General features: G+C 61.3%; 128 protein-coding genes, 1 tRNA gene and 1 pseudogene (2 of these 130 cut by a window edge). 80 read left to right on the top strand and 50 right to left on the bottom strand.

Translation table 11 applies throughout. The annotated features are described in order from the left end of the window. The 3 genes from WH265_RS00865 to WH265_RS00855 form a co-directional block, all read left to right on the top strand. Positions 1-758, top strand: partial view of a hypothetical protein gene (locus WH265_RS00865; protein WP_339557039.1) — the 3' portion only. Its footprint begins 235 nt before the window's first position; the window shows 758 of its 993 coding nt (coding positions 236-993); the start codon falls outside the window, past its left edge; its stop codon occupies positions 756-758. A gap of 50 nt (positions 759-808) precedes the next feature. Then, positions 809-2,857, top strand: coding sequence for an acetyl/propionyl/methylcrotonyl-CoA carboxylase subunit alpha (locus tag WH265_RS00860; RefSeq protein ID WP_339557038.1), 2,049 nt, complete (start codon positions 809-811; stop codon positions 2,855-2,857). Between the two features lie 84 nt (positions 2,858-2,941). Then, positions 2,942-3,712: a YdcF family protein gene (locus tag WH265_RS00855; protein ID WP_339557037.1), complete on the top strand. Its 771-nt coding sequence runs from the start codon at positions 2,942-2,944 to the stop codon at positions 3,710-3,712. A 25-nt stretch (positions 3,713-3,737) separates the two neighbouring features. On the opposite strand, the gene WH265_RS00850 is transcribed toward WH265_RS00855, so the two are convergent. Beyond that, positions 3,738-4,817 carry a LacI family DNA-binding transcriptional regulator gene (locus WH265_RS00850; RefSeq protein WP_445228471.1) on the bottom strand — a complete coding sequence of 360 codons (1,080 nt, stop codon included), beginning with the start codon at positions 4,815-4,817 and terminating at the stop codon, positions 3,738-3,740. 184 nt (positions 4,818-5,001) lie between these two features. On the opposite strand from WH265_RS00850, the gene WH265_RS00845 reads away from it, so the two are divergent. From WH265_RS00845 to eda, 3 genes are all read left to right on the top strand, one after another. After that, positions 5,002-5,535 (top strand): gluconokinase, encoded by a 534-nt coding sequence (locus tag WH265_RS00845; protein ID WP_339557036.1) that lies wholly within the window; start codon positions 5,002-5,004, stop codon positions 5,533-5,535. 106 nt (positions 5,536-5,641) lie between these two features. Next, positions 5,642-7,489 (top strand): phosphogluconate dehydratase, encoded by a 1,848-nt coding sequence (edd, locus tag WH265_RS00840; protein WP_339518226.1) that lies wholly within the window; start codon positions 5,642-5,644, stop codon positions 7,487-7,489. Then, on the top strand, positions 7,474-8,115 hold the full coding sequence (gene eda / locus WH265_RS00835) for a bifunctional 4-hydroxy-2-oxoglutarate aldolase/2-dehydro-3-deoxy-phosphogluconate aldolase (RefSeq protein WP_339557035.1): 642 nt from the start codon (positions 7,474-7,476) through the stop codon (positions 8,113-8,115). Before edd ends, eda begins: the two co-directional genes overlap by 16 nt. A 305-nt stretch (positions 8,116-8,420) precedes the next feature. Here eda and WH265_RS00830 read toward each other — a convergent pair whose 3' ends face one another. Beyond that, positions 8,421-8,690, bottom strand: a complete 270-nt coding sequence (locus tag WH265_RS00830; protein WP_021028115.1) for a DNA-directed RNA polymerase subunit alpha C-terminal domain-containing protein — start codon at positions 8,688-8,690, stop codon at positions 8,421-8,423. A gap of 572 nt (positions 8,691-9,262) precedes the next feature. Between WH265_RS00830 and WH265_RS00825 the strand changes: the two genes are divergently transcribed. Beyond that, positions 9,263-10,987 carry a diguanylate cyclase domain-containing protein gene (locus WH265_RS00825; protein ID WP_339535373.1) on the top strand — a complete coding sequence of 575 codons (1,725 nt, stop codon included), beginning with the start codon at positions 9,263-9,265 and terminating at the stop codon, positions 10,985-10,987. Between the two features lie 92 nt (positions 10,988-11,079). Here the strand turns inward: WH265_RS00825 and gloA are convergent, their stop codons facing one another. The 6 genes from gloA to WH265_RS00795 form a co-directional block, all read right to left on the bottom strand. Then, on the bottom strand, positions 11,080-11,493 hold the full coding sequence (gloA, locus tag WH265_RS00820; RefSeq protein WP_339518178.1) for a lactoylglutathione lyase: 414 nt from the start codon (positions 11,491-11,493) through the stop codon (positions 11,080-11,082). A gap of 177 nt (positions 11,494-11,670) precedes the next feature. Next, on the bottom strand, positions 11,671-12,456 hold the full coding sequence (locus tag WH265_RS00815) for a peptidylprolyl isomerase (protein ID WP_021028112.1): 786 nt from the start codon (positions 12,454-12,456) through the stop codon (positions 11,671-11,673). A 47-nt stretch (positions 12,457-12,503) separates the two neighbouring features. Further along, on the bottom strand, positions 12,504-12,788 hold the full coding sequence (locus tag WH265_RS00810; protein ID WP_021028111.1) for a BolA family protein: 285 nt from the start codon (positions 12,786-12,788) through the stop codon (positions 12,504-12,506). Positions 12,789-12,855: 67 nt separating this feature from the next. Further along, entirely contained in the window at positions 12,856-13,401 is a 546-nt protein-coding gene (locus WH265_RS00805; RefSeq protein WP_021028110.1) for a septation protein A, read from the bottom strand. Between the two features lie 272 nt (positions 13,402-13,673). Beyond that, positions 13,674-14,084, bottom strand: a complete 411-nt coding sequence (gene msrB, locus WH265_RS00800; protein ID WP_339557034.1) for a peptide-methionine (R)-S-oxide reductase MsrB — start codon at positions 14,082-14,084, stop codon at positions 13,674-13,676. After that, positions 14,081-15,622: a protein adenylyltransferase SelO gene (locus WH265_RS00795; RefSeq protein ID WP_339557033.1), complete on the bottom strand. Its 1,542-nt coding sequence runs from the start codon at positions 15,620-15,622 to the stop codon at positions 14,081-14,083. Before WH265_RS00795 ends, msrB begins: the two co-directional genes overlap by 4 nt. 341 nt (positions 15,623-15,963) lie before the next feature. Between WH265_RS00795 and smc the strand changes: the two genes are divergently transcribed. From smc to WH265_RS00775, 4 genes are all read left to right on the top strand, one after another. Continuing rightward, positions 15,964-19,491 carry a chromosome segregation protein SMC gene (gene smc, locus WH265_RS00790; RefSeq protein ID WP_312989988.1) on the top strand — a complete coding sequence of 1,176 codons (3,528 nt, stop codon included), beginning with the start codon at positions 15,964-15,966 and terminating at the stop codon, positions 19,489-19,491. A gap of 23 nt (positions 19,492-19,514) precedes the next feature. After that, positions 19,515-20,648 (top strand): cell division protein ZipA C-terminal FtsZ-binding domain-containing protein, encoded by a 1,134-nt coding sequence (locus tag WH265_RS00785; RefSeq protein WP_312989989.1) that lies wholly within the window; start codon positions 19,515-19,517, stop codon positions 20,646-20,648. 153 nt (positions 20,649-20,801) lie between these two features. Then, the gene (gene ligA, locus WH265_RS00780) at positions 20,802-22,895 is read left to right on the top strand and encodes an NAD-dependent DNA ligase LigA (protein ID WP_339557032.1); all 2,094 of its coding nucleotides are present in this window, start codon (positions 20,802-20,804) and stop codon (positions 22,893-22,895) included. A 160-nt stretch (positions 22,896-23,055) separates the two neighbouring features. Continuing rightward, positions 23,056-23,862, top strand: coding sequence for a hypothetical protein (locus WH265_RS00775; RefSeq protein ID WP_339557031.1), 807 nt, complete (start codon positions 23,056-23,058; stop codon positions 23,860-23,862). 106 nt (positions 23,863-23,968) lie between these two features. Here the strand turns inward: WH265_RS00775 and WH265_RS00770 are convergent, their stop codons facing one another. The 3 genes from WH265_RS00770 to WH265_RS00760 form a co-directional block, all read right to left on the bottom strand. Continuing rightward, on the bottom strand, positions 23,969-24,514 hold the full coding sequence (locus WH265_RS00770) for a hypothetical protein (RefSeq protein WP_339557030.1): 546 nt from the start codon (positions 24,512-24,514) through the stop codon (positions 23,969-23,971). A gap of 14 nt (positions 24,515-24,528) precedes the next feature. Then, positions 24,529-25,140: an NUDIX hydrolase gene (locus WH265_RS00765; RefSeq protein ID WP_339518169.1), complete on the bottom strand. Its 612-nt coding sequence runs from the start codon at positions 25,138-25,140 to the stop codon at positions 24,529-24,531. Between the two features lie 86 nt (positions 25,141-25,226). Continuing rightward, positions 25,227-25,925 (bottom strand): fumarylacetoacetate hydrolase family protein, encoded by a 699-nt coding sequence (locus WH265_RS00760; protein ID WP_027011165.1) that lies wholly within the window; start codon positions 25,923-25,925, stop codon positions 25,227-25,229. Positions 25,926-26,116: 191 nt separating this feature from the next. Between WH265_RS00760 and maiA the strand changes: the two genes are divergently transcribed. The 7 genes from maiA to WH265_RS00725 all read left to right on the top strand — a co-directional run bounded on the left by maiA (position 26,117) and on the right by WH265_RS00725 (position 32,047). Next, positions 26,117-26,788, top strand: a complete 672-nt coding sequence (gene maiA / locus WH265_RS00755; protein WP_339557029.1) for a maleylacetoacetate isomerase — start codon at positions 26,117-26,119, stop codon at positions 26,786-26,788. Further along, complete coding sequence (locus tag WH265_RS00750; RefSeq protein ID WP_339557028.1) at positions 26,785-27,666, top strand: polyphenol oxidase family protein; 882 nt, start codon at positions 26,785-26,787, stop codon at positions 27,664-27,666. Before maiA ends, WH265_RS00750 begins: the two co-directional genes overlap by 4 nt. A gap of 132 nt (positions 27,667-27,798) precedes the next feature. Then, positions 27,799-28,110, top strand: a complete 312-nt coding sequence (locus WH265_RS00745) for a helix-turn-helix transcriptional regulator (protein WP_027011164.1) — start codon at positions 27,799-27,801, stop codon at positions 28,108-28,110. A 28-nt stretch (positions 28,111-28,138) separates the two neighbouring features. After that, positions 28,139-29,452: a type II toxin-antitoxin system HipA family toxin gene (locus WH265_RS00740; RefSeq protein ID WP_339557027.1), complete on the top strand. Its 1,314-nt coding sequence runs from the start codon at positions 28,139-28,141 to the stop codon at positions 29,450-29,452. A gap of 125 nt (positions 29,453-29,577) precedes the next feature. Further along, positions 29,578-30,006 carry a PaaI family thioesterase gene (locus WH265_RS00735; protein WP_021028096.1) on the top strand — a complete coding sequence of 143 codons (429 nt, stop codon included), beginning with the start codon at positions 29,578-29,580 and terminating at the stop codon, positions 30,004-30,006. 82 nt (positions 30,007-30,088) lie between these two features. After that, positions 30,089-30,592, top strand: a complete 504-nt coding sequence (locus tag WH265_RS00730; protein ID WP_339557026.1) for a GNAT family N-acetyltransferase — start codon at positions 30,089-30,091, stop codon at positions 30,590-30,592. A gap of 33 nt (positions 30,593-30,625) precedes the next feature. After that, positions 30,626-32,047, top strand: coding sequence for an MFS transporter (locus WH265_RS00725; protein ID WP_021028094.1), 1,422 nt, complete (start codon positions 30,626-30,628; stop codon positions 32,045-32,047). Positions 32,048-32,062: 15 nt separating this feature from the next. Here WH265_RS00725 and WH265_RS00720 read toward each other — a convergent pair whose 3' ends face one another. Next, the gene (locus WH265_RS00720) at positions 32,063-32,344 is read right to left on the bottom strand and encodes a hypothetical protein (protein WP_312990123.1); all 282 of its coding nucleotides are present in this window, start codon (positions 32,342-32,344) and stop codon (positions 32,063-32,065) included. 62 nt (positions 32,345-32,406) lie between these two features. Here WH265_RS00720 and WH265_RS00715 point away from each other — a divergent pair, with 62 nt between their 5' ends. The 3 genes from WH265_RS00715 to phbB all read left to right on the top strand — a co-directional run bounded on the left by WH265_RS00715 (position 32,407) and on the right by phbB (position 36,586). Continuing rightward, entirely contained in the window at positions 32,407-34,164 is a 1,758-nt protein-coding gene (locus tag WH265_RS00715) for a PHA/PHB synthase family protein (RefSeq protein WP_339557025.1), read from the top strand. 124 nt (positions 34,165-34,288) lie between these two features. Further along, positions 34,289-35,470: an acetyl-CoA C-acetyltransferase gene (locus tag WH265_RS00710; RefSeq protein ID WP_021028091.1), complete on the top strand. Its 1,182-nt coding sequence runs from the start codon at positions 34,289-34,291 to the stop codon at positions 35,468-35,470. Positions 35,471-35,848: 378 nt separating this feature from the next. Then, positions 35,849-36,586 carry an acetoacetyl-CoA reductase gene (phbB, locus tag WH265_RS00705; RefSeq protein ID WP_021028090.1) on the top strand — a complete coding sequence of 246 codons (738 nt, stop codon included), beginning with the start codon at positions 35,849-35,851 and terminating at the stop codon, positions 36,584-36,586. A gap of 56 nt (positions 36,587-36,642) precedes the next feature. Here phbB and WH265_RS00700 read toward each other — a convergent pair. Next, positions 36,643-36,716: transfer RNA gene (locus WH265_RS00700), tRNA-Gly, on the bottom strand. Between the two features lie 242 nt (positions 36,717-36,958). On the opposite strand from WH265_RS00700, the gene WH265_RS00695 reads away from it, so the two are divergent. Then, a complete protein-coding gene (locus WH265_RS00695; protein ID WP_339557398.1) occupies positions 36,959-38,203 on the top strand; it encodes a tyrosine-type recombinase/integrase in 1,245 nt (414 codons plus the stop codon). Here the strand turns inward: WH265_RS00695 and WH265_RS00690 are convergent. The 22 genes and pseudogenes from WH265_RS00690 to WH265_RS00585 all read right to left on the bottom strand — a co-directional run bounded on the left by WH265_RS00690 (position 38,200) and on the right by WH265_RS00585 (position 49,631). Next, positions 38,200-38,460, bottom strand: a complete 261-nt coding sequence (locus WH265_RS00690; RefSeq protein WP_339557024.1) for a helix-turn-helix transcriptional regulator — start codon at positions 38,458-38,460, stop codon at positions 38,200-38,202. The two genes, WH265_RS00695 and WH265_RS00690, sit on opposite strands and share 4 nt — an antisense overlap. Before the next feature lie 108 nt (positions 38,461-38,568). After that, complete coding sequence (locus tag WH265_RS00685) at positions 38,569-39,084, bottom strand: hypothetical protein (protein ID WP_339557023.1); 516 nt, start codon at positions 39,082-39,084, stop codon at positions 38,569-38,571. A gap of 7 nt (positions 39,085-39,091) precedes the next feature. Next, positions 39,092-39,361 (bottom strand): hypothetical protein, encoded by a 270-nt coding sequence (locus WH265_RS00680; protein WP_339557022.1) that lies wholly within the window; start codon positions 39,359-39,361, stop codon positions 39,092-39,094. Continuing rightward, positions 39,358-39,945 (bottom strand): ASCH domain-containing protein, encoded by a 588-nt coding sequence (locus tag WH265_RS00675; RefSeq protein WP_339557021.1) that lies wholly within the window; start codon positions 39,943-39,945, stop codon positions 39,358-39,360. Before WH265_RS00675 ends, WH265_RS00680 begins: the two co-directional genes overlap by 4 nt. A gap of 1 nt (position 39,946) precedes the next feature. Continuing rightward, positions 39,947-40,261, bottom strand: a complete 315-nt coding sequence (locus tag WH265_RS00670; RefSeq protein WP_339557020.1) for a hypothetical protein — start codon at positions 40,259-40,261, stop codon at positions 39,947-39,949. After that, a complete protein-coding gene (locus WH265_RS00665; protein ID WP_339557019.1) occupies positions 40,258-40,512 on the bottom strand; it encodes a hypothetical protein in 255 nt (84 codons plus the stop codon). The genes WH265_RS00670 and WH265_RS00665 overlap by 4 nt, the downstream gene beginning before the upstream one ends. Beyond that, on the bottom strand, positions 40,505-41,020 hold the full coding sequence (locus WH265_RS00660; protein WP_339557018.1) for a hypothetical protein: 516 nt from the start codon (positions 41,018-41,020) through the stop codon (positions 40,505-40,507). The genes WH265_RS00665 and WH265_RS00660 overlap by 8 nt, the downstream gene beginning before the upstream one ends. Beyond that, on the bottom strand, positions 41,017-42,033 hold the full coding sequence (locus WH265_RS00655) for a DUF4406 domain-containing protein (RefSeq protein ID WP_339557017.1): 1,017 nt from the start codon (positions 42,031-42,033) through the stop codon (positions 41,017-41,019). Before WH265_RS00655 ends, WH265_RS00660 begins: the two co-directional genes overlap by 4 nt. Before the next feature lie 55 nt (positions 42,034-42,088). After that, positions 42,089-42,757: pseudogene (locus tag WH265_RS00650) on the bottom strand (DNA cytosine methyltransferase); the annotation flags it as partial. 73 nt (positions 42,758-42,830) lie between these two features. Further along, entirely contained in the window at positions 42,831-43,337 is a 507-nt protein-coding gene (locus tag WH265_RS00645; RefSeq protein WP_339557016.1) for a hypothetical protein, read from the bottom strand. 2 nt (positions 43,338-43,339) lie between these two features. Further along, on the bottom strand, positions 43,340-43,681 hold the full coding sequence (locus tag WH265_RS00640) for a hypothetical protein (RefSeq protein WP_339557015.1): 342 nt from the start codon (positions 43,679-43,681) through the stop codon (positions 43,340-43,342). A 29-nt stretch (positions 43,682-43,710) separates the two neighbouring features. After that, on the bottom strand, positions 43,711-44,256 hold the full coding sequence (gene ssb / locus WH265_RS00635; protein ID WP_339557014.1) for a single-stranded DNA-binding protein: 546 nt from the start codon (positions 44,254-44,256) through the stop codon (positions 43,711-43,713). A 45-nt stretch (positions 44,257-44,301) separates the two neighbouring features. Beyond that, a complete protein-coding gene (locus tag WH265_RS00630) occupies positions 44,302-44,967 on the bottom strand; it encodes a hypothetical protein (RefSeq protein ID WP_339557013.1) in 666 nt (221 codons plus the stop codon). Then, complete coding sequence (locus WH265_RS00625) at positions 44,960-45,775, bottom strand: hypothetical protein (RefSeq protein ID WP_339557012.1); 816 nt, start codon at positions 45,773-45,775, stop codon at positions 44,960-44,962. Before WH265_RS00625 ends, WH265_RS00630 begins: the two co-directional genes overlap by 8 nt. Positions 45,776-45,784: 9 nt before the next feature. After that, positions 45,785-46,855, bottom strand: a complete 1,071-nt coding sequence (locus tag WH265_RS00620; protein WP_339557011.1) for a hypothetical protein — start codon at positions 46,853-46,855, stop codon at positions 45,785-45,787. Positions 46,856-46,959: 104 nt separating this feature from the next. Further along, complete coding sequence (locus WH265_RS00615) at positions 46,960-47,112, bottom strand: hypothetical protein (protein ID WP_339557010.1); 153 nt, start codon at positions 47,110-47,112, stop codon at positions 46,960-46,962. Further along, the gene (locus tag WH265_RS00610; RefSeq protein WP_339557009.1) at positions 47,109-47,567 is read right to left on the bottom strand and encodes a phage protein NinX family protein; all 459 of its coding nucleotides are present in this window, start codon (positions 47,565-47,567) and stop codon (positions 47,109-47,111) included. Before WH265_RS00610 ends, WH265_RS00615 begins: the two co-directional genes overlap by 4 nt. Positions 47,568-47,931: 364 nt before the next feature. Further along, complete coding sequence (locus tag WH265_RS00605) at positions 47,932-48,177, bottom strand: hypothetical protein (RefSeq protein ID WP_339557008.1); 246 nt, start codon at positions 48,175-48,177, stop codon at positions 47,932-47,934. A 1-nt stretch (position 48,178) separates the two neighbouring features. Beyond that, positions 48,179-48,442 carry a hypothetical protein gene (locus WH265_RS00600; protein ID WP_339557007.1) on the bottom strand — a complete coding sequence of 88 codons (264 nt, stop codon included), beginning with the start codon at positions 48,440-48,442 and terminating at the stop codon, positions 48,179-48,181. A 247-nt stretch (positions 48,443-48,689) separates the two neighbouring features. Continuing rightward, on the bottom strand, positions 48,690-48,932 hold the full coding sequence (locus WH265_RS00595; RefSeq protein WP_339557006.1) for a hypothetical protein: 243 nt from the start codon (positions 48,930-48,932) through the stop codon (positions 48,690-48,692). Further along, entirely contained in the window at positions 48,929-49,288 is a 360-nt protein-coding gene (locus WH265_RS00590) for a hypothetical protein (RefSeq protein ID WP_339557005.1), read from the bottom strand. The genes WH265_RS00595 and WH265_RS00590 overlap by 4 nt, the downstream gene beginning before the upstream one ends. A gap of 154 nt (positions 49,289-49,442) precedes the next feature. Continuing rightward, positions 49,443-49,631, bottom strand: coding sequence for a YlcI/YnfO family protein (locus WH265_RS00585; RefSeq protein WP_339557004.1), 189 nt, complete (start codon positions 49,629-49,631; stop codon positions 49,443-49,445). A 1,252-nt stretch (positions 49,632-50,883) separates the two neighbouring features. On the opposite strand from WH265_RS00585, the gene WH265_RS24200 reads away from it, so the two are divergent. Together WH265_RS24200 and WH265_RS00580 are read left to right on the top strand one after the other, a co-directional pair. Beyond that, positions 50,884-51,177: a helix-turn-helix transcriptional regulator gene (locus WH265_RS24200; protein ID WP_445228470.1), complete on the top strand. Its 294-nt coding sequence runs from the start codon at positions 50,884-50,886 to the stop codon at positions 51,175-51,177. Further along, on the top strand, positions 51,174-51,446 hold the full coding sequence (locus WH265_RS00580) for a hypothetical protein (protein WP_339557003.1): 273 nt from the start codon (positions 51,174-51,176) through the stop codon (positions 51,444-51,446). Before WH265_RS24200 ends, WH265_RS00580 begins: the two co-directional genes overlap by 4 nt. Before the next feature lie 13 nt (positions 51,447-51,459). Here the strand turns inward: WH265_RS00580 and WH265_RS00575 are convergent, their stop codons facing one another. Continuing rightward, positions 51,460-51,942: a helix-turn-helix domain-containing protein gene (locus tag WH265_RS00575; RefSeq protein WP_339557002.1), complete on the bottom strand. Its 483-nt coding sequence runs from the start codon at positions 51,940-51,942 to the stop codon at positions 51,460-51,462. A 72-nt stretch (positions 51,943-52,014) separates the two neighbouring features. Between WH265_RS00575 and WH265_RS24195 the strand changes: the two genes are divergently transcribed. From WH265_RS24195 to WH265_RS00515, 13 genes are all read left to right on the top strand, one after another. Then, the gene (locus WH265_RS24195; protein ID WP_445228469.1) at positions 52,015-52,239 is read left to right on the top strand and encodes a Cro/CI family transcriptional regulator; all 225 of its coding nucleotides are present in this window, start codon (positions 52,015-52,017) and stop codon (positions 52,237-52,239) included. Further along, positions 52,236-52,505 carry a hypothetical protein gene (locus WH265_RS00570; protein ID WP_339557001.1) on the top strand — a complete coding sequence of 90 codons (270 nt, stop codon included), beginning with the start codon at positions 52,236-52,238 and terminating at the stop codon, positions 52,503-52,505. Before WH265_RS24195 ends, WH265_RS00570 begins: the two co-directional genes overlap by 4 nt. 119 nt (positions 52,506-52,624) lie before the next feature. Beyond that, complete coding sequence (locus WH265_RS00565) at positions 52,625-52,894, top strand: hypothetical protein (protein WP_339557000.1); 270 nt, start codon at positions 52,625-52,627, stop codon at positions 52,892-52,894. Then, positions 52,887-53,165 carry a hypothetical protein gene (locus WH265_RS00560; protein ID WP_339556999.1) on the top strand — a complete coding sequence of 93 codons (279 nt, stop codon included), beginning with the start codon at positions 52,887-52,889 and terminating at the stop codon, positions 53,163-53,165. Before WH265_RS00565 ends, WH265_RS00560 begins: the two co-directional genes overlap by 8 nt. Continuing rightward, positions 53,162-53,407, top strand: coding sequence for a hypothetical protein (locus WH265_RS00555; RefSeq protein WP_339556998.1), 246 nt, complete (start codon positions 53,162-53,164; stop codon positions 53,405-53,407). The genes WH265_RS00560 and WH265_RS00555 overlap by 4 nt, the downstream gene beginning before the upstream one ends. Then, on the top strand, positions 53,407-54,174 hold the full coding sequence (locus WH265_RS00550; RefSeq protein WP_339556997.1) for a hypothetical protein: 768 nt from the start codon (positions 53,407-53,409) through the stop codon (positions 54,172-54,174). The genes WH265_RS00555 and WH265_RS00550 overlap by 1 nt, the downstream gene beginning before the upstream one ends. After that, on the top strand, positions 54,171-55,550 hold the full coding sequence (locus WH265_RS00545; protein WP_339556996.1) for a replicative DNA helicase: 1,380 nt from the start codon (positions 54,171-54,173) through the stop codon (positions 55,548-55,550). The genes WH265_RS00550 and WH265_RS00545 overlap by 4 nt, the downstream gene beginning before the upstream one ends. Then, entirely contained in the window at positions 55,550-55,807 is a 258-nt protein-coding gene (locus WH265_RS00540) for a hypothetical protein (RefSeq protein WP_339556995.1), read from the top strand. Before WH265_RS00545 ends, WH265_RS00540 begins: the two co-directional genes overlap by 1 nt. Positions 55,808-56,310: 503 nt before the next feature. Further along, a complete protein-coding gene (locus tag WH265_RS00535; protein WP_339556994.1) occupies positions 56,311-56,442 on the top strand; it encodes a hypothetical protein in 132 nt (43 codons plus the stop codon). Further along, a complete protein-coding gene (locus WH265_RS00530; RefSeq protein WP_339556993.1) occupies positions 56,439-56,888 on the top strand; it encodes a hypothetical protein in 450 nt (149 codons plus the stop codon). Before WH265_RS00535 ends, WH265_RS00530 begins: the two co-directional genes overlap by 4 nt. After that, the gene (locus WH265_RS00525) at positions 56,881-57,381 is read left to right on the top strand and encodes a hypothetical protein (RefSeq protein ID WP_339556992.1); all 501 of its coding nucleotides are present in this window, start codon (positions 56,881-56,883) and stop codon (positions 57,379-57,381) included. The genes WH265_RS00530 and WH265_RS00525 overlap by 8 nt, the downstream gene beginning before the upstream one ends. Next, positions 57,378-57,851 (top strand): hypothetical protein, encoded by a 474-nt coding sequence (locus WH265_RS00520; protein ID WP_339556991.1) that lies wholly within the window; start codon positions 57,378-57,380, stop codon positions 57,849-57,851. Before WH265_RS00525 ends, WH265_RS00520 begins: the two co-directional genes overlap by 4 nt. Continuing rightward, positions 57,848-58,333 carry a hypothetical protein gene (locus WH265_RS00515; RefSeq protein WP_339556990.1) on the top strand — a complete coding sequence of 162 codons (486 nt, stop codon included), beginning with the start codon at positions 57,848-57,850 and terminating at the stop codon, positions 58,331-58,333. Before WH265_RS00520 ends, WH265_RS00515 begins: the two co-directional genes overlap by 4 nt. Before the next feature lies 1 nt (position 58,334). Here WH265_RS00515 and WH265_RS00510 read toward each other — a convergent pair whose 3' ends face one another. Next, positions 58,335-59,066 (bottom strand): hypothetical protein, encoded by a 732-nt coding sequence (locus WH265_RS00510; protein ID WP_339556989.1) that lies wholly within the window; start codon positions 59,064-59,066, stop codon positions 58,335-58,337. 88 nt (positions 59,067-59,154) lie between these two features. Between WH265_RS00510 and WH265_RS00505 the strand changes: the two genes are divergently transcribed. The 13 genes from WH265_RS00505 (at position 59,155) to WH265_RS00445 (ending at position 72,719) form a co-directional block, all read left to right on the top strand. Continuing rightward, entirely contained in the window at positions 59,155-59,748 is a 594-nt protein-coding gene (locus WH265_RS00505; protein ID WP_339556988.1) for a terminase small subunit-like protein, read from the top strand. Further along, the gene (locus WH265_RS00500; protein WP_339556987.1) at positions 59,745-61,040 is read left to right on the top strand and encodes a PBSX family phage terminase large subunit; all 1,296 of its coding nucleotides are present in this window, start codon (positions 59,745-59,747) and stop codon (positions 61,038-61,040) included. The genes WH265_RS00505 and WH265_RS00500 overlap by 4 nt, the downstream gene beginning before the upstream one ends. 1 nt (position 61,041) lies before the next feature. After that, positions 61,042-63,228, top strand: a complete 2,187-nt coding sequence (locus tag WH265_RS00495; protein WP_339556986.1) for a portal protein — start codon at positions 61,042-61,044, stop codon at positions 63,226-63,228. A 32-nt stretch (positions 63,229-63,260) separates the two neighbouring features. Next, positions 63,261-63,503 (top strand): hypothetical protein, encoded by a 243-nt coding sequence (locus WH265_RS00490; RefSeq protein WP_339556985.1) that lies wholly within the window; start codon positions 63,261-63,263, stop codon positions 63,501-63,503. A 35-nt stretch (positions 63,504-63,538) separates the two neighbouring features. Beyond that, on the top strand, positions 63,539-64,444 hold the full coding sequence (locus WH265_RS00485; RefSeq protein ID WP_339556984.1) for a hypothetical protein: 906 nt from the start codon (positions 63,539-63,541) through the stop codon (positions 64,442-64,444). 19 nt (positions 64,445-64,463) lie between these two features. Beyond that, a complete protein-coding gene (locus WH265_RS00480; protein ID WP_339556983.1) occupies positions 64,464-65,498 on the top strand; it encodes a N4-gp56 family major capsid protein in 1,035 nt (344 codons plus the stop codon). Between the two features lie 58 nt (positions 65,499-65,556). Next, positions 65,557-66,015 (top strand): hypothetical protein, encoded by a 459-nt coding sequence (locus tag WH265_RS00475; RefSeq protein ID WP_339556982.1) that lies wholly within the window; start codon positions 65,557-65,559, stop codon positions 66,013-66,015. A gap of 9 nt (positions 66,016-66,024) precedes the next feature. Beyond that, positions 66,025-66,669, top strand: a complete 645-nt coding sequence (locus tag WH265_RS00470; protein ID WP_339556981.1) for a phage adaptor protein — start codon at positions 66,025-66,027, stop codon at positions 66,667-66,669. Between the two features lie 265 nt (positions 66,670-66,934). Continuing rightward, on the top strand, positions 66,935-67,603 hold the full coding sequence (locus WH265_RS00465; RefSeq protein WP_339556980.1) for a hypothetical protein: 669 nt from the start codon (positions 66,935-66,937) through the stop codon (positions 67,601-67,603). 997 nt (positions 67,604-68,600) lie between these two features. Continuing rightward, positions 68,601-69,476 (top strand): hypothetical protein, encoded by an 876-nt coding sequence (locus tag WH265_RS00460; protein WP_339556979.1) that lies wholly within the window; start codon positions 68,601-68,603, stop codon positions 69,474-69,476. 362 nt (positions 69,477-69,838) lie between these two features. Next, positions 69,839-71,746: a hypothetical protein gene (locus tag WH265_RS00455; RefSeq protein ID WP_339556978.1), complete on the top strand. Its 1,908-nt coding sequence runs from the start codon at positions 69,839-69,841 to the stop codon at positions 71,744-71,746. A 161-nt stretch (positions 71,747-71,907) separates the two neighbouring features. Beyond that, the gene (locus WH265_RS00450; protein ID WP_339556977.1) at positions 71,908-72,138 is read left to right on the top strand and encodes a hypothetical protein; all 231 of its coding nucleotides are present in this window, start codon (positions 71,908-71,910) and stop codon (positions 72,136-72,138) included. Between the two features lie 2 nt (positions 72,139-72,140). Beyond that, positions 72,141-72,719, top strand: coding sequence for a hypothetical protein (locus WH265_RS00445; protein WP_339556976.1), 579 nt, complete (start codon positions 72,141-72,143; stop codon positions 72,717-72,719). A 244-nt stretch (positions 72,720-72,963) separates the two neighbouring features. Here the strand turns inward: WH265_RS00445 and WH265_RS00440 are convergent, their stop codons facing one another. The 4 genes from WH265_RS00440 to WH265_RS00425 form a co-directional block, all read right to left on the bottom strand. After that, positions 72,964-73,641 (bottom strand): hypothetical protein, encoded by a 678-nt coding sequence (locus WH265_RS00440; RefSeq protein ID WP_339556975.1) that lies wholly within the window; start codon positions 73,639-73,641, stop codon positions 72,964-72,966. Positions 73,642-73,845: 204 nt separating this feature from the next. Further along, the gene (locus tag WH265_RS00435; protein WP_339556974.1) at positions 73,846-74,103 is read right to left on the bottom strand and encodes a hypothetical protein; all 258 of its coding nucleotides are present in this window, start codon (positions 74,101-74,103) and stop codon (positions 73,846-73,848) included. 108 nt (positions 74,104-74,211) lie between these two features. Further along, positions 74,212-74,928: a Rha family transcriptional regulator gene (locus tag WH265_RS00430; protein ID WP_339556973.1), complete on the bottom strand. Its 717-nt coding sequence runs from the start codon at positions 74,926-74,928 to the stop codon at positions 74,212-74,214. Continuing rightward, positions 74,925-75,176: an Arc family DNA-binding protein gene (locus WH265_RS00425; RefSeq protein WP_339556971.1), complete on the bottom strand. Its 252-nt coding sequence runs from the start codon at positions 75,174-75,176 to the stop codon at positions 74,925-74,927. The genes WH265_RS00430 and WH265_RS00425 overlap by 4 nt, the downstream gene beginning before the upstream one ends. Positions 75,177-75,202: 26 nt before the next feature. Between WH265_RS00425 and WH265_RS00420 the strand changes: the two genes are divergently transcribed. The 3 genes from WH265_RS00420 to WH265_RS00410 all read left to right on the top strand — a co-directional run bounded on the left by WH265_RS00420 (position 75,203) and on the right by WH265_RS00410 (position 77,538). Next, on the top strand, positions 75,203-75,829 hold the full coding sequence (locus tag WH265_RS00420) for an Arc family DNA-binding protein (protein WP_339556969.1): 627 nt from the start codon (positions 75,203-75,205) through the stop codon (positions 75,827-75,829). Positions 75,830-75,897: 68 nt separating this feature from the next. Then, positions 75,898-76,983: an SH3 domain-containing protein gene (locus WH265_RS00415; RefSeq protein WP_339556968.1), complete on the top strand. Its 1,086-nt coding sequence runs from the start codon at positions 75,898-75,900 to the stop codon at positions 76,981-76,983. Positions 76,984-77,028: 45 nt separating this feature from the next. Next, positions 77,029-77,538: a hypothetical protein gene (locus tag WH265_RS00410; protein WP_339556967.1), complete on the top strand. Its 510-nt coding sequence runs from the start codon at positions 77,029-77,031 to the stop codon at positions 77,536-77,538. Between the two features lie 15 nt (positions 77,539-77,553). On the opposite strand, the gene WH265_RS00405 is transcribed toward WH265_RS00410, so the two are convergent. From WH265_RS00405 to WH265_RS00395, 3 genes are all read right to left on the bottom strand, one after another. Continuing rightward, entirely contained in the window at positions 77,554-78,105 is a 552-nt protein-coding gene (locus WH265_RS00405; protein ID WP_339556966.1) for a DUF4124 domain-containing protein, read from the bottom strand. Between the two features lies 1 nt (position 78,106). Further along, positions 78,107-79,171 carry a hypothetical protein gene (locus tag WH265_RS00400; protein ID WP_339556965.1) on the bottom strand — a complete coding sequence of 355 codons (1,065 nt, stop codon included), beginning with the start codon at positions 79,169-79,171 and terminating at the stop codon, positions 78,107-78,109. Positions 79,172-79,423: 252 nt separating this feature from the next. Then, entirely contained in the window at positions 79,424-79,693 is a 270-nt protein-coding gene (locus WH265_RS00395; protein WP_339556964.1) for a hypothetical protein, read from the bottom strand. A gap of 176 nt (positions 79,694-79,869) precedes the next feature. Here WH265_RS00395 and WH265_RS00390 point away from each other — a divergent pair, with 176 nt between their 5' ends. The 21 genes from WH265_RS00390 to WH265_RS00290 all read left to right on the top strand — a co-directional run bounded on the left by WH265_RS00390 (position 79,870) and on the right by WH265_RS00290 (position 94,060). Then, positions 79,870-81,030, top strand: a complete 1,161-nt coding sequence (locus WH265_RS00390) for a hypothetical protein (RefSeq protein ID WP_339556963.1) — start codon at positions 79,870-79,872, stop codon at positions 81,028-81,030. Positions 81,031-81,032: 2 nt separating this feature from the next. Next, positions 81,033-81,455 (top strand): phage tail fiber protein, encoded by a 423-nt coding sequence (locus tag WH265_RS00385; protein ID WP_339556962.1) that lies wholly within the window; start codon positions 81,033-81,035, stop codon positions 81,453-81,455. 24 nt (positions 81,456-81,479) lie between these two features. Beyond that, on the top strand, positions 81,480-81,941 hold the full coding sequence (locus tag WH265_RS00380; protein ID WP_339556960.1) for a hypothetical protein: 462 nt from the start codon (positions 81,480-81,482) through the stop codon (positions 81,939-81,941). Between the two features lie 9 nt (positions 81,942-81,950). Beyond that, positions 81,951-82,142, top strand: a complete 192-nt coding sequence (locus WH265_RS00375) for a hypothetical protein (RefSeq protein ID WP_339556959.1) — start codon at positions 81,951-81,953, stop codon at positions 82,140-82,142. 8 nt (positions 82,143-82,150) lie between these two features. Then, positions 82,151-82,648, top strand: a complete 498-nt coding sequence (locus WH265_RS00370; protein WP_339556957.1) for a hypothetical protein — start codon at positions 82,151-82,153, stop codon at positions 82,646-82,648. Beyond that, complete coding sequence (locus WH265_RS00365; protein WP_339556955.1) at positions 82,648-84,363, top strand: hypothetical protein; 1,716 nt, start codon at positions 82,648-82,650, stop codon at positions 84,361-84,363. The genes WH265_RS00370 and WH265_RS00365 overlap by 1 nt, the downstream gene beginning before the upstream one ends. Before the next feature lie 8 nt (positions 84,364-84,371). Then, entirely contained in the window at positions 84,372-86,153 is a 1,782-nt protein-coding gene (locus WH265_RS00360; protein ID WP_339556954.1) for a hypothetical protein, read from the top strand. A 3-nt stretch (positions 86,154-86,156) separates the two neighbouring features. Continuing rightward, entirely contained in the window at positions 86,157-87,167 is a 1,011-nt protein-coding gene (locus WH265_RS00355; protein ID WP_339556953.1) for a hypothetical protein, read from the top strand. A 55-nt stretch (positions 87,168-87,222) separates the two neighbouring features. Next, entirely contained in the window at positions 87,223-87,672 is a 450-nt protein-coding gene (locus WH265_RS00350; RefSeq protein ID WP_339556952.1) for a hypothetical protein, read from the top strand. Beyond that, positions 87,669-88,175 (top strand): hypothetical protein, encoded by a 507-nt coding sequence (locus tag WH265_RS00345; protein ID WP_339556950.1) that lies wholly within the window; start codon positions 87,669-87,671, stop codon positions 88,173-88,175. The genes WH265_RS00350 and WH265_RS00345 overlap by 4 nt, the downstream gene beginning before the upstream one ends. Before the next feature lies 1 nt (position 88,176). Then, on the top strand, positions 88,177-88,695 hold the full coding sequence (locus tag WH265_RS00340) for a hypothetical protein (RefSeq protein ID WP_339556949.1): 519 nt from the start codon (positions 88,177-88,179) through the stop codon (positions 88,693-88,695). Between the two features lie 5 nt (positions 88,696-88,700). Further along, a complete protein-coding gene (locus tag WH265_RS00335) occupies positions 88,701-89,429 on the top strand; it encodes a hypothetical protein (protein ID WP_339556948.1) in 729 nt (242 codons plus the stop codon). Positions 89,430-89,432: 3 nt separating this feature from the next. Further along, positions 89,433-89,984: a hypothetical protein gene (locus WH265_RS00330; protein WP_339556947.1), complete on the top strand. Its 552-nt coding sequence runs from the start codon at positions 89,433-89,435 to the stop codon at positions 89,982-89,984. Beyond that, positions 89,981-90,289: a hypothetical protein gene (locus WH265_RS00325; RefSeq protein ID WP_339556945.1), complete on the top strand. Its 309-nt coding sequence runs from the start codon at positions 89,981-89,983 to the stop codon at positions 90,287-90,289. The genes WH265_RS00330 and WH265_RS00325 overlap by 4 nt, the downstream gene beginning before the upstream one ends. Further along, entirely contained in the window at positions 90,282-90,602 is a 321-nt protein-coding gene (locus WH265_RS00320; RefSeq protein ID WP_339556944.1) for a hypothetical protein, read from the top strand. The genes WH265_RS00325 and WH265_RS00320 overlap by 8 nt, the downstream gene beginning before the upstream one ends. 54 nt (positions 90,603-90,656) lie before the next feature. Further along, a complete protein-coding gene (locus WH265_RS00315) occupies positions 90,657-91,040 on the top strand; it encodes an HP1 family phage holin (protein ID WP_339556942.1) in 384 nt (127 codons plus the stop codon). After that, positions 91,037-91,669 (top strand): glycoside hydrolase family protein, encoded by a 633-nt coding sequence (locus WH265_RS00310; RefSeq protein WP_339556941.1) that lies wholly within the window; start codon positions 91,037-91,039, stop codon positions 91,667-91,669. The genes WH265_RS00315 and WH265_RS00310 overlap by 4 nt, the downstream gene beginning before the upstream one ends. Continuing rightward, positions 91,666-91,980: a DUF6527 family protein gene (locus WH265_RS00305; protein WP_339556940.1), complete on the top strand. Its 315-nt coding sequence runs from the start codon at positions 91,666-91,668 to the stop codon at positions 91,978-91,980. The genes WH265_RS00310 and WH265_RS00305 overlap by 4 nt, the downstream gene beginning before the upstream one ends. Continuing rightward, positions 91,977-92,516, top strand: coding sequence for a hypothetical protein (locus WH265_RS00300; protein WP_339556938.1), 540 nt, complete (start codon positions 91,977-91,979; stop codon positions 92,514-92,516). The genes WH265_RS00305 and WH265_RS00300 overlap by 4 nt, the downstream gene beginning before the upstream one ends. Before the next feature lie 115 nt (positions 92,517-92,631). Next, entirely contained in the window at positions 92,632-93,321 is a 690-nt protein-coding gene (locus WH265_RS00295; RefSeq protein ID WP_339556937.1) for an SOS response-associated peptidase, read from the top strand. Between the two features lie 244 nt (positions 93,322-93,565). After that, positions 93,566-94,060: a hypothetical protein gene (locus WH265_RS00290; protein WP_339556936.1), complete on the top strand. Its 495-nt coding sequence runs from the start codon at positions 93,566-93,568 to the stop codon at positions 94,058-94,060. A 179-nt stretch (positions 94,061-94,239) separates the two neighbouring features. Here WH265_RS00290 and WH265_RS00285 read toward each other — a convergent pair whose 3' ends face one another. Together WH265_RS00285 and WH265_RS00280 are read right to left on the bottom strand one after the other, a co-directional pair. Continuing rightward, positions 94,240-94,854, bottom strand: a complete 615-nt coding sequence (locus WH265_RS00285) for a GAF domain-containing protein (RefSeq protein ID WP_021028082.1) — start codon at positions 94,852-94,854, stop codon at positions 94,240-94,242. A gap of 158 nt (positions 94,855-95,012) precedes the next feature. After that, positions 95,013-95,606, bottom strand: a complete 594-nt coding sequence (locus WH265_RS00280; protein ID WP_339556935.1) for an IMPACT family protein — start codon at positions 95,604-95,606, stop codon at positions 95,013-95,015. Positions 95,607-95,822: 216 nt separating this feature from the next. Here WH265_RS00280 and WH265_RS00275 point away from each other — a divergent pair, with 216 nt between their 5' ends. Together WH265_RS00275 and WH265_RS00270 are read left to right on the top strand one after the other, a co-directional pair. Then, positions 95,823-96,005, top strand: coding sequence for a hypothetical protein (locus WH265_RS00275; RefSeq protein ID WP_021028080.1), 183 nt, complete (start codon positions 95,823-95,825; stop codon positions 96,003-96,005). 403 nt (positions 96,006-96,408) lie between these two features. Continuing rightward, positions 96,409-98,931 carry a YgiQ family radical SAM protein gene (locus WH265_RS00270; RefSeq protein ID WP_339556933.1) on the top strand — a complete coding sequence of 841 codons (2,523 nt, stop codon included), beginning with the start codon at positions 96,409-96,411 and terminating at the stop codon, positions 98,929-98,931. 168 nt (positions 98,932-99,099) lie between these two features. On the opposite strand, the gene WH265_RS00265 is transcribed toward WH265_RS00270, so the two are convergent. Both WH265_RS00265 and WH265_RS00260 read right to left on the bottom strand, forming a co-directional pair. Next, positions 99,100-100,230: a YncE family protein gene (locus tag WH265_RS00265; RefSeq protein ID WP_339556932.1), complete on the bottom strand. Its 1,131-nt coding sequence runs from the start codon at positions 100,228-100,230 to the stop codon at positions 99,100-99,102. A gap of 334 nt (positions 100,231-100,564) precedes the next feature. Next, complete coding sequence (locus tag WH265_RS00260; protein ID WP_339556931.1) at positions 100,565-103,072, bottom strand: EAL domain-containing protein; 2,508 nt, start codon at positions 103,070-103,072, stop codon at positions 100,565-100,567. 419 nt (positions 103,073-103,491) lie between these two features. On the opposite strand from WH265_RS00260, the gene WH265_RS00255 reads away from it, so the two are divergent. From WH265_RS00255 to bioB, 3 genes are all read left to right on the top strand, one after another. Further along, positions 103,492-103,959, top strand: coding sequence for a VOC family protein (locus tag WH265_RS00255; protein WP_027011159.1), 468 nt, complete (start codon positions 103,492-103,494; stop codon positions 103,957-103,959). 13 nt (positions 103,960-103,972) lie between these two features. Then, positions 103,973-104,392, top strand: coding sequence for a glyoxalase superfamily protein (locus tag WH265_RS00250; protein ID WP_339556930.1), 420 nt, complete (start codon positions 103,973-103,975; stop codon positions 104,390-104,392). 478 nt (positions 104,393-104,870) lie between these two features. Further along, positions 104,871-105,896, top strand: coding sequence for a biotin synthase BioB (bioB, locus tag WH265_RS00245; RefSeq protein ID WP_339556929.1), 1,026 nt, complete (start codon positions 104,871-104,873; stop codon positions 105,894-105,896). Positions 105,897-105,981: 85 nt separating this feature from the next. On the opposite strand, the gene WH265_RS00240 is transcribed toward bioB, so the two are convergent. Next, positions 105,982-107,037 (bottom strand): quinone-dependent dihydroorotate dehydrogenase, encoded by a 1,056-nt coding sequence (locus WH265_RS00240; RefSeq protein ID WP_339556928.1) that lies wholly within the window; start codon positions 107,035-107,037, stop codon positions 105,982-105,984. Between the two features lie 54 nt (positions 107,038-107,091). On the opposite strand from WH265_RS00240, the gene rpiA reads away from it, so the two are divergent. After that, complete coding sequence (rpiA, locus tag WH265_RS00235; protein WP_339556927.1) at positions 107,092-107,763, top strand: ribose-5-phosphate isomerase RpiA; 672 nt, start codon at positions 107,092-107,094, stop codon at positions 107,761-107,763. An 85-nt stretch (positions 107,764-107,848) separates the two neighbouring features. Here rpiA and WH265_RS00230 read toward each other — a convergent pair whose 3' ends face one another. Continuing rightward, on the bottom strand, positions 107,849-107,876 hold the final stretch of the coding sequence (locus WH265_RS00230) for a glutaredoxin domain-containing protein (protein ID WP_339535334.1). Its footprint extends 632 nt past the window's final position; only the last 28 of its 660 coding nucleotides appear in the window; its start codon lies off the right edge, out of view; the stop codon is at positions 107,849-107,851.

The following is a 107,876-nucleotide window of genomic DNA, read 5'->3' as shown; positions in this document are numbered from 1 at the left end:
TGCAGGCGGCATTGGACGGCAACACACCGGCCGATGCCTGCGCACCGATGGCGCTGCATGTGCTGGTCGATATCCATTCGCCGCTGGGCTCCGAGCAGGTGGCGCGGCAATGGCTGCAGGCGGCCTTGCAGCACTGGCAGCGTGCCTGCCCGGCTGCCGCGCAGAACCTGGTGCGGCTGATGCTCTACCAGGGCTTTGAGCTGGCGGCGGATGCCGATGGCCATCTGCCCGCGCCGGTGGTGCGGGCCACGGCTTCGCTGCAGGGGCGCGAGCTGCTGTTCCAGCAGTACAGCAACAACGCAGCGGCCCAGCAGCAGCACAATGCCGGTCAGCCCGAGCAGCAGCGCGAATACAGCGCCAACGCCCAGCGTCTGCAGGCGATGGTGCGCCAGTACCAGGCACGGCGCGTGGTGGACCTGCCGACCTTGGACAAAAACCTGGTGGGCTTGCGCGGCCAGGTGGTGCTGGTGGGCGTGCGGCCCGAGCGCATCCTCTCGCGCCGGCTGGCAACGGTGCGCACCGCGCACCGTGAAGGCTGGGACAGCACGGCAGCCGTGGTCGAAGGCCCTGAGATTGCCCGCTGGAGCAAGGACAGCCGCCTGCTGGCGGTGAAAGTGCAGGGGCGCTCGACCGATGTGCGCACGCAGGACCAGGTAATGCTGCAATTGCTCGGCAGTGTGCGCTGCAGCGAGATCGATTGCGAAGACTATTTGCTCATGCCCGGCGGGCAATGGGCGCATGACAAGGCGCTGCCGTAAGCACGGCAGCATGGTGGCCAACCGAAAGATTCAACCAAGAGACGACAACCATGTTCAGCAAAATCCTGATTGCCAATCGCGGCGAGATTGCATGCCGCGTGATCGCCACGGCCCGAACCATGGGCATCCAGACCGTTGCGGTCTACTCCGATGCGGACAAGGAAGCGCGCCATGTGAAGCTGGCCGATGAGGCCGTGCATATTGGCGCAGCGCCCAGCCGCGAGTCCTATCTGCTGGCCGACCGCATCATCGATGCGGCGCGCAAGACCGGCGCGCAGGCCATCCATCCGGGCTATGGTTTCCTGTCCGAGAACGAGGCCTTTGCCAAGCGCTGCGAAGACGAGGGCATTGCCTTTATCGGCCCCAAGGCGCATTCGATTGCTGCGATGGGCGACAAGATCGCCTCCAAGAAGCTCGCGAACGAAGCCCAGGTCAACACCATCCCCGGCTACAACGATGCCATCGAGAACGCGGAAAAAGCGGTGGGCATTGCCCAGGGCATTGGCTACCCGGTGATGATCAAGGCATCGGCCGGTGGCGGCGGCAAGGGCCTGCGCGTGGCCTACAACGACAAGGAAGCGCTCGAGGGCTTTACCGCCTGCCAGAACGAGGCGCGCAACAGCTTTGGCGATGACCGGATCTTTATCGAGAAGTTCGTGCAGGAGCCGCGCCATATCGAGATCCAGATCCTGGGCGACAGCCACGGCAATGTGGTCTACCTCAACGAGCGCGAATGCTCGATCCAGCGCCGCCACCAGAAGGTGATCGAAGAGGCACCATCGCCCTTCATCAGCGATGCCACGCGCAAGGCCATGGGCGAGCAGGCCGTGGCGCTGGCCAAGGCCGTGCAGTACCAGAGCGCCGGCACGGTGGAGTTTGTCGTCGGCAAGGACCAGGACTTCTACTTTCTGGAAATGAACACCCGCCTGCAGGTGGAGCACCCGGTGACCGAATGCATCACCGGCCTCGATCTGGTCGAGCAGATGATCCGCGTGGCCGCGGGCGAGAAGCTGTCCTTCAGCCAGGCTGATGTGAAGCGCGATGGCTGGGCGATCGAATGCCGCATCAATGCCGAAGACCCGTTCCGCAACTTCCTGCCATCGACCGGCCGCCTGGTGCGCTTTGAGCCGCCCAAGCAGACCATGTGGCAGGCCGATACCGCCCATTTGCAGGGCGTGCGTGTCGATACCGGTGTGTACGAGGGCGGCGAGATTCCCATGTACTACGACTCGATGATTGCCAAGCTGATCGTGCATGGCAAGGACCGCAACGAGGCGATTGCCAAGATGCGCGAGGCGCTCAACGGTTTTGCGATCCGCGGCATCAGCTCGAACATTCCTTTCCAGGCCGCGCTGCTGGCCCACCCCCAATTTGTCTCGGGCCAGTTCAACACCGGCTTTATCGCCGAGCACTATGGTCAGGGCTTCCATGCCGAGGATGTACCGCACGAGGACACGGATTTTCTGGTGGCGCTGGCGATGTTCCGCAACCGCCGCTACCGCGCGCGCGCCTCCACCATCAGCGGCCAGATGCTGGGCCACCAGCTGCGTGTGGGCCACAGCTACACGGCGGTGGTGCTGGGCGCCGAAGGCCAGCACAGCTTTGTCTCGGCCGAAGTGACCGATTTTGACGACGAAGCCCGCGTCTGCAAGGTCAGCATTGGCGACAAGATCTACCAGTTCAGCAGTGAAGCGGTGCTGCGCGATGTCGTCACCCACGGCACTTGCAACGGCCAGCCTTTTACCGCGCAGATCGAGCGCGGCACGGCCAAGAACCCGCTGGCCTTGCGCGTGATCCACAATGGCACGCAGCGCGACATCCTGGTGCTGTCGCAACGCGGCGCCGAGCTCTACCAGCTGATGCCCTACAAGGCGCCACCGGATCTGTCCAAGTTCCTGCTCTCGCCCATGCCCGGCCTGCTCGTCGATGTGGCGGTGCAGCCCGGCCAGAAGGTGCAGGCAGGCGAGAAGCTGGCCGTCATTGAAGCGATGAAGATGGAGAACATCCTGTTTGCCACGCAAGACGGCGTGGTGAGCAAGGTGAGTGCCGCGAAGGGCAATTCGCTCGCGGTGGACGATATCATTCTGGAATTTGAATGATCTGACTGCTTGGCGATGACGCAGACCCGCTGCCCCGCAGCGGGTTTTTTTGTGCAGGAGCGAAGCGTGTACGAGAGGATGGGAATGCAACGAGCTTTGTTGGCCGTGGCCGCGCTGATGCTGCTGGGGCTGGGTACCGTGCCCTTGGCGGCCGGGCACTTGCACCTGGGGGTGCTGGTGCCGGTAGGGCTGGGCCTGGCGGGAGGCTATCTGGTTTGGCGCTGGCCGGCGGTGCAGTCCTGGCGCGCCGCAGCGCCTTGGCGCCGCGCTGTGTGGCGCGCTGCCTGGCTGGGTTTGGCCTTGTGGGTCGCCAGCGTGGGCTGGCTCTGGCAGCGCATTGCCGGCCTGGGGCAGATGCCCGCGACCACGCCGCAGGTGGCCGCGATTGTGGTGCTGGGCAGCGGCACGCAAGACGGCAAGCCGCGCCCGGCGCTGGCGATGCGGCTCGATACCGCTGCGCAGCTCGTGGCCTTGCAGCCCCAGGCGGTGCTGGCAGTGACCGGTGGGGTGGACTTTGGGCAGGACGAGAGCGAGGGCGCCATCATGGCGCGCTACCTGGCGCAGAGCCACGGGCTGGACCCCGCCACGATGGTGGTCGAAGAGCGCAGTACCAGCACCGTGCTGAACCTGGAATGGACCGGCCCGATGCTGCAGCAGCGCGGGGTGGATCTGGCGCAGCCGATTGCGATTGTCAGCAGTGATTTTCACCTCTGGCGCGCGCTGCAGATTGCCCGCAGCCAGGGCTTTAGCCATCCGATTGGCGTGGCGGCCCCCACACCGTTGCTGACCCGGTTCAATGTCTGGCTGCGCGAGTATTTTGCGGTGGCCAGCAGCTGGGCTTTGGGCGAGTGGTAGAGGTGTAAGCCCTTTGAACAGGTTCTTAGGTGCTGGCGCGCCGCACCAGGTGGTAGCCCAGATCCAGCCGGTTCTGTGCCACCGGCTGGTCTTGCAGCAGCTGCAGCAGCATGGTGGCGGCCTCGGCGCCAATGGCGCTACGGGGTGTGTGGATGGTGGTCAGCGGCGGCACCATCTGCGCGCTGCCGGGCAGGTCGTTGAAACCGGCAATTGCGATTTGTGTGGGCACGGCCAGGCCCAGGCGGTTGGCGGCCAGCAGCGCGCCCTGGGCCAGGTCATCGTTGCAGAAAAATACGGCATCCACGCCACCGCCGAGCTGCAGCGCCTGATCGAGCAACTGTGCACCCAGGGCCAGCGACGAGCGCTCGGGGCTCAGAATCTCCAGACCCGGATCGGCCAGGCCCACGCGCTGCAAGGTCTGGCGGTAGCCCTGCAGCCGCTGCATGACGCGGGCATCGAGCTGGGCGCCGCAAAAGGCGATACGGCGGTAGCCTTGGGCCAGCAGGTGTTCCGTCATCGCCGCCCCGGCATCCAGCTGCGAAAAGCCCACGCTGTGCAGCTGGGCCGCTGCGCTGTCAGGGTGTAGCTCCATCAAATGCACGCAGGCCGTGCCACTGGCTGCCAGCAGCTGGGCGCTGCCGGCGCTGCGCTCGTAACCGGTCAGCATCAGGCCCGCAGGCCGCATCGGCAGGTAGGCGCGCAGCAGCTGCTCTTCCTCGGCTGCGCTGTAGTGCGACACCCCAATGAGCAGGTGGTAGCCGGCGGCAAACAGCACCTTGTGGGCCGCTTCGATCAGGTCGACAAACAAGGTGTTGCTGAGCAGCGGCACGATGACCAGTACCTGGTTGCTTTTCTGCGAGGCCAGCGCACGCGCGGCCGGGTCGGGCACATAGCCCAGGCGCAAAGCCACCTCGCGCACCTTGTCGGCCAGCGCAGCGGCCACCCGGCGCTCGCCGCGCAGCGCGCGGGATACCGTCATGGGGCTGACCCCTGCGGCATCGGCCACATCCTGCAAGGTGACACGCCCGCTGGCACGCGAGCGGCGGCTGTTGGGCTCGGCAGCCGGCGCGGGCAAAGGCGGGGAAGGGGGCAGGGGCAAGCGCATCTCCGGTCGGTTCAGCAAGCAATATCCGGTATGATAGCGCTATCCCAACATGCTTGGGAAGGAAGGCGGTGCCTGCAGGCGTGGCGAGAACAAGACTGATGGTTTGAATCGGCTTGCTCAAACTACGTTGTCTAAGGGCAGTGCTTATTTTTTACCTGTATTGGATAGCGCTAACCCAATGACCATGTCCTCTAGTGATTCTTCGCGTCGGCGTCCTGTAGCGTTGGTGGTGATGGGGGTGTCGGGATGCGGCAAATCCAGCGCCGGTGAAGCCATTGCGCTGCACCTGGGTTGGCGCCTGGTCGAAGGCGACAGCTACCATGCGGCCGAAAGTGTGGCCAAGATGCAGGCGGGCATTGCACTGACCGATGCCGACCGCGCTGGCTGGCTGCAACGCCTGGCGCAGTTGCTGGCCGAAGCGAATGATGGCCAGGGGGTGGTGCTGACCTGCTCGGCGCTCAAGCGCCAGTACCGCGAGCTGTTGCGCGCCTCCCAAAGCCGGCTCGGCTTTGTGTTTCTGAATCTCAGCTACGACACGGCGCTGGCGCGGGTGCAGCAGCGTGCGGGGCATTTTTTCTCGCCCGAGTTGGTGGCCAACCAGTTTGCCACCTTGGAAGACCCGCGCGATGAGCCCCAGGTGCTGACCGTGGATGCCGATACCCCGCTGGACCGCATTGCCCAGCAGGTGCAGCAGTGGCTGGATGCTCAGCAGCCTTGAGCGCTGACAAAGCATAGTGCCAGCGCTGCATGCGGCTGCTGTGCTATAAAAATTACATAAATAAAGGGGAAGCTACGGCCTTCCCATGATGCAAAGGACTCCCATGATGCAGATCCACCCGGTTCTTCAAGCGGTCACTGACCGCATCCGCGCCAAGAGCGCTGCCACGCGCAGCGACTATCTGGCCCAGGTTGACGCCATGGCCCAGCGCCCGCCGCAGATGCGCTCGATGGGCTGCGCCAATGTGGCGCATGCGGTGGCCGGCGTGCCGGTCAATGACAAGCTGCGCATTGTCGAGGTCAAGGGCCCGAACGTGGGTATTGTCACGGCCTATAACGATGTGCTCTCGGCCCATGCGCCGCTGCAGCGCTACCCCGATATCCTGAAGGACGAGGCGCGCAAGCATGGCGCGACCGCGCAGGTGGCGGGTGGTGTGCCTGCGATGTGCGATGGCGTGACCCAGGGTATGCCGGGCATGGAGCTGAGCCTGTTCAGCCGCGATGCGATTGCGATGGGCACCGCCGTGGCGCTGACCCATGACACCTTTGATGCGGCGCTGATGCTGGGCGTCTGCGACAAGATCGTGCCGGGCCTCTTGATTGGCGCGCTGCATTTTGGCCATCTGCCGATGGTGTTTGTGCCCGCCGGGCCGATGACCTCGGGCCTGTCCAACAACGACAAGGCCAAGGTGCGCGAGCTGGCCGCCCAAGGCCTGGTCGGCCGCGAAAAGCTGCTCGAAGCCGAGATGGCCGCCTACCATGATGCGGGCACCTGCACCTTCTACGGCACGGCCAACAGCAACCAGATGCTGCTCGAAGCCATGGGCCTGCATGTGCCGGGCAATGCCTTTATCAACCCGGGAGATGGCGCGCGTGAACTGCTGACCCGCGAAGCCATGCGTACCGTGCTGGGCATCACCGCTGGCAAGCGCTTTGCGCCGATTGGCCGCGTGGTCGACGAGCGTTGCATTGTCAACGCGATGGTGGCCTTGCTGGCAACGGGTGGCTCGACCAACCACCTGATCCACTGGGTGGCGGTGGCGCGTGCTGCCGGTATCGTCATCGACTGGAATGATTTTGAGCAGCTGTCCTCGGTCGTGCCCTTGCTGGCGCGCGTCTACCCCAATGGGGCGGCGGACGTGAACCAGTTCCAGGCGGCAGGCGGCCCGGGCTATGTGATTGGCCAGCTGCTGGCTGCAGGCCTGATGCATGGGGATGTGCTGACCGTGCGCCCCGAGGGCCTGGCGGCTTACGCCACGGTGCCGCGTGTGGAGGCGGGCCAGCTGGTCTGGCAGGCGGCCACCGAATCGGGTGACGACAGCGTGCTGCGCCCGGTGAGCGCGCCTTTCAGCCCTACCGGTGGCCTCAAGCTGCTGACCGGCAACCTCGGCCGCAGTGTGATCAAGGTCAGCGCCGTGCCGCTTGACCGCCATGTGCTGCGCGCGCCGGCCTGGGTGTTTGACTCGCAAGATGCGCTGCAGGAGGCCTTCAAATCGGGCGCGCTGGAGCAGGCCTGCCAGACCAATGGGCACAACGGCGTGGTCTGCGTGGTGCGCTGGCAGGGCCCGCAGGCCAACGGCATGCCCGAGCTGCACAAGCTCACGCCACCCTTGGCCGTGCTGCAAGGCAAGGGCTACCAGGTGGCGCTGGTGACCGATGGCCGCATGAGCGGCGCCTCGGGCAAGGTGCCCGCTGCGATCCATGTGTCGCCTGAAGCACTGGCCGGTGGCCCCTTGGCCAAAATTGAGAGCGGCGATATGGTGCTGTTGGATGCTGAAACCGGTATCATGCAGGCCGAAGTGGATGCCGCCGTTTGGGAGGCACGCCCACTGGCCACGATACCGGCCGAGCAGCTGCGCGCCAATGGCCGTGGTCTGGGCCGAGAACTGTTTGCCGGATTCCGGCGCAATGCGCTGAGCGCAGAAGAAGGAGCCTGCACATGGCTGAGCAACTGACCGCCTTATCGATCATGCAAGACGCACCGGTGATCCCGGTGATCGTGCTGCGCGACGTCAACCACGCCGTGTCCATGGCCAAGGCCCTGGTCGCTGGCGGTATCCGGGTGCTGGAAGTGACCTTGCGCACGCCCCAGGGCCTGGCCGCCATCGAAGCGATTGCCAAGTCCGTGCCGGAGGCGATCGTGGGTGCGGGTACCGTGCGCAATGCCGCCGATGCGCGTGCCGCAGCGGCGGCAGGGGCCCGCTTTGCGGTCAGCCCTGGCTACACCACGAGCGTGGGTGAAGCCTGCCGCGACGCGCGCTTGCCACTGCTGCCCGGCGTGGCAACCAGCAGCGAAATCATGCAGGCGCAGCAAGACGGCTTCAATGAGCTGAAGTTCTTCCCCGCGCTGCAAGCCGGTGGTATCAACATGCTCAAGGCCTGGCAGGGCCCCTTCGCCGAAGTGCGCTTTTGCCCCACCGGGGGTATCACGACGGCCAATGCGGCAGAGTTTCTGGCGCTGAAGAACGTCGTCTGTGTCGGAGGCTCCTGGCTGGTGCCCACCGACACCCTGGAGCGCGGTGACTGGGAACACATCACCTTGCTGGCCCGCGAGGCCGCTGCCTTGCCACGCAAGGCCTGACACCACCGCCATCAGAGCAATTCCAGGCGGCCATCCATGCCGCCTGCTGGCTGCGTTCCATACCGCATCCCCATTAGCGGGATGAACATTGATCCATAGGCCATGCTGCTGCGGTTGCTCCATGCAATGCGCCGCAGCGCTGCACCTGGGCGTTAGTGCGCAGCGCCGGGCATGGTGTTTATGCCACGGGGCCGGGCACAGGCCTTGCGAGCACATGCCAGCAGGCATGCAGTGCTGGCTTGTATGGTGGCCGCTAAAAGCAGGGGATTGGGCAGAGGAGCAGGGCGGTGCCTGGGGGCGCGCCTTTAGTCCTTGGACTGCGCCTGCTCAGCATGCGGCTGGTTGGCTGCGTCTTCCGTCCAGGCCTTGTAGCGGCCCGAATGCGGCTGGAACTGCTGCCCGGGGAACAGCGTCCGCTCGATATCGCGCAGCACTGTCATCCCCACACCATTGAGCTTGAGCAAGCGCTCGGGATACGCTTCAACCACCTGATCCACCGTGGTGATCGCATGTCGCCCCAAGCTGTTGAGGGTTCTGCGAGAGAGCCTTTTGTTCAGAAGCAGTTCAGTAGCCATGGGATCATCAATCTATAAACAAAGCGGCAACGTCTGTCGTTGGCGTCAAGACTGAGGGCCGCGTCCCGTTTCGCTGGGAGTGGCTATGCCCCAAGCCTGCGCCGGTGCGGACAGGAGTGGATACAAATCATGCTAAATCGCATTTTGTTATTCACTGATTCTATCAGCTTATAGCTAATTTGTAACTCAATGATGGATCATTTCCGCCGATGCAGGATTGATTTATGCCGGATTAATGTAATTAAATGTATTTGGTTGGTTATACTGGGGCGGTCCGGAGAGGGTATCGGCTGCTTTTCTCCCAGGCGCTATTCTCCTCCTAAAAAAAGAATCTCCAGAGCAACTATCCTTTGACCAATCAGAGGGTAATCGCTGGATCTGTCGCCTGGGCTGCAGAAAAAATTCCAGCGATGGCTTGGGGTTGCCGTGGCAACATCGCGCTGTCAAGTTGAGTTATTACACAGGTCTATCGCGCTATGTAATTCATAAAAACGGTTAAAGTAAGAATTAACTGACAGTATCTATACCAATACCTGCCCAACGCGCCATCAAAGCCTTCTCCATGCCTGGTTATGCCCGTCCGTAAAGCCTCGTCGCTGACGATCACCCTGATTTTGCCCTTTGTGATGCTGATTGCATTGCTGACCGGGGTGCTCGGCGTGCTGTGGTACTGGACGGGCAGCAAGACGGTATCGATGTTGTCGCAGCAGCTGATGGTGGAGATGGCCGAGCGCATCAGCCAGGCGGTGGACCGGCACATCTTCAGCTCGCGCTCCATCATCGAGGCGAGCTTTCCGGCGGGCCTGCAGGCCCCCGAACGCATCGAGGACGACATGCCGGCGCTGCGCACCCGCCTGTGGGCTGCCACATCGCTGACGCAGCGCCAGGGCGACTATGTCTTCTACGGCAACCGCCATGGGCAAGGCATCGGCCTGCTGCGCAGCAATGAAACCCAGGCGGAACTGCGCATCAAGCTGAACGCGCAGGATGTGCGCAGCATCTACCTGCTGCCAGGCATCCAGGCCGAGCCGATCTTCCTGTCCAAGGAATCCAATCTGTTTGATCCGCGCACGCGTCCCTGGTACCGGCTGGCGCAGGGCGTTGTCGGCCATATCTGGACACCGGTCTATATCGACTTCAATGCCAAGGACCTGGTGATGACGCGGGCGCGCCGGGTGTTTGGTGCGGATGGCCAGCCCACGGGTGTGGTGGCGACCGATGTCTTTCTGAATGAGCTGCGGCTTTTTGTCGACGGCCTGCATTTGTCAGAGGGTGCCGAGGCTTTCATCATGGAGCCCAATGGCGACCTGATTGCCGGCACGCGCATGGACAATATCCGCTTGAACGGCGAGCAGCCGCCCAGCCGGGTCAACGCCGCCAGCGCCGGCAACCCCTTGCTCAAGGTGGTGTACCGGCAGCTGGTGCACGAGTTTTCGCAGTCCAACGAGGTGGCACGCACGGCGCTGATCTTTGATGCCAAGAACCATGCGATCGAGGTGGCCTACCGCCGCGTGACCGATGAGGCGGGCCTGAACTGGCTGGCCGTGGTGGCCGTGCCGCACCAGCAGATGCTGGCCGGCATCCGTGCCCATGTGGTGCTGGTGGTGGCCTTGGGTCTGCTGGCCCTGGGTATTGCTCTGGCACTGGGTTTGCGCATCTTTGGCGGCCTGGCCAAGGACATGCGCTCGCTCACCTATGCGGTACGCCGCGTGGGGCAGGGCGAGATCGATGTGCCCATTGGCGTCGAGCGCAATGACGAGATTGGCGAGCTGGCCAGCAATGTCCACCATATGCGGCATCGCTTGTTTACCGATGCGCTGACCGGCGCTGCCAACCGCAGCGCGCTGAACCATATTCTGGAGACCTTGACCCGGCCGAACGCGCCCAAGCAGGCGGTGTTTGCCATTCTCTTTATCGACCTCAACCAGTTCAAGCCGCTCAACGACCGATGGGGCCATGAAAACGGCGATCTGGCCTTGATCGAGGTGGTGCAGCGCCTCAAGGAAGTGCTGCGCAGCAATGATGTGCTGATTCGCCTGGGCGGAGACGAGTTTGTTGCGGTGCTGCAAGGCATCCACAGCGATGAGCAGATCCAGGTGGTGAAAGCCAAGATCCTGGAGGTTCTCGCCCCTGCGTTGCAGTCGCTCAAGGGCTTGCCTGAGGGCGAGGTCGTTCATCTGGGCGCCTCCATTGGCCAGGCGATTTATCCGATCGATGGGGCCGATCCGCAAAGCCTGCTTAAGCATGCCGATCTGGACATGTACAAGAACAAGCAGCACAACGGCCATAGCCGCTGATCGGCCCGATCGCGCTTCGAATGCAAAAAAGCCAGGCAGGTGCCTGGCTTTTAGGATGTAGCGGGCGTTACTGACAGACGCCCAGGCCGGTATTAACGCAGGCCGCCGCCGGCGCTGCTTTCGGCGCGTTGGATGAGTTCAATCTTGTAGCCATCAGGATCGGTCACAAAAGCGATCACCGTGGTGCCGCCCTTTACCGGGCCGGCTTCGCGGGTGACATTGCCGCCATTGGCCTTGATCTTTTCGCAGGCAGCGTAAGCATCGGGCACGCCCAGGGCGATATGGCCATAGGCGGTGCCCAGGTCATAGCTCTCGGTGCCCCAGTTGTAGGTCAGCTCGATCTCGGCCTGGCCAGGGTTGCCGTCTTCGTAGCCGACAAAGGCGAGCGAATACTTGTACTCGGGGTTTTCCGAGGTGCGCAGCAGGCGCATGCCCAGCACCTGGGTGTAGAAATCGATGGAGCGCTGGAGATTGCCAACGCGCAGCATGGTGTGCAAAAGACGCATGGGGTTTTCTTTCTTGTAAAGGCAGCGGCAGCGCAGGGCTGCCGCAAGGAAGAAGGCCGACCTTCAGGGGCCAGCCAGAGCCATCCGAGTGTAGCGCCGCACAGTGGCAGGCTGCAGCCCACAAAGCACAACCCCTGCACGGGGCAGGGGTTGCAAGTACAAGCGAGGTGGCGAGAATTACTCGACCTTGGCCTTTTCACGCAGCTCTTGCTGGTACTTCTGGATTTGTTGCTGGCGCAGTTGCTGCTCGATCTGGGGCTTGACTTCGTCAAACTTGGGCAGTTGCGCTTCGCGCACATCGTCCACACGGATGATGTGGTAGCCGAACTGGGTCTTGACCGGGGTATCGGTCATCTGGCCCTTCTTCAGCTTGGTCATCGCTTCGGAGAACTCAGGCACGTAGTTGGCAGCATTGCCCCAGTCCAGATCGCCACCGCGCTGGCCCGATCCAGGATCCTTGGACTCCTTCTTGGCCAGGTCTTCGAACTTGGCACCCTTCTTGATTTGGGCGATCAGGGCCTTGGCCTTGTCTTCGCTGTCCACCAGGATGTGGAAGGCGTGGTATTCCTTGCCTTGGTTGGTCGCGACGAACTTGTCGTACTCGGCCTTGGCAGCCGCGTCAGAGATGGGGTGCGCCTTTTCGTAGGCGGCAAACAGCTCCTGGGTCAGGATGCCTTGGCGCGCCAGCTCGACCTGGCCCTTGAAGGACTCGGTCGCGTCCAGGCCTTGGGCCTTGGCAGCCTGGGCATAGATTTCGCGCTCAATGATGGCTTCCTTGATCTGGCCTTCTTGCTCGGCGCTCACCGGGCGACCGCTGCGCTCCATTTGTTCCTTGAAGGTCTGCAGCAGGGACGAGGGCACTGGCTTGCCATTGACGATGCCAATGTTTTGGGCCACTGCAGGCAGCGCGGCTGAACCAAGCAGGGCAGCTGCAACCAGACCGGACAAGAGCTGTTTTTTCATGCGAAATCCAAATTGTTTATCTATGAAGGAAATATACACCAGTGATTTCATTGTTTTGGTGTATGCAGGACTTCAATGGCAAGGGCATGTAAACCCGCGTCAATGAATGCTTGGAGCGCATCATACACAAGCCGATGCTGGGCTATGCGTGATGTGCCAGTAAATAAGGGTGAAGCGATGCGCAGCCGGAAATGGGTGCCAAATCCGCTGCCATTGGCGCCCACATGGCCGGCGTGCAGACCGCTTTCGTCGATCACTTCCAACTGGGTGGGCGAGAGTTTGTCGCGCAGCACCGCTTCAATGGCGGTGGCGGTAATGTCCTGGGCTTGCATAGAGAAAAGGGGAGTAGCGCGGTCTGGCGGGGAGCCTGACTGAGAGGCAGCAGGCTCAGGCCGCAGATCAGGGTTGGTCTTCCGGGTTGTGCTGGATGTGGCGGCTCAGGTACATGGCCTGGCCCAGCACAAAGACCAGCATCAGGCCCAGGCCGCCGAACATCTTGAAAGTGACCCAGGTGTCCAGATCAAACTGGTAGGCGACCCAGATATTGACGATGCCCATAATGGTAAAAAAGATCGCCCAGCTGTAATTGACCGTGTTCCAGACGGGCTGGGGCAGCTGCACTTGCGCCGACATCAGCTTTTGCATCAGGTTCTTGTTGAAGAACCACTGGCCGCCCAGCAGCACGGCCGCCATCACCCAGTACAGCACGGTGGGCTTCCACTTGATGAAAGACTCGTCGTGGAAAAGCAGGGTCGCGCCGCCAAACACCACGATCACGCCCAGGCTGATCCATTGCATGGGTTCCACCTTGCCGACCTTGAAGCGCAGGTAGGCGATTTGCGCAATGGTCGCCACAATGGCCACCCCGGTGGCCACAAACACGCCCCAGACCTTGAACGCTGCGAAAAACAGCAGGATGGGGAAAAAATCAATCAAAAATTTCATATCAGGCGATGCGGGCTGTGCACGGCATGGCTCAAAAGCCGGAGCGCGGTGCGGACAAGAGAGCAGGGCTTTGGGTGCTTGTGTGTGGTTGAAGAGCGCGTCTGCAGGCAAGCCGCCAATGATACGCGAGCTATTTTGCGGCCAGCTTAAGCCGGGCTGAAGTGCTCGCCTTGGCTTGCCGGGGTGTCAGAGCGCGGGCGGCAGCCAAAGTTCCGCGCCGCGCTTGCCCCCGGCCTGTCATGGCAGGGGCAAGCCTGGCATTGAACAGGTTCTTAGTCCTGCTTTTCAAAGTCCAGCGCAGCCGAGTTCATGCAGTAGCGCAGGCCGGAGGGCTGGGGGCCGTCCGGGAACACATGGCCCAGGTGGGCCCCGCACTGGGCGCAGACCGTCTCCACCCGCACCATGCCATGGCTGCGGTCCACGTTTTCCTGGATCGCGCCGGGAACGGCTTCGGAGAAGCTCGGCCAGCCGCAGCCCGCGTCAAACTTGGTGTCGCTGTCAAACAGCTTGGCGCCGCAGCAGATGCAGTGGTAGCTGCCATCGGCCCAGTGGGCCTCGTACTTGCCGGTAAAAGGGCGTTCGGTGGCGGCATGCCGGGTGACCTGGTAGGCCACCGATTCGGCTTGCTTGGATGCGAGTTCGGCCTGCCATTGGGCATCCGATTTTTGGACGGGAAAGCTCATGATGAACAGCTGATTTCAATATGTTGCGCCCAGTCGGGCGGGAGGGCGGCCAGGTCTTCGCAGCCGGGATGCTCTGCATATGGTGTTGCGAGCACGGTTTGCAAGCGGGCAAACGGTGCCCAGTCGCCCAGCTGGGCGGCGGTGATGGCTTGCTGGCCCAGGTGGTTGCGCAGCACATAGCGCGGGTTGGCGGCAAACATGCGCGCAGCGGTGGCTGCTGCGTCGCCGGGCTGCAGCAACGCCTGGTACTGCTCGCGCCAGGTCTCAAAGGCCGCATCGCCATTGAACCATGGGGCCAGCGCCGGCAGGCGGTCATCGGCCACCGCTTGCGACAGCGCACGCCAGAACAGGCTGTAGTCGGTGCGGTGCTGCTGCATCAGGGCGAGCAAGGGGTTGACGACAGCGGCCACCGCTTCGGGCGCGGTGCTGCGCGCAGGATCGAGGCCCAGCTTGGCGCCCAGCGCCCGCTGCATCGCAGGCTCCAGCGCGGTTTTGTAGCGCTCCAGCGCGGCCAGGGTGGTGGCCTCGTCTTCAATCAGCGGCAGCAGAGCCTGGCCCAGACAGAACAGGTTCCAGTAGGCCACCTGCGGCTGGCGGGCAAAGGCATAGCGGCCACCGGTATCGCTGTGGTTGCAGATATGGTTGGCGTCGTAGTGGTCCAGAAACTGGAAGGGGCCGTAGTCGATGGTCAGGCCCAGAATGCTCATATTGTCGGTGTTCATCACGCCATGGCAAAAGCCATGGGCCTGCCACAGCGCAATCATGCGCGCGGTGCGCTCGGCCACCTCGGCCAAAAACGCGGCATAGCGCTCTGCGCTGCCGCTGGCGTGTTGGGCAACAGCTGGCATGTAGCGCTCGGCCACATAGTCCGCCAGCTTGCGCAGGCTGTCCTGGTCATCACGGGCGGCAAAATGCTCAAAATGGCCAAAGCGCACAAAGCTGGGCGCCACGCGGGCGACAACGGCAGCGGTCTCCACCGTCTCGCGGTAGATGGGCTGCGGGGAGGTGACCAGCGACAGCGCACGCGTGGTGGGCACGCCCAGGCCGTGCATCGCCTCGCTGCACAGGTATTCGCGGATGGACGAGCGCAGCACCGCGCGCCCATCGCCCATGCGGGAATAGGGCGTCTTGCCTGCGCCTTTGAGCTGCAGCTCCAGGCCCTCGGGGGCAGTCGCCGATCGGATTTCGCCCAGCAAAATGGCCCGGCCGTCGCCCAACTGGCCTGCCCAGTGGCCAAACTGGTGGCCGCTGTAGACACTGGCCAGCGCATCCATGCCCGGTAGCAGCGCATTGCCGCCCAGCACCTGGGTCGCCTCGCTGCTGGCCAGCCATTCGGGGCGCAGCCCCATGTCCTGGGCCAGTGCCTCATTGCGCGCATGCATGGCCAGCTGCGGCATCGGCGTGGGTTGCAGCCGGGTGTAGAAGACTGGCGGCAGGCTGGCAAAACCGTTGTGCCACTGGGCGCCGGGCTGCAGGGCAGGGGCTGCTTCGCTCGGGGTGGATGCGGTGGCAGCAGTAGCCGCCGGGCGCTTAGACATGCTTGAATCCATGCAGCCATTGTCTGCCTTGCGGCTTTCCCTGCGTGGCCCTGTGTCTATACCGCAAGTCTGGCCCCGCAGGGCGCAGCGCAGCGGCGGCGCAACATTATTTGACCCTGCCCAGGGCGCAAAACCGCAGCAGCAGGCGCTTTTGTCCCTGGTGGGCCAGGAGGGCCGGTTATTATGTCGGCCTGAGTTCTACCGCTTGCTTCATCAGAAGAGATCCCTGGGCCCTCGGGCACCTGCCGGCCATGCCGGGCCAGCTCCACCTTGCGTGGCCCGGCCCGCTTGCGACAGCGCCAGGCAGGTGATCGCCGCCCATCCAAGAGAAAACGAGCACTGTGCGCCTCAATTCCATCAAGCTTGCTGGCTTCAAATCGTTTGCGGAGCCCACCAATTTCATGCTGCCAGGGCAACTGGTGGGCGTGGTCGGCCCCAATGGCTGCGGCAAGTCCAACATCATGGATGCGGTGCGCTGGGTGCTGGGCGAATCCAAGGCGAGCGAGCTGCGTGGCGAGTCCATGCAGGATGTGATCTTCAACGGCACCACGCACCGCAAGCCCGCCAGCCGCTCCAGCGTGGAGCTGGTGTTCGACAACAGCGACCACCGCGCCGGCGGCCAGTGGAGCCAGTACACCGAAATAGCGGTCAAGCGCGTGCTCACGCGCGACGGCAGCAGCAGCTACTTCATCAACAACATGCCGGTGCGCCGGCGCGATGTGCAGGACGTGTTTCTGGGCACGGGCCTGGGCCCACGTGCCTACGCCATCATCGGCCAGGGCACCATCAGCCGCATCATCGAGTCGCGCCCCGAAGAGCTGCGCCTGTTCCTTGAAGAGGCCGCTGGCGTCTCCAAGTACAAGGAGCGCCGCCGCGAGACCGAAAACCGCCTCAACGACACGCGCGAGAACCTGACCCGGGTCGAGGACATCCTGCGCGAGCTCAATGCCAACCTCGACAAGCTGGAAAAGCAGGCCGAGGTGGCGGCCAAGTACAACGCGCTCAATGCCAGCGCCACCTTGAAGCAGCACCAGCTGTGGTTCCTGAAACGCAGTGATGCCGAGCAGGAGCAGGAGAAGGTGCGCATCGATGGCCTCAAGGCCGTCAATGACCTGGAGTCGCGCCTGGCCGATCTGCGCCATGTCGAGGCGGATCTGGAGACCATCCGCCAGTCGCACTATGCTGCAGGCGATATCGTCAACCAGGCGCAGGGCAAGCTCTACGAGGCCACGGCCGAAGTCGGCCGGCTCGAAGCGGAAATCCGCTATGTGGTTGAAGGCCGCCAGCGCGTGGAAAACCGCCTGGTGCAGCTGGCCGAGCAGATTGCGCAGTGGACCATTCGCAAGGACGAATCCGAGGCCGAGCTGGAGAACCTGGCCGGCCAGGGCATGGATGCCGAGGAGCGCGCCGAGATGCTGGCCGCTCAGCTTGAAGAGCAAAACCTGCAGCTGCCCGATATGGAAGAGGCGCTGCGCCTGGCCCAGCAGCGCGCCAATGAGCAGCGCAGCTCCGTCACCCAGGTGCAGCAGCAGATCCAGGTGCTGGCCGCTGAGCAGCGCAGCCTGAACGAACAAAGCCGTGGCCTGGAAGTGCGCAGCGAACGATTGCGCAGCGACCGCAATGCGATGGCCGCGCCCGACGAGACCCGTCTGCTCAACCTGCAGCAGCAAAACGAGGAAGCGGCCGAGGCCGCCGAGATTGCCGAGGGGCGCCTGCTGGAGCTGCAGGACAGCGTGCCCCAGCTCGATGAAGCGCGGCGCAGCAAGCAGCAGCAGGTCAACCAGGAAGGCGCCAAGCAGGCCGATCTGTCGGCGCGGCTCGAGGCCCTCAAGGCCTTGCAGGAAAAGGTCAAGACCGATGGCAAGCTGCAGCCCTGGCTGGCCAAGCATGGGCTCGATGGCTTGCAGGGCCTGTGGAGCCGCATCCAGGTCGAACCCGGTTGGGAAAACGCCCTTGAAGCGGCACTGCGCGAGCGCCTGGCCGCGCTGGAAGTCAGCCGCCTCGACATGGTGCGCGGCTTTTTGGGCGCAGGTGCCCAGGATGCGCCACCCGCCCGCCTGGCTTTCTACAGCGTGCCCCAAGCACCGGCCGCAGCTCCTGCTGGCAAACTCGCGCAGCTGTCCGATTTGCTGCGTGTCCATGATGCCGGCCTGCGCGCCGTGCTGGTCGACTGGCTCTGCGGCTGCTACACCTGCCCCAGCCTGGACGAGGCACTGGCCCAGCGCAGCCGCCTGCAGGCGGGTGAAACCATTTTTGTGCCAACCGGCCATTCGGTGAGCCTGCACAGCGTGAGCTTTTATGCGCAGGACTCCGAGCAGTCGGGCATGCTGGCCCGGGCCCAGGAAATCGAACATCTGGAAAAGGAGCTGCGCGCCCAATCGCTGATTGGCGAAGAGGCGCGCAATGCGCTGGTGCGTGCCGAGAGCGCCTATGCCGATGCCTCGCAGCGCCTGGTGGCCGTGCGCGCCGAGGCTGCGCAAACCCGCAACCGCGCCCATGAGCTGCAGGTCGAGACCTTGCGCCTGACCCAGCTGGCCGAGCAGGCCCGCGCCCGCACCGCGCAGATCGACACCGACCTGGGTGAAGTGGTGCAGCAGCTCGAAGAGATCCAGGAGCGCCGGATTGCGGCTGAGGCCCGCTTTGAAGAGCTGGACATGCAGCTGGCCGACAGCCAGGAGCGCCATGCCCAGCTCGATGAGACCGTCTATGAGTCCGAGCGCAAGCTTGCCAGCGCCCGCGAGCAGCTGCGTGCACTGGAGCGCCAGTCGCAGGAAGCGGTGTTTGGCCAGCGCAGCATGGAAGCGCGCCGCGCCGAGCTCAACCGCACGATGGAAACGGCGTTGCAGCAGGCCAAGGCCCTGGGCGATGAACAGCTGCGCGCGCAAGAGGAGCAAAAGCGCCTGAACGACGCGGCGGCGCAAGGCGGCCTGCAAGATGCGCTGAACCTGAAGATGGAGCGCGAGAAGGACCTGGCTGCGCGCCGCAGCGAGTACGACGACCTGACCGCCCGGCTGCGCAGCAGCGATGAGCGCCGCCAGCAGTTTGAGCGCGAGCTGCAGCCGCTGCGCGACCGCATCACCGAGTTCAAGCTCAAGGAGCAGGCCGCGCAACTGGGCCTGGAGCAGTACACGACCTTGCTGCAGGAAGCCCAGGCTGATCTGGAGGTCATCGCCGCCTCGGTCAAGGACGGCCAGGTGCGCCTGACCGGTCTGCAGGGCGAAATCGACCGCCTGCACCGCGAGATTGAAGCGCTGGGCGCCGTCAATCTGGCTGCGCTCGATGAACTCAACCACGCCCGCGAGCGCAAGACCTTCCTCGACTCGCAGATGGACGACCTGACCCAGGCCATGACAACCCTGGAAGACGCGATCAAGAAGATCGATGCCGAAACCCGGCAGTTGCTCTCGGGCACGTTTGACACCGTCAACAGCCATTTCGGCCGCATGTTCCCCGAGCTCTTTGGCGGCGGCCAGGCCAAGCTGATCATCACCGGCGACGAGATTCTGGACTCGGGCGTGCAGGTGATGGCCCAGCCGCCGGGCAAGAAGAACCAGACCATCCATCTGCTGTCGGGCGGCGAGAAGGCGCTGACCGCGATTGCGCTGGTGTTTGCGATCTTCCAGCTGAACCCGGCGCCGTTCTGTCTGCTCGATGAGGTGGACGCGCCGCTCGACGATGCCAATACCGAGCGCTATGCCAAGCTGGTGGCCTCGATGAGCCGCAGCACGCAGTTCCTCTTCATCAGCCACAACAAGATCGCGATGGAGATCGCCCAGCAGCTGATTGGTGTGACAATGCAGGAGCAGGGCGTCTCGCGCATTGTGGCCGTGGATATGGAATCTGCCTTGTCGATGGCCGATTCGGCGTGAAAGATTTTTAAAAACGAAGTCGTATGAGTAATTTTCAACTGGCGTTGGTGATCACCTTTGGTGTCATTCTGGTTTTGTACATCGCCTACAACACCTGGTCGGCACGCCGCAACGAGCCCAAAAAACCCCGGCCCGAAGAGCCCGGCCAGAGCGGCGACTCCGAGCTGCGCTACGAGCCCGGCTTTGATGGCCGCGCGGCATCGTCAGCCACCGGTGACCCGGTGCTCGATGCCCAACTGGGCGGCCAGGGGCCCCGCTTGAGCGGCCACAGCGCTGATGCCTTTGGCGCAGGCGCGGTGGCGCGCAGCGGCAACCCCGGTACCTACCTGGGCGACCGCCAGCAGATTCTCGACCCGCTCACCGATGCGATCGCGACCATCCATACCGACGGCATCGTCTCGGGCAATGCGGCCATCGCGGCCATGCCCAGCAGCTTTCGCGCCGGCAACAAGGCTTTCAACATCGAAGGCCTGAACGAGACCAGCCAGACCTGGGAGCTGCCACGCGCCGGCGCCCGCTACACCGGTTTCCAGGCCGGCGTGCAGCTGGCCAACCGCCATGGCCCGATGAACGAGATCGAGTTTTCCGAGTTCGTCACCAAGGTCCAGCAGTTCGCCGACAGCATTGGCGCGGCGCAGGACACGCCCGACATGCTGCAGGAAGTGGCCCGCGCCCGCGAGCTCGACGCCTTTGCCAGCGAGCATGATGCGCAGCTGGCCTTTATGCTGCGCGCCAAGCGCGCCTCCTGGAGCCCCGGCTATGTGGCCCAGGTGGCCGCCAAGCATGGCTTTGTGCCCGCTGGCCCTGGCCGCATGGTGATGCCTTCGGGCATCGAGCAGATGCCTGCCATATTGGCGCTGACCTATGACGCGCAGGCCGCGCTGGCCGACGACCCGGAAGCCAGCGCCTTGCGCGATGTGCTGCTGAGCCTGGATGTGCCGCATGTGGCGCGCAGCGAAAAGCCTTTCGACAAGATGCGCACCGCTGCCGAGGCGCTGTGCGCCGAGATGGACGGTGTCATCTGCGACCAAAATGGCACGCCCCTGCCGATCATGGTGGTCGACCCCATCGCCCAGGATTTGGAGAACCTGTACGACCAGCTCGAGCAGCGCGACCTGGCAGCGGGCTCGCTGGCCGCAAGACGTTTGTTCAGCTAAGCCGCCAGCGTTTTGCCAAAGGCTGCCTGTGCAGCCTTTTTTGCGTTCTGGGCGCCGCTGTTTACGCAATGAATGCGCGGCTTTGGCCGTATAGTCGCAGGCATCAGACCACGCAGAGCCCCGCGCTTTGCCAGATTTTCGGAGTCAAGCCGCATGGCTGAGAATATTGATCTTTTCGCGTCGCCCGCTGGCGATGCCCCGCAGGATGCCGCCGCCGAGGTGCAGGCCTTGCGCGCGCAGCTGGAGCAATGGGCGCATGAGTACTATGTGCAGGATGCGCCCACGGTGCCCGATGGCGAGTACGACCGCGTCTACCAGCGGCTCGAAGCACTGGAGAAAGCCCATCCTGAGTTGCTGAGCCCGGACTCGCCGACCCAGCGCGTGATCGGCGCCATTCTGGACGGCCTGACCCCCGTGCGCCATGCGGTGCCGATGCTCAGCATCCGCACCGAGACCGACAACGAAGCCAGCGGCGCGCAGGCCTTTGATACGCGCATCCGCAAGGAGCTGGGCCTCGATCCCAGTGACCCGCCGGTCGAGTATGTCGCCGAGCCCAAATTCGACGGCCTGGCGATGAACCTGCGCTACGAGGGCGGGCGCCTGGTGCAGGCCACCACGCGCGGCGATGGCGAAGTGGGCGAGGACGTCACCCACAATATTCGCACCATCCGCCAGATACCGCTGCAGCTGCGCCAGGATGCCGCCGTGCCACCCGTGCTGGAAGTGCGCGGCGAAGTCTATATGCGCCGCGATGATTTTGATGCGCTCAACCGCAAGCAGGAAGCTGCTGGCGGCAAGACCTTTGTCAACCCGCGCAATGCGGCAGCGGGCGCGGTGCGCCAGCTTGACTCCAACATTACGGCCCAGCGTCCGCTGTCCTTTTTTGCCTATGGCCTGGGTGAGGTGACGCCGGTGGCCCAGGGCGGCATGCAGTGGGACAGCCACTACGCAATGCTGATGCAGCTGCGCGCCTGGGGCTTTCCGGTGGCGCCGCAGGTCTGCGTGGCCAAGGGCGCTGATGAGCTGGTGGCCTTTCACCAGCGCATGGGTGCCGAACGCGCCAACCTGGGCTACGAGATCGATGGCGTGGTCTACAAGGTCAACAGCCGCGCGCTGCAGCTGGAGCTGGGCTTTGTCAGCCGTGAGCCGCGCTGGGCCGTGGCCCACAAGTACCCGGCCCAGGAGATGGTGACGCGGCTCGAAGGCATTGAAGTGCAGGTGGGCCGCACCGGCAAGCTGACGCCGGTGGCGCGTCTGGCGCCGGTGTTTGTTGGTGGCGTCACCGTCACCAACGCCACCCTGTCCAATGTGTTCGACATCCGCAAAAAGGGCGTGCGGGTGGGGGACGATGTCATCGTGCGCCGCGCGGGCGATGTGATCCCCGAGGTGGCAGGACGGGTGCCTGGTGCGCGGCCGCAGTATGTGCCCAACTTCTCGATGCCTAGCCAATGCCCGGTCTGCGGCAGCGATGTGGTGCGTGAAAAAGGCGAGGCCAACCACCGCTGCACTGGTGGCCTGTTCTGCGTGGCCCAGCGCAAGGAGGCCATCCTGCACTATGCGCACCGCCGTGCGATGGACATCGAAGGCCTGGGTGACAAGCTGGTGGACCAGCTGGTCGACAGCGGCGTGATCCGCAGCCTGCCCGACCTCTACAAGCTGGGTATTGCGACCTTGTCGGGCCTCGAGCGCATGGCAGAGAAGTCCGCACAGAATGTGCTGGCGGCGCTGGAGTCTTCCAAGAAAACCACGCTGGCCCGCTTTGTGTTTGGCCTGGGCATTCGCCATGTGGGCGAATCCACCGCCAAGGATCTGGCCAAGCACTTTGGTGTGCTCGACGCGATCATGGATGCCTCGGTCGACGAGCTGCTGCAGGTGAACGACGTGGGCCCGGTGGTGGCCAACAGCCTGCACACCTTTTTTGCGCAACCGCACAACCGCGAAGTGGTCGAGCAGCTGCGCGCTGCGGGCGTGCACTGGGACGAGGCGGTGCCTGCCGAAAAGCCCGCGCAGATTCTGGCTGGCATGACCGTGGTGCTGACCGGCACCTTGCCCACCATGGGCCGTGATGAAGCCAAGGACCTGCTCGAAGCCGCAGGCGCCAAGGTCTCCGGCTCGGTCAGCAAGAAGACCCATTACCTGGTGGCCGGCGCCGATGCGGGCAGCAAGCTGACCAAGGCGCAGGAGCTAGGCGTGACGGTGCTGGACGAGGCAGCGATGCTGCGGCTCCTGCAAAACGGCGCGCCTTGATCTGACGCAAACTGCACGGCAGGCAGCGCTGCCTGGCAGCTGCTGCAGCCCTTGGGATAGGGGCTTTCTCTGACATTGGCATGCGCCAGATGTCAATACGATGAAAAATACCAGTGGCTGCGATCCGGCGGCCCTGCTTTTTTTATGCAGAGGAGATGCCGTGAGCTATACCCTGAGACAAGTTCAGACCTTGCTGACCAAGCCTGAGTTGGAGCTGTTCCAAGCCAGCCGTGCCAATGCGATCAAGGATCTGACCGAGCGCCAGCTCAGCAGCAAGATCACCCGCAGCCGTACCTTGCGCGCCAAGTACCGCGATCTCTACCAGCGCCAGACGGTCAAAACCCAGAAGGGATCGGCCGCTGCGCGCCGGCCTGCGGGCAATGAGAACAACCGCACCGAGCTCAAAGCCGATGTGATGCAGGACCTGCTGGGCCGTTTTGAAGAGCGGCTGGCCAAGCTGCAGGCCACGGCCCTCAAGGGCGCGGCAGGCGCAGCCGCCAAGCCTGCAGCCGCCCCTGCGAAGGCGGCCAAGAAGACTGCAAGCAAAACAGCAACGAAGACAGCAAGCAAGACCGCAGCCAAGCCGGCAGTCAAGGGCGCTGCGAAAAAGCCGGCTACCAAGTCTGCAACGAAAATGGTGGCCGCCGCGCCGCGCAAAGCAGCCAAGACGGCCGTGAAGGCGCCCGCAGCCAAGAAGCCAGCTGCGGTCAAAAAACCAGCGGCCAAGTCCACCAAGGCCCCTGCGAAGAAGGCGGCAGCAGCGCCCGCCAAAGCACGCAAAACGGCTGCTGCCAGCGCCCAGGTTGGCGGCAATGCTGCAGCGGCTGCGCGCGGCGCGGTGCCTACGCGCCAGCCGGCAGCGGCCAGCCGGGGCAACCCCATCAAGGCCCAGCCGGTGAACAAGAAAATCAAGGCTAGCGGCCAGTCCAAAACCCGGGCGGCACAGGCCAAGCGCGACAGCCGCTAAATAACCAGTCCATCAAAAATGCCGTACCCGCTGTTAGCGGATACGGCATTGTCATGTGGGCTGGCGTTGCCGCACCACGCCCTGCGCAGGAGGGCAGCTCAGCGACTCAGGGCTTGGTCTTTTTGGCAGCCGGGCTGGGCGCGGCGGCTGGCTGCTGCGCCTTGGCGTAAGCCTTGGTCATCATCTCGCGCAGCAGGCCCGAGCTCGATTGCTGCATCATGCGGTTGATGTCGGCCTGCTTGCTCTGCATCAGTTGCGCATGCGGCGATTGGGGGCCTTGGTCGAGCAAGGACTGCAGCTGGGCCTCGTTGAAATTCTGTGCGTAGGCGGCAGCCAGCTGCGTGTCCCAGCGCTTTTGGTAGTCGGCTGCGACCGAGCGCGTGGCCGCAATCATCGCCTGGCCCGCTTGCTGCTGGCCCATCTTGTCGACCAAGGCCTGGTACTCGGGCGATTTGGCCGCAATCTGCAAACCCACCTGGGGCAGGCTGTGGCCAAGCTTGTATTTCTCGACCAGGGCCAGCGCCATGTCCTGCAGCTTGGCGGCATGGGCGAGGCCTGGCAGCCAGGCGCTGCTGGCCGCCACGGCGGGCAGTACCAAGCTGCCCAGCAGGCGGCGGCGGACTGAGGAGGTGCGGGTGAAGGTAGAAGTCATGGGTGGCACGCTGGTCAGGAAGTGGTCGATGGGGTGGAGGCTTGGGCGGCCTTGGGGGGAACCAAGGGGCCGGCGGGCGTCTCCAGATCGATCACATGGATGCCGAATGCGCCGCGCTTGCGGTCTTCAAAATAGCGCTGCAAGGTGACCTTGACGGTGCGAAAGGCGATCTGGTCCCAGGGGATCTCGGCCTCGCTGAAGAGCCGCGCTTCGATGGTCTCCCAGCCGGGCTTGAATTCGGTGCTCTGCAGCTGGGCCAGGTAGAACAGGTGTACCTGGCCGACATGCGGCACATTGACGAGCGAGAACAGCGGGCCCATCGTGATGTCGGCGCCGGCTTCCTCATCGGTCTCGCGCTCGGCGCCCTGGCCGGTGGTCTCATCGAGCTCCATAAAGCCGGCCGGCAAGGTCCAGTAGCCTTTGCGCGGCTCGATATTGCGCAGGCACAGCAGCACCTTGTCGCCCATATAGGGGACGGTACCCACCACGTTCAGCGGGTTCTCGTAGTGCACGGTATGGCAGGCGGGGCAGATCGCGCGGATCTTGGTGTCGCCATCATCGGGCAGGCGGTGCTCAACCTGGGTGCCGCAGCGGCGGCAAAAATCAACGGGGGCGCGTGAGGTCATGCGGTCTATTGTGCGTCAAGGTCGCGCTGCTCGCGGCCAGGGACGAAAAAAAGCGCCACCGCAGTGGGTGGCGCGTTGTCCTGGCCTTACACCAGTTCGATCTTCAACGAGGGCAGGCCCGTCACACCGCCTTCGAGCACATCGCCCTTGACGACAGCGGCCACGCCTTCGGGCGTGCCGGTGAAGATCAGGTCACCGGCTTGCAGCTCCCAGGCTTGCGAGATCACTTCAATGGTCTCGGCAATGTTCCAGATCAGCTTTTGCACATTGCTGTGCTGGCGTTCGGCGCCATTGACCTTGAGCCAGATCTCGGCGTTGTTGACATCACCGGCCTGGGCGGCGGGCACCAGGGCTGCGATGGGCGCACTGCCTTCAAAGGCCTTGCCGATTTCCCAGGGGCGGCCTTGCTTTTTCATCTCGTTTTGCAGGTCGCGGCGGGTCATGTCCAGGCCCACGCCATAGCCCCAGATGTGCGCGGCGGCGTCCGCTGCAGCAATGTTCTTGCCGCCCTTGCCAATGGCCACCACCAGCTCGATTTCGTGGTGCAGGTTGCTGGTGAGCGTTGGGTAGGCGATCTGCCCAGTGCTGCCGGTAGCCACGGGCACCACCGCGTCGGCGGGCTTCATGAAGAAGAAGGGCGCCTCGCGACCGGTGAAGCCCATTTCCTTGGCATGATCTTCGTAGTTGCGGCCCACGCAGTAGACGCGGCGCACGGGGAACAGCTGGTCGCTGCCTTGAACAGGTACGCCGGTTGGCGAGGCTGGAGGGATGACGTATTGGCTCATGCTGGACTTTGGTTGGAGGCGGGAGAAAACCGCCCGGTTGAAGCGGTGCCAAAAATTATGCGGCAAAACAAAGCAGCCTGCAGGCTCCCAGGCACAGCCCTTGCTGGTCTTGGCATGCGAGACAGCGACAGCTGTCATGCGGGTGACTGGCCCACCCGCAGTTGCACCGCCCTGCGTTATGCTCGGTCGCCATGAAGCTGCACAACTATTTCCGCTCGTCCGCGTCCTACCGGGTGCGCATTGCGATGCAGGCCAAGGGCCTGGCCTATGACTACCTGCCGGTGCACCTGGTCAAGGCCGAGCACCGCGAACCCGCCTTTGCCAGCCATGTGGGCGACGCGCTGGTGCCCGCGCTGGAGACCGATGACGGCCTGTGGCTGAACCAGTCGCTGGCCGTGATCGAGTGGCTGGACGAGGCCTACCCGCAAACGCCTTCCATGCTGCCGGGCAATGCGCTGGCCCGTGCCCGCATCCGTGCGCTGGCCCTGCAAGTGGCCTGCGAGATCCACCCGATCAACAACCTGCGCGTGCTGGCCTACCTGACCGGCGAGCTGGGCCACAGCGATGCTGAAAAAACCCAGTGGTACCAGCACTGGTGCCGCACCGGGCTGGAAGCCTTTGAGCGCCAGCTGGTGCTGCTGGCGGCCGAGCGCCAGGCGCAAGGCCTGGCACCATCGCGTTTTTGCTGGGGCGATAGCCTGACGATGGCGGATTGCGCGCTGGTGCCGCAAGTCTTCAATGCCCAGCGCTTCAAGGTCCATCTTGAAGGCCTGCCGCTGACGATGGCCGCCTACGAGGCGGCCTTTGCGACCGATGCGGTGCAAAAAGCCCAGCCCGCCGCCTGCCCGGATGCCCAGCCATGAGTGGCGCTGCGTCCACCCGCTTTCCGGCTGACTGGCTGCTGCCCCAGTGGCCTACGCCACCGGGCGTGTTTGCGCTCTGCACCACGCGTGGCGGCGGTGCCAGCAAAGGCCTGTTTGGCACCACCAACCTGAGCTTTAACGTGGGCGATGTGCCCGGCCATGTGCAAAGCAACCGGCTGCTGCTCGCCCAGGCCATGCAGGCGCTGGAGCAGCAGGGCGGCTACGGTGCCGACCAGACCCGCCCCCGCCAGCCGGTATTTGTGCGCCAGGTGCACGGCCGCCAGGTGCAGGTGCTGGGCGAGGGCGGCGGCGCTGAGCAGCCGGCCGATGCCAGTGTCAGCGATGTACCCGGGCTGGGCTGCACCGTGATGGCGGCCGATTGCCTGCCCGTGTTGTTCTGCCACCAGCAGCTGCCGGTGGTAGGCGCCGCCCACGCCGGTTGGCGGGGCTTGCTGGGGCAGGACGGGGTAGGGGTGCTGGAGAGCTGCTTTGCCGCCTATGCCGATCGCGTGCGCCGGCAGGCGGGCCAGGCTGGCCTGAGCGATGCCCAGATTGCCGCGCAAACCATGGCCTGGCTGGGTCCTTGCATCAGCCAGCCTGCGTTTGAGGTGGGTGCCGAGGTGCAGGCCGCCTTTGTGGGGCCGGATCCAGCTTGCGCGCCGCTGTTTGTACCCGGCAAACCGGGCAAGTTTTTTGCCAACCTGAGCGGCCTCGCCCGCCACCGCTTGCAGCGCTTGGGCCTTGGGGCGTTGTTTGGCAATGACGGCAGCCAGGACTGGTGCACCGTGGCCAACAAAGAGCGGTTTTTCTCGCACCGGCGAGACGGCTCGCCCGGCGGTGGCACCGGGCGCTTTGCCGCCTGCATCTGGGTGGCCTAAACGCTCTGCTATCGCCCAAGCTTTGCTACTAAAGTACTCATTTTTATTAAAATGAGTACTTTAGTAATCTTTTTGCATCTGAGTGTGCTATTTAATCTACTCATTTCATCAAAAAAGAGTAGAATATGCAGCATGACTACCTCTTTGATGGCCACCTTGGTGGCAGCCCGCAAAGCCCAGCAATTGACCCAGGCCCAACTGGCCGAACAGGCAGGGCTCTCGCGCATGGCGGTGCAGCGCACCGAAACCGGCGATGTGGACCCGCGCTACTCGACCGTGGCCGAAATGGCCCGGGTGCTGGGCATGCAGTTGGTGGCGGTGCCCGCTGATTTGCTGCCCGCGCTGCAGGCCTTTATCCAGTCGGGCGGCAAGTTTTTGGGCCAGCCGACCGGTGCGGAAGCCCCCCCTTCGGTAGTAGACAGCCTGGCGGGCCGCAAGCCCTGAGGCAAGCTAGGCGCAAGCGAGGCACTGAATGAGCACCTCCATCCGCTACCTGCGTCTCTATATGCACCTGCCCGGCAGCATGGGCGGTGGGCGGCGTGCGATTGGCTACCTGTCGCAGTACGGCGATATCCTGCGCGTCTCGTTCGAGGAGAGCTATATCGCAGATCCAGAGCGGCCTGTGCTCTCGCTCAGCTACCAGGGCGCGACGGAGGCAGACACCCAGCGCATCCTGCATGCCGCGCGCGACGCCCGGCTGGTGCGCACCGATGGGCGCTGGCCGGTCTACTTTCAGAACCTGCTGCCCGAGGGCCATAACCGCCAGCGCCTGGCCGCTGAGCGGGGCTGCTCGCCCGATGACGAGTTTGAGCTGCTGGCCGCTGCCGGCCACGACCTGATGGGTGCGCTGGAAGTGGAGCCCGTGCCGCGCGACGAGGCCATTCCCGACGTGGTGCGCCACTGGCACACCTCGCAAGGCCTCGATGTGCTGGAGCCCGGTTTTGTCGAATTTCCGGTGGCCGATGCCGCGTCGCTGCCAGGCATCGTCACCAAGTTCAGTGCCGTGCAGGATGGCCGGCGCTATACCGTACGCCGCCGGGGCGCGGCGGGCAGCGTGATCCTGAAGCTGCCCAGCACCCAGCACCCCGACTTGGTGGCCAATGAGTACAGCTGCTACCAGCTGTGCCAGGCCTTGGGGCTGACAACGGCCGATGCACAGATCATCAGCCGCGCACAGGCCGATCTGCCCGAGCACCTGCCGTTTGACGAGATCTTGGCCGTGCAGCGCTTTGACCACCTGCCAGACGGCACCCGTGTGCACATGGAGGAGTTCAACCAGGCCCTGGGCTATGCGCCGCGCCACAAATATGGCAAGGGCCTGCAGCAGGACTGGCCGACGATGCTGCGCGTGCTCGATCGCCTGAGCCCCCAGCCCGTCGCCGATACCCGCGAGTTTTTGGCCCGCACAGTGGCCGCCATCCTGATGGGCAATACCGATGCGCACCTGAAGAACTGGGCGCTGGTCTACCCTGATGGGCGCCAGCCGCGCCTGGCTCCCGTCTACGACTGTGTCTGCGTCGCCGCCTTCTTTGAGGGTTCGGCCCCGCAACAGTACGCCGTCAACAAGGCCATTGACAGCAGCATGCGGGCGCTTGGCTGGGACGATGTGGCGGCCCTCCTGAAGGCCGCCGGTCTGCTGCGCGTGCCGCGCCATATCAGCCTGCTCAAGGACATGGTGCGGCAGGCGCAGAGCGCCTGGCCCGCCTTGCTGGCCCAGGCCCCTGCCGGTATGGCCACCGTGGTGCAGCAGCGTTTGCGCGGGGGCGTGGCCATCGCCACGCTGTAAGAACCTGGTCAAACAGCGCCGCCAGCGTATTGCCCGACTGGCTGTCGCTTGTATGTCAGGGTTTGCCCCAGGGCAGCGCCCAAAGGCGGTATGCTCCACGCTTGCCTGTTGCTGGAGCCTGTGCTGTGCTGCCCTTTGAAGTTGAAATTCCCTTTGTCAGCCACCTGGGCTTTAGCTTGCACCGCTGGGAAAACGGCGAGGCGGAGCTGCATTACCGGGCCCGGCCCGAGCACCTCAACAGCTACGAAGTCACCCATGGCGGTGCATCGATGACCTTGCTTGATGTGACCATGGCCCATGCGGCGCGCAGTGCCATCCCTGGCAGTGGCGCGGTGACGATCGAGATGAAAACCAGCTTTATGGCGCCAGCCAAAGGCGCCTTGGTGGCCAAGGGCAAGCTGCTCTCGCGCAGCAGCCGCATGGCCTTTTGCGAGGCCTGGCTGTATGACGAGCAGGGCGCCTTGTGCAGCCATGCAACGGGCACGTTCAAGTACGTGATGCCCGAGGTGGTGCAGTCCTTGCAGGCCGCCAAAAAGCAGATCAAGACCGACTGATTTCCGCGCGTGCGCAATGCGGCGCTAGAGCGCAACTGGGCCTGTGGCCGCTGTCCCCAGGCCCCCGATAGATGGACAGAACATGCCAAAGCCTTCTTCGACGCTGGACCAGCTGAGCTGGTCCTTCCAGCCCTTTGCGGCGCTCAATCTGCAGCAGCTGTATGACCTGCTGCATGTGCGCTGCCAGGTCTTTATTGCCGAGCAGGTTGCCTTCCAGGACCTGGACTACAAAGACCAGGACGCCTGGCACCTGCTGGGGCGTGATGCGCAAGGCAGGCTGCAGGCCTATATACGGGTGCTGCCGCCGGGCCTGGCCTATGCAGAGCCGTCGATTGGCCGCGTGGCCGTCATGCAGGCGATGCGCGGCACGGGGGCTGGCTGGGAGCTGATGCGCCACGCGATGGCCGAAACCGACCGTCTGTGGCCAGGCACCGCCATTCGCATTGGCGCGCAGGCCTATTTGCAAAAATTCTACGAAGGCTGCGGATTCGACGTTGTCTCGGAGCCCTATCTGGAAGACGGCATTCCCCACCTGACCATGCTCTACCCGGGCAAGCCCCAGGCGGTGGAAAGCGTCGCCGTATGAAAACTGCCCATCCACACATGCCGGTGATCTGCCATGGCTGAGGCGCGCATGCAACCGGCCTCGCTGAGCGAGGGTCTGCCCATGCCCGAGCGGCGCCTGGCGATGCTGGTCATCGTGCTGGGCCTGATCGTGGCCGTGCTCGATGGCAGTATCATGAACCTGGCGCTGCCCACGGTGGCCAAGGAGCTGCAGGCGTCGCCTGCCGAGGCGATCTGGGTCATCAATGCCTACCAGCTGGGCACCTTGGGCCTGCTGCTGCCTCTGGCAGCGCTGGGCGAGCGCATTGGCTACCGCAAGGTCTACCTGGTGGGGCTCGTGTGTTTTACGCTGGCATCGGCCGTGGCCATGCTGGCCCAGTCGCTGTGGCTGCTGATTGCAGCGCGCGGCCTGCAGGGCATGGGCGCGGCCGGGGTGATGGCCGTCAATGCCGCACTGGTGCGCTTGACCTACCCGGCGGCCAAGCTGGGCAAGGGCATGGCGCTCAACTCACTGGTGGTCGCCATCTCGTCGGTGGCCGGCCCTGGTGTGGCGGCATTGATTCTGTCGGTGGCCAGCTGGCCCTGGCTGTTTGCGATCAATGTGCCGCTGGGCATTCTGACCCTGTGGCTGGGCCGCAAGGCCTTGCCGCGCAACCCGCAGCAGCTGCTGGATGCACCGCATGCCAAGTTGACGCCGATTGATGTGGCGCTGAATTTTGCGATGTTCTCGCTGGTGTTTCTGGGGGCCGAGCGTATCGGCGCACGACATGGCATGGAGTCGGGCGGCTCGTCCGCCTCAGGCTGGCTGATGCTGGGCTTGGGCCTGCTGCTGGGCGCCTGGTATGTGCTGCGCCAACGCAAACTGAGCCTGCCTTTGCTGCCGCTGGACTTGCTGCGCATTCCTGTTTTTGCGCTGTCCATGGGGGCATCGATTGGCGCCTTTGCGGCGCAGATGCTGTCCTTTATCGCGCTGCCATTCTTGCTGCTGGACGCGCTGCAGCGCAGCCATTTTGCCGCTGGCATGCTGATGACGGCCTGGTCGGTGGCGATTGTGCTGGTGGCTCCGCTGGCGGGGCGGCTGATCGGCCGGGTAGAAGACGGTCTGCTCGGCGGCATCGGCATGGCGATTTTGGCGCTGGGCCTCTTGAGCCTGGCGCTGCTGCCAGTCGACCCGAGCGACCTCAACATCGGCTGGCGCATGGCCTTGTGCGGCCTGGGCTTTGGGCTGTTCCAGTCACCCAACAACCACACCATCGTGACCTCGGCACCGCTGGCCCGTGCCGGCGCGGCCAGCGGCATGCTGGGCACGGCGCGGCTGACCGGGCAATCGCTGGGTGCGGTGCTGGTGGCCATCATCTTCACCCTGTGGCCGGTGGCCAGCGGCCATGGCACGACGGTGGCGCTCTACCTGGCAGCCGGTTTTGCCGCGATGTCGGGTGTGTTCAGCAGCCTGCGGCTGCGGCATTCAGCGCATTAAGCGCATTAAGCGACTTTAAGAGGCATCGGGCGGCGGTGGGGCAGGGGCCTGTTGCGCCTCGGCTTCGGCCCGGTGGCGCATGCGGCGCCGCGCAGGGGTGCCGGCGATGAACAGCAGCAAACCCAGCGGCAGCGCGCCATACAGCAGCAAGGTGAAAAAGGCGCCCAGCAGGCTGCCCTGGGGGCTGGCGGCCTCGACCACCGCCATCAACACCACCACATACAGCCAGGCTATCGCTATCAGGTACATGCCCTGGAATTTACCCGAACTTGCTGCCCACCAGCACACGGCTGCCATTTTTTGCGCCTAAGATGCACACAAGCCCATGCCCAACATGGAGCCTGTTCAGGGAGACGACGATGACGCAGCAACCGTATTGGGGACTGGGCAGCGACCAGTTCCAGCAACTCAGCCAGATGACCCAGCAATGGATGGAGCGCATGCAGTCCATGCAGACCATGGCATCTCCCTTCAATGCGGTAGGCGCACCCCAGGGCTTTACCGCCGGTCTGGGGGCGCTGCCAGCGGGCACGCCCCCCGTCAGTTTTGACATGGCCAAGCTGCAGGCCATCCAGGCGCAGTACGCGCAAGCGGCCTTGGCGCTGTGGACCGAAGGCGCCAAGGGCGAGGTGGCCTTGCCCAAGGACCGCCGCTTTGCCGGCGACGCCTGGCAGCAAAACCCGGTCTCCACGTTCACCGCGGCCAGCTATGCGCTGCATGCCAAGACCATGATGGATATGGTCGATGCGGTGCAAGGCGATGAGAAAACCCGCGCGCGTGTCCGCTTTGGCGTGGAGCAGTGGCTGGCAGCGACGGCGCCCAGCAACTTTCTGGCCTTCAATGCCGAAGCGCAGCAAAAGGCGCTCGACACCCAGGGCCAGAGCATTGCCCAGGGCCTGCAGAACATGCTGGCCGACATGCGCCAGGGCCATGTCTCGATGACCGATGAGTCGCTGTTTGAAGTCGGGCGCAATGTGGCCACCAGCGAAGGGGCGGTGGTCTTCCAGAACGAGCTGTTTCAGCTCATCGAATACAAGCCGCTGACCGCCCAGGTCTATGAGCGGCCGATGCTGTTTGTACCCCCTTGCATCAACAAGTACTACATCCTCGATCTGCAGCCCGACAACTCGCTGATCCGCTACAGCGTGGCCCAGGGCCACCGCACCTTTGTTGTCAGTTGGCGCAACCCGGATGCCAGCCTGGGGGGCAAGGGCTGGGACGACTATATCGGCGGCGCGGTGCTCGAAGCGATCGAGGTGGTCAAGGCCATCTCCGGCAAACCCCAGATCAACGCCTTGGGCTTTTGCGTAGGCGGCACGATGCTGGTCAACGCGCTGGCGGTGCTGGCGGCACGCGGCGATGACTCGGTGGCCAGTGCCACCTTGCTCACCACCTTGGTGGATTTCCAGGACACCGGCATTCTCGATGTCTTCATCGACGAGAACTTTGTCAAGTTCCGCGAGCTGACCATGGGCCAGAACGGCCTGATGCCCGGCCAGGAACTGGCCTCGACCTTCAGCTTTCTGCGCCCGGTGGACCTGGTCTGGAACTATGTGGTGGGCAACTACCTCAAGGGCGAGACACCACCGCCCTTCGACCTGCTGTACTGGAACAGCGATTGCACCAACCTGCCTGGGCCTTACTACGCCTGGTACCTGCGCAATTTCTACCTGGAAAACAAGCTGGTGCAGCCCGGCGCGCTCAGCGTCTGCGGCGAGAAGCTCGATGTCGGCAAGATCGACATGCCGATCTACATCTATGGCTCGCGCGAAGACCATATCGTGCCGATTGGCGCAGCCTACGCATCCACCCAGGTACTGGGCGGTGACAAGCGTTTTGTCATGGGTGCCTCAGGCCATATTGCCGGTGTTATCAACCCTCCTGCCAAGAACAAGCGCAGCCACTGGCTGCGTGAAGACGGTCAGCTGCCGGCCGACATCGACGCCTGGATCGACGGTGCCGATGAGCTGCCCGGCAGCTGGTGGACCGACTGGAGCCAGTGGCTGGCCCAGCATGCCGGCAAAAAGGTGGCTGCGCCCAAAAGCTATGGCCGTGCGCGCACCGACTACCGGGAGCTGGAGCCCGCCCCCGGCAGCTATGTGCAAGCCAAGGCCTGAGCTGGAAACCATAGCGGTCTGGTTGCAATTGCAGGGTCGCCAACCCCATGCTGCGGTGCAATAATCTGCAGCGCAGGGCCGTCTGAGACAACGGCATCCGTGCCCATTTTGAAAAGGAAGAATCATGGAAGACATCGTCATCATCTCCGCCGTGCGTACGGCAGTTGGCAAGTTTGGCGGCTCGCTGGCCAAGGTGCCTGCGACTGACCTGGGTGCCACTGTCATTCAGGAAGCACTGGCCCGTGCCAAGGTGGGCGCCGACCAGGTCGATGAAGTCATCATGGGCCAGGTGCTGGCCGCTGGCGTGGGCCAAAATCCCGCACGCCAGGCGATGATCAAGGCCGGCGTGGACAAGAAGACCCCGGCGCTGACTATCAACGCCGTCTGCGGCTCGGGCCTCAAGGCGGTGATGCTGGCAGCGCAGGCGGTTGGCCAAGGCGATGCAGAGATTGTCGTGGCCGGTGGCCAGGAAAACATGAGCCTCTCGCCCCACGTGCTCAACGGCTCGCGCGACGGCCAGCGCATGGGCGACTGGAAGATGACCGACACGATGATCGTCGACGGCCTCTGGGATGTGTACAACCAGTACCACATGGGCATCACCGCCGAGAACGTGGCCAAGGAATTCCATATCGACCGCGACAAGCAGGATGCCTTTGCACTGGCCAGCCAGCAAAAGGCAGCGGCTGCGCAGGACGCCGGCAAGTTCGACGAAGAAATCGTCACCGTGCAGATCCCGCAGCGCAAGGGTGACCCGGTGGCCTTCAAGGCCGATGAGTACATCAACCGCAAGACCAATGGCGAAGCGCTGGCGAGCCTGAAGCCCGCTTTTGACAAGACCGGCTCGGTGACGGCCGGCAATGCCTCGGGCCTCAATGATGGCGCCGCTGCGCTGGTGATTGCCAGCGGCAAGAAGGCCAAGGAGCTGGGGGCTGAGCCGCTGGCACGCATCGCCGGCTTTGCCACCGTGGGCCTCGACCCCAAGATCATGGGAATGGGCCCCATGCATGCCGTGCGCAAGGTGCTGGCCAAGACCGGCTGGAAGGCCGAGGAGGTCGATCTGTTCGAGCTCAATGAAGCCTTTGCGGCCCAGGCTTGCGCGGTGAACCAGGAGCTGGGCCTGGACACCAGCAAGGTCAATGTGAACGGCGGCGCCATTGCGATCGGCCACCCGATCGGCGCATCCGGTGCGCGCATCTTGGTGACTCTGTTGCACGAGATGAAGCGCCGTGGCTCCAAGCGCGGCATCGCCGGCCTGTGCATTGGCGGTGGCATGGGCGTGGCGCTGGCGGTGGAACGTCTCTAAGCCGTTCTTCCCCCGCATCGCTTGCATCGCAACCGCCTCTCGGGGCGGTTTTTTGATGTGCGCCCGTCGCCGCGCAAGACAGGGCTGAGGGCTTGGAAGGGCTGGTGCTTGTTCCGTCATTGAGGGCCATTGAACTGTCATAAAAATACCTGACTATGGCTGTCTGCTTCGTGATAGGGTTTGCGAGGATGCGGCGCGAAAACGATCAAAACCGCGCGTTAATCAGGCGCGTTTTTGTTGCAATAGCCGGTCAAAATCGCCGAAATTAAGGGCTACTGCAAGAAATTGTTCGCTTGGCGTAAACGAGCGTTTGCACACCTCGTTTCTTGGTTACAGTGGTAGTGCACAGGCATTTCAAGCAAAACCAAGGAGATGTGAATGAGTCAAAAAGTGGCCTACGTAACCGGCGGTATGGGAGGCATTGGGACGGCCATTTGCCAGCGTTTGCACAAAGATGGATTCAAGGTGATTGCGGGCTGCGGGCCCACGCGCGATTTCCAAAAATGGCTGGGCGAGCAAAAGGCGCTGGGCTATGAGTTCCACGCTTCGGTAGGCAATGTCGGCAACTGGGAATCCACCGTCGAAGCCTTTGCCAAGACCAAGGCGGAGCACGGCAGCATCGATGTGCTGGTGAACAATGCCGGCATTACCCGCGACCGCATGTTCATCAAGATGACGCCCGATGACTGGCAGGCAGTGATCGAAACCAACCTCAACTCCATGTTCAATGTGACCAAGCAGGTCGTCGCCGACATGGTGGAAAAAGGCTGGGGCCGCATCGTCAACATCAGCTCGGTCAACGGCGCCAAGGGCCAGGCGGGCCAGACCAACTACTCCGCTGCCAAGGCAGGCATGCACGGCTTCTCGATGGCCCTGGCCCAGGAGCTGGCCGGCAAGGGCGTGACCGTGAACACGGTGAGCCCCGGCTATATCGGCACCGACATGGTCAAGGCCATCCGCCCCGATGTGCTGGAGAAAATCGTTGGCACCATCCCGATGAAGCGCCTGGGCGAGCCCACCGAGATCGCGGCAATCATCGCCTGGCTGGCATCGGAAGATGGCGGCTATGCGACGGGTGCCGAGTTTTCGGTCAATGGTGGTTTGCACACCCACTGATCGCCACAGCAGCTACCCATGAAAAACGCGCCTCATAAGGCGCGTTTTGTTTTGTCTGGAGCGGGTGATGGGAATCGAACCCACATTATTTGCTTGGGAAGCAAGAGTCCTACCACTGAACGACACCCGCGTTTTGTATGCCTTTGAATTATCTGGGTTTCTCCATCTAACTCTCTATCGTTTATGGGGTTTTTCTGAATTCCTAGCAAATTTCCTTCGCTTTGAAACCCATCAGAACTTATCTACACTTACGATAGTGGCGTAGGTTTCGGCGTAGGTTTATTTTCTCCTACGCCTGGCAGTGTTGAACCTACGCCAAAGCATGTGAGGAATTCTACAGTGCATTTCGATCCAAGGGCAGCAAAGCAACTGATGGCGGGGCAGCACCTACTGGTGGCTGGGTGCCAGGGCCTGCGTCTCGAGGGGTCTGCTACCCGGAAATCTTGGACATACCGATATAAGGATGTCGCCGGAAAGATGAAGCAGATCAAGCTCGGTGAATGGCCTGCCATGAGCCTGGGCCAAGCAACCACGGCGTGGCAAGAGCTTCGTGAGAAGCGAGGAGGCGGCATTGACCCTGTGGCATTGAAGCGAGAACAAGCCGCAGGGAAAACACACGAGTCCGTCAAAACCGTAGCCCAGCTGCTGAGTCGCTTCTGCGACCATTTAGACCGCATCCGTCAGCAGCAAAGTGCGAAGGCAGCGCGCGCTGCGATGGAGGAAATGCTTGGCCAAGAGCCGCTGTTTGCTAGCTCTGCCCCTGCGGCCATTGATCGGGCGACAGCCTACGCCATACTTGATGCACGCCGCGAGTTTCCTATGGCTGCGAAGAAAATGCGGGCGCTATTGGGCCAGGCCTGGGACTGGGGCCTAGATGCTGGCTTGATCCCTAAGGACTCCATGAACTGGTGGCGGATGGTTCTCAAGGGGCAGTTGAAGTCAAAAGGGAAAATCATTGATGGCAAGCACGTTGGGGCCAAAAGGCGTGTGCTGACGCGAAGCGAGTTACGCGTTCTGTTGCCGTGGGCGCATGCAAACATGCCGGATAACCAGCGCGATGCGACCTTGCTCTACCTCTACACGGGCATGCGAGGGGCCGAGATTTTCAGCCTACGCACAGAGTATTGCCGGGTTGAGGATGGCGTGATGTGGGTCACATTCCCTGCGCACCTGCTGAAAATGGAGCGTGACTCCGACACCGTTGATCACCGAGTCCCATTGGTTGGAGTGGCGCGGGACATAGTCGAGCGCAGGATTGAAAATGCTTGGGAGGGGTGGCTGTTCTTTACCAAGAACGGAAAACCTCGGCAGTATGGAAGAAGCACTTTCTCTACCTACGTTTACGGCCTGATGCCAGGGAGCGAGAAAGTGAAGAGACGGGCCAGCGAAGGCCTGATCTGCCCTGTGACAGACTGGTCGCCTCATGCACTGCGCAGAACGGCTCGGACCCTGTTGAGCGCAATCGACTGCCCAGAGGATGTCGGTGAAGCCATTTTGGGGCACAAGCAGGCCGTCATGGTGGCGAGCTACAACCTGCATACCTATGATGAACAGAAGTTGGTATGGATTCCTCGGCTCGCCGAGCTTGTGGATGGACTCGGCGGCCGACCAGATTAATCGGCATCATCGTCCTTAGGCTTTCCAGCTCGGCCATAGCCTGAGTTTTTCGGCGGCAAGCACTCGGAGGCCGGCCGATTCATAAGCCACTCTTCAACCTCGCGGGCGACATAGGCCACGCGGCGGGCGCTCAGCTGTCGGAGCTGGGGGAAGAGTTGCTGACGGGTGAGCTTTTCAACCTGAGACACAGAGAGGCCAACGGCCTGGGCTGCCTGCTCTGGTGTGTACGCCAAGAGAGGTACTGTTACGGCTGACATTCAGTTCTCCAAAAAATCACCCCGCTCATTGGCGGGGCTCGGGTTCGTCTTGTTCGCGGATGGGTGCTCGTTTGTCACCCCATTTGCGGGAGCGTTTGGTGGTCATAGTTACCGATCGGGTAGATTTTGGGTAATTGCCATCTGTGCTTGGTCATTTCTTCCCGTTCGGGAAGAGCCTGGGGTTGCGGGGAGGGGCTGCCAATGGGTGGGTTGGGCGAGCCCTAGCGGCCAGAACCAGCTCCCGTCGATCTTTTCATAGAAGCCCACCGAGATGCGGCCAGTTGGACCCGAGAGCAGGATGCGTTCGCCGTCCCGTGGCGCAGTCTCGATAGGCTGCCACCCATCCGGCGCAGCCTGCCGCGCTGATAGCTGGGCCTCCAGGAAGGCGATGCGCCCAAGGATGGCCTCAAGGTCAGAGGTCAGGAGCAGTGCTTCTGCCTCGTCTCCAACATCGAATCCGTGTATGTGATCGCGAGATAGCCCTCTAGAGGCGCGTCGACGGTCGATGTATTTGCGCACACGCAGCGCTTCGGGCTGTGCTTCTCTGCAGCTGCAGGGCCCGATGCCGTGGCCATAGCCGCCCAATGCCTCGCAGCCGGGTATGTGCTCTTTCTTGTCGGTCATGGTGCCCTCACTTGTAATAGGTGACGCCGTCATCGCAGGTCCAGCCTGTTTTGCTTGGCGTCGTGGTCATGCCATAGACGGCTTTGCCGCTTGTGTCCATGGCGAAGGTTGGCATGACAGAGCCGTCGATGCGCGAAGTTACCTTGCAATCATGGGCCGCCTTGAAGGCCTCCCACTCCTGCTTCTCGTTGTGCCCAGCCACCAGGGCCAGGGGTATGCATACAACGATAGCCAGCACTAGGAGGCCCCAGACCAGATTTTCAAACCAGTCGGTCATGGTGCTTCCTTGGGGGCGGGCTGGTCGATGCGCTTGAAGTCGATGACCCATACCCAGGGGTTCGCGGCCCAGTCGCCGCCAGTGGATTCCCATAGTTCGCTGAACGCCCGTGCGTAGGCGCGGTCAAGCCCGTGGTATTTGGTTGCGTCCACGCCTTCAGCCTTAGCGTCTTCCTCGCTGATGGCCTGCAGCCGCTCAACGCGCACGCCGGTAATTTCAAGCCAGATGCGGGCAGCGTGCTTGGGCATGTGGATGCTGGGCCTCCAGCGCTCACATAGACGGCCTTGGGTTGTTCCGTCTGCTGCATACACGAAAGGGCCGTCTTCATCGCGGATAGCGGCCTGCGCATGCACTCCGTAAGCCCATGTCTCGCGCACATAGATGCGGTAGCCGGGCTGGCCCAAAGGGCATGCCCGATGAATGACATGCTGCGGCTCCCCCTCCAGCACCAAGGCGCCGGGCGCATACCAGTTTCCCAAGTCAGGGTGCCGCACATCTTTGGCGATGCGGCGGGTCTGCGTCTTCTGGCCGCTGAGGATGGCGCGCACCAGCGGCGCCTTGAACATCAAGCCGGTTTCTTTCATCTCAATCCTCCTTCTTGGCCTGGTCGGGCTTGAACCCGCTGTAGTTGAATAGCGGAACCCACTTGTATGGACCGCAGGTAACTTGGGTCGCGGGCCATGAGGCTGCCTCTCCGATCTGTCGAAACCAGAACTTGATACTCACCTTCACTTTGTGCCAGAACGGCTTTGCGTGCCACTCAGGGCTGGCAGTGCGAATGATGAATATCAAGTGGCCGGTTGCATACATTGCCAACCAGGTCAACGGGTAGATGATCCGGACCGCTAGGTAAAGAATGCCAACTATGGCAAGCGCATAAAGTGAAATGGTCCAGATCATTGGTTGCTGTCCTTCTGTGGCTGGCCCCGCCGCCGGCAGCGCTGTTCAAGCTCCTGCTGCCACTGGGCTAGGTTGGTAGATCGGTCCCGGTAGATCCGGCAAGATGGGTCGTGGGTGTTGATGCACACCACATGGGAGAGGTCAGGGTCCAGGTCGCGGGCCCGAGCCTCGCACTGCTCCAGCGGCATGGTGTCGCCAGCGGCACCGATCAACCCTCTGGAGATGAACACGAGCAGCCAGATGTCAGGCATTGGGCTGGCCCTCCCTATGTTGGGCGCGCTGGGCGGCTGGATCCAATTGCTCGGAAACCCACTTGCGCATATGCTGCCAGCGGCCGCCGCCGGGGTCGCTGTGATAGACCCGGCGCCACGGGTGGCGCTCGTCGCGGTAGGGGCGCAGCGGGCCGCAAATCTCCACTTGCTGATAGTCATAGGGCGTGTAGTGCTCGTCGTTCAGGTAAACGATTTCGCGCACCATCGCCTCCGACAGCCCGAAAGCCTTGGCCACGGCTGTCCAGTCCTCGGGATCAATCTGCGACATATCCATGCCGCGCGATTGGCCCAGGACGCCCAGCGTGCAGAATTCGCCGTCTGCGGTCACCAGCGAATGCGCTGCGAGCGCCTTCACCGGCATGGCGTCCATGGCCTCGGCCAGCGCCTGCAGGGCAGCTTGTCCGCGTTTGCCTTGCAGTGCGCTGCGCACCGCGCCCCGCCAAAGGTTGATGCCTTCGCCTTCGTCGTTGTATCCACTGCGGCTCATGCTGCACCATCCTTCCCGGCTGAGGCATTGCCGCCTTCCTGGGCTGCAGCCATGGCGGCGTCGATAGATTCGCGCAGGGTCTTGTGGTCGTACTCGCCGCCGTGTGTGGCTTGCCATGGGCCAGCTGCCATAGCCGGCAGATGGAGGGTGTAGAAGGCCGAATAACCACCATCGCGGGCCTCGCGGCGCTTTTGGGTTTCCAGAAAATCGAGCCGTGCCGCATCCAGCGCATCAGCGGGCTGGGCCTGGGGTGCGGTGTAGAGCTTGGCCCCTGCAGGAATCATCTTGAGCATTTCCACGTCGTGGTGGCCATGCTCACCACAGTCGATGGTGCAACGCCCGTGATAAATCATCACCGGCTCGGCCAGCACCTCTGCCGGGTCACCTGCCGATGAATCCTCGGTAGCTGGAGGTTTTGGGGTGGCGTTGAGACCTGCCGGTTGGCTAGGCGCTGGCGTCCAGTGCGTGTGATAGCCTGGCCAATCAGAGTCGCAAGGCATGCCAATGAAGGGGGCTTCGCCTGCCCAGCTATGACCGCACCATGCCCACCATGCAACTGCGCCATCATCCTCATGCCACTCAGCAAGCGACCGGGCGATCAATGGCACAGCCACTGCTGCGGGCGCTGCCTGTGCTGCCACTGCCTCGGCCTCAGCGTTCGGCGCGTAATAGACGGCCATGCCAAGAGCCTGAGCGACATGAGCCTCCAAAGTGGCACCGCGAGATTTCGACCAGCCAGGCAGCAGGTAGATGGCGCAGCAAGTCGAGAGCTGCTGCAGGTCGGTGTGCATGTAGTCCGACCACTGCGCACCATCCAAGATCCCATGCTCAGCGGGGTTTTCGACATGCCAGCCCTCGGCGCGCAGCTCATTGGCAGCTGTATTGAATGCCGGGAAATTGAAGTCGGGAAGGCCAGTCATGGGGCCCGCGACATAGATGCGATTGGCCCGATGCTCGGCCAACGAAACGCCGGCAGTCTTGAGGGGAGCGGAAGAGCTGTTTTCATTGGACATGGGATGCTCCATAAATCTGTGCCTCGTGGGCGAAATTGGCGCGCACCAGGGCCTCGGCCAGCTTGCCTGCCAGCACCCGGCGGTCGGTGGCTTCGGCGTGGGTTTGCTCCGGCCAGGTGATCGCCAGACCATCGCGGCGCGCTACCAAAAATAGGCGCTTTCGTATGGTGGGGGTTCCATGGTCGCTCGCACGCAGCTCGCGCCAGTCCACCTGGTAGCCGTGGGCCTTCAACTGGCGCACGAACGATTGGAAGGTCTTTCCCTTGCGCGCCGGGTCTGGCCGGGCTTTGCCATCCTCGCCCACGATCAGCGGGCCCCAGGTCTGGAATTCTTCGACGTTCTCCAGCATCAGCACGCGCGGCTTGCACACCGCCACCCAGCGCATGCCCACCCAGGCCAGGCCACGAATGCGCTTGTTCATTGGTGTGCCGCCCTTGGCCTTGGAGAAATGCTTGCAGTCTGGGGACAGCCAGACCAGGGCCACCGGCTGGTTGCCCGTCACCTCGGCCGGCTTCACATCCCACACGCTCTCGCACAGGTGCTTGGTGTGCGGGTGGTTGGCCGCATGCATTGCCAGGGCCTCGGGATCGTGGTTGATGGCGATGTCCACCGGCCGCCGGAAAGCAGCCTCCAGTCCGGTGCTAGTCCCGCCGCCGCCGGCAAAGTTGTCGATGATGAGTTCGCCGGGGAAAGCCAGCGGGAGGGTAAAGGCGTCACGTTTCATGGTGCTGGGCAAAGGAGAGCCCGCCTCGATTGCTCAGGGCGGGCTGTGAATAGGGGCCCACTGGGGGCGGTGGTTAGCCAGGAAGCTGGCCGGCGTCGAGCTTGTCTTTGATGGCGTCGGTGCGCTTGTTGTAGGCGTTGGCGCCCAGCATGGCCTTGAGAGAGGATTGCAGCTCCCGGCGAGTGCATTGCGTCTGCATCTGGTTGGCAAGAACCAGGGCTGTGTTCACCGTGTCGTGCTGCTCGGCGGTCATAGTCCAAACCCCGCCAGCTAGGCCTTCAATCTTCACGACGCGCATCACCAGCCTAGCCGCCTCGAATTCCTGCACCCCCTCATTGAAGTGCTCTTCATTCAAGAGCCGCGCCCAGTTGATCCGCATCATGACGGTATGCCAATCAGCTTCTTCGGCAGTGCCGGCGAGAAACTTGTCTGCCGATTGGGTGGGGATCAGCATCATCTGCGTCTCGTCTTGGGCGCTGAATCGCATGGTGATCGGCATCTGGATGTGCCCAGCACCACGGCGCGGAGGCTTTGCCCGCCTGGCGGCCCTGCGCTGCTCCCGGTTCATCATCACTTCCATGGCTATCTCCGGTATTCCAGCTCTTTGCCTTCGTATTTGCCGAACACTGTGGCAGTGCAGATTGGCGCCTTTTCATGAGGCACACTGATGTGGCGCTGGATCTTGATTCCCGCCGGCATGACGATCTTGGCTTCGGCCGGCAGCGAGAACACCTCTCGTCGCAGCTTGACCTGTAGCTGCTGATGCGCGCCAGGAGCACGCGGGAGGCGGGCCATGCGCTTGCTGGCCGTCCTATCCGAGATACCCAACTCCTTAGCCACCTGCTTGGCGGTGAAGCCCTTGGAGCGCATGGTGATAAGGCGCTGCTCCATCTCGGGAGTGAAGACTATTCGCTGTTTCTTCATAGAAAAACCGCCTCTTGGGCGGTCCTGGGTTAGATCACTGAATACAGACGGAGGCTGCGGCGCATGGGGTCGGCGAAAGGAATATCGTCGTCCATGTCGTCAAATCCGCCAGGGGCACGAGGCGTGTAGGGCATCGGCGTTGGGGCTGGGCGTTGGGCCTGTCGCGGTGCCGGGGCAGGTGCTGCTGGGCGCTCCTGCTGTCCATAGCCCTCGTCGCCACCGCTTTGCCCCGATTCGCCGCGCTGGCCCAGCATCTGCATGCTGTCGGCGCGAATCTCGGTGGCATAGCGCTCCTGGCCGGTGGACTGGTCGGTCCACTTGCGGGTGCGCAGGCTGCCTTCTACGTAAACCTGGCTGCCCTTTCGCAGATACTGACCGACAATTTCAGCCAGGCGGCCATTGAACACGATGCGGTGCCACTCTGTGGCTTCCTTGTTCTCGCCGCTGTTCTTGTCTCGCCAACGGTCGGTGGTGGCGATAGTGACGTTGGCCACCTGGTCGCCCGAGGGGAAGGTGCGGATTTCAGGGTCGCGGCCGAGGTTGCCGACGATGATGACTTTGTTGACGGATGCCATATAGGCCTTTCAAAAATACCCGCCGCCCGACGCGGCAGGTGTTGGTTAAGCAGGTTCCAGCTCTCGCGCTACAACGTGCGTTTGGTCAAATTCCTTGATTGCTTCGCGGTAGTAGTCGCGGGCCGCTTCCACTTTTTCCTTGATGGCGCGCTCCTTTGCAAAATCACGCTCAAGTACCCAGGATGTCAGCCGGTGGTGCTCCGCAATGTGGCTCACGATGTGCATCTGCAGTGGCTCGTAGCCAATCAAGCGCTCCGGGGTGTCCACCAGTGCATAGTTGACCTCCCATTCGTCAGCGTCCCACAGCATCATGTAGCCGCGCATCTGCCATTCGTAGATGCGGTCTTCGCAGTCCTTTACCCAGCCGGGAAACGTCTTGGCGGACCACGATGATTTGAGGTCGTGCCCTCGTTTGCGCTCAGCGTCGTAAAGATCGCATTCGCCAGTAATCAGGCCATTGCTGCGGCGCTCACTGTTCTTGGTAAGCGCTAGACCTCGCACGCGGTTCAGGAGGGCGATGGATTCGTTCTCCACTTCCAGACCCTTTTCGGTTTCTTTGCTGGAGAATTCGAAGTCAATCCCGAAAATCTCCTGCTGGGCCAATTCCCGGATGTACGTCTTGGCTCCGACCGACAGAATGCCCTCAGCCTTGGTCTTGGGCTCGGTCATGATCTTGCCTAGGCTTGAGCACCGGATGAGGATTTCACGCATTTTCAGACTCCTTTAGTTCAGCGCCTCGCTTTTGCACTGCGGTGGCGAATGCTGAGTAGCCGTCTTTATCCCGGCTGGACTGGAAGACTTTGACGCCTTCCTTCATGATCGCGCCGACTTCATCGCGGGTTTTGGCAGCGGCCACCTTGGCAATCCACTCATCCCGGATCATCTGGATTTGAGTCTGCCGCTCATCCTCTGCAAGGTGCTTGACCAGCTCTGCGTCCAAGTCTTCCAGGTCTTGGCTGAACATGTCAGATGCAGCTGTGACGTTTAACACCATCGCGATCTTCGCCCGTTTGCAGGCCATCTTGAGGACGGTGTTTGCGAGGTCGGCCGGTTCGGTGCGAACCTGCTGCACGGTATAGTGCCCGCCTTGTTTTCGTCCGAACTTCAAGCGGCGATGCGTTTCAGGGGTGATGTCGAACTCTTCCTTGCATACTGCCTTGCGCCACCGGTATTTCTCCTCATCGGTAGAGCACTCGCCCAGCCCAGAGCCCAGCGGAATACCTGTGGTTTGGTGCTCGCCAACGCAGTTCACGCGGTAGCGGATCACGCCGTTGGATGACAAGTCTGTCACTTCATACTTGTCCGCGATGCGGAAAGTCATGCACAGCACCTCGGCGCCGGACTTGAGCAGGGTGGGCTTTTCTCCAGCGCCGGGGATGGCCCCGTAGTGCACATTCGGCTTCATCACAGCCTGCATAACCTGCTGCACAGTTTTCGCGTGTGCAACGACTTCTGCAGTAGGGTTCGCGCTTCGGGCGGGAACCATGCTGACTGCTTCAACTTCAACTACAGCGTTCATGGCTTACTTTCAGTAGGCAATCGAAACTGCCGGGATGGATTTCTTGGCAATGAGGGTGACTGCCAGCTTGGCGCACTCTTCGGTCATGCCACCTTGCACGAAGGCTTCCAGGGCGGCGCGGTTGATGGCGGTCTTGTGGGCCTTGTCGCGTTCACGGCGCTTGGCCTCCGCAGCTTCGGCTGCCGCTTGGGCTGCTACGCGGCGCTGCTCTTCTTCAACAGCCGCTGCGGCCCGGCGCTCTGCATCAGCCTTGGCCTGCTGCTCGCGCTGTACAGCCTCGGCTTTCTCACGCTCTGCACGCTCGGCGGCCAGCTTCAATTCCAGCTCGCGGCGTTCGGCTGCAGCCTTGGTTTCTTGCTCGCGCCGAATTACAGCTTCTCGCTCGGCCTGGGCCTTGGCCTCGGCTTCACGCTGGGCGCGTTCTGCTGCTTCGCGGGCAATGCGTTCTTCACGCTCCTTTTGATCGCGGGCGGCTGCTTCGGCGCGGAGGCGGGCGAGTTCGGCCTGCTCGGCTTCGTGCTTCTCCCGGGCCGCGATGGCTGCATTCAAAGCTTCCAGCGCCTTTGCTTTCGCTCGGTGCGCCTCTGCCTCGAATTCTTCGAGGTGATCGCCGATGGCAATGGCCTCTATCTCTGCGAGGCGCTGCTTGAGCGTCTCAGCATCAACACCCTCGAAACCCTGTCCAAAGAATTGGATGCGATTGATGCAGCTTTGGTGCTCTTGCTTTCGGGCTTCCTCGGCTTCCTCCCAAGCGGTCAGTGGGGCGCGCACTTCGTCTTTCCAGAGGTCAAGCAGATCGCGCATTCGCTTGCGTTCGGCATCGATCTTCTTTGGCACATCCTTGAGGTCGGCGACTAGGTCCTTGCCGATGTTGTCCAGCGCGGTCTTTCCCTTCGCCACCTTGTAGGCGATGGAAGCAATCGCGTCGCGGCCCTTCTTGGTGGTCACATCAGGCACAAAGGCGTCCAGCTCGGCCTTGATCTGGGCTAGGAATGGGTCCAGGCCCATGGGCGTGCTGTAGACCTGCAGCGCCGTCTCGCTGGGCGGCAACGCGATGAGGTCGGTGTTCTGTTCTTTCATAGTTCTTCCTCAGCTAGCCACAGCGCCCAGGCAGAGCGCGAGCAAAAGAAAAGCCGCTACAAAGAGCGGCTTGGGGGTGTAGTGGATGTACTTGATGGGTGGCACTACTTCTTCTCCTGCAGCGCTTGTAGGCGCCGGTACTTAGTAAAGGTCTTGCGGATGTCGGTTGCAACGGCCGGCACGTAGCGGCTGGGCTTCTGGCCTCGCTCGGGGCACAGTGCTCGGGTTGGCATGGTCAGCATGGGGGTGGTGGTCATGGACTCAGCTCCTGTGGAATGTCCACGGTGCCGCCCAGCTTGCTGGCCACGTAGCAGCGCATGGCAGCGGTGAGCAAGGTTGGTCCGTAGCAATCACGGGTCTCGGCAAGCCCGTTTTTGTCTCGGCCAGGGATAAGCGCTTGCCATCGGAATTGCTCGGCACGACCCTGCATGTGGTTTGTGCTGATGAGCTCGCGCTCGATGATTAAGCCCGCGATCTCCCAGGTCGAGCTCGGCTCGTAGATCACATGGTCTTGGCGGAACGGGTTGTTTGGCACCAATTGGCAAACAACCCTGCCTCCCTCGAATCGAAAAGCTCGATATCCCTTGAAAGTGGAATCGAGCGTCATGGTGGGGAAATGCTCGTGAGCGTGCTTCCACGCCCCAGCCATCGCCACAGCGTAGTCGAGCGCTGCGCCGGTCAAGTCGGCAGTCTTAATGGTGGTCGTTGTCATGCTGGCCTCACCACAAGCCCGCCAACGGGCCCAGAGAACAAAGAAAAAGCCGCATCAGTTGCGGCTTGGCGAGGGGGGAAGGGGAGGCTCACCACGGAGCCTAGCTTGTAGATGAACATGGGGGCTCCTGTTCCACTTTGATCGACTGAACGGCGTACTCATACTGGCGGAGCGAGTTAACTCCCCGCGTCTCTTGGTATGCCCTTGCCGACTTCCTTGTGGAAAATAGCTTGTAGACATGCCACTCGGACCAAGTCACTCTTCGGCGGCGAAATACTGCATAGACACGCATGTCAAACCCCCTGCCAGTCGTCGGCGAACAGGCCTTCGTGCTTGGTGTCGTTGATCGAGATGGAGTAGCGCTTCATTTGGCCTCCCGGGCTCGGAGCATGGCGTCGGCAACTTCGTAGGCTCGCTCAGCTGCATCGACGCAGGTTCCTTTGCGTTCCGGGTTCGCATACATGCCCTGCACGGCCGCCGAGGCGAAGTAGTCGCGCAGCGTCATGCCCTCAGCGAGTCGCTTAGCCACCGATTCATGGCCCGGCTTGCTGGCAATGAATGGGTCGCAGGGGGAGGCGGGTCCGCCGTTTGGCAAAGAATCTGGATTCATCTCACACCTCCTTGTGTTTGGCGAGAGCGGCGCGGGCGTCGTGTAGCGCCTCGCCATAAGCAGTCACCTCATTTGCGGCCAACCACTGTTCAATGCGATACCGCATTTCACGATACCCCTCCAGCAGCTCCCGAGGGCTCAGGCCGCACTCGTGGTGGACGGTGCCTGCTTCGGCGATTAGGGTGGCATCGGGCAGCTCAGCGCCCGGCTGTTCGCGTGTCGAAATGCGCGCAATCACCTGGTCGGCGTCATTCCAGATTTGCATTAGCTCTGACCCTGGCAGCGTAACGACCCGCCACTTAGTTGCACTCGTCATCTTCAATCCCCTCGATCTTGAATTCCCATGCGCTCAGCTGGCCAGAAGTGGGCAGGAGCAGGGCATGAAAGGCTGTAGTTGATGTGCAGGTGAGCGGCTCAAAGTCTTCGTCGCCTGGGCGCTTTGCGCCGATGCGGTAGCCGTCTGCCAGGGCCCGGAGGTAAGGGGGCGTTCGTGTGTTCTTGGAGCATGGCTATTACTCCTCGGCCTGGTCGCAGGCCCTGCGCAGCTCGTCGCCGCCGCCAGGGATGAGCTGGTCGAACTTGCCGGCCTCGGCCAGGACCTTCTCGATCAGGGCATCGATCTTTCCCTGCAGACACTCGACTTCTTCCTGCACACTGGGAGGGGGCTGTAGGCGCAAGTAGCTGTCCGGCTCGCCGCGGGCGTCATGCCGATGCTGGGCCTCTGCCAAGCGTTCCATGTTGGACAAGTCACTCATGGTGCTTCTCCTTTGCGAATCTCCATGATTTCGACCCTGGTCCACCCAGCCTTCTCTGCAAGCTCGGCGCACTGAGCGGCAGCGTCATGGATCGAATAAGGCTTGCTGCGCACAGCCTTCCGCCGCGCCTTCTGCATCCACTCAAGCGGATTGAAGTCAAGGATTGTTTTTCCAGCGGCCCTGGCTTCAAATGACTTCTTCTTATGCTCTTGCTCCGCGTCCTCAACTGCGCCAGGCGGAAGGCCCACGACGCGCCACCCCTTGTGATACGGATCAAGGTCAACAGCCTTGGATTTCGACTTGGCTACAGGCGCAGTGCTTACTGCCTGACCAAGGTAGTTCACGAAAGTAAGCATTGAAGCCTCCAATATAAAAAACCGCCCGGAGGCGGCGAAGCCAGCGTGGTAGCGCTGGAGTGTGTTTAGTGAGTATCCAAGGCATCAAATGGGCTGAATTGATGCCTTTGGGTTGCTTAGGTGGCTGCCTTGTGGATGACCCCGGTCGAGCGATTCAATTGAGCACCGAGGGGCGCCAATCTTCCTTTTCTTGCGCCTCATCTGCCTTGCGCCTCAGCTCAGCCTCCATGAGGCGGACAACCCAGCCATTGAGGCTGACATACTCTCGTTTGGCTTGAGCCTTGGCAGCGGCCTGTATGTGCGCTGGCACTCGCAGGGTGAAAGTCACAGATTCATCGTCCATGCGTCTCTCCATAAAGCAAAAAGCGCCTCGGTTGAAGCGCCTTGTGTTTTCCCTCTGATGTCGCCCAGAGGGGTGCGCCGATTGCTGGATGAATAAAAAAAAGCCACCGGTTAGGGTGGCCCAAATGCCCGCAGGGTAACGGGCGGGAGGGATTTGTTGTGGCATGCACTTTTTAAGTGATGCCAATGACTTGCGATGATCCTAGGCAACATGAAGTGCTGAATTTTGTCTCCTATGTGAAGCGCTGTGTAACATTTCGCTACAAGGCTGATCCAAATCAATAGCAGTCTCAGCAAGGCAACTTTTGATTTGCCCCTCGTGAGAAGGGCCCGGCAGCACGTCCTTGGCTATGTACAACCCGCGTCACTACTGCGGGCGTGTGCTGCTGCTGGCATCGACCAGCTATCCTGATTGACCGCTCAGGGCGCGAGTGATGCTTGTTTTGATCTAGCCCAGCTGGGCCAACTGGTGCGCAGGTATTGGTTCAAGCGCTCCCTACCTTTTTGTTCTGCCGGTAGATCACAGGGGCAGGTCTTTCGACTGTTCATCCTTCGGTCTGATGTGATTGGGAGAGGCGGGCAGGGCGCTACTCCTGCAAGGTGTTTCGACTTCACGCCATCCTGTGGCGTAGAGCGGTCTGCGGCCCCCTACCTACCTTCATGGCTTGGATTTCTGAGGTGCCATTCATTCCTCTTTGCGTGTCTCCGTCGCACCACGCCGCCGCCTCTCCAAATCACACCAGGAGAGCTACAGAGAGATGCGGGCAGGACGCTACTCCTGCTGTGCGTAAGCCGTGCCCGAAGGGTGCATCCTCGCCAGAACACAGTCCCCAGGAATCACTGCTGCGTGTCTGCTTTCCACGCCGCCGCATCTCTCTGTAGCCCTCGTTTTTTAAAGAAGGGGAGTTAGCTCGATCACTTCACACCCATCGCCTGGTGCAACTAGCTGCGCTCCACTGGAGCTAGACCTTCCTCTTGCATCGAGTCGGTTCAGGGGACGGTTCGCTACCCCTTTGGTCGTTTCGCGTTCGTTGCTGCGATAGGTGAATTATCAGAATTCCGAATCTAGTTGTCAATCAGTTTTCCGAATTATTTTCAGAAAATTCGTTTCTTGTAGCGCTGGGTCGCGTCCCATCAAGGGTTGCGGGCGAAGCAATTTAAATTTGCGCAAACCACGATTGCGGCAGTGTCAAATTGCGGTTGCGTTACGCAAAGTACTGTGTAACACTGTATGTGCATACAGTATTTTAATCATGAGCACAGAACAAAAAAAGCTACTTGGAAGCAGGCTCAAAGCAGCAAGGACAGAGGCCGATGTGTCACAGGACTTCGCTGCTGAGACTCTGGGTGTGACGCGACAGTCAGTGTCTGCGTGGGAGAGGGGCGCGAGCAGCCCGTCTGCGATTCAGCTAGGCCAGCTAGCTGCGATGTACTGCACTTGCGCGCACAAGTTGTTGTTTGGTGAACCATTCCAACCAGTGCAGCTAAGCGGCCTCCTGCGAGGCGGGAGATTCGATTTCAAGAAAACAGTGAGAGGACCAGCATGACCGAAGCAGAGATCTTGGGGAAAATTCGCGCTAGTGATCTGCCGCAGCCGAAACCGCGCGATGTAGGCGCCTTCTACGCGGCCTGGTTGGCTACTGTTTACGGGCGCTTGACGCCGGAGCAGCAAGAGCAGGCCATCCAGTTAGGCGGCGTCATCCATAAACGGACATTGCGAATGGTGCCTGTTCTTGGCTCGGTAGGGGACGACGGAGAAATTACAGGCTTGAACTTGGGACATGACGGAGCCCTTGGTACTAAGCCTGTCTTCTAGCCAGCGAAATAGATCAACCCGAGTGCGGCACGCTGGTCTTCTTGGTGGAGCGCTTTGCCGCAGCTGGGACTTTGGAAGGGGGGTGCGCGCTTGGCTTGACGGCGTTGAACGGGTCAGCCGCAGTGGCTTTCTTCACTGTTTTGCTGTTGTTATGGGCGTCGTTCATGTCGATCAGCAATGCATCACGCTGAGCATCGCTTGCCAGCCCTCTAAACAACATGACAAGTTGCGCCTCCAGCCCTGAGAGCTGCGCAAAGCTTGTAGCTTCTGGCGCTCCCTCGCCCCAGAGCAGGTATTCCGGCCGCAGCCCCAACTCGCGGCAGATCTTGATAAAGGCGCCGGCCCGAGGCTCGGCCGAGCGCCCTTTGATCAGCTCGTTCAGAGCTGGTTGACCAATCCCAACGGCAACGGCTAACTCCTTTTGAGTCTTGCCGCGATGCTTCAGCCACCAGTCGAGGCGATCACCGAAAGAATCGAAGTGAGGGATTGAGGTCATGCAGCAATGATCCACTGAGAAAAATTCGGTTTTCTGATTGACAGGCAAATTCGGATTGCTGATAATTGGCGCATGAAGCCAAGTGATCTCATATCTTTTTTCCGAACTGCAACTGGTGTAGCTCGTGCACTTGGTTGCGCACAGTCGACTGTGTCGGAGTGGGTTGCAAGCGACCAGATTCCAGAAGGCCGCCAGTATCAGGCGCAACTGGCCACGAATGGACGGCTCAAAGCTGACCAGCCCGCACTTCGCAACACGGTTAGGCCTCGCCTCTCAAAACGCAAGGAGGCTGCATGACCGCGTCACGCCTCCCATTGCCTATGGCATATGCAGACCCTGCATTTGAGGCCTGCATCGCAGTGGCCCTGGACACCCCAGAACTCATCACGCAGTTTGACCGCCTGTATGGCGCGCGCCTGATGAGCGGAAAGCCAAGCAAGGCTGACATGCGCGGCTTTGTGGGTTTCGTCCATCGCTGCCTGTACCTGGCTGTCTCGGACGAATGCATCCACTCCATGCGCATGAAGGCTGTCAGCTTTCCTCACGGCGCAACACCACCCTGACGCCGCACACGCCGCGCCATAGCACGCCGAGCAGCACCACTCACAGGTAGCTCAGCCCCCGACACCTCTAACCGAAACACCGGCCGGGCCACACCGGCACTGTCTACCAGGATCAAGCAATGACAGACCATTCCGAAACTCCGATGTTCGCCCGGGCCCGCAACGAGGCTCGCGAAGACACCGAGCTGCGCCTTGACATTCCCAAGTGGGTCATGGGCGTCATTGATGCCGAGGGCATCGTCCGTGGCAGCGCCTCCAGCCGCAAAGAGGTGGTCAACGAAATCTTGTCTGTGTGGGCAGAGCGAAAGGTCCATGACGCAACTGTAGTGCTGCGCCTTGCAAATGTGAATCCGGCGCCTGTGGATTCGAAGGCTGGCAGCCATGGCTAAGCAATCCGACCTCTTCGGCCAAGCGCCACGCTCTTTCGAGAACGATGCCTACGGCTTCCTGATCGCTTTTGTGAAGCGCGCCACGGGTCCGTTCTGCTCCGAAGACGTGACGCTTGCTGCAGTTGCCCAAGGCATTGCGCCGGCCGACATGCGTAGCTGGGGATCGATCTTCACCCAGGCCGCACGCGATGGCTATATCCGCCGCTCCAAGACCGCGTTTCGCCGCGTCATGGGCAACAACACTTTGACTTTGGGATGGGAGCGGGCATGAGCGCCAACCAGACACCCACAGTCGATCGCATCGTCCAAGAAGTTGCGGATGAGGCCAACGAGCTGCGCATCAAGGCTCATGGTCTTCTCTTGCAGGCCGCGATGCTCGACCACGATCGCACTGGAGATGAAGCCTACCGCCGCGAAGCCCAGTTCTGTTTGAACGTCATGAAGGCAGGCATCTCGTTGCGATCGGCAGAGAAAAGGGCGGCCATGTCTGCCCAGATTGATAGGGGGCTGTAATGGCAAACCAATGGTTCCGCATGTACGCGGAGTTTGCAACAGACCCTAAGGTCCAAATGATGGCTGAAGCTTTGCAGCGTCGTTTGCTCATGCTTTTGTGCATGCGTTGCGGTAACGACCTTGTAACGTTACATGACGAAGAAGTAGCGTTTCAGCTGCGAATCAGTAACGCGGAATGGGTTGAAACCAAGGCTGTTTTTGTCGGCAAGGGCTTCATCGATTCCAAGCTGAATTTGCTCAATTGGGAAAAGCGTCAATTCAAAAGTGATAGCAGCAAAGACCGTGTGGCTAAGCATCGCGCCAAGGCTAAGGCAAATGCGGTGGGTGATGTAACGTTACAGGAACGGCCGAGTAACGCTCTAGAACAGAACAGAACAGATACAGATATAGAAGCTAAAGCTTCTTTGTCGACAGCTGCGCTGCCCGACTGCCCACATGCCGAACTGATCGACCTCTTCGCTGCAAAGCTTCCGACCCTACCTCAACCCAAGTCCGAGATGTGGGGCGGTGCCCGCGCTAAAGCCTTGAAGGCCCGGTGGGTCTGGGTGCTGACGGCCAAGAAGCGCAGCGGCGAGCGCTACGCCACCGACAAGCAGTCCGCGATGGACTTCTTTGCCCGCTTCTTCGACTACGTCTCCGGCAGCGACTTCCTGTCCGGCCGCAACGGGCAATGGACGGGATGTGACCTGGCTTGGCTGGCCAACGAAACCAATTTCGCCAAGGTCATGCAGGGCAACTACGACAACAAAACGACGGAGGTGGCATGAACTTCGAACCACTCGATCAGCTGGCAAACCCAACTGAGCGCCTGAGCTCGATCCAAGTCGAGCAGCGGCTGCTGTCCATGTTCATGCTGCCCAACGTGAACCTGGAAGAAGTCGCCGCCGGCGTGACGGCGGAATCGTTCTACTTCGAGCCCAACAAGCACATTTTCTCGGCCATCCAGTCCTTTGCGATCGGCGGCGAAGGCTTCGAGCTGGGCGCGATGCTGGAAAAGCTCAAGGGTGTTGTCGATTTCGTTTACTTCAACGAGGTGGCTAGCTGCAACGACCATGGCACCTACGGCATCTCCCGGCTGGTCAAGCTGCTGTTGGACCTGCAGCGTGCTCGCCAGCTGTATAGCGCGAGTGAGCAAGTGTCCGCCCTGGCGTTCGAGGATGGATCGATTGACGATCGCATCGATCGGGCCCAGGCCGTGTTGTCCGGCCTTCAACAAAACGAGTCCATTGAGGATTGGGTTGATGCGTACACGGCCGCGATGGAGCACACCGCGCTCATTGAGCAGCGCGAGCGTGGCGAAATCGTGGGCATGGCCTCCGGGCTGAGCGATTTGGATGAGATGCTGGACGGCGGCTTTGTGCGTGGCAATCTGGTGGTGGTGGGCGCCCGCCCAGCCATGGGTAAGACCTCGTTCGCTATGTCGATCGGCCTGCACATGGCGTCGGAGTACCACACCGGCATGTTGTCCATGGAGATGCCGCATTCGGACCTGCGCGATCGTCAAACCGCCATCCTAGGCCGGATCTCGATCGGCAACATCAAGCGCCCCAAGAGGGGCCAGGGCCTGGACTGGGATGCGGTTGTCGACGGAGTGGAGCGCGCCCGCCACCTCAAGTGGTACGCCTCCGACAAGTCGGGCCTGAACATCCTGCAGGTGCGATCGATGGCACGCCGCTTGAAGCGATCGAAGGGCCTCGATGTCCTGATCGTGGACTACATCGGCCTGATGAGCGGCCTCGACCCTAAGCAGTCCCGCGCCTACCAGATCGAGGAGATCACACGCGGCTTGAAGTCCTTGGCCAAGGAGCTGGACATCGTTGTGGTGTGCCTGGCCCAGGTGAACCGAGGTGCCGCAGAGAAGCAAATGCAACCGCCGGGCCTGCATGAGCTGCGCGACTCCGGCGCGATCGAGCAGGACGCGGACGTTGTGATGTTCCTGCATCGCCCGATCGCCGCGAACCCAAGCCTTGATTCGCAATGGCAGAACTACGCGGTTTGCCGGGTCGCCAAGAATCGCCAGGGCCGCACCGGTGATGTGCACCTGTTCTTCCATGGCGAATCGACCCGCTTTGAGGCATGGGGTGGCTCGCCGCCGTCGCTCACCACCGCCGTAGCTGGCAAAACCTCCAGAGGATTCGATTGATGACCACGCAGAACCAAAACACGGACCTGACCAATCGCCAGCGTGAAGTCCTGGACTACATGCGCTGCTTCCTTCTGGAGAACGACCAGTTGCCGCCGATGCATGCCATCGCTGAGCACTTCGGCCACCGCTCTCCAAACAGCGCTCAGAACCACCTCAACGCCCTGGAGCGCAAAGGCTTCATCGAACGCAATGCAGTAGGCAAGTACAGGTTTGTTCGCGACCGCGTGTTGGCGGCTAATGAGGAGGCTAAATGATCAAGCTGCGCCAGACCATTGAATGCAAATGCACCAAGTGCGGAAACGTATGTCCTAAGGATGAGTTTCCACAGAGGTCCCCAAACAGGAGTCGCTCCAAGACCTGCATTCATTGCACACGCAGGTTGACAGCGGAGCGGAACAAGGCCTACCGGGAGCGGAACAAGGATGAGATCAACAAGCGCCTTGCGACACGCAGAGCTGCCAAGCGAGGACTACAAGCCCGGGAGGCCCAGTGACATGCACCCAATGCAACGCAATAGCCGTCCACCGGTGCGACCCAGCGACAAGGCCAATGTTCAACCCGGCATGCCTGTGGTGTGGCGCAAGGCAGATCCAGTACATCCAGCGCGTTCTGGCGATCAGCCGGGATGCCAAGGCCAAAGAGTGCAGGGGCGTGCTGGAGCGATGGATGGAGCTGGGGCACAGCGAGACGGAGCTGAGGAATCTAGCAAAGCAGGGTGCCTGGGCTGTGGCGCCTGCAAACACAAAGGGGTGAGGGGATGAAACCAAAACTGATCAAGAGCAACGGCATCTGGCACTGCGCCCTGGTGTCGGCACTGCGCGGGTTTGTGGGCCTGGGCAGCACGCCGGCGGCGGCATATTCGGATTGGCAGACGGGAGGCGCTCGATGACCGCTGCACCAGCGCCCAACTCCGTGACCCTGGGGATCGACCCCGGCGCAAACACCGGCATGGCCACCTTCGTCGCTGGCCAGCTGGTGTCCCTGGATACGGTCGAGCCTCAGCAAATCGAGCGCTTCATCCGCGCCAAGGGCCCCGCTCGGGTCATTTTCGAGGACAGCCGCCTGCAGTCGCACACCTGGACCAATGCGCCCAGCCGCGGTGCCGCCGCCAAGATGGCGCGCAACGTCGGCCAGATTGATGCCTGGTGCAACCTCATTACCGCCTTGTGCGCGGAGCTCGGCATCCCGGCCCACGGTATCAGCCCGGCGGGTAAGGGCAAGAAGCTGGACGCCGAGGCCTTCAAAAGCGTGACCGGCTGGGCTGGCAAGACCAACGAGCACGCCCGTGACGCGGCGATGGTGGCCTGGCCATATCGGGGAGCGCGCAATGGCTGAGCTGGCATTCCGCGCTGAGTGGCACACCGCCGACCAAGGCCGGGCAAACTGCCGGGGCGCTTTCCTGCCATGGGTGGGTGAGCAGCTAGCCGCCGGCCGCGCGCTGGTGATTGAGGCACGCCTCTGGGAGGACGCCAAGACCGACCGACAGCGCAAGTATTACCACGGCGTGGTGCTCAAGACCATCGCGCAGCAGGCGCGCCCGAATGGCCAGGGCTTCGAACTCAGGACCTGGAAAGAGCATTTCCGCGTGGACTTCCTTGGGCACAAGACCGTCACCACGGTGAACCCGATCACCGGCCGCAAGTCGCGCCGCCGCCAGCGCATCAGCACCGAAGACCTGGGCATCCGGGCTTACAGCAAGCTGATTGACCAGGTGCAGGCCTTCGCCGCCACCGAGTTGAAGGTGACTTTCCCGGCGAGCTTTGACCAGTGGGAAGCAGCCATTGCCCGCGGCGATGTGGATCCTGACACCGGGGAGATTCTGGGATGAAGCGCAGCGGATTCAAGTCCCGGACCTGGGCCCCAGCAGCCAAGGCTGTGCACCAGCCGTTGGCCAGCGCGCCGAACTACGCGCCCGCGACCGACGCAGCCGCACCGGTGGAAAAGGGCGAGTTCCTGCGCCATGAGGCATACCGCCGGACCGTGGCAAGCCTGCCATGCTGTGCTTGCGGCATCGTGGGGTACAGCCAGGCCGCCCACGCGAACCACGGCAAGGGCGCGGGGCTCAAGACCGACGACCGCACCTGCTTTGCACTGTGCTGTGACCGCCCAGGGGTGAAGGGATGCCATCCCAAGTTCGACCAGTACGAGCTTTACCCGAAGGCAACTGCCGCCCTGGTGGCCGAGGCCTGGGGCGCCGACACCCGCCGCAAGATCGAGATGAAGGGCCAATGGCCTGCAGATCTCCCGAAGTGGCCAACAGACCAAGTAGAAATTGAAACGAAACCGGAGGTTCTATGACTGAAAAACTGACAGAAGCCAAAGAGCGCACCGCAAAGGCCCGTGTCTACGAGGCAGTCTGGGAGCTCTACGACATGGAAGCCCCGATCACCCGTGATGCAGTCGTCCGCCAGACCGGCCTCAAGACTGTGACGGTTGATGAAGCCCTGAAGTCTCTCAAGCGGGATGACAAGATCATCAGCATCGAGCGAGGGCTTTACGCGCCGGCCGAAGAGCCTGAGCAGTCCGAGGCCGTGAGCGTCACCATTCTCCCCAGGGGCTACGCCAAGATAGAGAAGGGCGACCAAGTGATGTCGCTGACCCCAGGAGAGTGGCGGCGCCTTGCACCGTTGGCAGCTGGTGCCTCGGCCCAGGCCGCAATCGTGGAGCACAGCCACCTGACAATGCGCCTAGCCGACCAGATCGAGAAACTGAAACGCGAAGTAGCCGGGCTTAGGGGGCAGCTGCAGGTGGATGGGCGGCAGATGGCGATGGAGATGTGAGCTAATGAGAAGGCGGAGCAGACTTTTCTCGAATTGCTTTCAGTTTGGTCTCTAACTCTTTCTCTAGCTTTTTCTCTTTCATTATCTTGCCTTGTTCAATATTATCAAAGCCTCGCACAATCAGATAAATACCAGCGGTGAGGATTGCGATGAAATACTCAGGGTTTGCATTGTTGATGTTGGCGCCGTTAGCGAATGTTCTATACATGGCAATTAAAGTGCCGGCCGCGATTTCAGTGATTCCCCACAAAATTCTATATTTTCTCCGCACGAGATAAAGCACGCCTCCGACGCTAAGTGCGAAAATTCCCGTTAATGCTATAAATTTATTGGAGGGCTCGGCAGGAATTTTGGTGTACCAGTCAAAAAGTTTGAATCCAAGCGAGGTTATGGAAATGGAAATAGTCGTACAGATGAGCAGCCATATACCGTAGCCCTCCCAATTAATGCTTTTGTCATTTTTATCCTCTATGTATTGATAAATAAATGCTACGAGAGATGTTGATAATGACAGTGTAAAAAAGATCGACGCGGTTACGTATAAAGGCCGCCCCCATATTATTATTATTGAAATTAACCAAATTATTGCTATAGCTCCCTGAATGTATGGTATTGGGTCAACTCTATTCATGTAGGGTGGTACATAGCCTTCAGGCGCGCCAGGAATTGGGTCAAACTTCTTTTTAGCCATTTGTATTGAGAGAGTTGAACTAGCGATTTCTTCTTGGGTCATGCTGTGCGAACGAGCATTCATAAAGTAAGTATGCCATCGCCCCCTCGTAGGGTTCGACTCTTAGGCTCCATCCCTCAACACTGAGGGCATGGCAACACAAAAGCCAGGCGCCAAGCCTGCGACCTCCAAGAAATCTAGCACCAAGCCCGCTGCCAGGAAAAAGGTCGCGGGCGTTGTTGCGTCTGCCCGCCCACCCCATGCTCTAGACCGCTCGGTCATTGATACGGTCTTGGAGAAACTGGTAGAGGGCAACAGCCTGCGATCCATCTGCGCAGAGAAGGGGATGCCGGCCATGGCTACCTTCATGCGCTGGCTGGCAGAAGAGGGGGAAGAGGGCGACAAGCTCCGAGAGCGCTACGCGCACGCGCGCGAGGCCCAGGCGGAAACCATCGCTGAAGACATCCTGACCATTGCTGACGAAGAGTGCACGATGGTGAAGGCCAGCAAGCATGGCAGCAGCGATGACGGCGACGGTGAAACTGAGGTGATCTTCGACGCCACAGCCGTTGCCCGCAACCGTCTGCGCGTGGATGCCCGCAAGTGGTTGCTGTCCAAGCTGGTCCCGAAGAAGTACGGCGACAAGGTGCAGGCTGAGCACAGCGGGCCGGGCGGCGCGCCCATTGCCATCCAATCCACAGTGACGTTTGTTGAGGCACCTGCGCGCGAGGAAGGCGACGAATGAGCGCCCCTCTGTCCATCAACGTCCAGATCCCCGCCAAGCTCGCAGGCCTGTACAAGCCCTGCCGGTACAAGGTGATGAAGGGCGGCCGTGGTGGCGGCAAGTCCCATGGCGTGGCCGAAGTGCTGCTGGAGAAGGGCGCCCGCAACCCACTGCGTATCCTGTGTGCCCGGGAAATCCAGAAGTCCATGCGCGATTCCGTGCACCGACTGCTCAAGGACAAGATCGTCAAGCTGGGCCTGCAGGCGTTCTACGAGGTGCTCGACACCGAGATCCGGGGCGCCAATGGCACATTGATCGTATTTTCCGGCCTGCAGAGCCACACCGTGGACTCGATCAAGTCCTTTGAAGGTGTGGACCTGGTGTGGGTGGAAGAAGCCCACGGGGTGAGCAAGAAGTCATGGGACACCCTGACGCCAACCATCCGCAAGGACGGCAGTGAAATCTGGCTGACCCTGAATCCGGACATGGAGACGGACGAGACCTACCAGCGGTTCATCGCCACGCCGTCCCCGGACACCTGGGTTTGCGACATCAACTGGCGCGACAATCCCTGGTTTCCTGATGTGCTGAACGAGGAGCGCCTCAAAGCCAAGCGCTCCATGCTCAAGGAAGATTACGAGCATATCTGGGAAGGGAAGGCGCGTACGGTATCCGCTGGGGCTATCTACCGCTTTGAAATCGAAGCCTTATACCAAGATCAGCGGGTTGGCATGGTGCCTCATGACCCCCGTCTGCCAGTGCACACCGTGTGGGACTTGGGCTGGAACGACGCCATGACCATTGCCATGGTCCAGATCGGCGGAGCTCAGGATGTGCGAGTCATCGACTACATCGAAGACAGCCATCGCACGCTCGACTGGTACGTGGCCCAGCTCGACAAACGATCCTATCGCTGGGGATGGGACTACCTGCCGCACGACGGCAACACCGGCAATTTCCAGACTGGCCAGACCGCTGAGCAGAAGCTCAAGCAGCTCGGCCGGCGCCAAGTTAAGTGCAATCCAGCGCTAAGCGTAGAGGAGGGCATCAAGTCTGCCCGCCTGCTGTTCCCTCGCTGCTACTTCGACAGGAACAAGACCGCTCGGCTGCTGGAGTGCCTTAAGCGCTACCAACGCGCCGTCAACAGCAAAACCAATGAGCCCATGGGCCCGCTCCATGACGAATACAGCCACGGCGCGGACGCCTTCCGCTACCTGGCCATGTCCGCCGAGCACATGTACCGCAGCCAACAACAACGACCGATAGCCACAAGTGCAGCCTGGACCGCACACGATCCGGAAATGGGGTATTGAAATGCAAGCCACTACAGACGAAGCACAGCAATCCAGCGCGCACGACCGCCCCGACCCAATGGCCGACAGTGGCCGGGCATTCCTCAACACATTGCTGTCCAAGCGCAAAGAGGCTATCGCGGGTCGCAGCGGCTCGGGCATCGAGGAGGAATGGACCGAGGACGAGGAGCACTACCAAGGCATCGATGATGCCAACCGCGCCTTCCAGAACGCCAACCAGCTCTACGGCAGTCGCAAGACCGCCATTCTCAATGGGCGGAGTGCGAACAAGGCTGACGGTGCCCGGTCGGTGATCTTCATCAACATCACCCGCAGCTACACCGACGCCGCCAGTGCCCGGGTGGCTGACATGCTGTTGCCTATCGATGATCGTTGCTGGGAGATCAAGCCAACTCCCCTGCCGCAGCTTTCACCGACAAAGCTTGCACAGCTGGCCCAGCAGATGGGTGGTGTAGATCCCGGCCAGGTTCAGGACCAGCTACAAGCGCAGCAGGCTGAAGCCTTGGAATCTGCCAAGCGCATGCAGGACGCAATCGAGGACCCATTGGTCGAGTCCAACTGGCATGGAGAGGTGCGCCAGGTTATCGAGGATGCAGCTCGGGTAGGCTCCGGCGTACTCAAGGGGCCGTTCCCAGCGCTTCGGACTGTGCGTCTCACCCAGAAGGACCCATACACTGGGCTCACCGCGATGGTGAAGGTCGAGGAAATCCAGCCGGCCAGCAAGCGCATCGATCCATGGAACCTGTTCCCCGATCCATCGTGCGGAGAGAACATCCACCACGGCAGCTACACCTGGGAGCGCGAATGCATCAGTAAACGCCAGATCAAGGAGCTGCTGGCCGACGATAGCTATGACGCGCTCGCGCTTGCCGCCGCCCTCAAAGAGGGCCCCAGCCGTGTTCGTGAAGGCACTGAGGCGACCTACCGCCCGGGTGACGACGAGTACGAAATGTGGATCTTTTACGGGTACTGCGCTCGCGACCACCTCGCTGCCATCGGGGTGGAGTTGGAAGATGACGACGAAGATCGCGTGCCCACCATGGCCGTTCTCATAAATGATCGCTTGGTCAAGTGCGTGATGAGCCCTCAGGAGAACGGTGAGTTCCCTTATGACGTGCTCGCCTGGCAGCGCCGTCCCGGCATGCCTTGGGGTATGGGCATCAGCCGCCAGGTCCGGACGACCCAGCGCATGCTGAACGCAAGTGCCCGGGCCATGATGGACAACAGCGGCTTGTCTGCTGCCCCCCAAATCATCATCGGTAATGGCGTGACGCCGGCGGACGGCAACTATGTATTGCGGCCTGGCAAGGTCTGGCGTGCAGAAGCGGATGCAACGGTCACAGATGTACGTGGCGCCTTCAACGCGTTTGTGGTGCCGTCGGTGCAGAACGAGCTGATGAACATCATCAATTTCGCGCTCAAGATGGCCGAAGACACCACCGGCATGCCTGCCATGCTTCAAGGTATTCGCGGTGATGCGCCCAACACCCTTGGCGGCATGCAGATGCAGAACAACAACGCCACCAGCGTGCTGCGGCGCCTAGCCAAGCGGTTTGACGACTACATGACCGGGCCGCACATCCGCCGCTACTTTGACTGGATGATGCTCTACAACGAAGACGAGAGCCTCAAGGGTGATTTTGAGGTGGACGTGCGCGCATCCTCCGCCTTGGTGGAGCGTGATGCACAGCAGCAGTTCCTGATGTCCATGCTTCAGGCCGCTGCCAACCCAATCTACAAGCTCGACCCAGCCAAGCTGGCTGCAGAGCTGTGCAAGGGCCAGCGCCTCGACCCGCAAAACTTCCAGCTCGATGAGGCAGCAATGCAGGCACAGCAGCCGGCTCCTGATCCAACCTTGGAGGCTAAGGCCAATCTCATGCAGGCCCAGGCCCGCAAGGCGGATGCAGAGGCCACCAATGTCGGCATGGAGACCCTGTATAGCGGTGTTCAGACTGCGCAGGTCATTGCGGCCGTGCCTCAAGCGGCAGGACTGGCAGATGGCCTGGCCCGCTCTGTTGGCTTCGTGGATCAGGACCAGTCGCCGATCTACCCAGCGGCAGACACCAGCGAGATCCCGCCGATTGCGCCTGAGAACAACACCGATCCCATGCACCCGGGTAACCCCGTGAGCCCTGATATTGGCTTCCAGCAGGGTATCGAAACTCCAGGCCCGGATGGCGTCGTCTAGCTGAACCCCTTGCAGGGTTCGACGGCGACCCTATGGCCGCTGACACTCATTTCATGACAAAGCAGGAGATCGACTTTACTTCCCCGACGTGGAGATCTGTTCAGCAGTTCGCTGAGGAAAAGATTGCCACGCTGAGGTCGCAGAACGACTCTTTTGCGTTGGATGCAGCTGCAACCGCCGTAACGCGGGGGCAGATCGCAGCCTTCAAGTCGCTACTGGCTCTGGCTGAAAAGCCAGACCCGGAATTGATCGCCAACGTTGGTCCCTCTTACTGACCTTGGTGGAAGTGAATCTAAGGAGTGCATGACGCATGGATGAGCAGCAACAGGAGCTAGCAGCGTTTGAACGCGGCTTTGCTGAGGCTAGTGGTCTTGAGCCCCCCGCGCCGGTGACACCGGTTGCCGAGGCCCCTCAAGAGCCTGAGACCCAGCCCGAGCCGCAGGAGCCAGAACAGCCTGCTGAGGTTGTCCCAGAGCCAGAGGTGAAAGCAGAGGCCGCGCCTCCTGCAGAACCCGAGCAGCCGCAGGATGACCCAGAAGTGTTTGAAGGCTTCAAGCGCAGCGAACTAAAGCGCTTGGTGGAAAGCGCCTCCGAGGTGGAGTCGCTCAAGCTGCGACTGCGCAAGGCTGAGGGGAAGGTGGGCGAGCTTAATGGTCGCCTGCAGCAACAGCCCCCAGCCGCGCCAGTTCAGGCATCGCAACAGACCTCTGTGTCGGTTGAGGATTTGCCCGAGCTCAAGCAGCTTGAGCAGGACTACCCGGATGTGTATCGCGGCATCCAAGCGTTGATCAAGTCCCAGCAGTCGCAGCCACAGGCAGCCCCGCCCGTTGCGCCGCAAGAACCAGTGGCCACTGGTCAAGCGGAAGCGCCGGCCGAGCCCGACCGTGTGGCAATTGAGCTTGCTGTGATGGATCGCACTCACCAAGGGTGGCGTGAAAAAGTCCAGTCCCAGCCTTTTGGCTCGTGGCTGGCAGCCCAAGGGGATGAGGTGCGGCAGGCATTCCAGTCTGCGAGCACCGCTGAGGAATTGGCCAATGTGGTCAATGGCTTTGACAAGTGGACGAGTGGACGCCAAGCGGCAGCTGACAAGGCAGCCAAAGGCCAACAGCGTCTGCAGCGAGCCGTGACACCCACTGGCAGTGCTCAGCGCCCCCAGGCCGCGCCAACGGAACACGAAGCAATGGAAGCTGCGTTCAGGCGCACTTTGGGGCAGTAGCCCCGCAAGGAGTTAAATCATGGCTCAATTTAAGACGACCGCTCCAGCGGAGCGAATTGGCAAACTGAAGGGTGAGATCCTGGCACACGCCGTAGCAACGGAAGTGCTGGGCATCACTGGTGTGCAGCGAGCGCTGCCCAAGAACAACGGCCGCACTGTGGTGTATCGCCGCTATCTGCCGTTCGGTGCTACCAACACCGACTGGAACACGCGCAACCGCCCCGTAGTGAATGCTGTGGCTCACGAGTTGACAGAAGGCGTCACGCCCACGGCCGACACGCTGATCCCTCAGGACATCACCACGACCATCAAGCAGTACGGCTGCCTGTATGAGCTGACTGACCAAGTGGTGGACACTTACGAAGACGACGTGCCTGCCGAAATGAAGAAGCAGTGCGGCGAGCGCGTGGGTCTGCTGCGTGAAATGATCCGCTACGGTGTGATCAAGTCCTGCACCAACGTGTTCTACGCAGGCGGCTCTAGCCGCGCTACGGTGGACGCCAAGATCACCCTGAACGTGCTGCGCAAGGTGTCCCGCAACCTGCAGGCCAATCACGCCAAGCGCGTAACCGGCATTCTGGCTCCAAGCGTGGACATCGCCACCAAGCCCGTGGAAGCGAGCTACCTGGTGTTTGTGCACTCGGACGCTGAGGCTGATATCCGCGATTTGCAGGGCTTCGTGCACGTCAGCGCTTACGGCAGCCGCAAGCCTGTGCATGCACAAGAGCTGGGTTCTTGCGAGAACTTCCGCTTCATCACCAGCCCTGAGCTGGCCCCGTACGCAGGTGCGGGCGCTGACATCGGCGCCACAGGTCTGATGGGCGGCACCAAGGTGGATGTGTATCCATTCATCGTGGTTGGTGAAGACGCGTGGGGCCAGTTGGCTCTGCGTGGCGCGGATTCGGTCGATCCGACCTACATCCCGCCCGGCGTCAAGGACAAGAGCGACCCGCTGGGCCAGCGTGGCTACGTGGGCGCCAAGTTCTACATGCAGTGCACGCTGCTCAATGAGGGCTGGATGGCTCTGATCGAGGCAGGCGTCTCCGCCCTGTAAAACCACAAGCCCGGCGCTCTCCTGGGTGCCGGGCATCTCAACCTACCGGATTTTCACAATGGCAACACGCAAACAGATCGACGCAGGCGCAGAATACCTTGGTGCAGAGGAGGTCCGCACTGTTGGTGAAATCGGCGGCCATGCTGGCATCGATGTGGTGGATAAGCCGCTGCCAAAGAACGCACTCGACATGGAGGCGTTCATGAACGAGGTTGTCACCATCGTGGTGAATCCTCCAACCGACGCAGATGACCCGACCTTGATCCAGGTGGGCGTCAATGGCGTGAACCAGTTCATTCGTCGCGGTGATGCCGTCGATGTGAAGCGCAAGTATGTGGAGGTGCTGGCACGCTCCAAGCGTACCGACTTCGCGCAGACCCTTGATGAGCGCCTGGGTGAGCAAGGCTTCAACAGCCTGCGTTCCATGCACAGCCTGCGCTATCCGTTCAGCATGCTTCGCGACCCCAATCCCAACGGCGGCGCCTGGCTGACTGCCATCCTGCGCGAAGCACGCTAACGCTGAGCCATGACGCTGCAGGAATTGATCGCCAGCTACCGGGCACAGAGCCTGGATAATTTCGAGCCTTACCTAGCCGATGACAAGCTGCTTGGTCACTTCGCAAGTGAGGCTCAGGTCGAGGCCTGCCGGCGCGGTCAGCTGCTTGTTTCCACGGTCACCATTCCTGTCGCCGTAGGCGCTCAAGAAATTGAACTGCCAGCGACTGCGATCCGCGTCATCCGCTCCTCTATCGGAGGCAGCCCGCTGCAGGAAATCACGGCGGACGGTATGGACGAGTATTTCCCAGGTTGGCAAGACGATGCGCACCAAGGAAAGCCGCGCTACTTGGTGTCCGGCGTGAACACTGGCCGCCTGTGCATTTGGCCGGTGCCTGCGGAGGCTTTCACCATTCGGCTGACTCTGCAAAATCTACCATCCAAACGGCTGGTCAACTGCAACGATGCCCCAGAAATCCGCCCAGAAACTCATCCTGCCCTGGTCGATTGGATGCTCCATCGTGTTTACAGCCGCACTGATGGCGATCTGATCGACCCGGCAAAGGCTGCTGCATCACTTGCCAGGTTCGAAGCAGAATTTGGGCGCAAGGCCAGCGGCCGCAATGAACAGTGGGTGCGACAAGGCGATGGGTTGATGCCCGGGCCTATCGCATGATCCGTCAAAGGTAAGCATGGCGACGAACGAACAGCGCCGTAGTCTCATCGACCAAATCCCCATGGATTCATACCCGGCGCCTCAAGCCCAGGGTGGCAGTGGTGGAGAGAGCCTGATTGCTCGCCTCATGGGTGCAGGTCCGTCCAACTCGGCTGCAGCGCCTGCGTCCCGGCGAGCGCTGATAGACGCGGCCTTTGACGGCGCAGTGGACAAAGCTACCGCTCCAGCCGTCCCAGGTGCCTTACGCGATGTGGCTGGGCGCGGATTGGCAGCATTTGCTGGTGCACCTGTGGATGTGGCTGCGATGGCCATGGCGCCGATGGGCTACTCTCACGCCGCCCCGGTAGGTGGATCGGAGTGGATTGGCAAGCAGATGGAGCAGGTTGGCGCGATTTCACCCGAGCGCCGCCCGGCAGCAGAGCTGATCGCCAACCTAGCATCTCCCGCTGCGCTACCTAAGGCTGCAGCCTCCGGTCTTTCTTTGATTGCGGCCATATCCCCCGAGGGTAAGGCGCGTCTACTGGCCGACCTGATGGCGGGCAAGGGTAGCGGCACTTATCGGCTGGGGGATGTAACGCCTGGTCAACAGAAAGCCTTGCAACGTCTTGGTACGCCGCCAACCGAGTCGCGCGACGTAATGATGACTGATGCGGCCGCTGCGCACATGCTAGACCGGCGGGTGAACCAGGATGGCTTTTCCCCTGAAGAGGTAGTCCGCTTTGCTGAGCAGGCCATGCAGCCACGATCAAGCGCTTGGGTTGATCCAGCGGCGAAAGCTCATAAGCCTGCATTGTCCAACAGCGGATTGCGCGATCCAGTGACAGGCAGGTCTTACACAGCGCATATGCCAATGGCGCCAAACGGCGAGTCACTGGATGTTGTGACGGTCATTCCGAGAGGACTCCCCGCCAGAAAGACAAAAGCCCCTGAGTAGGGGCTTCGTCTGGACAATTCTGAAGGGGGTGGTTCCGAACTCCACCTCTCGTACATTTTGGTCAAAAAGACCAACATTGACAGGGCACAATCAGATCATCACTTTCAGCGTCATTTCGCTGACAGTTGTATTGTCGCACAAAGCTAAAAACAAATAAAGCTCTCTTCTGAGAGCTTTAGATGGGCCATTTACCTTGGGGTGGCTCCGATTTCCGTCTCTCGTACTTTCACAGTCCCTGGGGGACCGCCATTAACACTGCACAACCTAGCTAGCACTACCTGTCTGGGACACGGTCCTTGAATTATGCCCCCTACAGGGTTAGACCGCCAACCGCGCCCATCAGACACTGCAGTCTGAACTATCGAGGGTGCACAGCATGGCTTGGACAGACGACCAGCGCAAATCATTAGTAGGGCAGCTTCCCTTTTCCAACAGCGTCGAAGCGCCGCGCCCAAATTCCTTCGGCGATGCTGCGGGAGCGTCTTCTAATCCAGGGATGCGGCAGGTGGCCGCGCCTGCGCCTGTGCCGGCGGCGCCCGTAACCGCGCCCGCTCCAGCACCAGCAGTCGCTCCAACTTCAACGCCTGGCACGCTTAGCCGAAACCTCGCGCAACACGCACCAAGCCCGGCAGTCACGCCTGCGCCGTCCACTACCGCGCCGGACCCCAGCAACACCATGGTTGGCCGGGCGTTCGCCAACTCGACCCAGAGCAACGCAGTCCGCTTTGATCCAGCAACGAATACCTACAGCGGCGGCAACGTTGGGGGCGACATCTCCTTGAACGGTGCTGCTCCAGCTTCCTCCACGCTTATGTCGCGTGCATTCGGCAGCGCTCCGCCTTCTGCTGTTGCACCAGCGCCGACTACAGGGCAGTCTCTGATTGACCGTGCATTCACCGCCCAGCCTGGAGGCCAGAATCTCCCTCAATTCAGCGCGCCTCAGGTAGCACACAGCGGCAACGACTGGGAGGCTGCCAACAACCTACGTAACCTGGCTGTGTCGGCCAGCTCCATCACAAATAATGGCGGTCGCTACGATTCTCGCCAAGGCCGAGCCAACGTCGGGCCGTCTCTGGCGCAGGCGGCGTACATAGATGCGCAACGCGCGGATCTCGCTGCCCGTGGTGAGCAGCCGCGCCTGGATATGGCAACCACCCAGGTCAACGCGGGTCTGCAACGCGAGGGCATGGAGCAATCCGGCAACCAGCAACGCTCCCTGGTGCAAGCCGCTATGGACCAGCAGCGTAACCAGAACGATCTGACGCGCACCTCGATGACGGAGGATGGGGCCAATCAGCGGGCAGTGCTGCAGACTCTGGGTGGCATCCAAGAGGCGCAACTGCGCGCCAATGCAGCTAAGTCGCCGCCGCCTGGCTACCGCTCGCTGGCGAATGGAAACTTGCAAGCTATTCCTGGCGGCCCGGCTGATTTGTCGGTGAGCAAAGAGGGCCAGCAGCAGACGAAGGACACGCAGGATGTGTTCTCGATCCTGGACCAAGCTCGGCCACTTCTTGATACCGCAACTGGCAGCTACGCAGGGGCAGCAGCCGACCAAGTGGCGCGTGCGTTTGGCGTGTCCACGGAAGGCGCACAGTCTGCCGCCCAACTCAAGGCTCTGCAGGGAGCGTTGGTGTCGAAAATGCCAAAAATGAGCGGTCCTCAAAGTGACAAGGACGTTTTGCTCTACCGAGAGATGGCCGGTCAGATTGGTGATCCCACGATCCCTGCTGACCAGAGACGGGCAGCCATGAAGACAGTTGAAGACCTGAACCACAAATATTTGCCGGTGGCCAGTGATGCCGCGACTTATCAAGCGCTGCCATCTGGCTCATATTTCAAGACCGCTGACGGATCGGTGCGGAGGAAGCAGTAATGGCCAATCCCTGGGATAACGACGAGATCATCCGTCCTGCACCTTCGCAGCCAGCCGCGGCGTCCGCTCCTGCCGCTTCACCAGTGACCTCCTATGAGCCTCAAGCCACTCAAGCCCAGCCGGATAGCGCGCCACAAACGCAAGCAGCTGCAGCGCCAAGCACGCCGCCTGTTGCGCCTGCTGCAAATCCCTGGGTCAACGACGTTGTAATCCGGCCCGCACCAGGAGCGAAGGCTGTAGCGCCTGCTGCCGGACCAGCGTCCAACCCGCCGGCTGCAGAGGCGTCGTTCGGCGACAAGGTGGCGCGCGGCCTCGGGCTGGGCACTCGCAGCTTGGCGCAGGGTTTGGCCAGCGTCCCTGCGATGGTGACAGACACATTGATTGCCCGCCCGCTGAACGCCGCTGCAGACGCAGTGATGGGCGAGGGGAACGGCCCGCGCCTTCAGATGCTCAAGGAGGCCGTCGGCAACTTGGCAACGGAGGCCGGCCTGCCTCAGCCGGAGACAAGAAGTGAGCGCATCGCGCAGGACATTGTGGAAGGTGGCGCAGGAGCTGTTGGCGGTGTGGGAGCGGGGGCTGTGCTTTCCCGCGCAGCATCGCCAATCGTGAGCGCGGTGGGGCAGGGTCTTGCAGAAGGCGCGGGAATGCAGGTGGCTAGTGGCGCCGCCGCAGGTGCTGGCTCTGGCGTTGCTCGTGAGAGCGGTGGCGGCGAGGGCGCACAGTTGGCTGCTGGCCTGGTCGCAGGCCAGTCGCCTACTGTAGGGACGTTTGCTGGGAAAGCAGCGATCCGTGGTGCCGTGCGCGGCGGCGAAGCAGGTCGGCAGCAGATGGCCGAGAACATCAAGACCTTCGAGGACGCCGCAGGCATCACGCCAACCCTGGGCCAAGCTACGCAATCGCGAGGCATTCAAGCTGCCGAGACGGCGCTGGCCAATGTGCCTGGCAGCTCTGGATTCATGGCCCGCCGTGGAGAGGTGCAGGCCAAAGCCTTGCAGGATGCTGTCGATGACATCACACAGAAGCTTTCGCCCAATGCCAATGGGTGGGGCGCTGGCGAGGCAATCGCCAAAGGCGTGGACACGTTCAAGAACAATGTGAAAACCGTGCAGAAGAACCTGTACGACAAGCTGGACGAGCACATCCCAGCTCAGACACCAGTACAGGTGGACAGGACGAGGCAGGCACTCGCTGACCTCAACGAAGGGATTGAAGGCGCTCCCCACCTGTCACAGTTCTTCCTCAATTCCAAGATCAGCAACATCGAGCGAGCCTTTTTGGATGACCTCGATAAGTTCGCCAAGGTCAACGTGCCAGCCGGCATGCAGGGAATGGGTGTGGCTCCACAGGCTGGAAATCTGCCATACCAAGCTGTGCAAAAGCTGCGCACGATGGTTGGATCGGAGATCGCTGACGCATCGCTGGTCGCCGATGTACCCCGCAGCAAGTGGCGCGCGCTGTACGCAGCGCTTAGCGATGATCTGGGCACTGCCGCAGAGGCCGCTGGACCAGCAGCACAGCAGGCATGGACTCGCGCAAACCAATACACCAAGGCCAGCATTCAGCGTCTGGAGCAGTTGGAGTCGGTCGTCGCCAAAAACGCACCCGAGAAGATTTTCCGTGCGGCTACTAGCGGGCTGTCCGACGGAGGTACGCAGATAACGAGGGTGATGCGTTCAATGCCGGTCGAGAACCGCCGCGAGGTGGCCGCCGCTGTTCTGCAACGCTTGGGCCGGGCCCGGAACTCTGCGCAGGACGAAATGGGTGCAGCGTTCAGCCCTGAATCCTTCTTGACCAACCTGGCAGCAATGTCCGCGCCTGCGCGCAACGCGCTGTTCGCCAACTCAGGCTTTCCGGGCCTGCGTCAGCGTATCGAGACGATGGGGAAGATGGCTTCTTTGCGCCGCGAGGGGGCGCAGGTGTTTGCGAATCCTAGTGGGACTGCGCGGCAGACAGCGTTGCTAGGCGGTGCGGCAGGCCTTGCAGGCGCAATCGCTACAGGGAACATTCCTATGCTGATGGGGGTAGCCGCTACATCAGCGCTTGGCCGTGGCCTAGCAGGAGTAGTCTCTAACCCTGCATTCGTGAAAGGTGCTGCAAGAGCAACCGAACTCAACCCCGCCACGCCCGCAGCCGCAATCAACGTAGCGAACCAGGCCACGCAAACCGAGTCCCCGATCTACACCAACAAGACCAGAGCCAACCTGGAGGCCAGCAGGCAGCGCATGAAGGCTGTAGAGGTGCCAGGGGGGTGGAGGCTGGTGGCGAGGTGAGGGCCCAATAGTGAGAACCACACTTTGGATGTAGAAAGTTAGTGCAATGATGTGCACCTTAGTGCATCAACAAGCAATAAGTGGCAAAATGACACTATGACGCCTTCGTAGAGAGTGCGTTCACAGACACAGACCACAGACACAGACCCCAGGACGCTTCCATGGCAACTACTATCGTTTCTCGCTCAAGGACACACACATCGCGCGATGCGGTGTGGATGAGCAATGGGCGCTTGGTAAGTCACGGCATCGGTGAGCCGGCCATCAAGAAGGAAATCGCGGCCAAGCGCGAAGAGCGAAGCAAAGATCCCCAAGCGATGATCCGGGAATACATCAAGCGAGGAATTCTCACTGCTGGCGGTAACGTCGCGCGTCGCACCGGTGTGCGTTAATCGTGTATCAGCGGTTGCCCAACTGGGTTCTTGGCTTTCACGGATCTGACAAAGACACGGTAGATGCGATCTTAAATGATCCAAAAAAGCACTTGAACAGCAGTGCGAACGTGCATGACTGGCTGGGTGACGGCATCTACTTTTGGGAAAACGATCCAGCAAGAGCGCTTCAATTCTCTAAAGAGCGCATGAGGTGGAAGGGGATCGTTGATAAAGAGCCAAAGGTAATTGGTGCGATTATCGATCTTGGCTTGTGCCTCAATCTCTTTGAGCAGCCTGCTTTAAACGAGCTTGCTGTGGCTTATGAGGATCTTGAATTCGATTTCCAAATTATGGAAAAGAATCTTCCTGTCAATTCTGAACCTGGGAGAATTTGGGCTCGCGACCTTGACTGTGCAGTAATAGATACCTTGCACGTTCTTCGGGAGCGTGAGGGTCTTCCTAGGTATGACTCAGTAAGGTCCTCTTTCCAAGAGGGAGCTGCTGCCTTTCCCGGGACAGAATTCAGGAAAAAAAACCACATTCAAATTGCTGTTCGCAGTACGTCGTGCATCAAGGGATATTTCCTTCCCCGAGAATAGAAGTTGATTCAACAGCCCTCTAATGAGGGCTTTTTCATGCCGACCTCAAGCTGACGACTTCTTGAAACGAGGGCTCTCCTTGAGTTGCTGATGTCGGGAAACACGACACCATCGCTCGTCCGTGCGTTAAAAATCCCGCGTCTGCGGGCTGCTGGGTGGGGTGGATGGTGTCCAGGAGCTGGACATCATCGGCTAAGTGGGCGTGGAAAAGCCCTCGGGTGAGGGCTTGTTGGCGTTGGGTGGGTTAGCGTCCGAATATCATCTGGGCGACGCCAAAGAGCATGAGGCCTATTGCCGCGACAAGTCCAACTAGGCAAACAATTCCGACGAGGCCGTTCCAGAGGAATGCCCGCTCTTCCTTATCCTTCACCTGCTGATCAGCACGGCGCAGAAGCTCCATGCTTTCCTGGTAGGTAGGTGGTCGTTTGAGGGGGTCGAACTTGGCCATGGGCCAGATAATACCCCAGGAGGCCAGGAAGGTGCTAATTCGGTCCTGCGCCTTGGACCATGGGCCGGCTTCCATATGCTTGGCCGCCAAGAATAGGGCGCCCTCGAGCTCCTCCCGCGATATGCTGCCGTCCAACAGCAGGCCCTCTCGGATCAGCCGGCCGCGTGTGGCAAGGAATGCCTTCTGCCAGGCTCGGTCTGGCCGCAGCGTGCCGGTCTGGTAGCAGATCAGTTCCTCGGCGGCATAGGCTGCTATCTCGTCCGATTCCTGCCGCGCCGAAAGCTGGTAGTTGCCTTTGCCATCCACGTACGTCTGCCGAATATGGGTCTGCAGCTGCTGCAGACCCTTGTCCCCCGACTTCGCCCCGTTCTGGATGCCGCGCATGAAGGTTGGCCACTCGGCGCCCAGCCACTTGCGCATGCCGTAATGGCCGACGGCTTCGTGTGCAAGGGTCTGAGCAAGGGTGTCAGGCATTTGCTGAGCAACAACATGCACCTCGCCTCGATAAAACAGGCCTCGGACATCATCTGGCACCTGCACTGGGAGATGGCGGGCCGTGGGTGCAATGTGGACCTTAGGCCCGCGCTGCCAGCGCGACGTGAACCAGTTTGTGATGGCTGTGGCGTATGTTGAGTTCATTGAACGTGTTGGCTGGAAGTGGCAGACGGATCGCGAAAATTAGCCATGCAACTCGCGCCAGAGCTTGGAATTCTTGCGAGGCAACTTCACGATCTTGGATTTGAAACGCTGGTAGCCAGAATCGTCAGCAGCGGTATCAAGAGGGCTCACCGGCTTAGCCCTCAAGATGATTAGCAGTGCCCCGGCTAGCTCTACCATCGCATTCGTCCGGTCCCGGGCTGGCATCTCTTTAACGTGGGCAATCTGTCCATGGATGGCGGTGATGCTGTGGTAAAGGGCTTCTTGCGCTTGCTTCAAGTTAGTGTGTGCTGTACTATTCATGACGGTTCCCGTTCGTTAGAGTTCGGTTTCCTATTGAAGCGCTCAGCAAGGTCCAATTTGCTGGGCGCTTCGCCTTTTCTGCATTCATTGCAGCCCCGCATTCGGGAAAATGGTGCCTAGGTCGATGCCGTAGACCTCACTCCATGCCTCTGCCGGCCAGGCCTTAACCTCGCCGTAGCGTGCGTCCGTAACCTTTTCAGCTTCCAGGCCCTTGGCTTTGCAGAAGTCGCGCAGAGGGCGCCAGTCCTGCTTGCCAAATTTCCGGCCGACAGCTTTCTCAACAGCAATGATCGTGGCGTGTCGCATGTTCCGCCCCAGCTGCTCAGTGAGCCGGTTGACTTGGCGCATAGCTGCCGATGCCGTGGCCATCGCCGTTGCTTCACGACGACTTCCGATTTCCGCCTTAGTTGCAACCGCTTGATCGCGCTCAGCCTCAGCTTTCAGACGAGCTTCTTCTGACTCCATTGCAAGCTTGAGAATGTCCATGCGGGAGAGAGCGGCCGGAGTGTTCGTAGTCTGCTTGGCCTCAAGCTCCTGCCAACGATCAACAACCCGGGCACGATGTTCATCGCTGTAGCCTGCAACAACAAGATGAGTGTCTCGTTGGATGAGGTCGTAAACATCGATCGGGCGGCCCCCGGTGTTCTCGCGACGAGTATTACGACTTGATCGTAAAAGGCCTTTGTTGAACAAACGTTCGATGGTGCACACCACGTCGTTATGGCGTGCTGCAACTAGATCTGCGATCTCGCGACTGCTCATAGTTCTTGGCGCTACGGCAGGGGTCATGATGTTGTTCATACTGCGGCTCCTGTTTTTTGTTGAGCTTCTTCAGCTGCCCGACTTTGTTCCAAGCGGACGGTGATTTCGCTGTTGAATGAGCGACGGTTATCAATTGCCCTATGTTTCAACCAAACTTTGAGGTCTTCTGGAAGTCGCACCGGCGAGGGCGCGCGTTGTTTGTTTCCTTGCATACTTTCCTTTCGATGAACCACCGTGATCCATGGCTGAATTAAACCACGGTGATCCATCATTTGCAATACCCACATGAACCACTGTGGTTTATGATTAGCGAATGAGCAGAGAAGACCCACAAATGAAGATCCGGCTACCTTCGGAGCTGAAAGACAAGATCGAAGAGGCTTCTAAAGAGGCTGGCCGCAGCATGAACGCGGAGATCACCAGTCGCCTCGAAGGTAGCTTCGAGACCTCTCATACGACCGAGGAACAGGCTTTTCAGGATGGCTTTGAGTTGGCCAGCTTGCGCATTGAGAACGCAAGACTGAAAGAACAGCTCGATGCAGAGCGCATGGAGTTCTTCAAGAGTCGCAAATCAGCTGATGCAGTTGGAAAGATCTTGGACCAACTTCCTGCGGAGCTTGTCAGTCACTATGGCCTTCATCTCTATGAATCCGAACTTGACAAGGCTCTTGCCGAGTTAGAGAAGGTCTACGATAAGGCTGGACCAGCAAATGATGCTCATCAGGAGTTGTTGAAGTCAGAGGCTTCTCCTGGACCAATCAGCAGATCAAGCGAGAAATTAGCGCGCTTGGACAAGCGCATCTATGAGTTGAACGAGCAGATTCATTTACTGAAGCAGTCAATCAGTGGCATTCACACATACCGTAAAGTGAATGGTCTACAAGAGCTGCGCAACGTTTCTTCAGTTGCCGTATTGCTAGATACGAAATGGAAGGGTTGAGTCCTCTCCGGAGGACCTTTCTATTTTCCGAGCAGTCCAGCTCACCCTAGTCACCTCAAGCCAAAACCATGAATCTTTTCCCAGAAGATAACAGCGGCAAAGCAGCTTTTGCATTATTTGAAGAGCAACGGAAGAATCTTCGCCTTAATGGAGCGGTTAGCGAATTGGCGAAGATGAAATTGGCAGCACTACCTGGCGCTTCAATGAATCCAGCATTTCAGGAATTCTTGGACGTTCAGAAGCAGCTAAAGAGCGCTTTTGCTCCGAATCGAGCCTGGGAGGCGATGACTGGAAAAATTCCTGACAGCCTCAGAAGGATGGCTCTCGGCGATGCCTATAGAGGCGTGAGCGACTCATTGGCGCTAATGGATGATTTGACCGGAATGAGAGGGGTTAAGGCGCTCAGTCAGTTTTCTGGCTCGGATTATGCCGGCAAGCTATCGATCTTTCGTGATTCTTTCTTTCAAGACGAAAGCTCACCAGCTGAGTTGATGAAGAAGTATGCCAAGCTAGCTGGTGATGCATATGCTGGTCACATGAATCCTGCCATTCAGGCCTTCATGGACGCCCAGAAGAATCTGCAAAATCTAATACCGAATATTTCAGAAATGGATGACTCATTCTTCGAGCTTAGCGACGAAGACGAAGCTGAGTTAAAGCATGCGGCTCCGCTAGTCATTGCAGACAAGGCTAACCTTGAAGATATTAAGCAGTTTGTTGAGAAAGCTACAGCAGTAATAGCCAGGCAAGAAAGTCCGGCCATCCAGCTGTATCTGCTGGCTATTTATAGAAGTCAAATCTTTGGTTGGATAATGGGTGCAATTATTAGCACTTTAATGTCCCATTATGCACCATCAATCCTGGGCGGCAGTCCTCAAGCGGAGAAGAAGGCAGTGCAGGAAAATGCAAGAATGCAATTCGGCTCTCCGGAATTTCTTGGTGCTTATAGATTCGTATCGGCCAGAGAATTAGCTATCCGCCAAAACCCGCGCTCAAGATCGCCATCCGTGGGGAGCTTGAAATTCGGATACACAGTGGAGGTGCTGAAGAAAGAAGGCGACTTCACACTGATCCAGTGGCAAGGTAAGGGCGAGCAAGCCGATGCGCAAATTCAGGGCTGGGTCTTCTCTCGTTATCTAGAGAAATTCAAATAGGCAACTCAGCCCTCTCCGGAGGGCTTTCTTTGACATGGAGAACGAATGGACTCAGCAGTCTGGGGAATGATTGGAACGCTCGCCGGTGCTGTAGTTGGTTCAGCGGCAAGTATCTTCGCGACTTGGAGAGCCAGCGCTGTGTCGTACCGAATGCACGACGACAAGCAGAAGCAGGAGCGCATTGAACGAGCCAAGGAGTTTCAGCGAGTCACGCTGCTTGATCTGCAGGAGTCACTTCACGACCTCGCAAGGATGGTCTCGAAAGCTCATGAAGAGCAGGATCTGGCTTTTAAGAGCAGCGGAGAATGGAAAAGTGACGTTCTCTCAGCCGAAGTCAAAGAATTGAAGCGGATGGCGTTTCGAAAAGTCACCATCTTGGTAGAACGAGTCGAAAACGCACAACTCCGGTCGGATGTGAAGGACTTCAAATCATACGTTTCACCGCAGATGTCGATACAGAATCAAGCGGAAGCTCAAAAATTACAGCATGAGATGATGGAAATATTTCGTCCGCTAATCGAGAAAACAGGCACCGTCCTCCGCAGCTACTACTGAACGCGCCTTGGCGCCTCAACTGCAGTTCCAGAACGCTCCTGATCTGTGGCAAGCCTTCCCATTGGGTCCGGTCATGTAGTCCTTGTTGACCTGGTGATAGGTGCCGCCCTGGTTGTCAGTGCATGTCCAGCCATTGCAAGAAGTGATCTCAGTCGGTGGGGTGCTCTTGATCCTCTCCCGGGCTATCGCTGCCTTTTCCTCGCGGGTTAGAGAGCCTTTGGTGGTGAGCGTGCTTTTAACGCTGGCATTGCGCTCGGCCAGGTTCTCCTCGTAGCCTTTGTGTTGGGGCACAGATGGGAGTTGCTGGTATCGCGGCTCTGCCATTTGTGCAGCTTGTGCGCGACGCTCCTCCCTATCCCGCCGCTCTTGCTTATCCAGGTTTGCTTCATAGGCCTGGACATCGTCGTTGTAGTTCTCCTGCAGGCTTTTCTTACGCACCAGCAGATCCCCGCACGGCTTATCTGAAAGCAGGAGCCGGCCGTTCTCATCCTTGCATTTGTAGATCTGCGCCTGGGCAACGCCGGCGATAAGTAATCCGCACGCTAGAAAAACTTTTGCTAGTTTCATTTCAGTCCTTCGTGGGACTGGCTGCCTTAGGAGCCTGCCTCAAGCCTTCTACTGTGGCACGCAACGCCGTAAATTCCTTGGCTTGCATATCGATTTGCTGTTGTTGCATGGCAATCTGCTGCCGCAATACATCTGTCAATTCTTGATGCTGGTTTGCACGGCTTTTGTCCGGTTGAGACGCAGCCCAGTACTGAAACGCGGTGGCAAGAATGGTGACTATGACTGAAACAAAGACTGCAGCCCAAGCTTGGTTAGACGATTTTTTCGCACTAGCTTGACTAATTTGGATCTGACTCCGCCACGCAGGAAGTATCTCGGCCAGCACAGTCTCTTGTAGTTCAGACATCCGCATAGCCATGATCTTCATGTTTTCAGACGCTTCTAGAGTCGCTCTACCAATTGGCGTATTCTCTGGAAGCATGGGAGCGGAAAGCTGTATTCTCTCGATTCCACTGACCACAGATCTATCCGGCACATGTCGCCGCTGACTTGCGCTGATGTCAGGAGTGTTCAATTCTCGGCGCACCTGAGCAGCTGTTTTGGTGGCTTGATCTTCTTGCATTAGGCGAGATGCATCGAAAGATTTAAGCATTTCGGCATCACGTAATGAACGCATTCCATCCATCTGTCGAGTGAACTTCTCCAACGTATCCTTAGCCATGAAGTCGTAGCTTGAAGATAAGGATTCCTTTAGCCTATCGCGGTCGGTCTTAAATTGATCTCGTAGCCTTTGTTGGGCTGCTATAACTTCGTTGCCCAGCTCCACCGCGCCTGCACCGGGGGACAACTCCTTCCAATTACGACCTTTATTCTGTTGAGCGACAACTGGCGACAGACGCTTGTGATCTTCGTCGGTCAGGCCTGCGAAGTCAGCATCGCTCAGCGGCTCCTTGTTGGTCTTATCCTCTATTCGGCTAGAAAGCTGTTTGATGGCTGCAAGACCAAGTTCAGTGGGGTCGCTTCCTTCGAGTTGTCGCCAATCCGAAGAATTCATGCCGCGTATAAACAGTGGGCCGATAGAAGTCTCTACGGGCATTTTTTCAGGAATAAAGTCTTCTAAATTCATATTAATTTGCAGCAAAGGGTAGAGCTATTTGGAGAGTGTACTGTTCTCACCCCCCGTAGGGTTAGCCCAACTCCCCTCATCCGCCGAAGATGCAGAAAAGCCGCCTCGGTGGGCGGCGTGGAGAACACAACGTGAAATTACGCAAGATCCCTGGAGGTTGGCAGGTCGAGCCCGAAACAAGCTGCGAGGAAGCCCACCTCCGCTACTTGCTTGAGAATTTGACGGGCCACAAATCTGCTACTCATTCAAGCGCTAAAGCGGTGGCAGGAGCGCCTCCAGCCAATCGTTCACTTCGGGCGGGCCAAATCCCGTGTACGGCCGCCCAAGCGTAATGATGTACAGGGTGTCGTCTCCATCGAGCAGCGGTTTCAGGAAGTCATAAACCTCAGTCGCGGTCATAGTTGTATTGATGGCATAGGACGACTCGGAAAGCATAGCCCATGAAAACTCCTTGATTTTTTCAAGGATGGGCGGCCGAGTTGTCTCATTGTTGAGATCGTAGGTTATTAGGTAGGTTGCCATTTAGATTTGCCTCACTCGAGAAGTCCAAAAGCAGTCATCCTACCCAGTACTTCTTACTCGTATCTGTCAGCCCCCGCGTAGGGTTCGTCAAGCCAAGTCGCTTGGGCAACACTGCCCTACATGCGCCCAGCCACAACTATTGAGCACCAAGCCGCAGCCAGAAAGCGGGGCGGGTAATGGCGCGCACTGTCAGCCTCGGCGCCATTCTGGGCCTCAACAACCGCCTGCCTCCAACGCGCATGGAGGTGGCGCTGCCCAATCGCACCACGGCCGCATGGCTGCAGGTGGCCACCAACATCGACCTGACCGCCAGCGGCTTCATCCGGCGCCGAGAGGGTAGTGCAGTCGTGGATGGAGCAGATTGCCACTCCATATGGGCTGACAAGCTTGACGCATACATGGTGCGCAATGGCGACCTGGTGCACATCAAAGTGGGCACGCTCGCGCAGACCGTGGTGCAGAGCGACCTCGGTTCGTCACCGGTTCAGTACGCCCGCTTGCCTGATGGCATGGTGTACTGGACCAACCGCTACCAGATCGGCCGCTTGGCAGGTGCGCAGGCGCGCCGCATCATGACTCCCACCCCCAACCCCATGCCGCAGGTGCAGGCCGTGGCCGGCAGCTTGCCGCCCGGGCGCTACCAGGTGTGTTTCACCGCGCTGGGCCCGGAAGGCGAATCGCCCGCGACTGAGCCTCAGGCCGTGGCGCTGCCCAATGGCGGAGGCATTGGAATCGCGGGGCTGACGCCCGGCACGCTGGTTTATGCCACGGGGCCAGACGGCGAGATCTTCAACGAGATCGCACCAGGCGACTACCTGAGCCTGGGCAATACAGGCGCTGCTTGCAGCGGGCTAATGCTGAAGGCCATGCCGCCGGGCGCCGCACTGGCGCATTACAAGGGCTCGCTGTTGGTGGGCAGTGGCCGCTTCCTCTACGTGAGCGAGCCATTCGAATATGGCCGGGTCAATCTGGGCCGCGCCTTCATCCCATTCCCTGCTGATGTGACCGTGATCGCTCCTTGCGACGACGGCTTCTACCTGTGCGCGGACAAGACCTACTGGATCGCTGGCGACCCCCTGGCCACTGCGCCTGTGGTGGTGCTGCCATTCGGTGCGCTTCCGGGCTCGCTGGCCTACGACCCCAACGAGATGGCCGTGTATTGGCAGAGTCCCCGAGGCGTGGTGGTGGGCCGGCAGGGCGGCCAGGTGTCCACGCCCCAGGACGAGGCGCTGGAGTTCTGTGAGGCGGCATCGGGCGCGACCCTGGTGCGAGAGCAAGACGGCGAGGCGCATGTGCTGGCGGCCCGCTTTGATGTCCAAACAATCCAAGAGGTGTAGATATGGCTTTGTTCTATCCGGCTGAGGGCCGTAGCTATTTGATGAGTGCCGGTGTCCTGGCGGGCGCGCCCGTTGCCCAGTGGTACGTGGCCCTGTTCGAGGGGGACTACGAGCCCCAGGAAGACGATACGGCTGCGAACTTTGGCGCGCGGGCCACTGAGATGACCGCCTATGCAGAAACCACGCGCCCCAAGTTCGTGGGCACGGCTGCGGTTGGCGGATCCACCAGCAATGCGGGCGCAGAGGCGAAAGTGACGATGAACGCCACCAAGAAGGTGAGCGGCTTTGCGCTGCTGTCCAGCGCTGGCAAGGGCTCGGCCACCGGTGTCCTGCTGGTCATCCAGCGCCTGTCTTCGCCGCGCACCTACAACCCCGGCGATGTGGTGACCATCCCCGTCGGCCTGCTGCTGGAAAACGCCGCCTAACCCCTGAACCCCTGAGGAGCAACCATGCCAATATTTTCTACCGGCTACCGCAATGCGGCTGCCAATGCTGCACTGGGTGTAGCGCCATCGGCGCCCATCATGGATGGCTGCGTCATCATGCTGTACGCAGGCAGCCGGCCAGAGACTGCCGATGAACCAGTGGGCGCGGCGACACTGATCGCCACCTTCTCCACCGGTGGCACGGGCGACCCGCTGGCCTGGGATGCAGCTTCGGGCGGCTCGGCCTACAAGATGCCTGGGGATGTGTGGTCGGCCACTGCGGTGGCGTCCGGCTCGCCGACGTTCTTCCGCTACCAGCTCCCCGACGATGACGGCACCCTGAGCAATACGGCCATCCGCATTCAAGGCCGCGTGGGCCTTGTGTCCGATCCGGCCGCTGACCTGGCGCTGAGCAGCATGGCCATCGTGAACGGTGCGCCGCTGACCATCGACGCCGCCAGCGCGACTGTGCCAGCCAGCATGTAAGGAGGGCGCATGGCTGAAGCCTTCCATATCCGCGATGACTTCAATGGCGGTGGGGTTCTGAACAACCACGCACCGCAAATCCAGGAGGGCGCTGCACAAGGCCTGCGCTGGGATGCGTGGGACATTATTGAAGATGATGAGACGCAGACCGGGTGGCTTATCGCAGATGGGCGGATTCTTTTCCGCGAAAACTACTATTAAGACAGCCCATGGCCTTTCTTCCGCTCCCCACCACCAGCGGCCTGCAAATTGAGTTGCAGGCGACCATGCTCGCCGAAGAGTCTCCTATCAAGAGACATTGGCTGCTGCTGCAGATTGACCTTGGTGCAAGTGGCGGTGTTGATTTGTACATGTACCAGACCGGCATTGCCAAATGGGTAGTCAAGTCGAACAGCGCCACGATCATCGCGCAGGCCGAGTTCCGCTATAAGACCGGGCTCGTATCAACCAACGATTCCTTCGTCATCAGAGTGGAATGGTTGGACGCCGGCCTATTTGTAAACGTGGACGGACTGCCGTATGCCGTAGGGGTGGGTTCGTCTTTTCCTGTGGATTTTGTGGGCGCCATCTTTAATCTGGAGGTGGCTCTATTCGGTGGCAGTGGTCAAGAAGTTTTAGGGATTGACTACGTTGATATCACTTCGCCGGGCGAAGCTGCGCCAGAGGCCTTCTGGACGGATTTGCAGAAGACCCTCGAGGTGGTTTGATGGACTTCAACAAGCACCCCCATCACCGAGGCGGCAATGGCAGCAACACCGGTGACAGGCAAGCCCGCTTCCTTGATGGCCTGGGCGCGCCAGCGCTGCGCAGCCGCAACCTGGATGGCTCCCTGTCTGTCAAGGTGGGTGAGCGCCTCTATGTGGATCCAGCCAGCCAGGTGGTAATCGAGGGGTTTTTCACTTCGGGCGTACTGGTGTCGGGCGAATCAGGGGTGTTCACCAGCGACAGCCCCTTGCGAGCGTTCAAGCCGCGCGGCCGGCTGCCGTTCTCCAGCGTGGAGGGCGGAAATTTCCAGGATCAGGGCTATATCGCGAGCCACAGCGATGCCACGGGCTACGTGGTCGACAACCAGTTCACGGGCTTCACGCCTGATTTTGATGTGGCGGCCAATGCTGGCGGTGGCAGCACCCTCACCATGGCAGCCATCGTGACGGGAGCTGTGTACCGCACGCGCAATGGGGCTGCATTCTCCACTGACTTCACAGTCTACAGCTGCCGGGCCATCCCCGAGGCCATGAGCGGCAGCATTCTGGACTCGGTGCGCGTCATGCCCGGGCAGTATGTCCTTGTGGACGGCGTGCGCACGGGCTTTCGCGGGGCGTCCTTTGTGACGCTGGAGGCGCTCGATGGCCTGGGCGCCGGGCACTACTGGCCCAATTTCCTGGGCGTCAAGCGTGACAACACCGGCTGGAATGGCGAACTGCTGGGCCTGCCCTACACGATGATCGCCATGCACCAGCTGCTAGTCCTCGGGCCCGGCCGCTACCTGCTGGTGATGCGGTGCATGCGCAGCGTGCGCAGGCCGACCCTCAGCAACAACCTGAGCATGCCGGTGGCAGTTGCACAGTTCACCAAGGACGCCGGCCGGACCTGGGATGCGGTGGGGAGCTTGGCCGCTGCCGCCGATGAGTTCGCCACGGTGATGGCCTTCCCCCAGCAGGTGGGTGACGGAGCAGGGGTGGGGGAGTCCGATCGCTACGCCAAGTATTTCAATGACGCGAGCTTCTACACCAGCTTCAGCGCCGCGGCGCCAATATCGGCCACCCGGTCGCTGGCCCTCATGATGGTGACCTACAACGACTATGCCAACAGTGGCGGCGAGGTGGTGCCGGGCCAGCCCATGATCGGCAAGCTGCGCACACGCATCAAGGTGGTGCGCATAGACACTGCCGGTGCTGGCTCGATCACCGCGGCGCAGACAGTCTTTCATGGCCGGCAGCTGGAAGGCGCGGCCAGCCTGGGCGATGTGCTGCCCACCGGTGACGGCATGCTGTTCTGGCTTCGCGATGTGGTGGCAGATGACCCCGACGAGAACGCATGGCAGCAGACGCCGAGCAAGCCCTACAAGATCTACTTCACGGCCAATGGGGCCGATTTGCAGTTTGTGGGCTACATGCCGTTTCCTGCTTACCGCACCGGCGTGCCTTGCTACATCGATGCGCAGACCATTGCCTGCCCGATGTACGCCGATGGCGCGCACTGGCTATACCTCTCGCGTGATCGCATGGCGACCTGGTCGCGCGGTGCCCTGATTACGCGCAGCGGCTCGCCGCCCGTCATCAACGAGGCCGACCCCATATCGAGCGCCACCATGCGCAACTTTGCCAAGGTGACCCGCTTGTGCACGGACACAGGCGCGCCCATCAACAGCCACCCGCAAGCGCCATGGATCATGGATTGCGCGTACCAGGCTCCCCAATAGGCCACGCCATGCAAAACCGACTGATCAAGAAAACGATCTACATCCCAGAAATCGTGGGCCAGCGTGCACGCTCAGCGAGCCCAGCTCGAGATGTGTACGAGATGCGCGAAGTCTGCGGCGTGACGAACGTTACAACCCCGGGGGCCGGGCACTTTGAATTCATCGGTGACCCGAAGAACCCCAACGGGCGGCAAATTGCCATCTGGGTGCCTGACAAGGGCGGTGACACCCAGACCAACACCACGACCAGCCATTCGTGCCGGCAGGAGCGGGTGCTGGTCCACTATCCTGCAGTGAGCGCTCTGCCGTACATCGCGGCGCGGCCAGCCAGCTTTGACTACGGGCTGTCCTGGGAGGCGGGCGCGCGGTCGGTGCGCTTCATCCTCGGTGATGGATACGGCCAGTTCCAGGCTCTTGAATCGGTGGTGGGGGCTGTGTGTGGCCTGGTCAAGTACAGCGGATTTGGCATCTACAACGAAACCAGCGTGGACTTTGGCTTCTACCTGACCAAGGGCACTGCCCGTGTGATCGAGAAGGGGCAGCTCAAAGGTGCTGCTCGCCGCTACAGCAAGGACACTGTCCTCAAGGTGGACTGTACCGACGGCGAGATCACCTATTGGCTTGATGATGAGAAGGTCTACACCAGCGCCGAGGAGAGCGTGGCGGAGGCCCTGTGGATGCAGGCCAGTCTGTTCTCGGGCCAGGACGAGGTATTCAACCCGGCCTTGGTGCAGGTCGGCGAGCTCAACCCCGACCCGATCACCTGCCAGCTCAATCTCAACCTGGGCTGCGTCAACATCGCCGCGCGCCGTGGCGGCGTCTTGCGCCTGCGCATGGCAACGCCCAAGACCTACTTCTCGCGCGGCCGGCTGGCGGCGCCCTCGTATGCGGTGCTCGGTCTCACCTTCCCGCATCCCGTCCCCACAGTGTTTGGCCTGACCGGGGCCGTGGGGCAGCTCTCGCTGGGCCTGGCGCCAGTAAATGTCGCTGCATCCGACAGGCCCATTGGCCGCCTGCGGCTGGATCTCCCGGCGCATTGGATGTACGGCCGCAGCTGGCCCTATAACGAGTTGCCTGACACCTTCGGGCAGTTGATTGCTACAGGGCAGGGCAGTCTGACCGGCCAGGTGCGCTTGCCCACCAAACCCATGCGGGCGCAGCTATCGGGTGCGTTCTTGCCCTATGGCCAGATGAAGCTGCCCACCGTCGTCATGCGCGGCGCGCTGGCGGGCAGCATCGACCCCCGCGCTGAGGTGACGCTGCCCACCGTGCCCATGCGTGCGGTGCTCTTGGGCAGGATCTCGGTGCTCACGGGCCTCAACGAAGTATTCGCCATGAATAACACTGGCGGTAAGCCTGGCGGCACCAGCGTGTATGAGAGCTACCCCTTCAACAGCTTTGCCCGCATTGGGGGCAAGTACTACGGCGCCAGTGCCGATGGGCTCCATGTCCTGGAAGGCGAGAGCGACGCCGGCAAGGAGATCGAGGCGAGTTTTGGCTTTGGCCAGATGGACTTCGGCAGCCCGCAGGTCAAGATCCTCAGCTACTGCTACCTGGGCGCGGCCGCTGGCTCCATGCGCCTGCAGATCGACTCCCTATTGAACGGCCGGCCCGCCAGCTACACCTACCCGGCCAGAGGCCATGGCTCCAGCATGCGCGAGATCCGCTTTGACTTGGGGCGCGGCCTGCGCAGCGCTTACGCCACTCCCACTTTCTACAACAGCAACGGCGATGCGTTCGACGTGGACGCCGTGCGCTTCGTTGTCAACGAATCGAACCGGAGGATTTAAACCATGCCTATTGTCACTATTCCGCCCGGCGTCACGGGCCCGGCCCTGCAAACCACCCAGGTCATCAACGCCAAATGGGATAACGCTGTGGGTTGGTTCAACCAAGCCTTTGATTTTGGTGGGGAGGCCATGGCCCAGGTCGGCACTGCGCCGGTGATCGGGCAGCCCAGCGTGGTGAAGAACTTCAACCTGGTGGACCCACCCTCCAACCTGAGCTTCGATGATCCCAACGCCGCCATGGCGTACTTCGATGCCAAGAATTCGGAGATCTCGGCCCAGATCGATGAGGCATTCCGCTCCATGCTGGGCGAGGCCTTCCCCGATATGTCGATTCTGGCCGAGGCCCTGGCTTGGTGCCGGCGCGCCATCACGCAAGGCGGGACAGGGATCAACACCAATGTCGAGGCAGCTCTCTGGGAGCGCGGCCGCTCGCGCATCCTGCGCCAGGCCGACCGGGACACGGCGAGCACCACCGAGCGCTACGCCCGCGCTGGCTGGCCTCTGCCGCCGGGCGCCATGCTCCATGACACGGCCTTGATCCGCCAGGACAGCCGTGACAAGCTGGCCGAGCAAAGCCGGGACATCGCTATCAAGAGCTTTGAGACTGAGGTCGAGAACGTGCGCTTCGCCGTGGGCGCGGTGTCGGACATGTACACCAAGGCGATAGGGGCCGTGGGCGAGTATGTGAAGGCCATCACGCTTGGCCCGCAGCTGGCCGCCCAGCTCTCCACCTCGATGTCGGGCCTCAAGAACGAGGCCGCCCGCACCCTTGTTGCCCTATATCAGGCGCAAAACGCCGCCATCGACCCGCTGCTGCGCCTGTCCATTACCGATGCCGAGCTCAAGACCCGCGTGGCCGAGGCCAATGCGCGCTTCAAGCAAGACACCGCGCAGATGCGCGTGCAGACCGTGCTGGCCAACGTCAAGATGATGGGCGACTCTGCGGCCGCCAGCTTGAACGGCATCGGCGCAGGTGTAAGCAACACCATGAGCACCTCAGTGACTGGCTTCTGACCTTACACCCCTGTGGGGTTCGACGGGGGAGGGCTGTTTGCAGACACTGCAATGCATGACAGCGCCCGCCTATCTCTGCCGCACCATTAATCAGGGAGCCACGTTCCGCGAACAGGGCTTCCAATGGGGCGTCTATCCATACCCTGTGCACAAGATGAACGGGGAGTGGATCAATACGCAGACTGGCAAGATTGCGCCGCGATCTGACTTCATTCCCTTTGACTTGACCGGCTGCACGGCCCGTATGCAGCTTCGCGCCGATGTACTCGCCCCTGATGTGCTGTTTGAAATGACGACAGAAAACGGGCGCATTGACCTCAGTGCAGGTAGCGGGTGGGTGAACTTCTTTATTGATGCTGAGACGACCTCTGGCTTGCCATACGGCCAAAACCCGCCAGCCTCCTGGTGCTCCGCCGTGGGTCAGCTGGAGATTCAGCACCCCAATGGCGATGTATCGCGGGTAGCTGAAATTACCTGGAGCTTGAGCCCGGAGGGTACGCGATGACCTGCGAGACCCCCGTCATCATCGATTGGCAGCCTGGCAGCATTCTGGTCGAAGGCTCCCGATGCGAGATGGTCGTCGACGTGCTCGAGAAGACGGAAGTCGTTATTGCCCCGGGTGGACAAGGCCCGCCCGGGCCCCCTGGCCCTCCAGGTGGTGGCGCCGATGAATATGTGACTCGCACTGCTGGCCAGACCATCAGCGCCAACCGTGTGCTGTATGACCGGGGCGGCATTGTGTATCCATTGGGCCAGGCGGACGCCGAGAACATCTACGCCATCCTGGGCCTGTCCGTCTCGGCTGGCCAGGCCGGCGCCCAAATTTCTGTGCAGCGCAGCGGCACGGTGACCGACTTGGGCTGGTCCTGGGCCTATGGCCGCGTATACCTGGGTTCCAACGGCCAGCTTACCCAAACCCCGCCTTCCAGCGGCTTTTCTGTGCTGATCGGCTTTGCAGCCACTGCGACCAGCATCAATCTTTCAATCAACGATCCAATCGAGGTGTGATATGCCACAAGGTTTTTTGGCCCTGGTGGGCGGCAAGGTAAAGCAGATTTTTGGCATCGCCACTTCGGCGGGCGCCGCAGACGCGGGCAAGATCCCGGCGCTCGATAGCGCAGGCAAGATCGACATGAGCATGATGCCAGCGGGCATCGGCGCCAACACCAAGATCGCGCCGGCTTTCGAGGCCTTGGGCGCGGGCAAGTTCGTGAACCTTTTCTCTGACGCGGGCACGCTCAAGGCACGCCTGGCCGACAACTCCAACAACCGGCCGGCCCACGGCTTTGTGCTGGCTGCTGTGGCTTCTGCCGCGAATGCGACCATCTACCCGCTCGATGTGGCCAACACGGCGCTCACCGGCTTGACCTTGGGCAACGACTACTGGCTGGGCACAGCAGGCGATGTGACGCTCACCCCTCTGGATGCCACCGACGTTGGCAACGTGAACAAGGTCAACCAGATGCTGGGGACGGCAACGAGCGCGACTGAGCTGCGTACCGAAGACTACGGCTTCCAGATCCTGTAAAGCTCATGCCCATCCGCAAGCCACTGGTCCTCAAGGGCGGTATCCCGCAGCAGCTGCCTGCCGGAGATGCCGTCGTGGCGCCGACGCGCTTGGTGGCGGTGCGGATGGCTGACGGCGTGACCGTGCGGCAGGTGACGGTGGGAAGTGCCGGGCCGGCCATGGTGGTGTTGGCGGATGGCTCCAGTGCGGAGGTGGTGGCGGCAAATGCAGCGGTCTGGCTGCTGACGCAGGATCCGACCCCGCCTGATCCGGTGGACCTTTCCGGAAAGCTGGACGTCGATTTCAACGGGTTCACCGATGGCGTCGCTCCACAGGTGACCGACCTCTGGCCGGTGCGCCGGGGCTCATCCACTTTCAAGCTGACGGTGCAGGCGCTGCTGACCTGGTTGCTGGGCTCGGCCCGCAACTGGCTTGGGGTCCAGACATTCTCATCAGGAGCCGTGCTGGGCGAACTGTCGCCGATTGTGAAGTGCAAGGTGATCGACACAACCATGACCAGTAGCACGGCCGGTGTGGATCTGGTTGCCCATGGCTTGGTTCAGGCTGACATACAAGGCGTTCACGGAATGGTTCTTTCCACTGCTGGCCACTGGGTCGGTATGAATAGCCAATACACCGATTCGCAATGGGTTTTCGCAGTGAGCGCTACTCATATTCGTGCTGCTGTTACTGCGGCTAGCAGCTCGGCAGTCACTGGCCGGGCGGCCCGTTTCTTCATTTTCTACAAGGGATGACCTATGACTACACCCCTTAAAGCAGTAGCTGCCGGCGGCAATAGCGCTGAGCTGCGCGAGTGGGTTACTGGGGATTATCTGCCAGTGGCCAATGGTGGCACGGGCGCCACGACTGCGGCGGCAGCACGGAGCAATTTGGGCTTAGGCGCTGCAGCAGTCGCGGCCATTTTGGGCACCGTTTCTCAGTCTGGGGGCGTTCCCACTGGTGCGATTTTCCAGACTGGAAGTAACGCGAATGGGGAATTCATCCGGTTTGCAAGCGGATGGCAGATTTGCTCTAGATCCTCTGCTGTCACTTCAATCTCAGGAGCTGCAGGTTCAGTATTCGTAAACGGGGCGGCGCTGGGCCCATACAGTTGGGCGGCTGCCTTCTCTAGCATTCCTCGTGAGATCTATATAGGTCATAAATTTGACGGTGCAGCAAATCATTGCTGGGCTGCTGCAGCCTCCAAAGGCAGCACAAGCCAATCAGGGACTTTTCAGCTGTTTCGAGCAAGCTCTTCCTCTGAAAATTTCTACGTCGAAATGATCGCTATTGGACGGTGGTTCGAATGAAAATCAGTCTCTCCCCCCAAGTTCGCCACGATGCGCTGGAAGTGCTCAAGGCTGGCGACAAGCTCACGGTCAACGGCGAGGCGTTCGACTTCACCCAGCTTCCCGAAGGTGCCGTTCTGCCAGCAGCTGCCGTAGACTGCGAATTCATCATCGGCGAAGTGCGCCGCGAAGGTGGCGAGCTGCAGCTGACCCTGCTGCTGCCCATCGCCTGGGACGCACCACAGAGCTGCGCCTTCCCTGAGCCTATCCTCAACCCAGCAGATGGCCGCGTGCCCCTGCCTACCGACGAGGTGCCCAATGCCTAATATTGACTGGGACCAGCTCAAGACGGCCGAGCAGATTGCCGAGGACGACCTCCGCGCGCGCGTGCCTGCCGAGATCAGCCGCGCACAGGGCCGGGCGATCCTGGGGCTACAGGGCCTCACCCAGGGTGTTCTCGACTACATGGCCGGTATCACAGACGACCAAGAGGCTATGTGGGCTGACCTGGCTTGGAACCACACCACCACCTGGCGCCGCTTCGACTCGCCGTTTCTGACCAAGGCCGCAGCTGCACTTGGTCTAAGCGACGATGCCCTTGATGAGATGTTCATCGCTGCGGCGGAGATCGTTATCTGATCCTCCCCCGCGTAGGGTTAGACGCAAGAGGCTGGGCCCGGGATCATGCGATCCATGCCCAACCAAATCCACGACTCCACATCTGATGTGGCAACCCCATGGCTGCAAGCGCTGGGCGCAAAGCTCAACGTTTACGCAGCCTGGTTTCTAAGCCTGTTCGGCACTGTGACGCTGGACAAGCTGGTTGCCCTGTCTGGCCTGGTCCTGGGCGTGGCGGGTTACTTGATGAACCGGCATTACCGGCGCAAAGAAGACCGCCGCCAGGCCTTGCGGGCAAAGCGTGACGACGAACAAGCCCGGCGCCTGCACATCAGTTGGGTGATGGATATGCGCGCCAAGCATTCTGAGTCGTACCTGGTGGCGCAGTTGGGCGATAACTGGGCGGACTTCATCAAGCTGCCGCCCAGCGGCGACACGGATCTGGGGGCTTTGTCATGAGCAAGATCCCAAACGCATTGCGCGCTGGCCTGATGGCGCTGGCCGTGCTGACTGCAGGCGGTGGCGGCTATGTGGTGGCTGAGCGCGAGCAAGCTGCCGCCCAGGCCATGGCAGAGCAGAATCAGTACATCCAGGCCGTGGCCGCTGATCCTGGCACCTCCCAGGCGGTCAAGATCGCCATGGTGATGGGCAGCTACTATGAGAGCAGCTACCGCCACATTGGCACACCCTACGTGGACAAGCTGGGCAAGGGTCAGCCGCTGACTGTCTGCAACGGCATCACAGGCCGCGACGTGGTGGCTGGGCGCTACTACACGCCGGCAGACTGTTACGCGCTCGAGCGCAGCCGCTACCTGGCGGCCGAGCGTACTGCCATGGGTCTGTTCAGGCTCTGGTCCACCTACACCCCACTGCAGCAGGCCGTGTTCATCGACTTCGTATGGAACAAGGGCGAGGGCGCGCTGTACACCTCAACCTTGCTGCGCAAGGCCAATGCTGGGGATGTGGTGGGTGCCTGCCGAGAAAACCCGCGCTGGAACCGTGGCACTGTCAATGGGGTGTCTGTGGTGCTGCCTGGCCTGCTGGCCCGGGGCGATGCCAACGGCAAGATTTGCGAGGTGGGACTATGAAGCCAGTGATGCGAAAAGACGAGGAGCTGCTGCGCTTCAAGTGCCCAGGGTGCAACGCCTCCCACGCGGTTCAACATGGCAGCGACTTTGGTCCTAACTGGGGCTGGAATGGCTCGCTGGAGAAGCCGACGCTTACGCCATCGGTATTGGTGACTTACCCAGGCGCTGATGCCGGCCGCGATGGCGCCCCGCCTGCTGTGTGTCATTCCTTCGTGACAGATGGCCGGATCCAGTTTCTGGGAGATTGCACGCATGCTCTGGCTGGCCAGACGGTGGCGCTGCCCGATTGGACTGATTGGGTGGCGCCATGACCTGGCAGATCAAAGCCGCTTTGGCGGCCATCATCGCCGCTCTGGCCTTCTCCGCCGGTTGGGGGGTAAAGGGCTGGCAGGCCGGCAAGACCATCGCCGAGCTGCGCGCCGAGCAGTCCCGGGGCCAGGCCAGCCGGGCCGAAGCCGCTCGCACCGTTGAAACCCAAACCGCGATCAAGGAGAGCAAGCATGCCCAAGACACGATCTACAACGCCGATCGACTGGCAAACCTCAAGACTGGCATTGATGTTGATGTGCGCGCTGAGCTTGCCCGTGCTGAGCGCCTGCACCGCGACACCGACAGCCGAAGTGCCACTTATCGTGCGCAAGCCCAAGCCGACGCAGCTGCCCGCAGCGATCTTGCAGATAAAGCCGCAGCCCTCGACCGAAAGCTTGGAGAAGGGATCGAAGTGGTCGCAATCCTCGGGCGAGATCTTAGGCGACGAGATGCCGAAGTAGCCGCACTGTGCGACCAGGTGAACATCGAGCGCCGGCTGAGTGGTGACGACAGCAACCAGGCCTGCAGTCAGAAATAGAAAGAGCCTCCCCGGCGCCGCTACGGCACTTGGGAGGCTTTTTTTCGTTTCAGATAGGGTTTCGGATGACACCGGCCGGATGCGTGCCCCTGTACCTTGGCGCCAGGAGGCTCCAATGTGCAATCGCTACCACTCCCCAGACGAAGGCTACATCCAGCAGTACTGGCGGCTGAACCCCCGGCAGTTGGGACTGGGCGCCCGTGACGTGTTCCCGCGCTCGCCTGGCGGATTCATCCGGCGCGCCGTGGATGATCCCGGCTACGGCAAGGAGCTGGCTGTCGGCCGGTGGGGCCTGATCCCTTGGTTCAGCAAGACGCCCGACATCAAGTACAGCACCAACAATGCCCGGGCCGAGGAGGTCGCGGACAAGGCCAGCTTCAAAGACCCGTGGAAGCGCGGCCAGCGCTGCATCATCCCGGCGGCCACCTTTGACGAGCCGTGCTGGGGGCCTTATGAGGCGCAGTTTGAGAAGTGCGAATGGTGGCGCTTCAAGCGCGCGGATGGCGACCCATGGGGTCTAGCCGGGCTGTGGAATATCTGGACAGATCGGGCCACAGGCGAAGTGCATGAGAGCTATACGATGCTCACACTCAATGCTGACGGTCACGAGATCATGGGGAAGATGCACAAAAATGAGATCAACCCCGATACCAAAAAGCCACTTCCCATAGACCAGCAAGACAAGCGGAGTGTGATCCCCATCGAGCTGGCCGATGTGGACCAGTGGCTGGAGGGCTCGATAAAGGATGCCCAGGCGCTGCTGAAGCTCGCACCGGTCGAAGTGTTCGCGGCCGGGCCAGCCTAAAACGGGACATCTGGGGCGAGGCTGTCGTACAGATCCTTGTCCACCGCGACCGAAACGGTGTGTAGCACCATTGTGCCCAGGACCGGCATGGCCTCTGGCCGATCCAGCTTGATGCCGTCCCAGCGCTCATGTTCCTGGGTCTGGGACCAATCATCCCCATCCTTGATGTGCCACCGCCAGTATCTTGATTGAAACATAGACACCTCCAAAAGACTGTATATTTATACAGTAAATGGAGCAAGCTATGGAAGCAGTCAGGAAATTTGAGCCGGAGGATTTGCCGGGCATCTACAGGACCGTGGCGAGCCCTGGAATGCCAACAGATCTTGATGGCAGGTCTAGGGTTGGGGTGGACCTATACGTGCTGCAGCTTCAGTTTTGCGGCGCGTACCTTTGCTCCACGCTCTTGAGAGGCAGGGCGCCGACCTTTGGGGTGGTGATTTCATCGCAAACACCCTTTAACGGCTACCAGGCAGGGATCTACAAGCGCGGGGATCTGATGAAGCTGGTGAACTATCCGCTCGAGCAAGCGGAGGTTTGGAAGAAGCGAGAGGATGGCACCATGCTGTTGCGTGGTGAGCAGTGGGATGAAGGGGAGTTCAGCCGGTGGCCGCAGACTTGGATTTGCGGGCGCAATCCTTCGGCGGTCGCTGCGGCGCTTCGCGGGATGTCGGCCTGGCTGGATAGGGAGTACGCGAAGGTGAAGCGGCCGCCCTATGCGAATGATCGGCCGAGATAGTGAGTAGGGGGTGGTTGTGTGGCGTAGGTTTTGGCGTAGGAAACTCGGCTTTCCTAGCAATTTACCTGCAGGGTTACGTCCTACCACTGAACGACACCCGCGTTTGCTGACATTGTAGCCATAGAAATCGCAAGACCCGCTGCGCTGCTGCCGCGTTGGCTACAGTCAGGTTGTGTGACTCAGTTTCCCTTTTTGCCAGGGAAAGCCCAGGCCTGCTTTTTCTCATCGAGCGGCTGCAGCTTCCATTTCTCCAGTTCGGCGTCGCGCTCGGTCTCGCGGCGCACATCGATGCGGCGAGCCGTGTGCTTGGCAACGACGGCGAGTTTTTGCAGATCGGTATCGCGCAGCGTCGGATCGGGCTCGGTGCTGAAGCAGCACAGGGTGCCGTAGATCTGACCATCGGCGAGGATGATGGGGGTGCTCAGGTGGGCGCCAACGCGGAAAGGAGTGGCAGGGAGTTTGGCCGACTCGATGTGCTCTGCCGCATCATGCACCAGTGGCGGCAGGCGGCCGTCGAGCACGCATTGGCAGAAGGACTGCTCCAGTGAGGAGCCGCCACCGGTCTCGATCAAGGCCTTGTCGGCGCTGTGGTCCACATGCTTGAAGGTGCGCTGGCCATTGCGGATCTCGGAGACAAAGATCACGTCCATTTTCAGATGCTCGCGCAGGCCGTGCAGCACCTCTTTGACGTTCTGGTCGATCAGGTCATCGGCGCCTTCGGCCGTGGCCACCAGCAGCTCGCTCATCGATACTTCCAGCGCGTCAGGTGCGTAATCCCATAAATGAATGGCCATAGTTGTTCTCGCTATTTCCATGCGCTACCCGTTAGCGCATCCCGGTCGCGTTTGATGATAACGGCACTGAAAAGCGTGTGCATCCCTGGCAGCAGGATTGAATTACTCTTTTACATGGAAGCGAGCGCACACGCGGTGCTAGCTCCGCCAACCCGGATTCAAGCGGACTCGTCGATCCAGGTCAGGCGGCCCTGGCCGAGCTCATTCATCCTGGCGACAAAGTCAGGCGCCTGCGACGCGACCAACTCGATCTCGGCAAGCACATCATCGCCGTGGCTCACCTGCAGTAACTGCGCGTTGGCGCTGGCAACCTCGCGCCGCATGCCGCCTTCGAGCGCATAGGGCAGGCGGCATTGCAGGCGGGTCATCGCCTGGCGCTCGATTTTTTCTGCTTTCAGCATCGCCTGGGCAATGGCGTCGGTGTAGGCCCGCACCAGACCGCCGGCGCCCAGCTTGACGCCGCCAAAATAACGCACCACGGTCGCCAAGGCGCCTTCGATCTGCTGGTGGCGCAGCACATCGAGCATCGGGCGGCCGGCAGTGCCGCTGGGCTCGCCATCATCGACCGCGGCAGACTGCCCGCCCGCCATCAACGCCCAGCACACATGGTTGGCACCGGGGTGCTGCTCGCGCAGGCTCTGCACAATGACCAGGGCTTGTGCACGATCCTGCACAGGCTGAACGCAGCCGATGAAGCGGCTTTTCTTGATGAGCAATTCGCTGTGAACGGGCTGGGCCAGGGTGTAGGGCATGCGTTGCGTGGAGAAGACGTTTGCTTACACTGTCATGCGTCAACGTCGCCTAGATGTCATGCGTTAGACACATATCATTGTTTCAATGACGGGAGCGCTCCAGTGATGGAGTGGCTTGCCGCAGCGGAGACCTCAGGCGCAGCCAGGCGCGAGTCTACCCCGATTTTTCCAAGAACCATTTCATACCACCGACTGACACATTACCCGGGAGCGACCATGCAACACCAACTGCAAACCAATTTGGATTCCTTGAACAACCATGGGTTCGGACGTGCAGGTTTGGAGACGCCCGCCTATGTGACTGAAGTATTGGCAGCCCTGCCAACGACCCCCAGTGCCAATGACGATGGCAGCTATGTGGACCTGGCCCAGCGCGTGCGCGAAGGCGGTGAGTGGTAAGGCGCTGAGCAAGCGCGCCAGGATGGGCTACCGGTTAACAGACATCACCCGTATCGCGTAACCGCCATAGGCAGCCTGGGCTGCCTTTTTTATTTGCGGTGCCATGCCCAGCCATGCGACAATGATGGGCTATTTGATGCAGCGCAAAAAATGCGGTTTTAATACTCTTTGCTGGTGGCCATAGCCCTAGCCAGCCAGGGGCCGGTGATTATCCAAGCCTGGCGCCGCGCTGCAATGCCTTGACCGCCCTGGTCTGAACTGGGGCCTTGCCCCCGCAGATGCTTCCAAATACATAGCATCAATACCCGTACAAGTGCGCGCTACGGGCTATTTTTTTAGAATATCGGACCCCGCCACCCTGGCGCCGAGCCCCGCGTGCATTACTCCACGACTGTTGTTGCCCATGTCTGCCCCGATTGATGTTTCTTTTTTTGAACGTGCTGCCAAGCCGCTGACCAGCTACAAGCCGTACTGGGCCAAGCGCTTTGGTGCTGCGCCATTTCTGCCGATGAGCCGTGCCGAGATGGACCAGCTGGGCTGGGACAGCTGCGACATCATCCTGGTCACCGGTGACGCCTATGTGGACCACCCCAGCTTTGGCATGGCCGTCATTGGCCGTGTGCTGGAGGCCCAGGGCTTTCGCGTGGGCATCATTGCGCAGCCCGATTGGCAAAGCGCCGAGGCCTTCAAGGCGCTGGGCAAGCCCAACCTGTTCTGGGGTGTGACGGCGGGCAATATGGATTCGATGATCAACCGTTATACGGCTGACCGCAAGATCCGCTCCGACGACGCCTACACGCCAGGCGATGTGGGCGGCAAGCGCCCGGACCGCGCTGCCATCGTCTACAGCCAGCGCTGCCGCGAAGCCTACAAGGATGTACCGATTGTGCTGGGCGGCATCGAAGGCTCGCTGCGCCGCATTGCGCATTACGACTACTGGAGCGACAAGGTCCGCCGCTCGATTGTGGTGGACAGCAAGTGCGACATCCTGCTCTACGGCAATGCCGAGCGCGCGCTGGTCGAAGTGGCCCACCGCATTGCCGCGCGTGAGCCGGTCGAGAACATCACCGATGTGCGCGGCACCTCGTTTTTCCGCCGCGCATCGGAAGAGGGCTGGTTCGAGGTGGACTCCACCACGGTCGACGAGCCCGGTGAGGTCGAGCCCCATATCAACCCCTACATGACGACCAGCGAGCAGGCCGAAGCCCAGGGCCAGAGCTGCGCGAAGGAAGATGCGGAAAAGCAGGGCGCTGACGCGTCCACGGCCGCGCCCGCCGCAGCGGCCTGTGGCACGGCTGCAGGCGCTGCCAGCACCAGCGCACCCACGCTGTCGAATGTGCAGCCGCTGCAGTTTGTGCCCAACCTCTCGCTGCGCCACAAGTCCAAGATGCCGGCGCGCGACCGCACCGTGCTGCGCCTGCCCAGTTTTGAAGAGGTCAAGAGCGACCCGATCCTCTACGCCCATGCCAACCGCGTGCTGCACCTGGAGACCAACCCCGGCAACGCCCGCGCGCTGGTGCAGGCCCATGGTGAAGGAGCCACGGCCCGTGATGTGTGGATGAATCCGCCGCCCATTCCGCTGACCACCGCCGAAATGGACTGGGTGTTTGGCCTGCCCTATGCGCGCAGCCCGCACCCGGCCTATGCCGACGAGAGCGGCAGCCACGAAGGCGCGACCAAGATCCCTGCCTGGGAGATGATCCGCACCTCGGTCAACATCATGCGCGGCTGCTTTGGCGGCTGCACCTTCTGCTCGATCACCGAGCACGAGGGCCGCATTATCCAGAGCCGCTCGGAAGACTCCATCATCCAGGAGCTCGAAGACATCCGCGACAAGGTCAAGGGCTTTACCGGCACCATCTCGGACCTGGGCGGCCCCACGGCCAATATGTACCGCCTGGGCTGCAAGAGCCCGCAGATCGAGGCGGCCTGCCGCAAGCCCAGCTGCGTGTTCCCCGGCATCTGCCCGAACCTACACACCGACCACGGTCCGCTGATCAAGATCTACCGCCGCGCGCGCAAGCTCCCTGGCATCAAGAAGATCCTGATCGGCTCGGGCCTGCGCTATGACCTGGCAGTCAAGTCGCCCGAGTACATCAAGGAGCTGGTGCAGCACCATGTGGGCGGCTACCTGAAGATCGCCCCCGAGCACACCGAGGCCGGGCCGCTGAACAAGATGATGAAGCCGGGCATTGGCAGCTATGACCGCTTCAAGCAGCTGTTTGAAAAGTTCAGCGAAGAGGCGGGCAAGAAGCAGTTTCTGATTCCCTACTTCATTGCCGCCCACCCGGGCACCAGCGATGAGGACATGATGAACCTGGCGATCTGGCTCAAGAAGAATGGCTTCCGCGCCGACCAGGTGCAGACCTTCTACCCCAGCCCGATGGCTACGGCCACCGCGATGTACCACAGCGGCCGCAATACGCTCACCAAGGTGCGCCGCCAGATGCGCGACGAGGCCGAGGAGCGCGTCGACATCGTGCGCGGTGAAAAGCGCCGCCGTCTGCACAAGGCGTTCTTGCGCTACCACGACCCCAACAACTGGCCGCTGCTGCGCGAAGCGCTCAAGACCATGGGGCGCTCGGACCTGATCGGCAATGGCAAGCAGCACCTGATCCCGACCTTCCAGCCGCTGGTCGATGGCAGCTACCAAAGCGCGCGCAAGAAAAACAGCACCAGCTCCAAAAGCGGTAGTGGCCTGGGCTATACCACCAACAAGGATGGCAAGGCTGTAGCGCTGGCACCGCGCCGCCCGCAGGAGCAGCAAGAGCCCAAGGGCGATGTGCGCTTTCGCAGTGCGCAGCCCAAGCCCGGTCAGCTGCTGACCCAGCACAGCGGATTGCCGCCACGGGCGGGTGTGCGCGCCGGCGCGGGCAAGCCTGGCTTGGCCAAAAAGTCGGGCCCCGCGCGCAAGGGCAGCCGCTAAGACTGCGGTGTTGTTGCACCCAGATCGCCGCAAAGGCGCCAAGCGAAGGCTTGGCGCCTTTGTTTTTGGCGGGTTGGGGAGGCAGCCACCGGCCAGCGTGCAGGAGCGATGGTCTGCACAACCCTTGCCCCACGGGGCGGCCAAAGCAGGGGCTTTGGCAGCGGGGGGTTAGCCCATCAGCTTCTGCCCATGGCGGTGCAGTGCCGTAATGCCCGCAACCAACAGCAGCAAGCCGGCCCAGACGCCGCTGATCGGAATGGGTTTGCCTGCCACGACGCTGCCCGCTTCCAGGCCACTGGCTTCCTGCTTGGTGGCAGCCTTGTGCGCGCCAGCGGCCAGCGCAACCCCCCAAGGGGCACTGCCTACCGTCACGGCGCCATGCACTTCCTGGGTGGCGGTATCGATGATGGACAGGCTATTGCGCTGCGGATTGCTCACATAGGCATGCGTCCCGGCAGGATGGAAGACGACATGCTGGGGTGTCTGGTCCACCTCGATCACAGCGACCACCGCGTGGCTGGCGGTGTCGATGACCGACACGGTGCCGTCGCCGCTGTTGGTGACATACGCCTGGGTGCCTGCGGGGTGGAAGGCGATGCGACTGGGATGCTGGCCAACAGCGACCGTGGCGACGACGCTGTGGGTTCGCGTATTGATTACGGTGACACGGCCACGGGCTTCGTCTGACGCGCGGTTGACCACATAGGCCAGGTTGCCTGCCGGGTGTACCTTGATATCGCTGGCATCGGCGCCGACGCTGATGCGCTCGAGCACCGTGCCGCTGCTGGGGTCGATCACCGCCACTTTGCCGACATCGGGGTCGCGGTGTTGTTCGAGCGAATACAGGCGTGAACCATCGGGATGGACGGCGATGCCGCGGGTGTTTTGGGGGCTGACGGGAAACATGCGCATGAGTTGGTGGGTGGCGGTATCAATGACGGCAATCGCGCCGCCGCCAGGCGTGGTGGTGTCGACATAGGCCAGTGCCCCGGAAGGGCTGAAAACCACATCGTTGCTGACATGGTTCAAAGCAATGCCTGTGAGCAACTGCTGCTTGTTCAGATCGAGTACCGCAATGGTGGCGGACCAGACGCTGGAGAGATAGGCCAGGCAGCCGTCCGGGCTGATGGCAATCTCCTGGGGCATGGCCATGCCGGCGGGGATGGTGGTGATGCTGCGCTTGCTCGCCACATCGACCACCGAAACATTGCTGTCATCGCGGTTGACCACATAGGCCAGTGGTGCGGCCTGGCCCAGGCCGAAGGCGCAGCACAGCGCCATCGCACTGGCCCAGCGCAAGCCCCAGCGTGGCCATCCTTTAAGATTGACTAACACGATTGAAGGTTAGAAATTAATTAATTATATTAATGTACATCATAAGTTGCGGCAAAACGCATGCTGATCCATCGAATCAAGATTGTTGGCAATCCAGGGCGGGCTTCCCCCGCGCAAGGGGGAAAGAGGTCGTCGCCTGTCCCGCACACGGCGGTGCCCAAGTGCTGGCCTGTGCAGCAAAGCGCTGGCTGCAAAATGCGCATTTCGTGACTGCCTGCAACACGTCATTGCAGTCCGCCACTGACCAGGTGCTGCCGTGTCAGCAACGGTGGGCGGAATGCAGCCAGGGCTGCCTCGGCTAGTGCACGCGGTCCGTAGGCAGTGCCTCGGTAGTGTCGGAGAAGGGCTGGGGCCGTCCTACCGCATAGCCCTGCGCGTAGTCGATGCCCATGCCGCGCAGGGTGTCGACAATCTCGGGCGTGGATGCGAACTCGGCAATGGTCTTCATGCCCAGCGCATGGCCCAGGTGGTTGATGGCGTCCACCATCGCGCGGTGTGCAGGCTCATTGAGCATGTCGGCGACGATGGCGCCATCGATCTTGAGAAAGTCCACGGGCAGGTTCTTGAGCGAGCCAAAGGACGAGACGCCAGCGCCAAAGTCGTCCATTGAGAAGCGGCACCCAATGGCCTTCAAGGCCTTGACCAAGCGGATGGCGTTGGGCAGATGCGTGATGGCAGCAGTCTCGGTGATCTCAAAGCACAGCGTGCGCGGGTCCACGCCATAAAGGGCAATCTGCTCTTGCAAAAAGTCCAGCAGGCGCTCATCACCCAGCGAGGTGCCTGACAGGTTGATCGCGCAGCAGGAGATCGCTGGGCGGTGCGCGGCTTTTTGCAGGCGGGCCAGGGTCTGCAGGGTTTGCTTGACCACCCAGCGGTCCACCATCGGCATCAGCCCATAGCGCTCGGCTGCCGGAATGAACAGCACGGGACTGATGATGTTGCCGTCGGGCAGGCGCATGCGTATTTGCACCTCGATGTGCAGGCCGCCCCCTGCGATATCGTCAGCGGCGGTGCTCAGCGCTTCAATGGTTTGTGCATACAGGCAGAAATGCCCACCTTCCAGCGCTGCCTTGATGCGTTCGACCCATTCCATCTCTCCGACATAGCGGGCAATTTCCTGGTCCACACCCGGGTCGTAGGCATAGACATTGTTGCGGCCGCGCTGCTTGGCACCGTAGCTGGCCATGTCGGCAACGCGCAGCACTTCTTCGACCGACGCCAGGGGTGCTGCGAGCTTGACCAGGCCAATGCTGATGCCCGCACTCAGACTGCGCTCACCCCACTGGATGCGCACATTCTGCGCGGCATCGCGGATCTGCTCGGCAATACGCTTGGCATCATCAAAGGAGCAGTGCTTGAGCAAAATGGCAAATTCGTCGCCACCGACACGGGCCAGCGTATCCCCTGCGCGCAGGCAGCGCTGCAGCATGGCGCTCATCGCGCGCAGCATGGCGTCACCTGCAATGTGGCCTGCGGTGTCGTTGATGACCTTGAACTGGTCCAGGTCCAGGTACATGATGGCATGGTCGCCCGGGGCTGCCCCAGCCTGTTTGGTTTGCTCCAGGAACACGCCCAGCAGGCGCTCGAACTCATAGCGGTTGACCAGGCCAGTCAGCTGGTCATGGGTGGCCTGCCAGGCCAGCTCGCGGATATAGCTTTGCTCCTGGCTCACATCGTGCAGCACAAAGACCGCTTCGGTCGTGCCGGTGTCGTCACCGATCGGCGTGAACGCGAGTTTGACCTCGCGCATATGGTGCTGCGCATCGCAGAGCCGGAAAATCGTCTCGCGCGGGTGCTCGCGCCCTTGCAGGGCATCGGCAATGGCCGTTTGCACCAGCGCAATGCTGGCGTCCCTGTCGCCGTCTCTTTGGTTCGCAATTGCAGCTGGCGGTATATGCATGTGCTGCACCAGTTCGCTGGTCACCAGCTGCTCCAGGCTCATGCCCAGCAGCTCTTCGGCCGCACGGTTCATGTACATCACATGCCCGGCAGCATCGGTGGTGATGACCGCCTCGCCAATGGCGGCCAGTGTGGTGGAGGCGCGCTCCCTGACGAGATCCAGTGCATCTTCGGCGCGGGCTGTTTTGCGCTGCAGGCGCCAGGTATGGCCCATCAGCAGGCCCAGCATGGCCAGCGCAATGCCGATATTGATGGACCACAGCCATTTGTTCATGGCCCGCGATGTATCGCCCAACACCTTGTTGAAGGCCCGCTCGGCCTCGGACAGCTGTATCTGCAGTGCATTGATCTGGGCCAGCCAGCTTTGCTTTTGCTCTGGGGTAGGGGGAGCTAACTGCATGCTGGCATAGATATCGCCCGCCAGATTCTGCAGCTCCTGCAAAGGCTCATCGGCGTCTTGCCAGCGGCCCAGCAGCTGGCCGATGGATGCGGTGTGCTTGAAATACACCGTCAGCCAGATCAGGGCATTGATCTCTTCGGGCTCATTGTGGCCTTGCAGCAGCAGCAGGGCCGCCTGGGGTCTGGCCGCATAGCCACGCTCTTCGAGCATCAGGCGCGCCTGCATGTCGCTCATGGGGATATGCAGGCCTTGGTGGAACTGCTCATAGGCGGCAGGGTCACCGCTCACCGCATAGCGTGCCAAGGCATAGGTCGCATCTTTCTGGCCCTTGCTCCACTGGCTCTCGCCAGAGCTGAAAGCCCGCATCGCCCCCAGAATATGCAGGCTGGAAATGGCCAGCACGGTCTGCACGATTGCCAACGCCACAAAGGGCCAGATGCTCAGCAGCAAGCTGCGTTTGCCCTTGGGCAGGGCATAGCCTCGCACAGGCTTGGCGTCGCTATGCATGGTTGTCGGCATCGGCGGAACTAGACGCGGCATGGCTGCCCCGCTAGGGATCCGAGATAGACCAACCCCGCTTCCGGCTGGAGACGCGATCTGGAGGGCGGGCAGGGCAGGTCAGCAAACATGGTGGGCGCGGTGCGAGGACGGTGAGACAAAGACGGTCCCAAAAAAATCATTCAAGCATAGTAATATGCTATTTGATGATTGAGTCCTTTAAATTGTAGTTATTTGGGGTAAATACGGGGAATTTTTCACGGGTGGGGGAGACGGCAATATGTAAGCAATGTTGACCATTTCGCAGAGATGCGCAAGCACCATCATGGCATTCTTTGCGTCGCACGCTCTACCGCGATGGCGGCCAAGCCTTGGCACAATGGCTGCTGCGGCACAAGCCTCACCATCTATACAAGGAGCCACACAGCATGTCAGCACAGCGTCCGTTCAAGGTTTTGGGAATCCAGCAAGTAGCGATAGGCGGTACCGATAAGGAGCGCATGAAAAAACTCTGGGTCGACATGCTGGGCCTGGCACAAACGGGCAGCTTCCGCAGCGAGCGCGAGAATGTCGACGAGGATATCCTGGCGATGGGCCAAGGGGCCTTCGCTGTCGAGGTCGACATCATGCAGCCGCTGGACATCGACAAAAAGCCTGCCGTACACGCCACGCCCCTCAACCACATTGGTCTGTGGATCGACGACCTGCCCCAGGCCGTGGCATGGCTCACCGCCCAGGGCGTGCGTTTTGCGCCAGGCGGCATTCGTCCCGGCGCTGCAGGCCATGACATCTGCTTTTTGCATCCTAAGAGCAATGACGAGTTCCCCATCGCCGGCGAGGGCGTGCTGATCGAGCTGGTGCAGGCACCCGCCGATGTGATTGCGGCGCTGGGTTGAGGCGGTCTTCAGCATGGCGGATACCCCCACTTTTCAAGCCTGTGTCATCCCGGTGCTGCGCAGCTTCGACGCCCAGCGGGCTGCAGAGTTCTACCAGGAGTTTCTGGGCTTTGTACAGGACTGGACCCACCGCTTTGGTGACGACTTTCCGCTCTACCAGCAGCTGAGCCTGCGCAGCGCTGCGGGCCTGGCCTGCTTGCTGCATCTGAGCGAACACCATGGTGATGCCTGCCCCGGCAGCACGGTGCGCATTGCCTGGCCGCAGCTGCAGGCCTTCCAGCAAAGCTTGCTGGCCAAAAACTACCGCCATGCCAAGCCCGGGCTGGAGCGCATGCCCTGGGGCATGCTGGAGATGCGCATTGCCGATCCCTTTGGCAACCACCTGGTGTTCTTTGAAGAGCTGCCAGCGGCACCAGAAGGTGCGGCTGCCTGAGACACTGCGCTGAGCCCCACAACCGCCGCACGCCGTTGCGGCTTTTTTATGCACGATTTTTGCAAAGACCCTTAAAGGCACTGGGACTAAAACACGGCGCCAGTGTCAATAAACTCCCAAATTCTGCCAGTGGTATTTGGCGAGCGGGGCCAAAGCTGGACGGCCATGGCCCCGATGGGCATCTGCCCGCGTTCCTGGCACCTTATCTGCAGCTATCTGCATGCCTTGTTACCGCGGCGGAGCCTTCCAGTCAATGCATAAAGCAGGTGGTTGGCTGCATATTGGCAGACATTGCAGAAATCTGTCTTCTTCATGCCTGCAATGCACCTGCAACAGCGCCTTAAATTGACGGCGTAGCAAAACTGCCAGGCAGGGCCGGAAGAGCCGGTGACGCAAGGGGCCGATGCGGCCTGGTAATGGACACAATAACTGCCATACCCAGGCATACCGCAACGGGTAGCGATTGAGGAGATTTCCCATGTCCAGCCCCCATACCCCGGATGCCGCCCTGTCAGCGGTGCATTGGCATCCCAGAGCTGCCGCAACCCAGCCGGCAGCCAAAGAGCCCTGGCCGGTGGCCCAAGTGCAAGCCCTGTTGGAGATGCCCTTTATGGCCTTGATGTTCCACGCGCAAACGGTCCACCATGCGCACTGGCCAGCCGGTGATATCGAGCTGGCCACGTTGCTTTCCGTCAAAACAGGGGGATGCCCGGAAAACTGCGGTTATTGCCCGCAGTCAGCGGCCTATGACACGGGGGTCAAGGCCGACAAGCTGATGGATGTGGCGGAGGTGGTGCGCGCGGCGCAAGCGGCCAAGGCGGCGGGTGCCAGCCGCTTTTGCATGGGTGCAGCCTGGCGTGCACCCAAGGACAGGGATATCGCCCAGGTCAGCGCGATGATCGCGGCGGTGAAGGCGCTGGGCCTGGAGAGCTGCGCCACCTTGGGCATGTTGGCACCCCACCAGGCGCAGGCGCTGCGCGATGCTGGGCTGGATTACTACAACCACAACCTGGATACCGGGCCGGACTACTACCGCGATGTGGTCAGCACGCGGCAGTACCAGGAGCGGCTCGATACGCTGGCCCATGTCCGCGCTGCAGGCATCAGCGTATGCTGCGGCGGTATTGTCGGCATGGGCGAGACGCCGGTGGACCGTGCCGCGCTGCTGGCCCAGCTGGCCAATATGCAGCCTTACCCGGAGTCCGTGCCCATCAACAGCCTGGTGCGCGTGCCCGGCACGCCGCTGGCCGATAGCGAACCGGTGGACCCGCTGGATTTTGTGCGCGTGGTTGCCGTGGCGCGCATTGTGATGCCACGGGCCCGCATCCGCCTGTCCGCCGGCCGCCAGCAACTGGGTGAGGCGGTGCAGACGCTGTGCTTTATGGCGGGCGCCAATTCGATTTTCTATGGTGACAAGCTGCTGGTCACCGGCAACCCGGAGGCAGATAGCGACGCCAAGCTGCTGGCCAAGCTGGGCCTGGCGAGCTTGAAAACTGCGGCTTGAGCGAGACGCTCGGACACATCGGCGCAGCAGGTGAGCACAAAAAAGGCCAGCGCATGCTGGCCTGGTGCGGGTTGCGATGACGGGATCAGCGCCGGCCGCCTTGCGCTTTCAGCGCCTGCGCAATCTCGGTGACGAGGCCGGGGCCCCGGTAGATCAGGCCCGTGTAGATCTGCACCACATCGGCGCCGGCCTTGATCTTCTCGACCGCGTCGGCTCCGCTCAGGATGCCGCCCACACCAATGATCGGGAACTGCGGGCCCAGAGCCGCGCGCAACTGGCGCACCACGGCATTGCTGGCCTCGAACACCGGCCGGCCCGAGAGGCCACCGGTTTCTTCTGCATGCTGCAGGCCTTGCACCGCATCGCGGCTGATGGTGGTATTGGTGGCAATCACGCCATCCATGCCATGGGCTTTGAGGCTGTTGGCAATCACGATGACCTGCTCTTCGCTCAGATCGGGGGCAATCTTCAAGAACACCGGCTTGTGCTTGCCATGCTCGCGTGCCAGCTGCTCGCGGCGCTGCACCAGTGCGCTCAGCAGGGCATCGAGCGCCTCATCGCTTTGCAGTGCGCGCAGGTTCTTGGTATTGGGCGAGCTGATGTTGACCGTGATGTAGTCGGCATGGGGGTAGACCGCATCGAGGCACAGCAGGTAGTCGCTGGTGGCGTTTTCGATCGGCGTGGCCGCGTTCTTGCCAATATTGAGGCCCAGCAGCAAAGGCGATGCCTGCTTGCGAAACTGCGCCTTTTTCACATTGGCCACAAAGGCTGCCAGGCCTTCGTTGTTGAAGCCCAGGCGGTTGATCAGCGCGTCGCGCTCAGGGATGCGGAACATGCGCGGCTTGGGGTTGCCCGGCTGGGCCAGCGGCGTGACCGTGCCCACCTCGACAAAGCCAAAACCCATGGCGCCCAGGCCATCGATGGCGCGGGCGTTCTTGTCCAGGCCCGCTGCCATGCCCACCCGGTTGGGGAACGGCAGCCCCGCCAAGGTGATCGGGTCGCTCACCCGGCTTTGGCGCCAGGCGCAGGCCAGCGGCGTGTTCTGGCCCTTGGCCAGCATGTCCATCGTGAAGTCGTGGGCAGCTTCGGGCTGCATGCCAAACAGAACGGCGCGGGAGAGGGAATAGGGGATCAGGGACATGGGATGGGATAATCAAGGCGTTATCTGTATTTTCGCTGATCTGATCGCACTACCATGACACAAGACGAATTAAAGGCCGAGGTTGGCCGCGCAGCCCTGCAGTATGTGGTTGCCGGAGAAATCGTAGGCGTGGGCACCGGCTCCACCGTGAACAAGTTCATTGATGCACTGGCCACCATCAAGGACCAGATCCCGGGCGCTGTCTCCAGCTCCGTGGCCAGCACCGAGCGCCTGCGCGCGCTGGGCATCCAGGTGTTGGATGCCAACGAGGTCGAGCGCCTCGCGGTCTATATCGATGGTGCCGATGAAATCGACCACCAGGGTTTCATGGTCAAGGGCGGCGGCGCGGCCTTGACGCGCGAGAAGATCGTGGCGGCGCTCGCCGACCGCTTTATCTGCATTGCGGACGCCTCCAAGCAGGTGCAGACCTTGGGCGCTTTCCCGCTGCCGGTGGAAGTCATCCCCATGGCTGCGGCCCAGATCGCCCGCCGCTTTGCTGCCAAGGGCGGCCAGGCTACGCTGCGCCTCAAGGACGGCCAGCCGCTGGTCACCGACAACGGCCAGCACATCCTCGACGTCACCGGTCTGGCGATTGCCGACCCTGCCGCCTTTGAGTCGGAAGTGAACCAGTGGCCAGGCGTCATCACCGTCGGCGTATTTGCGCACCAGAAAGCGGCTGTCTGCCTGCTGGGCACCGAGCAAGGCGTGGAAACGCTGGAGTTCTAAAACCGCCAAGCCCCCCACGCCTTAAAGCAATGGCCCGATCCAGCGAATGCCGGGTCGGGCCATTTTTTGTAAGGATGGCGTTTGCTTAGAACACAATCCCGGTCGGGTTGCTG

The sequence above is a fragment of the Comamonas sp. MYb396 genome, assembly GCF_037479555.1.
In the GTDB taxonomy this organism is placed as follows: domain Bacteria; phylum Pseudomonadota; class Gammaproteobacteria; order Burkholderiales; family Burkholderiaceae_C; genus Comamonas.
This window is presented reverse-complemented; position numbering and strand designations above follow the sequence as displayed.

What these genes read in the sequence shown, in the direction of transcription:
- WH265_RS00375 (WP_339556959.1), top strand. Translation starts at nt 81,951, where the DNA reads ATGGCTGAAGCCTTCCATATCCGCGATGACTTCAATGGCGGTGGGGTT.
- WH265_RS00250 (WP_339556930.1), top strand. Translation starts at nt 103,973, where the DNA reads ATGGCGGATACCCCCACTTTTCAAGCCTGTGTCATCCCGGTGCTGCGC.
- WH265_RS00490 (WP_339556985.1), top strand. Translation starts at nt 63,261, where the DNA reads ATGGCCGCTGACACTCATTTCATGACAAAGCAGGAGATCGACTTTACT.
- WH265_RS00370 (WP_339556957.1), top strand. Translation starts at nt 82,151, where the DNA reads ATGGCCTTTCTTCCGCTCCCCACCACCAGCGGCCTGCAAATTGAGTTG.
- WH265_RS00455 (WP_339556978.1), top strand. Translation starts at nt 69,839, where the DNA reads ATGGTGACAGACACATTGATTGCCCGCCCGCTGAACGCCGCTGCAGAC.
- WH265_RS00415 (WP_339556968.1), top strand. Translation starts at nt 75,898, where the DNA reads ATGAATCTTTTCCCAGAAGATAACAGCGGCAAAGCAGCTTTTGCATTA.
- WH265_RS00310 (WP_339556941.1), top strand. Translation starts at nt 91,037, where the DNA reads ATGAGCAAGATCCCAAACGCATTGCGCGCTGGCCTGATGGCGCTGGCC.
- WH265_RS00505 (WP_339556988.1), top strand. Translation starts at nt 59,155, where the DNA reads ATGGCAACACAAAAGCCAGGCGCCAAGCCTGCGACCTCCAAGAAATCT.
- WH265_RS00860 (WP_339557038.1), top strand. Translation starts at nt 809, where the DNA reads ATGTTCAGCAAAATCCTGATTGCCAATCGCGGCGAGATTGCATGCCGC.
- WH265_RS00545 (WP_339556996.1), top strand. Translation starts at nt 54,171, where the DNA reads ATGAACTTCGAACCACTCGATCAGCTGGCAAACCCAACTGAGCGCCTG.
- WH265_RS00500 (WP_339556987.1), top strand. Translation starts at nt 59,745, where the DNA reads ATGAGCGCCCCTCTGTCCATCAACGTCCAGATCCCCGCCAAGCTCGCA.
- WH265_RS00725 (WP_021028094.1), top strand. Translation starts at nt 30,626, where the DNA reads ATGGCTGAGGCGCGCATGCAACCGGCCTCGCTGAGCGAGGGTCTGCCC.
- WH265_RS00550 (WP_339556997.1), top strand. Translation starts at nt 53,407, where the DNA reads ATGGCAAACCAATGGTTCCGCATGTACGCGGAGTTTGCAACAGACCCT.
- gloA (WP_339518178.1), bottom strand. Translation starts at nt 11,493, where the DNA reads ATGCGTCTTTTGCACACCATGCTGCGCGTTGGCAATCTCCAGCGCTCC.
- WH265_RS00750 (WP_339557028.1), top strand. Translation starts at nt 26,785, where the DNA reads ATGAGTGGCGCTGCGTCCACCCGCTTTCCGGCTGACTGGCTGCTGCCC.
- WH265_RS00395 (WP_339556964.1), bottom strand. Translation starts at nt 79,693, where the DNA reads ATGGCAACCTACCTAATAACCTACGATCTCAACAATGAGACAACTCGG.
- WH265_RS00740 (WP_339557027.1), top strand. Translation starts at nt 28,139, where the DNA reads ATGAGCACCTCCATCCGCTACCTGCGTCTCTATATGCACCTGCCCGGC.
- WH265_RS00295 (WP_339556937.1), top strand. Translation starts at nt 92,632, where the DNA reads ATGTGCAATCGCTACCACTCCCCAGACGAAGGCTACATCCAGCAGTAC.
- WH265_RS00275 (WP_021028080.1), top strand. Translation starts at nt 95,823, where the DNA reads ATGCAACACCAACTGCAAACCAATTTGGATTCCTTGAACAACCATGGG.
- bioB (WP_339556929.1), top strand. Translation starts at nt 104,871, where the DNA reads ATGTCCAGCCCCCATACCCCGGATGCCGCCCTGTCAGCGGTGCATTGG.
- WH265_RS00300 (WP_339556938.1), top strand. Translation starts at nt 91,977, where the DNA reads ATGACCTGGCAGATCAAAGCCGCTTTGGCGGCCATCATCGCCGCTCTG.
- WH265_RS00795 (WP_339557033.1), bottom strand. Translation starts at nt 15,622, where the DNA reads ATGTCTAAGCGCCCGGCGGCTACTGCTGCCACCGCATCCACCCCGAGC.
- WH265_RS00745 (WP_027011164.1), top strand. Translation starts at nt 27,799, where the DNA reads ATGACTACCTCTTTGATGGCCACCTTGGTGGCAGCCCGCAAAGCCCAG.
- WH265_RS00555 (WP_339556998.1), top strand. Translation starts at nt 53,162, where the DNA reads ATGAGCGCCAACCAGACACCCACAGTCGATCGCATCGTCCAAGAAGTT.
- WH265_RS00565 (WP_339557000.1), top strand. Translation starts at nt 52,625, where the DNA reads ATGACAGACCATTCCGAAACTCCGATGTTCGCCCGGGCCCGCAACGAG.
- WH265_RS00315 (WP_339556942.1), top strand. Translation starts at nt 90,657, where the DNA reads ATGCCCAACCAAATCCACGACTCCACATCTGATGTGGCAACCCCATGG.
- WH265_RS00525 (WP_339556992.1), top strand. Translation starts at nt 56,881, where the DNA reads ATGGCTGAGCTGGCATTCCGCGCTGAGTGGCACACCGCCGACCAAGGC.
- WH265_RS00830 (WP_021028115.1), bottom strand. Translation starts at nt 8,690, where the DNA reads ATGGCTACTGAACTGCTTCTGAACAAAAGGCTCTCTCGCAGAACCCTC.
- WH265_RS00360 (WP_339556954.1), top strand. Translation starts at nt 84,372, where the DNA reads ATGCAAAACCGACTGATCAAGAAAACGATCTACATCCCAGAAATCGTG.
- WH265_RS00645 (WP_339557016.1), bottom strand. Translation starts at nt 43,337, where the DNA reads ATGGAAGTGATGATGAACCGGGAGCAGCGCAGGGCCGCCAGGCGGGCA.
- WH265_RS00260 (WP_339556931.1), bottom strand. Translation starts at nt 103,072, where the DNA reads ATGCATAGCGACGCCAAGCCTGTGCGAGGCTATGCCCTGCCCAAGGGC.
- WH265_RS00450 (WP_339556977.1), top strand. Translation starts at nt 71,908, where the DNA reads ATGGCAACTACTATCGTTTCTCGCTCAAGGACACACACATCGCGCGAT.
- WH265_RS00770 (WP_339557030.1), bottom strand. Translation starts at nt 24,514, where the DNA reads ATGACTTCTACCTTCACCCGCACCTCCTCAGTCCGCCGCCGCCTGCTG.
- WH265_RS00695 (WP_339557398.1), top strand. Translation starts at nt 36,959, where the DNA reads ATGGCGGGGCAGCACCTACTGGTGGCTGGGTGCCAGGGCCTGCGTCTC.
- WH265_RS00765 (WP_339518169.1), bottom strand. Translation starts at nt 25,140, where the DNA reads ATGACCTCACGCGCCCCCGTTGATTTTTGCCGCCGCTGCGGCACCCAG.
- phbB (WP_021028090.1), top strand. Translation starts at nt 35,849, where the DNA reads ATGAGTCAAAAAGTGGCCTACGTAACCGGCGGTATGGGAGGCATTGGG.
- WH265_RS00590 (WP_339557005.1), bottom strand. Translation starts at nt 49,288, where the DNA reads ATGCTTACTTTCGTGAACTACCTTGGTCAGGCAGTAAGCACTGCGCCT.
- WH265_RS00470 (WP_339556981.1), top strand. Translation starts at nt 66,025, where the DNA reads ATGACGCTGCAGGAATTGATCGCCAGCTACCGGGCACAGAGCCTGGAT.
- WH265_RS00280 (WP_339556935.1), bottom strand. Translation starts at nt 95,606, where the DNA reads ATGCCCTACACCCTGGCCCAGCCCGTTCACAGCGAATTGCTCATCAAG.
- WH265_RS00665 (WP_339557019.1), bottom strand. Translation starts at nt 40,512, where the DNA reads ATGCCTGACATCTGGCTGCTCGTGTTCATCTCCAGAGGGTTGATCGGT.
- WH265_RS00530 (WP_339556993.1), top strand. Translation starts at nt 56,439, where the DNA reads ATGACCGCTGCACCAGCGCCCAACTCCGTGACCCTGGGGATCGACCCC.
- WH265_RS00440 (WP_339556975.1), bottom strand. Translation starts at nt 73,641, where the DNA reads ATGCCTGACACCCTTGCTCAGACCCTTGCACACGAAGCCGTCGGCCAT.
- WH265_RS00480 (WP_339556983.1), top strand. Translation starts at nt 64,464, where the DNA reads ATGGCTCAATTTAAGACGACCGCTCCAGCGGAGCGAATTGGCAAACTG.
- WH265_RS00270 (WP_339556933.1), top strand. Translation starts at nt 96,409, where the DNA reads ATGTCTGCCCCGATTGATGTTTCTTTTTTTGAACGTGCTGCCAAGCCG.
- WH265_RS00855 (WP_339557037.1), top strand. Translation starts at nt 2,942, where the DNA reads ATGCAACGAGCTTTGTTGGCCGTGGCCGCGCTGATGCTGCTGGGGCTG.
- maiA (WP_339557029.1), top strand. Translation starts at nt 26,117, where the DNA reads ATGAAGCTGCACAACTATTTCCGCTCGTCCGCGTCCTACCGGGTGCGC.
- WH265_RS24200 (WP_445228470.1), top strand. Translation starts at nt 50,884, where the DNA reads ATGAGCACAGAACAAAAAAAGCTACTTGGAAGCAGGCTCAAAGCAGCA.
- WH265_RS00365 (WP_339556955.1), top strand. Translation starts at nt 82,648, where the DNA reads ATGGACTTCAACAAGCACCCCCATCACCGAGGCGGCAATGGCAGCAAC.
- WH265_RS00340 (WP_339556949.1), top strand. Translation starts at nt 88,177, where the DNA reads ATGCCACAAGGTTTTTTGGCCCTGGTGGGCGGCAAGGTAAAGCAGATT.
- edd (WP_339518226.1), top strand. Translation starts at nt 5,642, where the DNA reads ATGCAGATCCACCCGGTTCTTCAAGCGGTCACTGACCGCATCCGCGCC.
- WH265_RS00710 (WP_021028091.1), top strand. Translation starts at nt 34,289, where the DNA reads ATGGAAGACATCGTCATCATCTCCGCCGTGCGTACGGCAGTTGGCAAG.
- WH265_RS00815 (WP_021028112.1), bottom strand. Translation starts at nt 12,456, where the DNA reads ATGAAAAAACAGCTCTTGTCCGGTCTGGTTGCAGCTGCCCTGCTTGGT.
- WH265_RS00720 (WP_312990123.1), bottom strand. Translation starts at nt 32,344, where the DNA reads ATGGCAGCCGTGTGCTGGTGGGCAGCAAGTTCGGGTAAATTCCAGGGC.
- WH265_RS00290 (WP_339556936.1), top strand. Translation starts at nt 93,566, where the DNA reads ATGGAAGCAGTCAGGAAATTTGAGCCGGAGGATTTGCCGGGCATCTAC.
- WH265_RS00335 (WP_339556948.1), top strand. Translation starts at nt 88,701, where the DNA reads ATGCCCATCCGCAAGCCACTGGTCCTCAAGGGCGGTATCCCGCAGCAG.
- WH265_RS00730 (WP_339557026.1), top strand. Translation starts at nt 30,089, where the DNA reads ATGCCAAAGCCTTCTTCGACGCTGGACCAGCTGAGCTGGTCCTTCCAG.
- WH265_RS00410 (WP_339556967.1), top strand. Translation starts at nt 77,029, where the DNA reads ATGGACTCAGCAGTCTGGGGAATGATTGGAACGCTCGCCGGTGCTGTA.
- WH265_RS00400 (WP_339556965.1), bottom strand. Translation starts at nt 79,171, where the DNA reads ATGAATTTAGAAGACTTTATTCCTGAAAAAATGCCCGTAGAGACTTCT.
- WH265_RS00240 (WP_339556928.1), bottom strand. Translation starts at nt 107,037, where the DNA reads ATGTCCCTGATCCCCTATTCCCTCTCCCGCGCCGTTCTGTTTGGCATG.
- WH265_RS00630 (WP_339557013.1), bottom strand. Translation starts at nt 44,967, where the DNA reads ATGCGTGAAATCCTCATCCGGTGCTCAAGCCTAGGCAAGATCATGACC.
- WH265_RS00605 (WP_339557008.1), bottom strand. Translation starts at nt 48,177, where the DNA reads ATGAATCCAGATTCTTTGCCAAACGGCGGACCCGCCTCCCCCTGCGAC.
- WH265_RS00355 (WP_339556953.1), top strand. Translation starts at nt 86,157, where the DNA reads ATGCCTATTGTCACTATTCCGCCCGGCGTCACGGGCCCGGCCCTGCAA.
- WH265_RS00580 (WP_339557003.1), top strand. Translation starts at nt 51,174, where the DNA reads ATGACCGAAGCAGAGATCTTGGGGAAAATTCGCGCTAGTGATCTGCCG.
- WH265_RS24195 (WP_445228469.1), top strand. Translation starts at nt 52,015, where the DNA reads ATGAAGCCAAGTGATCTCATATCTTTTTTCCGAACTGCAACTGGTGTA.
- WH265_RS00675 (WP_339557021.1), bottom strand. Translation starts at nt 39,945, where the DNA reads ATGAAAGAAACCGGCTTGATGTTCAAGGCGCCGCTGGTGCGCGCCATC.
- WH265_RS00600 (WP_339557007.1), bottom strand. Translation starts at nt 48,442, where the DNA reads ATGCAAATCTGGAATGACGCCGACCAGGTGATTGCGCGCATTTCGACA.
- WH265_RS00810 (WP_021028111.1), bottom strand. Translation starts at nt 12,788, where the DNA reads ATGCAAGCCCAGGACATTACCGCCACCGCCATTGAAGCGGTGCTGCGC.
- WH265_RS00560 (WP_339556999.1), top strand. Translation starts at nt 52,887, where the DNA reads ATGGCTAAGCAATCCGACCTCTTCGGCCAAGCGCCACGCTCTTTCGAG.
- WH265_RS00620 (WP_339557011.1), bottom strand. Translation starts at nt 46,855, where the DNA reads ATGAAAGAACAGAACACCGACCTCATCGCGTTGCCGCCCAGCGAGACG.
- WH265_RS00585 (WP_339557004.1), bottom strand. Translation starts at nt 49,631, where the DNA reads ATGGACGATGAATCTGTGACTTTCACCCTGCGAGTGCCAGCGCACATA.
- WH265_RS00595 (WP_339557006.1), bottom strand. Translation starts at nt 48,932, where the DNA reads ATGAGTGACTTGTCCAACATGGAACGCTTGGCAGAGGCCCAGCATCGG.
- WH265_RS00540 (WP_339556995.1), top strand. Translation starts at nt 55,550, where the DNA reads ATGACCACGCAGAACCAAAACACGGACCTGACCAATCGCCAGCGTGAA.
- WH265_RS00625 (WP_339557012.1), bottom strand. Translation starts at nt 45,775, where the DNA reads ATGAACGCTGTAGTTGAAGTTGAAGCAGTCAGCATGGTTCCCGCCCGA.
- WH265_RS00670 (WP_339557020.1), bottom strand. Translation starts at nt 40,261, where the DNA reads ATGATCTGGACCATTTCACTTTATGCGCTTGCCATAGTTGGCATTCTT.
- WH265_RS00610 (WP_339557009.1), bottom strand. Translation starts at nt 47,567, where the DNA reads ATGACAACGACCACCATTAAGACTGCCGACTTGACCGGCGCAGCGCTC.
- ssb (WP_339557014.1), bottom strand. Translation starts at nt 44,256, where the DNA reads ATGGCATCCGTCAACAAAGTCATCATCGTCGGCAACCTCGGCCGCGAC.
- WH265_RS00825 (WP_339535373.1), top strand. Translation starts at nt 9,263, where the DNA reads ATGCCCGTCCGTAAAGCCTCGTCGCTGACGATCACCCTGATTTTGCCC.
- WH265_RS00850 (WP_445228471.1), bottom strand. Translation starts at nt 4,817, where the DNA reads ATGCGCTTGCCCCTGCCCCCTTCCCCGCCTTTGCCCGCGCCGGCTGCC.
- WH265_RS00845 (WP_339557036.1), top strand. Translation starts at nt 5,002, where the DNA reads ATGTCCTCTAGTGATTCTTCGCGTCGGCGTCCTGTAGCGTTGGTGGTG.
- WH265_RS00805 (WP_021028110.1), bottom strand. Translation starts at nt 13,401, where the DNA reads ATGAAATTTTTGATTGATTTTTTCCCCATCCTGCTGTTTTTCGCAGCG.
- WH265_RS00680 (WP_339557022.1), bottom strand. Translation starts at nt 39,361, where the DNA reads ATGACCGACTGGTTTGAAAATCTGGTCTGGGGCCTCCTAGTGCTGGCT.
- WH265_RS00495 (WP_339556986.1), top strand. Translation starts at nt 61,042, where the DNA reads ATGCAAGCCACTACAGACGAAGCACAGCAATCCAGCGCGCACGACCGC.
- WH265_RS00350 (WP_339556952.1), top strand. Translation starts at nt 87,223, where the DNA reads ATGACAGCGCCCGCCTATCTCTGCCGCACCATTAATCAGGGAGCCACG.
- WH265_RS00715 (WP_339557025.1), top strand. Translation starts at nt 32,407, where the DNA reads ATGACGCAGCAACCGTATTGGGGACTGGGCAGCGACCAGTTCCAGCAA.
- msrB (WP_339557034.1), bottom strand. Translation starts at nt 14,084, where the DNA reads ATGAGCTTTCCCGTCCAAAAATCGGATGCCCAATGGCAGGCCGAACTC.
- WH265_RS00535 (WP_339556994.1), top strand. Translation starts at nt 56,311, where the DNA reads ATGAAACCAAAACTGATCAAGAGCAACGGCATCTGGCACTGCGCCCTG.
- WH265_RS00380 (WP_339556960.1), top strand. Translation starts at nt 81,480, where the DNA reads ATGCCAATATTTTCTACCGGCTACCGCAATGCGGCTGCCAATGCTGCA.
- WH265_RS00760 (WP_027011165.1), bottom strand. Translation starts at nt 25,925, where the DNA reads ATGAGCCAATACGTCATCCCTCCAGCCTCGCCAACCGGCGTACCTGTT.
- WH265_RS00305 (WP_339556940.1), top strand. Translation starts at nt 91,666, where the DNA reads ATGAAGCCAGTGATGCGAAAAGACGAGGAGCTGCTGCGCTTCAAGTGC.
- WH265_RS00515 (WP_339556990.1), top strand. Translation starts at nt 57,848, where the DNA reads ATGACTGAAAAACTGACAGAAGCCAAAGAGCGCACCGCAAAGGCCCGT.
- WH265_RS00320 (WP_339556944.1), top strand. Translation starts at nt 90,282, where the DNA reads ATGCCTAATATTGACTGGGACCAGCTCAAGACGGCCGAGCAGATTGCC.
- WH265_RS00425 (WP_339556971.1), bottom strand. Translation starts at nt 75,176, where the DNA reads ATGTGGGTATTGCAAATGATGGATCACCGTGGTTTAATTCAGCCATGG.
- WH265_RS00420 (WP_339556969.1), top strand. Translation starts at nt 75,203, where the DNA reads ATGAGCAGAGAAGACCCACAAATGAAGATCCGGCTACCTTCGGAGCTG.
- WH265_RS00475 (WP_339556982.1), top strand. Translation starts at nt 65,557, where the DNA reads ATGGCAACACGCAAACAGATCGACGCAGGCGCAGAATACCTTGGTGCA.
- WH265_RS00325 (WP_339556945.1), top strand. Translation starts at nt 89,981, where the DNA reads ATGAAAATCAGTCTCTCCCCCCAAGTTCGCCACGATGCGCTGGAAGTG.
- WH265_RS00285 (WP_021028082.1), bottom strand. Translation starts at nt 94,854, where the DNA reads ATGGCCATTCATTTATGGGATTACGCACCTGACGCGCTGGAAGTATCG.
- WH265_RS00660 (WP_339557018.1), bottom strand. Translation starts at nt 41,020, where the DNA reads ATGAGCCGCAGTGGATACAACGACGAAGGCGAAGGCATCAACCTTTGG.
- WH265_RS00405 (WP_339556966.1), bottom strand. Translation starts at nt 78,105, where the DNA reads ATGAAACTAGCAAAAGTTTTTCTAGCGTGCGGATTACTTATCGCCGGC.
- WH265_RS00615 (WP_339557010.1), bottom strand. Translation starts at nt 47,112, where the DNA reads ATGACCACCACCCCCATGCTGACCATGCCAACCCGAGCACTGTGCCCC.
- WH265_RS00690 (WP_339557024.1), bottom strand. Translation starts at nt 38,460, where the DNA reads ATGTCAGCCGTAACAGTACCTCTCTTGGCGTACACACCAGAGCAGGCA.
- WH265_RS00330 (WP_339556947.1), top strand. Translation starts at nt 89,433, where the DNA reads ATGACTACACCCCTTAAAGCAGTAGCTGCCGGCGGCAATAGCGCTGAG.
- WH265_RS00575 (WP_339557002.1), bottom strand. Translation starts at nt 51,942, where the DNA reads ATGACCTCAATCCCTCACTTCGATTCTTTCGGTGATCGCCTCGACTGG.
- rpiA (WP_339556927.1), top strand. Translation starts at nt 107,092, where the DNA reads ATGACACAAGACGAATTAAAGGCCGAGGTTGGCCGCGCAGCCCTGCAG.
- WH265_RS00685 (WP_339557023.1), bottom strand. Translation starts at nt 39,084, where the DNA reads ATGACCGACAAGAAAGAGCACATACCCGGCTGCGAGGCATTGGGCGGC.
- WH265_RS00785 (WP_312989989.1), top strand. Translation starts at nt 19,515, where the DNA reads ATGAGTAATTTTCAACTGGCGTTGGTGATCACCTTTGGTGTCATTCTG.
- WH265_RS00255 (WP_027011159.1), top strand. Translation starts at nt 103,492, where the DNA reads ATGTCAGCACAGCGTCCGTTCAAGGTTTTGGGAATCCAGCAAGTAGCG.
- WH265_RS00385 (WP_339556962.1), top strand. Translation starts at nt 81,033, where the DNA reads ATGGCTTTGTTCTATCCGGCTGAGGGCCGTAGCTATTTGATGAGTGCC.
- ligA (WP_339557032.1), top strand. Translation starts at nt 20,802, where the DNA reads ATGGCTGAGAATATTGATCTTTTCGCGTCGCCCGCTGGCGATGCCCCG.
- eda (WP_339557035.1), top strand. Translation starts at nt 7,474, where the DNA reads ATGGCTGAGCAACTGACCGCCTTATCGATCATGCAAGACGCACCGGTG.
- WH265_RS00510 (WP_339556989.1), bottom strand. Translation starts at nt 59,066, where the DNA reads ATGACCCAAGAAGAAATCGCTAGTTCAACTCTCTCAATACAAATGGCT.
- WH265_RS00520 (WP_339556991.1), top strand. Translation starts at nt 57,378, where the DNA reads ATGAAGCGCAGCGGATTCAAGTCCCGGACCTGGGCCCCAGCAGCCAAG.
- WH265_RS00345 (WP_339556950.1), top strand. Translation starts at nt 87,669, where the DNA reads ATGACCTGCGAGACCCCCGTCATCATCGATTGGCAGCCTGGCAGCATT.
- WH265_RS00390 (WP_339556963.1), top strand. Translation starts at nt 79,870, where the DNA reads ATGGCGCGCACTGTCAGCCTCGGCGCCATTCTGGGCCTCAACAACCGC.
- WH265_RS00570 (WP_339557001.1), top strand. Translation starts at nt 52,236, where the DNA reads ATGACCGCGTCACGCCTCCCATTGCCTATGGCATATGCAGACCCTGCA.
- WH265_RS00640 (WP_339557015.1), bottom strand. Translation starts at nt 43,681, where the DNA reads ATGAAGAAACAGCGAATAGTCTTCACTCCCGAGATGGAGCAGCGCCTT.
- WH265_RS00430 (WP_339556973.1), bottom strand. Translation starts at nt 74,928, where the DNA reads ATGAACAACATCATGACCCCTGCCGTAGCGCCAAGAACTATGAGCAGT.
- WH265_RS00655 (WP_339557017.1), bottom strand. Translation starts at nt 42,033, where the DNA reads ATGTCCAATGAAAACAGCTCTTCCGCTCCCCTCAAGACTGCCGGCGTT.
- WH265_RS00485 (WP_339556984.1), top strand. Translation starts at nt 63,539, where the DNA reads ATGGATGAGCAGCAACAGGAGCTAGCAGCGTTTGAACGCGGCTTTGCT.